97 protein-coding genes, 1 tRNA gene and 3 pseudogenes (2 of these 101 running past the window's edge) are annotated in these 113,591 nt (G+C 73.5%); 33 read left to right on the top strand and 68 right to left on the bottom strand.

The window, feature by feature from the left end; genetic code table 11:
* On the bottom strand, positions 1-1,501 hold the 5' portion of the coding sequence (locus KGD83_RS10900; protein ID WP_449411850.1) for a pectate lyase family protein. It extends 56 nt beyond the left edge of the window; the window shows 1,501 of its 1,557 coding nt (coding positions 1-1,501); it begins with the start codon at positions 1,499-1,501; its stop codon lies off the left edge, out of view.
* Between the two features lie 752 nt (positions 1,502-2,253).
* On the opposite strand from KGD83_RS10900, the gene KGD83_RS10895 reads away from it, so the two are divergent.
* Positions 2,254-3,678 (top strand): non-reducing end alpha-L-arabinofuranosidase family hydrolase, encoded by a 1,425-nt coding sequence (locus KGD83_RS10895; RefSeq protein ID WP_212644371.1) that lies wholly within the window; start codon positions 2,254-2,256, stop codon positions 3,676-3,678.
* Between the two features lie 316 nt (positions 3,679-3,994).
* Here the strand turns inward: KGD83_RS10895 and KGD83_RS10890 are convergent.
* The 4 genes from KGD83_RS10890 to KGD83_RS10875 form a co-directional block, all read right to left on the bottom strand.
* Positions 3,995-4,068, bottom strand: a tRNA-Val gene (locus KGD83_RS10890).
* A 50-nt stretch (positions 4,069-4,118) separates the two neighbouring features.
* Positions 4,119-4,571, bottom strand: coding sequence for a peroxiredoxin (locus KGD83_RS10885; protein ID WP_212643657.1), 453 nt, complete (start codon positions 4,569-4,571; stop codon positions 4,119-4,121).
* 93 nt (positions 4,572-4,664) lie between these two features.
* The gene (locus KGD83_RS10880; RefSeq protein WP_013153961.1) at positions 4,665-5,090 is read right to left on the bottom strand and encodes a DUF3052 domain-containing protein; all 426 of its coding nucleotides are present in this window, start codon (positions 5,088-5,090) and stop codon (positions 4,665-4,667) included.
* Positions 5,091-5,259: 169 nt separating this feature from the next.
* A complete protein-coding gene (locus tag KGD83_RS10875) occupies positions 5,260-5,667 on the bottom strand; it encodes a secondary thiamine-phosphate synthase enzyme YjbQ (RefSeq protein ID WP_212643656.1) in 408 nt (135 codons plus the stop codon).
* A 128-nt stretch (positions 5,668-5,795) separates the two neighbouring features.
* Between KGD83_RS10875 and KGD83_RS10870 the strand changes: the two genes are divergently transcribed.
* A complete protein-coding gene (locus tag KGD83_RS10870) occupies positions 5,796-7,448 on the top strand; it encodes an alkaline phosphatase D family protein (RefSeq protein WP_212643655.1) in 1,653 nt (550 codons plus the stop codon).
* Positions 7,449-7,562: 114 nt separating this feature from the next.
* Here KGD83_RS10870 and KGD83_RS10865 read toward each other — a convergent pair whose 3' ends face one another.
* Together KGD83_RS10865 and KGD83_RS10860 are read right to left on the bottom strand one after the other, a co-directional pair.
* Complete coding sequence (locus tag KGD83_RS10865) at positions 7,563-8,606, bottom strand: hypothetical protein (protein WP_212643654.1); 1,044 nt, start codon at positions 8,604-8,606, stop codon at positions 7,563-7,565.
* Positions 8,607-8,919: 313 nt separating this feature from the next.
* Positions 8,920-10,182, bottom strand: coding sequence for a PucR family transcriptional regulator (locus KGD83_RS10860; protein ID WP_212643653.1), 1,263 nt, complete (start codon positions 10,180-10,182; stop codon positions 8,920-8,922).
* Positions 10,183-10,424: 242 nt separating this feature from the next.
* Here KGD83_RS10860 and KGD83_RS10855 point away from each other — a divergent pair, with 242 nt between their 5' ends.
* The 5 genes from KGD83_RS10855 to KGD83_RS10835 all read left to right on the top strand — a co-directional run bounded on the left by KGD83_RS10855 (position 10,425) and on the right by KGD83_RS10835 (position 15,523).
* Positions 10,425-11,402 (top strand): ACP S-malonyltransferase, encoded by a 978-nt coding sequence (locus tag KGD83_RS10855; protein ID WP_212643652.1) that lies wholly within the window; start codon positions 10,425-10,427, stop codon positions 11,400-11,402.
* Positions 11,403-11,404: 2 nt separating this feature from the next.
* Complete coding sequence (locus tag KGD83_RS10850; RefSeq protein ID WP_212643651.1) at positions 11,405-12,361, top strand: beta-ketoacyl-ACP synthase III; 957 nt, start codon at positions 11,405-11,407, stop codon at positions 12,359-12,361.
* Positions 12,362-12,468: 107 nt separating this feature from the next.
* Entirely contained in the window at positions 12,469-12,726 is a 258-nt protein-coding gene (locus KGD83_RS10845; RefSeq protein WP_047871741.1) for an acyl carrier protein, read from the top strand.
* 126 nt (positions 12,727-12,852) lie between these two features.
* Positions 12,853-14,091: a beta-ketoacyl-ACP synthase II gene (fabF, locus tag KGD83_RS10840; protein WP_212643650.1), complete on the top strand. Its 1,239-nt coding sequence runs from the start codon at positions 12,853-12,855 to the stop codon at positions 14,089-14,091.
* Between the two features lie 250 nt (positions 14,092-14,341).
* The gene (locus KGD83_RS10835; protein WP_394358103.1) at positions 14,342-15,523 is read left to right on the top strand and encodes an EAL domain-containing protein; all 1,182 of its coding nucleotides are present in this window, start codon (positions 14,342-14,344) and stop codon (positions 15,521-15,523) included.
* A gap of 21 nt (positions 15,524-15,544) precedes the next feature.
* Here the strand turns inward: KGD83_RS10835 and KGD83_RS10830 are convergent, their stop codons facing one another.
* On the bottom strand, positions 15,545-16,435 hold the full coding sequence (locus KGD83_RS10830) for an SGNH/GDSL hydrolase family protein (RefSeq protein ID WP_212643649.1): 891 nt from the start codon (positions 16,433-16,435) through the stop codon (positions 15,545-15,547).
* A 757-nt stretch (positions 16,436-17,192) separates the two neighbouring features.
* Here KGD83_RS10830 and KGD83_RS10825 point away from each other — a divergent pair.
* Together KGD83_RS10825 and KGD83_RS10820 are read left to right on the top strand one after the other, a co-directional pair.
* Positions 17,193-19,516: pseudogene (locus tag KGD83_RS10825) on the top strand (hypothetical protein).
* Between the two features lie 254 nt (positions 19,517-19,770).
* Entirely contained in the window at positions 19,771-20,145 is a 375-nt protein-coding gene (locus tag KGD83_RS10820; RefSeq protein ID WP_212643648.1) for a hypothetical protein, read from the top strand.
* A gap of 204 nt (positions 20,146-20,349) precedes the next feature.
* Here the strand turns inward: KGD83_RS10820 and KGD83_RS10815 are convergent, their stop codons facing one another.
* From KGD83_RS10815 to KGD83_RS10780, 8 genes are read right to left on the bottom strand one after another with little or no spacing between them, the layout of a single operon-like run.
* The gene (locus KGD83_RS10815; RefSeq protein ID WP_212643647.1) at positions 20,350-20,718 is read right to left on the bottom strand and encodes a metal-sulfur cluster assembly factor; all 369 of its coding nucleotides are present in this window, start codon (positions 20,716-20,718) and stop codon (positions 20,350-20,352) included.
* Entirely contained in the window at positions 20,718-21,194 is a 477-nt protein-coding gene (sufU, locus tag KGD83_RS10810; protein ID WP_013153975.1) for a Fe-S cluster assembly sulfur transfer protein SufU, read from the bottom strand. Before sufU ends, KGD83_RS10815 begins: the two co-directional genes overlap by 1 nt.
* A gap of 19 nt (positions 21,195-21,213) precedes the next feature.
* A complete protein-coding gene (locus tag KGD83_RS10805; protein ID WP_212643646.1) occupies positions 21,214-22,515 on the bottom strand; it encodes a cysteine desulfurase in 1,302 nt (433 codons plus the stop codon).
* Positions 22,516-22,518: 3 nt separating this feature from the next.
* A complete protein-coding gene (sufC, locus tag KGD83_RS10800; RefSeq protein ID WP_013153977.1) occupies positions 22,519-23,280 on the bottom strand; it encodes a Fe-S cluster assembly ATPase SufC in 762 nt (253 codons plus the stop codon).
* Between the two features lie 8 nt (positions 23,281-23,288).
* Positions 23,289-23,624, bottom strand: coding sequence for a non-heme iron oxygenase ferredoxin subunit (locus KGD83_RS10795; protein WP_013153978.1), 336 nt, complete (start codon positions 23,622-23,624; stop codon positions 23,289-23,291).
* Positions 23,617-24,777 (bottom strand): Fe-S cluster assembly protein SufD, encoded by a 1,161-nt coding sequence (sufD, locus tag KGD83_RS10790; protein WP_047869920.1) that lies wholly within the window; start codon positions 24,775-24,777, stop codon positions 23,617-23,619. The genes KGD83_RS10795 and sufD overlap by 8 nt, the downstream gene beginning before the upstream one ends.
* Position 24,778: 1 nt before the next feature.
* Positions 24,779-26,191 carry a Fe-S cluster assembly protein SufB gene (gene sufB, locus KGD83_RS10785; protein ID WP_013153980.1) on the bottom strand — a complete coding sequence of 471 codons (1,413 nt, stop codon included), beginning with the start codon at positions 26,189-26,191 and terminating at the stop codon, positions 24,779-24,781.
* A 19-nt stretch (positions 26,192-26,210) separates the two neighbouring features.
* Positions 26,211-26,987, bottom strand: coding sequence for a helix-turn-helix transcriptional regulator (locus KGD83_RS10780; RefSeq protein ID WP_212643645.1), 777 nt, complete (start codon positions 26,985-26,987; stop codon positions 26,211-26,213).
* Between the two features lie 306 nt (positions 26,988-27,293).
* Between KGD83_RS10780 and KGD83_RS10775 the strand changes: the two genes are divergently transcribed.
* Together KGD83_RS10775 and KGD83_RS10770 are read left to right on the top strand one after the other, a co-directional pair.
* A complete protein-coding gene (locus KGD83_RS10775; RefSeq protein ID WP_212643644.1) occupies positions 27,294-28,235 on the top strand; it encodes an ABC transporter ATP-binding protein in 942 nt (313 codons plus the stop codon).
* Positions 28,235-29,074 carry an ABC transporter permease gene (locus KGD83_RS10770; RefSeq protein WP_212643643.1) on the top strand — a complete coding sequence of 280 codons (840 nt, stop codon included), beginning with the start codon at positions 28,235-28,237 and terminating at the stop codon, positions 29,072-29,074. Before KGD83_RS10775 ends, KGD83_RS10770 begins: the two co-directional genes overlap by 1 nt.
* A gap of 18 nt (positions 29,075-29,092) precedes the next feature.
* Here the strand turns inward: KGD83_RS10770 and KGD83_RS10765 are convergent, their stop codons facing one another.
* On the bottom strand, positions 29,093-29,785 hold the full coding sequence (locus KGD83_RS10765; RefSeq protein WP_212643642.1) for an RICIN domain-containing protein: 693 nt from the start codon (positions 29,783-29,785) through the stop codon (positions 29,093-29,095).
* Between the two features lie 124 nt (positions 29,786-29,909).
* Between KGD83_RS10765 and KGD83_RS10760 the strand changes: the two genes are divergently transcribed.
* From KGD83_RS10760 to KGD83_RS10745, 4 genes are all read left to right on the top strand, one after another.
* Entirely contained in the window at positions 29,910-30,311 is a 402-nt protein-coding gene (locus KGD83_RS10760; RefSeq protein WP_212643641.1) for a hypothetical protein, read from the top strand.
* A 6-nt stretch (positions 30,312-30,317) separates the two neighbouring features.
* The gene (locus KGD83_RS10755) at positions 30,318-31,268 is read left to right on the top strand and encodes an EamA family transporter (RefSeq protein WP_212643640.1); all 951 of its coding nucleotides are present in this window, start codon (positions 30,318-30,320) and stop codon (positions 31,266-31,268) included.
* A 169-nt stretch (positions 31,269-31,437) separates the two neighbouring features.
* Entirely contained in the window at positions 31,438-31,632 is a 195-nt protein-coding gene (locus KGD83_RS10750) for a hypothetical protein (RefSeq protein WP_212643639.1), read from the top strand.
* A 210-nt stretch (positions 31,633-31,842) separates the two neighbouring features.
* Positions 31,843-32,955 (top strand): COX15/CtaA family protein, encoded by a 1,113-nt coding sequence (locus KGD83_RS10745; protein ID WP_212643638.1) that lies wholly within the window; start codon positions 31,843-31,845, stop codon positions 32,953-32,955.
* On the opposite strand, the gene KGD83_RS10740 is transcribed toward KGD83_RS10745, so the two are convergent.
* Both KGD83_RS10740 and KGD83_RS10735 read right to left on the bottom strand, forming a co-directional pair.
* Positions 32,891-34,177, bottom strand: coding sequence for a PrsW family intramembrane metalloprotease (locus KGD83_RS10740; RefSeq protein WP_212643637.1), 1,287 nt, complete (start codon positions 34,175-34,177; stop codon positions 32,891-32,893). The genes KGD83_RS10745 and KGD83_RS10740 overlap by 65 nt on opposite strands.
* 148 nt (positions 34,178-34,325) lie before the next feature.
* Positions 34,326-35,291, bottom strand: a complete 966-nt coding sequence (locus KGD83_RS10735) for a heme o synthase (protein WP_212643636.1) — start codon at positions 35,289-35,291, stop codon at positions 34,326-34,328.
* A 679-nt stretch (positions 35,292-35,970) separates the two neighbouring features.
* Between KGD83_RS10735 and tkt the strand changes: the two genes are divergently transcribed.
* From tkt to pgl, 5 genes are all read left to right on the top strand, one after another.
* Entirely contained in the window at positions 35,971-38,064 is a 2,094-nt protein-coding gene (gene tkt / locus KGD83_RS10730; RefSeq protein ID WP_212643635.1) for a transketolase, read from the top strand.
* Between the two features lie 98 nt (positions 38,065-38,162).
* Positions 38,163-39,269: a transaldolase gene (gene tal / locus KGD83_RS10725; RefSeq protein ID WP_212643634.1), complete on the top strand. Its 1,107-nt coding sequence runs from the start codon at positions 38,163-38,165 to the stop codon at positions 39,267-39,269.
* A 135-nt stretch (positions 39,270-39,404) separates the two neighbouring features.
* Complete coding sequence (gene zwf / locus KGD83_RS10720; RefSeq protein WP_212643633.1) at positions 39,405-40,958, top strand: glucose-6-phosphate dehydrogenase; 1,554 nt, start codon at positions 39,405-39,407, stop codon at positions 40,956-40,958.
* Positions 40,959-40,986: 28 nt separating this feature from the next.
* The gene (locus KGD83_RS10715; RefSeq protein WP_212643632.1) at positions 40,987-41,913 is read left to right on the top strand and encodes a glucose-6-phosphate dehydrogenase assembly protein OpcA; all 927 of its coding nucleotides are present in this window, start codon (positions 40,987-40,989) and stop codon (positions 41,911-41,913) included.
* On the top strand, positions 41,910-42,656 hold the full coding sequence (gene pgl, locus KGD83_RS10710; RefSeq protein WP_212643631.1) for a 6-phosphogluconolactonase: 747 nt from the start codon (positions 41,910-41,912) through the stop codon (positions 42,654-42,656). The genes KGD83_RS10715 and pgl overlap by 4 nt, the downstream gene beginning before the upstream one ends.
* A 118-nt stretch (positions 42,657-42,774) precedes the next feature.
* Here the strand turns inward: pgl and KGD83_RS10705 are convergent, their stop codons facing one another.
* The 5 genes from KGD83_RS10705 to KGD83_RS10685 form a co-directional block, all read right to left on the bottom strand.
* Positions 42,775-44,250, bottom strand: coding sequence for a UDP-N-acetylmuramoyl-L-alanyl-D-glutamate--2,6-diaminopimelate ligase (locus KGD83_RS10705; RefSeq protein ID WP_212643630.1), 1,476 nt, complete (start codon positions 44,248-44,250; stop codon positions 42,775-42,777).
* A 247-nt stretch (positions 44,251-44,497) separates the two neighbouring features.
* A complete protein-coding gene (locus tag KGD83_RS10700; protein WP_212643629.1) occupies positions 44,498-44,650 on the bottom strand; it encodes a hypothetical protein in 153 nt (50 codons plus the stop codon).
* A 66-nt stretch (positions 44,651-44,716) separates the two neighbouring features.
* Positions 44,717-46,288, bottom strand: a complete 1,572-nt coding sequence (locus KGD83_RS10695) for an alpha/beta hydrolase (RefSeq protein WP_212644369.1) — start codon at positions 46,286-46,288, stop codon at positions 44,717-44,719.
* Between the two features lie 164 nt (positions 46,289-46,452).
* The gene (locus KGD83_RS10690) at positions 46,453-48,687 is read right to left on the bottom strand and encodes a PDDEXK family nuclease (protein ID WP_212643628.1); all 2,235 of its coding nucleotides are present in this window, start codon (positions 48,685-48,687) and stop codon (positions 46,453-46,455) included.
* Positions 48,688-48,999: 312 nt separating this feature from the next.
* Positions 49,000-49,392 carry a hypothetical protein gene (locus tag KGD83_RS10685; protein ID WP_212643627.1) on the bottom strand — a complete coding sequence of 131 codons (393 nt, stop codon included), beginning with the start codon at positions 49,390-49,392 and terminating at the stop codon, positions 49,000-49,002.
* Between the two features lie 358 nt (positions 49,393-49,750).
* Between KGD83_RS10685 and KGD83_RS10680 the strand changes: the two genes are divergently transcribed.
* A complete protein-coding gene (locus KGD83_RS10680; protein ID WP_212643626.1) occupies positions 49,751-50,899 on the top strand; it encodes a hypothetical protein in 1,149 nt (382 codons plus the stop codon).
* A gap of 74 nt (positions 50,900-50,973) precedes the next feature.
* Here the strand turns inward: KGD83_RS10680 and KGD83_RS10675 are convergent, their stop codons facing one another.
* From KGD83_RS10675 to KGD83_RS10650, 6 genes are all read right to left on the bottom strand, one after another.
* Positions 50,974-53,187 (bottom strand): TIGR03986 family type III CRISPR-associated RAMP protein, encoded by a 2,214-nt coding sequence (locus KGD83_RS10675; RefSeq protein ID WP_212643625.1) that lies wholly within the window; start codon positions 53,185-53,187, stop codon positions 50,974-50,976.
* Entirely contained in the window at positions 53,181-53,936 is a 756-nt protein-coding gene (locus tag KGD83_RS10670; RefSeq protein ID WP_212643624.1) for a hypothetical protein, read from the bottom strand. Before KGD83_RS10670 ends, KGD83_RS10675 begins: the two co-directional genes overlap by 7 nt.
* Positions 53,933-55,558, bottom strand: a complete 1,626-nt coding sequence (locus KGD83_RS10665) for an RAMP superfamily CRISPR-associated protein (RefSeq protein ID WP_212643623.1) — start codon at positions 55,556-55,558, stop codon at positions 53,933-53,935. Before KGD83_RS10665 ends, KGD83_RS10670 begins: the two co-directional genes overlap by 4 nt.
* Positions 55,555-57,339: a hypothetical protein gene (locus KGD83_RS10660; protein WP_212643622.1), complete on the bottom strand. Its 1,785-nt coding sequence runs from the start codon at positions 57,337-57,339 to the stop codon at positions 55,555-55,557. The genes KGD83_RS10665 and KGD83_RS10660 overlap by 4 nt, the downstream gene beginning before the upstream one ends.
* A gap of 136 nt (positions 57,340-57,475) precedes the next feature.
* Positions 57,476-58,159 (bottom strand): hypothetical protein, encoded by a 684-nt coding sequence (locus KGD83_RS10655; protein WP_212643621.1) that lies wholly within the window; start codon positions 58,157-58,159, stop codon positions 57,476-57,478.
* Positions 58,156-60,084 (bottom strand): hypothetical protein, encoded by a 1,929-nt coding sequence (locus KGD83_RS10650; protein ID WP_249352268.1) that lies wholly within the window; start codon positions 60,082-60,084, stop codon positions 58,156-58,158. Before KGD83_RS10650 ends, KGD83_RS10655 begins: the two co-directional genes overlap by 4 nt.
* Before the next feature lie 272 nt (positions 60,085-60,356).
* Between KGD83_RS10650 and KGD83_RS10645 the strand changes: the two genes are divergently transcribed.
* Positions 60,357-60,536, top strand: a complete 180-nt coding sequence (locus KGD83_RS10645) for a hypothetical protein (protein WP_212643620.1) — start codon at positions 60,357-60,359, stop codon at positions 60,534-60,536.
* A gap of 105 nt (positions 60,537-60,641) precedes the next feature.
* Here KGD83_RS10645 and KGD83_RS10640 read toward each other — a convergent pair whose 3' ends face one another.
* Together KGD83_RS10640 and KGD83_RS10635 are read right to left on the bottom strand one after the other, a co-directional pair.
* Positions 60,642-61,583 (bottom strand): CRISPR system precrRNA processing endoribonuclease RAMP protein Cas6, encoded by a 942-nt coding sequence (locus KGD83_RS10640; RefSeq protein WP_212644367.1) that lies wholly within the window; start codon positions 61,581-61,583, stop codon positions 60,642-60,644.
* 113 nt (positions 61,584-61,696) lie between these two features.
* A complete protein-coding gene (locus KGD83_RS10635) occupies positions 61,697-62,236 on the bottom strand; it encodes a DUF1697 domain-containing protein (RefSeq protein WP_212643619.1) in 540 nt (179 codons plus the stop codon).
* Between the two features lie 232 nt (positions 62,237-62,468).
* On the opposite strand from KGD83_RS10635, the gene KGD83_RS10630 reads away from it, so the two are divergent.
* Positions 62,469-63,485, top strand: coding sequence for a hypothetical protein (locus KGD83_RS10630; RefSeq protein ID WP_212643618.1), 1,017 nt, complete (start codon positions 62,469-62,471; stop codon positions 63,483-63,485).
* A gap of 43 nt (positions 63,486-63,528) precedes the next feature.
* Here KGD83_RS10630 and KGD83_RS10625 read toward each other — a convergent pair whose 3' ends face one another.
* A complete protein-coding gene (locus tag KGD83_RS10625) occupies positions 63,529-65,355 on the bottom strand; it encodes a solute symporter family protein (protein WP_249352266.1) in 1,827 nt (608 codons plus the stop codon).
* Positions 65,352-65,798: a DUF485 domain-containing protein gene (locus KGD83_RS10620; protein WP_212643617.1), complete on the bottom strand. Its 447-nt coding sequence runs from the start codon at positions 65,796-65,798 to the stop codon at positions 65,352-65,354. The genes KGD83_RS10625 and KGD83_RS10620 overlap by 4 nt, the downstream gene beginning before the upstream one ends.
* Before the next feature lie 530 nt (positions 65,799-66,328).
* Here KGD83_RS10620 and KGD83_RS10615 point away from each other — a divergent pair.
* A complete protein-coding gene (locus tag KGD83_RS10615) occupies positions 66,329-66,604 on the top strand; it encodes an Lsr2 family protein (protein ID WP_013154013.1) in 276 nt (91 codons plus the stop codon).
* A 360-nt stretch (positions 66,605-66,964) separates the two neighbouring features.
* Here the strand turns inward: KGD83_RS10615 and hutI are convergent, their stop codons facing one another.
* From hutI to KGD83_RS10580, 7 genes are all read right to left on the bottom strand, one after another.
* On the bottom strand, positions 66,965-68,170 hold the full coding sequence (gene hutI / locus KGD83_RS10610; protein ID WP_212643616.1) for an imidazolonepropionase: 1,206 nt from the start codon (positions 68,168-68,170) through the stop codon (positions 66,965-66,967).
* Entirely contained in the window at positions 68,167-69,633 is a 1,467-nt protein-coding gene (locus KGD83_RS10605; RefSeq protein WP_212643615.1) for a formimidoylglutamate deiminase, read from the bottom strand. The genes hutI and KGD83_RS10605 overlap by 4 nt, the downstream gene beginning before the upstream one ends.
* On the bottom strand, positions 69,630-70,913 hold the full coding sequence (locus tag KGD83_RS10600; protein ID WP_212643614.1) for an allantoate amidohydrolase: 1,284 nt from the start codon (positions 70,911-70,913) through the stop codon (positions 69,630-69,632). Before KGD83_RS10600 ends, KGD83_RS10605 begins: the two co-directional genes overlap by 4 nt.
* A 74-nt stretch (positions 70,914-70,987) precedes the next feature.
* On the bottom strand, positions 70,988-72,646 hold the full coding sequence (gene hutU, locus KGD83_RS10595) for a urocanate hydratase (RefSeq protein ID WP_212643613.1): 1,659 nt from the start codon (positions 72,644-72,646) through the stop codon (positions 70,988-70,990).
* A 221-nt stretch (positions 72,647-72,867) separates the two neighbouring features.
* A complete protein-coding gene (hutH, locus tag KGD83_RS10590; RefSeq protein WP_212643612.1) occupies positions 72,868-74,415 on the bottom strand; it encodes a histidine ammonia-lyase in 1,548 nt (515 codons plus the stop codon).
* Positions 74,416-74,519: 104 nt separating this feature from the next.
* Complete coding sequence (locus KGD83_RS10585; RefSeq protein WP_212643611.1) at positions 74,520-74,921, bottom strand: type II toxin-antitoxin system VapC family toxin; 402 nt, start codon at positions 74,919-74,921, stop codon at positions 74,520-74,522.
* Positions 74,918-75,178 carry a hypothetical protein gene (locus tag KGD83_RS10580; protein WP_212643610.1) on the bottom strand — a complete coding sequence of 87 codons (261 nt, stop codon included), beginning with the start codon at positions 75,176-75,178 and terminating at the stop codon, positions 74,918-74,920. Before KGD83_RS10580 ends, KGD83_RS10585 begins: the two co-directional genes overlap by 4 nt.
* 116 nt (positions 75,179-75,294) lie before the next feature.
* On the opposite strand from KGD83_RS10580, the gene KGD83_RS10575 reads away from it, so the two are divergent.
* On the top strand, positions 75,295-76,056 hold the full coding sequence (locus KGD83_RS10575) for an IclR family transcriptional regulator (protein ID WP_212643609.1): 762 nt from the start codon (positions 75,295-75,297) through the stop codon (positions 76,054-76,056).
* Here KGD83_RS10575 and KGD83_RS10570 read toward each other — a convergent pair.
* Complete coding sequence (locus tag KGD83_RS10570) at positions 76,048-76,728, bottom strand: hypothetical protein (RefSeq protein ID WP_212643608.1); 681 nt, start codon at positions 76,726-76,728, stop codon at positions 76,048-76,050. The genes KGD83_RS10575 and KGD83_RS10570 overlap by 9 nt on opposite strands.
* 114 nt (positions 76,729-76,842) lie before the next feature.
* On the opposite strand from KGD83_RS10570, the gene KGD83_RS10565 reads away from it, so the two are divergent.
* The gene (locus KGD83_RS10565; RefSeq protein ID WP_212643607.1) at positions 76,843-77,100 is read left to right on the top strand and encodes a hypothetical protein; all 258 of its coding nucleotides are present in this window, start codon (positions 76,843-76,845) and stop codon (positions 77,098-77,100) included.
* Positions 77,101-77,381: 281 nt separating this feature from the next.
* Here KGD83_RS10565 and KGD83_RS10560 read toward each other — a convergent pair whose 3' ends face one another.
* The 9 genes from KGD83_RS10560 to uvrC all read right to left on the bottom strand — a co-directional run bounded on the left by KGD83_RS10560 (position 77,382) and on the right by uvrC (position 87,196).
* Entirely contained in the window at positions 77,382-77,753 is a 372-nt protein-coding gene (locus tag KGD83_RS10560) for an RNA polymerase-binding protein RbpA (RefSeq protein WP_013154023.1), read from the bottom strand.
* A gap of 79 nt (positions 77,754-77,832) precedes the next feature.
* Positions 77,833-78,069 carry a preprotein translocase subunit SecG gene (secG, locus tag KGD83_RS10555; RefSeq protein WP_013154024.1) on the bottom strand — a complete coding sequence of 79 codons (237 nt, stop codon included), beginning with the start codon at positions 78,067-78,069 and terminating at the stop codon, positions 77,833-77,835.
* A gap of 273 nt (positions 78,070-78,342) precedes the next feature.
* Entirely contained in the window at positions 78,343-79,119 is a 777-nt protein-coding gene (tpiA, locus tag KGD83_RS10550; protein ID WP_212643606.1) for a triose-phosphate isomerase, read from the bottom strand.
* A 208-nt stretch (positions 79,120-79,327) separates the two neighbouring features.
* Entirely contained in the window at positions 79,328-80,512 is a 1,185-nt protein-coding gene (locus KGD83_RS10545) for a phosphoglycerate kinase (RefSeq protein ID WP_212643605.1), read from the bottom strand.
* 141 nt (positions 80,513-80,653) lie between these two features.
* Positions 80,654-81,658 (bottom strand): type I glyceraldehyde-3-phosphate dehydrogenase, encoded by a 1,005-nt coding sequence (gene gap / locus KGD83_RS10540; RefSeq protein ID WP_013154027.1) that lies wholly within the window; start codon positions 81,656-81,658, stop codon positions 80,654-80,656.
* 327 nt (positions 81,659-81,985) lie between these two features.
* Positions 81,986-82,966, bottom strand: coding sequence for a DNA-binding protein WhiA (gene whiA, locus KGD83_RS10535; protein ID WP_013154028.1), 981 nt, complete (start codon positions 82,964-82,966; stop codon positions 81,986-81,988).
* Between the two features lie 247 nt (positions 82,967-83,213).
* Positions 83,214-84,188: a gluconeogenesis factor YvcK family protein gene (locus KGD83_RS10530; protein ID WP_212643604.1), complete on the bottom strand. Its 975-nt coding sequence runs from the start codon at positions 84,186-84,188 to the stop codon at positions 83,214-83,216.
* A 99-nt stretch (positions 84,189-84,287) separates the two neighbouring features.
* Positions 84,288-85,172 (bottom strand): RNase adapter RapZ, encoded by an 885-nt coding sequence (rapZ, locus tag KGD83_RS10525; protein ID WP_047871627.1) that lies wholly within the window; start codon positions 85,170-85,172, stop codon positions 84,288-84,290.
* Positions 85,169-87,196, bottom strand: coding sequence for an excinuclease ABC subunit UvrC (gene uvrC, locus KGD83_RS10520; protein WP_212643603.1), 2,028 nt, complete (start codon positions 87,194-87,196; stop codon positions 85,169-85,171). Before uvrC ends, rapZ begins: the two co-directional genes overlap by 4 nt.
* 238 nt (positions 87,197-87,434) lie before the next feature.
* On the opposite strand from uvrC, the gene KGD83_RS10515 reads away from it, so the two are divergent.
* Positions 87,435-88,574, top strand: coding sequence for a mechanosensitive ion channel family protein (locus KGD83_RS10515; protein WP_212643602.1), 1,140 nt, complete (start codon positions 87,435-87,437; stop codon positions 88,572-88,574).
* 105 nt (positions 88,575-88,679) lie between these two features.
* Here KGD83_RS10515 and KGD83_RS10510 read toward each other — a convergent pair whose 3' ends face one another.
* From KGD83_RS10510 to KGD83_RS10445, 14 genes and pseudogenes are all read right to left on the bottom strand, one after another.
* Positions 88,680-89,078 carry a Rieske (2Fe-2S) protein gene (locus tag KGD83_RS10510; RefSeq protein ID WP_212643601.1) on the bottom strand — a complete coding sequence of 133 codons (399 nt, stop codon included), beginning with the start codon at positions 89,076-89,078 and terminating at the stop codon, positions 88,680-88,682.
* Positions 89,079-89,199: 121 nt separating this feature from the next.
* Positions 89,200-89,913: an RDD family protein gene (locus KGD83_RS10505; protein ID WP_212643600.1), complete on the bottom strand. Its 714-nt coding sequence runs from the start codon at positions 89,911-89,913 to the stop codon at positions 89,200-89,202.
* Positions 89,914-90,086: 173 nt separating this feature from the next.
* The gene (gene uvrA / locus KGD83_RS10500) at positions 90,087-92,921 is read right to left on the bottom strand and encodes an excinuclease ABC subunit UvrA (protein WP_212643599.1); all 2,835 of its coding nucleotides are present in this window, start codon (positions 92,919-92,921) and stop codon (positions 90,087-90,089) included.
* 329 nt (positions 92,922-93,250) lie between these two features.
* Entirely contained in the window at positions 93,251-94,282 is a 1,032-nt protein-coding gene (locus KGD83_RS10495) for a TerC family protein (RefSeq protein ID WP_212643598.1), read from the bottom strand.
* 340 nt (positions 94,283-94,622) lie between these two features.
* Positions 94,623-95,705: a glycosyltransferase family 4 protein gene (locus KGD83_RS10490; RefSeq protein ID WP_212643597.1), complete on the bottom strand. Its 1,083-nt coding sequence runs from the start codon at positions 95,703-95,705 to the stop codon at positions 94,623-94,625.
* Positions 95,702-97,324, bottom strand: a complete 1,623-nt coding sequence (gene murJ, locus KGD83_RS10485) for a murein biosynthesis integral membrane protein MurJ (RefSeq protein ID WP_212643596.1) — start codon at positions 97,322-97,324, stop codon at positions 95,702-95,704. Before murJ ends, KGD83_RS10490 begins: the two co-directional genes overlap by 4 nt.
* A gap of 10 nt (positions 97,325-97,334) precedes the next feature.
* Positions 97,335-98,347: pseudogene (locus KGD83_RS10480) on the bottom strand (hypothetical protein).
* Positions 98,348-98,352: 5 nt separating this feature from the next.
* Complete coding sequence (locus tag KGD83_RS10475) at positions 98,353-99,465, bottom strand: copper transporter (protein WP_212643595.1); 1,113 nt, start codon at positions 99,463-99,465, stop codon at positions 98,353-98,355.
* Positions 99,462-100,634, bottom strand: a complete 1,173-nt coding sequence (gene steA, locus KGD83_RS10470) for a putative cytokinetic ring protein SteA (RefSeq protein ID WP_212644365.1) — start codon at positions 100,632-100,634, stop codon at positions 99,462-99,464. The genes KGD83_RS10475 and steA overlap by 4 nt, the downstream gene beginning before the upstream one ends.
* A gap of 211 nt (positions 100,635-100,845) precedes the next feature.
* The gene (gene recN, locus KGD83_RS10465; RefSeq protein ID WP_212643594.1) at positions 100,846-102,555 is read right to left on the bottom strand and encodes a DNA repair protein RecN; all 1,710 of its coding nucleotides are present in this window, start codon (positions 102,553-102,555) and stop codon (positions 100,846-100,848) included.
* Positions 102,556-102,623: 68 nt separating this feature from the next.
* The gene (locus tag KGD83_RS10460; RefSeq protein WP_212643593.1) at positions 102,624-103,550 is read right to left on the bottom strand and encodes an NAD kinase; all 927 of its coding nucleotides are present in this window, start codon (positions 103,548-103,550) and stop codon (positions 102,624-102,626) included.
* A 112-nt stretch (positions 103,551-103,662) separates the two neighbouring features.
* Entirely contained in the window at positions 103,663-104,463 is an 801-nt protein-coding gene (locus tag KGD83_RS10455; protein ID WP_212643592.1) for a TlyA family RNA methyltransferase, read from the bottom strand.
* A gap of 2 nt (positions 104,464-104,465) precedes the next feature.
* On the bottom strand, positions 104,466-104,663 hold the full coding sequence (locus tag KGD83_RS10450) for a hypothetical protein (protein ID WP_212643591.1): 198 nt from the start codon (positions 104,661-104,663) through the stop codon (positions 104,466-104,468).
* 30 nt (positions 104,664-104,693) lie between these two features.
* Complete coding sequence (locus KGD83_RS10445; protein WP_212643590.1) at positions 104,694-105,434, bottom strand: coiled-coil domain-containing protein; 741 nt, start codon at positions 105,432-105,434, stop codon at positions 104,694-104,696.
* Positions 105,435-105,628: 194 nt separating this feature from the next.
* Here KGD83_RS10445 and KGD83_RS10440 point away from each other — a divergent pair, with 194 nt between their 5' ends.
* Together KGD83_RS10440 and KGD83_RS10435 are read left to right on the top strand one after the other, a co-directional pair.
* Positions 105,629-105,979 carry an SCP2 sterol-binding domain-containing protein gene (locus KGD83_RS10440; protein ID WP_212643589.1) on the top strand — a complete coding sequence of 117 codons (351 nt, stop codon included), beginning with the start codon at positions 105,629-105,631 and terminating at the stop codon, positions 105,977-105,979.
* Positions 105,980-106,029: 50 nt separating this feature from the next.
* On the top strand, positions 106,030-107,307 hold the full coding sequence (locus KGD83_RS10435; RefSeq protein ID WP_212643588.1) for a DUF1015 family protein: 1,278 nt from the start codon (positions 106,030-106,032) through the stop codon (positions 107,305-107,307).
* Here the strand turns inward: KGD83_RS10435 and KGD83_RS10430 are convergent.
* Positions 107,288-108,301: a serine hydrolase domain-containing protein gene (locus KGD83_RS10430; RefSeq protein WP_338036953.1), complete on the bottom strand. Its 1,014-nt coding sequence runs from the start codon at positions 108,299-108,301 to the stop codon at positions 107,288-107,290. The two genes, KGD83_RS10435 and KGD83_RS10430, sit on opposite strands and share 20 nt — an antisense overlap.
* 98 nt (positions 108,302-108,399) lie before the next feature.
* A pseudogene (locus KGD83_RS29100) lies at positions 108,400-108,801 on the bottom strand (serine hydrolase domain-containing protein); the annotation flags it as partial.
* A 192-nt stretch (positions 108,802-108,993) separates the two neighbouring features.
* Here KGD83_RS29100 and KGD83_RS10425 point away from each other — a divergent pair.
* Together KGD83_RS10425 and KGD83_RS10420 are read left to right on the top strand one after the other, a co-directional pair.
* Positions 108,994-109,800 carry an aminoglycoside N(3)-acetyltransferase gene (locus tag KGD83_RS10425; RefSeq protein ID WP_212643587.1) on the top strand — a complete coding sequence of 269 codons (807 nt, stop codon included), beginning with the start codon at positions 108,994-108,996 and terminating at the stop codon, positions 109,798-109,800.
* Between the two features lie 152 nt (positions 109,801-109,952).
* Positions 109,953-110,960, top strand: a complete 1,008-nt coding sequence (locus KGD83_RS10420; protein WP_212643586.1) for an HAD-IIA family hydrolase — start codon at positions 109,953-109,955, stop codon at positions 110,958-110,960.
* Positions 110,961-110,977: 17 nt separating this feature from the next.
* Here the strand turns inward: KGD83_RS10420 and KGD83_RS10415 are convergent, their stop codons facing one another.
* A complete protein-coding gene (locus KGD83_RS10415; RefSeq protein ID WP_212643585.1) occupies positions 110,978-111,406 on the bottom strand; it encodes a single-stranded DNA-binding protein in 429 nt (142 codons plus the stop codon).
* A 324-nt stretch (positions 111,407-111,730) separates the two neighbouring features.
* On the opposite strand from KGD83_RS10415, the gene KGD83_RS10410 reads away from it, so the two are divergent.
* Both KGD83_RS10410 and KGD83_RS10405 read left to right on the top strand, forming a co-directional pair.
* Complete coding sequence (locus KGD83_RS10410) at positions 111,731-112,735, top strand: MBL fold metallo-hydrolase (protein WP_212644364.1); 1,005 nt, start codon at positions 111,731-111,733, stop codon at positions 112,733-112,735.
* A 128-nt stretch (positions 112,736-112,863) separates the two neighbouring features.
* Positions 112,864-113,591, top strand: the 5' portion of a protein-coding gene (locus KGD83_RS10405) for a GNAT family N-acetyltransferase (RefSeq protein ID WP_212643584.1). It continues 208 nt past the right edge of the window; 728 of the gene's 936 nt are visible here — the first part of the coding sequence; it begins with the start codon at positions 112,864-112,866; its stop codon lies off the right edge, out of view.

The raw sequence follows: 113,591 nt of genomic DNA, 5'->3' as shown, positions 1-113,591 counted from the left end.
TCTCGAAGTTGATCTTGCGCAGCGTCGTCGGGTCGATGTCGATGACGCCGGCTCCGCTTCCGGTGGCCAGGACGTCACCGCTGTCGTGGTCGACGACCCGCCAGGAGCCGATGTTGCCCTCGGCCCCGGCCGCCTCGCGGATGTTGACCGTGGACACCGTGACGTCGGAGCCCCACTTGACCGAGATGCGGCCGGTCGAGCCGCTCGGCGACCAGTAGGTGCCCATGTCTCCGTCGACGACGTTGCCGTAGCTGGTGCCGCTGGCCTTGCCGGAGCCGTCGGCTCCGGCGCCGCTGCTGAGGTTGGTCCCCTCGGGCGGGTCGGTGGGGTCGGGGTCCGGCGGGTCGGTCGGGTCCGGGTCCGGCGGGTCGGTCGGATCGGGGTCCGGCGGGTTCTCCGCCTCGCAGTTGCCGTCCGAGACCTGGTTGCCCTTGTTCGCGCCCGCGATCTGGCCCAGCATCCCCGGCACGCACCCGGCGTCGTCGAGCTCGTAGGAGTAGGGGATGCCCACCGAAGTGGTGGACTCGGGGTCGGGCCCGGCGGGGTAGTTCTCGTCGCCCTGGCTGGACCAGGTCACGTTGTCGAAGATGTTGCCGCGGACCTCCCAGGTGCCCCTCTCGTCGGTGTAGAAGGTGCCCAGGACGTCCTTGGAGTCCTCGAAGTAGTTGTTCTCCACCTTCGCTCTGGCACCGGCCCGGGAGTTGATGCCGGACTCGTGCAGCTGCGTGTAGTGGTTGTTGTACATGTGGCCTATGCCGCCGCGCAGCAGGGGCGCGCGCGAGTCCAGGTTCTCGAACCGGTTGTGGTGGTACGTGACGTAGCCGTTCGAGCGGTCGCTCTCGCTGGACCCGACCAGGCCGCCGCGGCCGGAGTTGCGCAGGACGCTGTAGGAGAGGGTGACGTACTGGGTGTTGTTCTTCAAGTCGAAGAGGCCGTCGTAGCCCTCCGACTCACCGCCCGACGCCTCCAGGGTGACGTGGTCGACCCAGACGTTGCGGACACCGCTCTCCATGCCGATGGCGTCGCCGCCGTTGGACGTGGGCGAGCCGGACTTCTTGACGTTCCGGACGGTCACGTTCTGGATGATGATGTTGCTGGACTCACGGACGTGGATGCCCAACTGGTCGAACACGGCTCCGCTGCCGGTGCCGACGATAGTGACGTTGCTGATGTTCTTGAGCTCGATCACGTCGTCGGCGGTGTCACAGCTGTCGCCCGACACCTTTGAGGTGTTGCCGTGGTTGATGGTCCCCTGGACCTCGATGACGATCGGGGTGCTGGCGCTGGACCGGTTGCACAGGGCCTCGTGGATCTGGGTCCCGGTCGTGGCCTGTACCGTCTGCCCGCCCGCGCCGCCGGTGGTCCCGCCGTTCTGGGTCGCGTAACCCGTGGCGCTACCGGTCTGCGCTGCCGCCGAGGACATCGGCATGGCCAGACCGGCCGCCACCACCGCCGAGGCGGCCAACGTCGACAGGAGCCGACGCGTGGTTGTTCTTCTCACCGCTTGCCTTTCCAGTAGGGATGGGTACTGGGGTGTCCCAACTCACACTAGAGAAAGCGCTTTCCGTGTCAAGAGGGTTAATGCAAGCGTTTGCAAGGGGGACAAGTGTTGCGACAGCATTGCAAGCTTGTGAACTGCGGGTTTACTGGCAGCGACGAAAAAAATGGGATCGAGTCCCTCAAAGTATGCAACCGGTTGGGGTGACCCGTCGGCGACCCCACAAGACGGGGAGGAGGGCCCCGCGCTCGCTCGAACCGCTCCGGGGATTCCGGAAACGGCGAGGCAGAAAAACGGACACAAACTATCAATTCAACACAAGACGAGCAGACGTACATGCAAAGCGCACAGGCCCCGCGAGCTCCCATCCGGACGTTTCGCGCCAGTGCTCGCGCGGACCCACCGGAAGCTTTGACGTGCGCCGACTGGCGGACCCCGCGAATTCCGGAAGATTAATGAAATACACGGCTTGACTTCCGGAGTGTTGTCGCTCAGATTCAACGGCAGAAACAACGGCGTCCCGGCCTTCGGACAGTCCGCGCACCGCAGCTCGGTTCAAGCACGTGCCGGGACATCAGAAAAAATGTTAGCGCTAACATCCCTAGACGAAGGTCCGGGGCCCGTGGTGCGCCCCCGGGCGGATCGTGCGGCCCCGGGTCCCCGGAGGAAGCACGATGTCCATGTTGAGCAGGTCTTTGGCCCCACCGTCCTCACGGCGGCGAGGATGGTTACTGCGTGTCCTCATCGCCGGCGTGATGGTCATGGCGGTCGGCGGCGCCGACACCGTGGCGGCGCCAGCGCCCGCCGCGGCGGCCGAGGTCGACACCGACGCGTGGTACGTACTGGTGAACCGCGACAGCGGCAAGGCGTTGGACGTGTACAACCAGGCCACCGGTGACGGCGCGCGGATCACCCAGTGGACCCGTAACGACCAGTACCAGCAGCAGTGGCGGTTCGTCGACTCCGGCGGCGGTTACTACCGGTTGCGGTCACGGCATTCGGGCAAGGTGCTGGACGTCCACAACTGGTCGACCGCCAACGGCGGCGGCATCGTCCAGTGGACCGACCACGACCAGGCCAACCAGCAGTTCCGGTTGGAGGACTCACCCGGCGGACACATCCGACTGGTCAACCGGCACAGCGCCAAGGTCGTGGAGGTCCAGGGCGCCTCGGCCGCGGACGGTGCCGACATCGTGCAGTACGACGACTGGGGCGGCGGCAACCAGCAGTGGCGACTCGTCCGCGTCGACGGTTCCGGACCCGGCGAAACGTGCGCTCTTCCGTCGAGTTACACCTGGACGTCGACCGGGCCGCTGGCGCAGCCGAGGTCGGGCTGGGCCTCGCTCAAGGACTTCACCCACGCCCCCTACAACGGCCAGCACCTCGTCTACGCGACGACCCATGACACCGGGACGTCATGGGGCTCGATGAACTTCGGCCTCTTCTCGGACTGGTCCCGGATGGGCTCGGCCAGCCAGAACCCGATGCCCTTCTCGGCCGTCGCGCCGACACTCTTCTACTTCGCACCCAAGAACGTCTGGGTGCTCGCCTACCAGTGGGCCGGACCCGCGTTCTCCTATCGGACATCGACCAACCCCGCCGACGTGAACAGCTGGTCGGCTCCGCAGACGCTCTTCTCCGGAAGCATCGGTGACTCCTCCACGGGTCCCATCGACCAGGCGCTCATCGGCGACAGCACGGACATGTACCTGTTCTTCGCCGGGGACAACGGCCGCGTCTACCGGGCGGACATGCCCATCGGCGACTTCCCTGGCAGCTTCGGCTCGACCTCGACGGTCGTCATGTCCGACAGCACCAACAACCTGTTCGAAGCGGTTCAGGTCTACAGGGTCGAGGGCGAGAACCGGTACCTCATGATCGTCGAGGCCATCGGCGCGCAGGGGCACCGCTACTTCCGCTCGTTCACGGCCACCAGTCTGGACGGCACGTGGACACCGCAGGCCGCGACCGAGGCCGACCCCTTCGCGGGCCGGGCCAACAGCGGCGCCACCTGGACCAACGACATCAGCCACGGCGAGCTGATCCGCACCGGCCCCGACCAGACGATGACCGTCGACGCCTGCGACATGCGATTCCTCTACCAGGGGCGCTCCCCCGGTTCCGGAGGCGACTACGGCCTCCTGCCCTACCGGCCCGCAGTGCTGACGCTGCAGCGCTGAACCCCCGGGCGGGGCCGTCCTGAGCCCCTCGGGGGCCGGGGGTCCTCCCCCGGAAGGAACGACGGAACGACCCGGCGAGGAGGACGAAGTCCCCCGCGCAGGGTCGTTCCGGAGTGGAGTGGACCCTGGGCGAACCAACTACGACCCGTGGGGCGCCGCCTCGCGTTGCAAGGGATCACTCCGGCCGCGCCCCACCGATCGACGCGACCCCGACCGCAGGGGGTACCTCGGAGGCTCGGGGGTCTCCCCCCGGGAAACACGAAGGACGACCCGGCGAGGCGGCCGAAGGCCCCCTAGCAGGGTCGTCCTGGGTCCGTGGGCGCGAAGGGACTCGAACCCCTGACCTATTGCTTGTAAGGCAATTGCTCTAACCAACTGAGCTACGCGCCCGTGCGTCGGACGAGATCATACCGCTTCGCCGGAATCACCGCGTCCGGGTCTCAGACCAGCTCGCGCAGCCGCCGCAGGTACTCGTCCACGTCGCGCGGCTCGGAGAACCCCGTGAGGGTGGACCAGCGCACGACTCCCCCGGCGTCGATCAGGAACGTCCCCCGACGCGCGGTGCCACGCTCGGGGTCGAACACCCCGTAGGCCCGGGCCGCGCCGCCGTGCGGCCAGAAGTCCGACAGCAGGGGGAACGGGAAGCCCTCCCGATCGGACCAGGTGCGCAGGGCGAAGACGGAGTCCACCGACACCGCCATGACCTCGGCGCCGAGGTCGGCGAACTCGGGGTGGCGCGCGCTCAGCTCGGCGAGCTCTCCCGAGCACACGCCCGAGAAGGCAAGCGGGTAGAAGACCAGCAGGACGGGGCGGCCCGGCACCGGTGAGGTGTCCTGGCCGTACTGGTCCTGGAGGGTGAAGTCGGGCGCGGGGGCGCCCACGGGGGCGGTCATGGATCCCTTTCGTCGGCGGGCACTCCTCAGCGCCGCGCGCCCGCCTCTGGGACGCGCGGCACCGGATGCCTCACCCTTGGCGGGTGATGTCCGTCACCGCTTGGGAACGACCAGGCGCGTACCCGACCAGTCCGCGCCGATGCTGACCGCGCTGGTCTGGGAGAGGCCCGACGTCGTCGCGGCCTCGGCGACCTCGTTGGGCGACACGTGCAGGTCACGGCCCGCCTTGGGGGTGAGCACCAGGATGGTTCCGCCGTCGGCGATGGTGGTCACGGTGTCCATCAGCGCGTCGGTGAGGTCCTCCTCCTCGTCGGACCGCCACCACAGCAGTGCCGCGTCGACGTCGCCGTCGTAGTCCTCGTCGACCAGCTCCTCACCGGTGAGTTCGGTGATGGATGCGCGCAGGTTCTCGTCGACGTCGTCGTCGAAGCCGAATTCCTGCACCACCTGACCCGGCTTGAATCCGAGTCGGTCAGCCAAGCCGCGTTCGCTCTGTGCCTGGCCCGCGGTCGCGCTCACGAAAGTTCTCCTCCACAGATGGTTTTTCTCAATCTTGCCTGCACGAAGCAGTTGTCACAACGACGCCGGGCTGTTTGCGCGCCCGGCACGTGGGTCCGCTGACCATCGCTGATGGCCTAGTTCACACGCTAGCGGCATGTTCCGTCAACGCGCTGCCAAACCTTGCCCGTCAGGACGAGAGGTAGGACAGGCGCACCCGCCGGTCGGGGTTGTCCACGTTGAGGTCCACGACGGCGATGGACTGCCACGTGCCCAGTTCGAGTCTGCCGCCGACGACGGGGACGGTGGTCTGGGGTGCGACGAAGGCGGGCATCACGTGCGACCTGCCGTGACCCCGCGAGCCGTGCTTGTGCCGCCACCGGTCGTCGGCGGGCAGCAGGTCGGCCAGGGAGGCGAGGAGGTCGTCGTCGGACCCCGCCCCGAGCTCGATGATCGCCACACCCGCCGTGGCGTGCGGGACGAAGACGTTGAGCAGTCCGTCCCCTCCGGCCCCGGCGACGAAGTCGCCGCACTGGCGGGTGATGTCGGTGATGCTCTCCGATCCACCGGTGTGCAGCTCCAGGATCTGTGTCCTCATAGCGCCACCTTCGCGCAGGCGCGGCGCTCGTGCAACCACCCGGGCCCCGGCTGTGGATGGCGCTCGGCCCCGCGAGGGGCCATACTCGTCCCTCACATGTGCGAACCTGGTCGAAAGGAGGCGAAACGGTGACTGCTTCTTTACTTCTGGGGCCCCTGCTCAGGCACCCGGGGGAGACCACCGCCACGGTGTGGGTGGAGACGGACGCCCCCTGCGCGGTGCGCGTCGTGGTCGACGGCGCCGCCGAGGCGACCGCGCGGACCTTCACCGTGCACGGCCACCACTACGCCGTCTGCACGGTGGCGGGGCTGGACCCGGGCGCCCGCCTGCCCTACGAGGTCTTCCTGGACGAGGACCGGGTCTGGCCGGAGCCGGACAGCCCCTTCCCGCCCAGCACGGTGCGCACCGTGGATCCGGAGGCGCCCACGCGGCTGCTGTACGGGTCCTGCCACACGCCCACCCACGACTCACCCGAGGGCGTGGTCCGCTACGGCCCCGACATGCTGCGCGCCACGGCCCGGCGGCTGGCCCGAGAACCGGTCGAGGGCAACCTGGCGCTGCTGCTCATCGGCGACCAGGTCTACGCCGACGAGGCGCAGGAGTCGATGCTCGCGTTCCTGCGCGAGCGGCGCGCCCGCGGGGGCGCAAGCGACGACCCCGACGACGAGGTCGTGTACTACGACGAGTACGCCGAGCTGTACCGGCAGGCCTGGAGCGACCCGCAGGTGCGGTGGCTGCTGTCCACCGTGCCGACCCTGATGGTCTTCGACGACCACGACGTCCGCGACGACTGGAACACCTCCGCCGCCTGGCGGCGCGCCATGGACCGGCGGCCCTGGTGGCGCAGGCGCATCACCAGCGGCCTGGGTTCCTACTGGGTGTACCAGCACCTGGGCAACCTCTCCGAGCAGGAGAGGGACCGCGACCGGCTGTGGAAGCGGGTGCTCGACGCCGACGGCGACGCCGAGGAGCTGGTCGACGCCTTCGCCTGGCAGGCCCACAGCGAGCCGTCGAGCTACCAGTGGGGACACCACCACGACTTCGGCGGGGTCCGGCTCGTGATGGCCGACACCCGCTGCTCCCGCGCCCTGGGCGAGGGCGACCCCTCAGACGGGTCCAGGTCGATCCTGGGGCCCCAGGGCCACGACTGGCTGGACGGGCACCTGACCGGCGGGCCGGACCACGTCGTGGTCGCCTCGACCGTCCCCGTGCTGCTGCCCCCGGCCGTGCACCGGCTGGAGGCCTGGAACGAGGCGGTGTGCGCGGGCGCCTGGGGGCGGTGGCTGACGGGGCCCGCCGAGCGGCTGCGCCAGGACATCGACCTGGAGCACTGGGCGGCCTTCCAGTACTCCTTCCGCCGCCTGTCCGACGCCGTGGGCGAGCTGGCGCGGGGCGAACGCGGCCCGGCACCGGCCACCGTGCTGTTCCTGGGCGGGGACGTGCACTTCTCCTACCTGGCGCGTGCCCGCCACCGCCGGGGCGGCTCGAGCCGGGTGACCCAGCTGGTCTCCTCCCCGCTGTGCAACCAGGCCCCGACGAGCATGCGCCGCATGGTCCGGCTGTCGGTGAGCCGCCCGCTGCGGGCGATCGGGTGGCTGCTGACGCGGCTGGCGGGGGTACCCGAGCCCGATCTGAGCTGGGACCTGGGGTCGGCCCCCTACTTCGGCAACACCTTGGGCCAGGTGGACTTCGCCGGGCGCGGGGCCCGGGCCTCCTGGTACCACTGCTCCCGGGGCGGGGGCGACGCTCTGCCCGACGTGCGCATGACCGCGGACCTCTGACGGTCCCCGCACCGGCGCGCGGCCCCGCCCGCGGAGCGGGCGCGAAACGCCGCCGGGGGCACCGCGGGCCGGGACCGGCCGACGGCGCCCCCGGACGGGGCAGGGCTCGTCAGGTCAGGGCTTGTTGGGCGTGGGGCGCCGACTGGACTGGGCGCCGCGCCGCGGCTTGCGCACCGAGAGCCCGAGGGCGCCGCTGCCCTGCTCCAGGATGTGGCGGGCCCGGTTCACCGTGCCGCGGGGCGTGCGGGCGGGGGCGGCCTCCGCCCGGGCGCCGTCCTCCGCGTCGTCCCCGGCCTCGGCGTCCCCGTCCAGGTGGGGCATCGCCCGGGTCGGCCGGACCTCCCCGCCGGACCCCCCGTCCCCCGACGCGGCGCCCAGGTGCGGCAGCACCTCGGTCGGCTTCTCCTCGTCGGCGGCCGGGGACGCCTTAGGACGGCCGGACTCCAGGTGCGGGAGCACGTCGGTGGCCTCCTGGTCCACCGGCCGGATGGGCCGGGTGCGCTCCGTGGCGGCCGGTTCGGCGGCGGTGTCGCCCACCTGCTCGCTCTCCTCGCGCACGGCCTCCTTCCAGGCCTTCTCCTCCTCCGACTTGCGCCGGTCCTGCCGGGCGTTCTCGGCCTGCCAGGCGCGCCAGCCGCGCACCGCGGGGGTGATGACCGGCCAGGTCACCTTCGCCGGGCGCGACAGCGCGTGCCACAGGTAGGCGGTGGTGCCCCACGCCTCCATGGCCCGGCGCGCCCTGGTGATCGTGAAGAAGGTGGGCAGGGCCAGCAGCAGCTGCGGCCAGGCCAGCGCCAGCGCGGCGAACAGCGGGTACAGGCCTCCGCCGATCACCGACGCGGCCGCGCCGATCACCACCGGCACCAGGGCCAGCGTGATGCGCAGCCCGGTGATCTGGCGGAAACGGTGCATTGAGCGGCGCGCGGAGACCTGCGGCACCAGCCCCTCGGGGAGGGGCGTGGGCTGCACGACCAGCGCGAGCAGCATCGTTCCGACGCCCACGCTGGCGGCCAGCAGTATCGTCCACCCCGCGGCGGCCAACTGGCCGCCGACCAGCAGGTAGACCACGCCCAGCACGGGCAGCGGCGCGGGGAGCCAGAACAGCGCCCGTCTGCGCAGCTCGCCCTCCTGAGTGGGCGCGAGAACGTAATCGATCATCGGACGGAAGAGCCGGGACCCTATCCTCGGTCGCTCGACCACAGCGTTGACCCCCCAAGAACGTCGTGACGGGGCGGTGCGGGGACCTTCGCCCGAGGATGACGCAGCCTCAACGGTCCCGTCGGCAACCCGCCCACCACAAAGCTATCCCTTTTCATGTGGTCCCCGGGCGTACACAACCAGTTACCGACATACCCGGCTCTGGTGAAACTTCCATAAGGGGACGGACATGGAAGGCAACGATCAGGTCACGCGGCGGGTTCCCCTCCGCGGGGACGCGGCCGGAACCGGCCGGCCCCGGAGGCGCCGGAGGTCAGGCGTCGTCGGTCCGCGCGAGCCGCCCGAGGGCGACGGCCACCCGCAGGACGAAGGAGCCCCGCCCGTCCGAGGGCGTGCGCCCGGTGAGCTCGGCGATGCGGCTGAGCCGGTAGCGGACCGTGTTGGGGTGCACGAACAGCATCCGCGCGGTGGCCTCCAGCGACGAGGCGTGCTCCAGGTACACCGACAGCGTGTCCAGCAGGGGCGACCCCGCGCCCAGCAGGGGCACGTACACCTCCTCGACCAGTTGCCCGCGCGCCTCGGCCTCGCCCTGGAGCGCGCGCTCGGGCAGCAGATCGTCGGCGAGCACCGGGCGCGGCGCGTCCGGCCAGGCCACGGCGGCCCGCAGCCCGTTGACCGCCGCGCGCAGCGAGGCCCCCGCGGACCGCAGGTCGGGGACGGCGGGCCCCACCACCACCGGGCCCGAGCCGAAGAGCCCGGCCAGCGGCTCGGCGGCGGCCGCGGGCAGGTCCTCCGCCGGGTAGCGGTCCCCCACGCCGATGACCACGACCACGCGGCGGCCCTGCATCCCGGCCAGCACGTCGTGGCCGAGGCGGCGCGCGGCCGAGCGCAGGTCGTCCAGGACCTTGCCGCCGTCGTCTTCGCCGACCTCCCCGGCCACCGCGACGACAGGGGTGTGCGACCAGCTCAGCGCAGAACCCCAGGTCTGGAGACCGTCCTCGTGGTCGCCGTGCAGCAGGGCGTCCACGATCAGGGCCTCCAGGCGCGCGTCCCACGCGCCCCGCGCCTCGGCGGCGCGCGCGTAGACCTTCGCGGAGCTAAAGGCCACCTCGCGCGTGTAGCGCAGCACGGCCTCGCGCAGCTGCTGGGCTCCGCCGGGGGCGGCCAGCTCCTCGACCTGGCCCTCGACCACGTCGATGACCACGCGGATCATGTCGACGGTCTGCTGGAGGGAGACCGAGCGCGTGAGCTCGCGCGGCGCGGTGCCGAAGACCTCGACGGTGATGGCCGGGCGGCCGCGCACCGGGTTGCGGAACCAGTCGACGAAGGCGGCGACCCCGGACTGGGCGACCAGGCCGATCCACGAGCGGTCCTCGGCCGACATCCGTCGGAACCAGCCCAGGCGCTGTTCCATGCGGGCCACGGCGGCCGTGCCGAGCGCGCCCATGGAGCGCTCCAGGCGGCGCACGGTCTCGGCGCGCACGCGTTCCCGCTCCGTGGGAACGGAGGTGTGCGCGCCCTGCGGGGCCGCCGTGGCGCCCTGGTCGTCCGGGGTCTGGTGGGGTTCGGTGTTCACCCCTCCAGGTTCGCATCCCGCGGCGCCCGGCCGACGGGCCGCCCCGCGTCCCGGGTGGACCGAAACCGCTGGCGTGAGCGGGCGCGCGCGCAGCGTACCGTCGGAGGGTGACCTCTCCCACCGGTTCCGGGTCAGCGGGAGCACGTTCGGCACCGTTTTGTGGAGTCCCAACAAACGGTGTCGAGTAAGTTCGTGCTCCTCCCCCTCTGACCGGTGATCTCCTACAGGGCAAGGTTGATGTCGTGCTTGTAATCGTTGCTCCCGGCCAAGGCGCCCAGGTTCCCGGCTTCCTCTCCCCGTGGCTCGAACTGCCCGGTGTCTCCGCGCAGGTCGAGGCGTGGTCCGAGGTCGCCGGGCTGGACCTGGTGCGCTACGGCACCACCGCGGACGCGGACGAGATCCGCGACACGGCGGTCGCCCAGCCCCTGCTGGTCGGGGCCGGCCTCGTCGCGGCCTCCGCCGTGCTCGGCCCCCTGGCCGCCCCCTCGCCCGCGCTGCCCGCAGAGGGCGCCCTGCTGGACGCCGTCGCGGGCCACAGCGTCGGTGAGTTCACGGCCGCCGCCATCGCCGGCGTCCTGTCCCCCAAGGACGCGATGGCCCTGGTGGCCGAGCGCGGCCGGGGCATGGCCGACGCCGCGGCGCGGACCGAGACCGGCATGACCGCCGTGCTCGGCGGCGACCGCGAGCAGGTGCTGGCGGCGATCGCCGCCGCCGGGCTGACCGCGGCCAACGACAACGGTTCCGGCCAGATCGTGGCCGCCGGTACCACCGCTCAGCTCGCGGCCTTCGCCGAGAACCCGCCCGAGCGGGCGCGGCTGCGCTCCCTGTCGGTCGCGGGCGCCTTCCACACCGAGCACATGGCCCCGGCCGTGGAGCGGGTGCGGGCGGCCGCGGCCCCCCTGTCCCCCTCCGACCCCACGGTGCGCCTGCTCTCCAACGCCGACGGCGCCGTGGTCGAGAGCGGACCCGAGTACCTGGAGCGCCTCATCACCCAGGTCTCCTCTCCGGTCCGCTGGGACGCGTGCACTCAGACCCTGGCCGACCTGGGCGTGACCGCGATGATCGAGCTCACACCGGCGGGCACGCTCACCGGCCTGGCCAAGCGCGCCCTGCGCGGGGTCGAACTCCTCGCGGTCAAGACCCCCGACGACCTCGACCGCGCCGGCGCCCTCGTCAAGGAGCACGCCGGGAACCCCGCGGCCACCGACCAGGAAGGCTAACCATGTTCAGCTCCCCGAGAGCTCTCGGAGGCGCGGCGATCACCGCCTTCGGCGAGTACCAGCCCTCCCGGGTCGTGACCAACGCCGACCTCGAAGAGCGCGTCGACACCAGCGACGAGTGGATCCAGAGCCGGGTGGGCATCCGGGAGCGTCGCGTCGCGGGCCCCGAGGACACCGTGACCAGCATGGCCGTGGCGGCGGGCGGCAAGGCCCTGGCCGCCAGCGGCCTGTCCCCCGAGGACATCGACCTGGTGATCGTGGCCACCTGCACCGTGCAGGACCAGATCCCCAACACCGCCGCCACCGTCGCCGCCAAGCTGGGCATCACCGCCCCGGGCGCCTTCGACCTCAACGCCGCCTGCGCGGGCTTCTGCTACGCCCTGGGCGTGGCCGCGGACATGGTCCGCGGCGGCAGCTCCCGCAACGTGCTGGTGATCGGCTCGGAGAAGCTCAGCGACTGGGTGGACTGGAACGACCGCGGCACCTGTGTGATCTTCGCCGACGGCGCCGGGGCCGCGGTCGTCTCCGCCTCCGAGGAGCAGGGCATCGGCCCGGTGGTGTGGGGCTCCTCCGGAGAGCGGGCCGCCAAGATCCACCTGCGCGAGGGCAAGTACCTCTGGCAGGAGGGCCAGGCGGTCTTCCGCTGGACCACCACCGAGCTGTACAAGGTCGCCCTGGAGGCGATGGAGAGGGCGGGTGTGGAGCCCTCTGAGCTGACCGCCTTCGTCCCCCACCAGGCCAACCTGCGCATCGTGGAGGCCATCGCCAAGAAGCTGGGCGCGCCCCAGGCACTCGTGGCCCGCGATATCGTCACCGCTGGCAACACCTCCTCCGCGTCCATCCCTCTCGCTCTATCGCGAATGATCGGGCGCGGGGAGCTGCAGTCGGGGAGCACCGTACTCACCCTGGGCTTCGGGGCGGGGCTGGTCTACGCCGCCCAGGTGATCCGCATCCCCTGAGCACCCGCCCGAACCCGCGGTCACACCACGTCGGCCGGGCCCGAGAGCCCGCGGCTCACGTGGTGTCCCCGAGCCGACACGAATCACCGAGCAAGGAGAAAGACGACATGTCCCAGCAGAGCCAGTCCCAGCAGAGCGAGCAGGAGATCCTCAAGGGCCTCGGCGAGATCATCGAGGAGATCGTCGGGACCGAGCCCTCCGAGGTCACCCCGGACAAGAGCTTCGTCGACGACCTGGACATCGACTCGCTGTCCATGGTGGAGATCGCCGTCGCCGCCCAGGACAAGTTCGGCGTGGAGATCCCGGACGACCAGCTCAAGGACCTCAAGACGGTCCAGGACGTCATCAACTTCATCCAGAAGTAGGCCGATCGGGGCGGCGGGGCCCACCCCGTCCCGCCGCCCGACCCGCCGCCACGCCAGGCTTCCCCACATCCGCCAACGCCCCCGGCCCCGCAGCCGGGAACGACCCACGAGAAGGGCGATCGGATCATGTCCAAGACCGATGTCGTCGTCACCGGCCTCGGCGCCACCACCCCCCTCGGGGGTGACGTCGCGACCACATGGTCCGCGCTCCTCGACGGCCGCTCCGGCATCAGCATGCTGCCGGAGGAGTGGCACGAGAAGCTCCCGGTGCACTTCGCCGGACAGATCGCGCAGGAACCCTCCGAGAAGCTCCCCAGGCCGCGCATGCGCCGCTTGGACCGCACCCAGCAGTTCGCGCTGATCGCCGCGCAGGAGGCCTGGCAGGACGCCGGCTCCCCCGAGGTGGACCCGATCCGCCTGGGCGTGGTGGTCTCCAGCGGGATCGGCGGCATCCTCACCATCCTGGAGCAGTACGACACCTTCCGCGAGAAGGGCTGGAAGCGGGTCTCCCCCTTCACCGTGCCCATGCTCATGCCCAACAGCCCCGCCGCCGCGATCAGCCTGGAGTACACCGCCCGGGCCGGTTCGCACGTGCCGGTGAGCGCCTGCGCCTCCAGCGCCGAGGCCATCGCCAACGGTGTGGACATGATCCGCTCCGGGCGCGCCGACGTCGTGATCGCGGGCGGCACCGAGGCCGCGATCCACCCGCTCAACATCGCCTCGTTCGCGTCCATGCGCGCGCTGTCCACGCGCAACGACGACCCGCAGCACGCCTCCCGCCCCTGGGACAAGGACCGCGACGGCTTCGTCATGGGCGAGGGCGCGGGCATCCTCATCCTGGAGTCGGCCGAGCACGCCGCCCGCCGTGGGGCCCGCGTGTACGCGCACGCCTCGGGCGTGGGCTACACCAACGACGCCTACGACATCGTCCAGCCCGAGCCGGAGGGCACCGGCCAGGCCCGTGCCATCACCCAGGCCCTGGCCGACGCCGACCTCACCCCCGAAGACATCGTGCACGTCAACGCGCACGCCACCTCCACCCCGGCCGGGGACGTGGGCGAGACGCGCGCGATCCGCACCGCGCTGGGCGACTCCGTCGCCGACCGCGTGGCGGTGACCTCCACCAAGTCCATGACCGGCCACCTGCTGGGCGGCGCGGGCGCCGTGGAGTCGATCGCGACCATCCTGGCGCTGCACGACGGGCGCATCCCGCCGACCATCAACATCGAGGAGCTCGACCCGGGCGTGGCCGTGGACATCGTCCGCGACAAGCCCCGGGACGTGCCCGCGGGCGACGTGGCGGCGATCAACGAGTCCTTCGGGTTCGGCGGCCACAACATCGCGGTGGTCTTCCGCCGCGCCTGACCCCGCCGGACGCGGCCCCTCCGCGTCCGCGCGCACGACACCGCCCGCCGGGACGAACCCGGCGGGCGGTGTCGTGCGCGCCCGGGCCGCGCCTCGGGCGGGCCCGCACACGTCCGGGAGGGTGGCCCTCACCGTCGGTACGCGATTGCCTCCGGGCGTGAACGCCGTCGAACCGCCCTCCCTACACCCCGGTGAAGTGCAGGGGAACAGCCGAGGACAAGTCTTCAGGTGGGACCGTTTCGGGGTCACCATGAGAACTGTGACTGCGCTGCACCCCCAACACACTCCCACGGCGCATCCGGACGGGCCGGGTGCGGTGGCCCGCCGCGCTCCGGGCGCTCCCGGTTACCAGCCCGTCGTCGACCTGGACTCGGGGACCGTGGTGGCCGTCGAGGTCACCGCCTCACCGCCGCGCTCCGCGCGGGGCTCCTACGCGGAGGTGACCCCCCAGGAGGAGGCGGCCGTGGCCGAGTGGCTCCTGGCCCTGGTCCGCGAGACCTCCGTGTCCGAGAGCCTGCTGCCGATGGTCCTGCCGCTGCCCGCGCGGATCCTGTCCGGGGAGGGGTTCGCCCCCCTGGTGGAGAGCCTGTTGCGCCGCGCGGGCCGCCGACCGCGCGACATCACCTTCATGCTCAGCCCGGACATGGCCGAGCTGGCGCGCAGGACCGTGGTGTCGGGGGTCTCACGGCTGCGCGCGGCGGGTTTCCGGTGCGGGTTCGGGACGGCGATGGTGCGCCCGGACCTGGTGGTGGAGGCCGCCCCGTTCCTGATGCGGATCGATCCGGCGATCGTCTCCGGTGTGGCCGGGGACCAGCGGCACGCCACCGTGGTGGAGGGCCTGGCGCGGATCGGCCGGGGCAGCGGCGTGTACGCGCTGGCCTCGGGCGTGGGCAGCGCCGAGGACGTGGTGCGGCTGCGCCGCTGCGGGATACGAGTGGGCACGGGGCCGTTCTTCGCCGACAGCGCGTGGCGGCCCGGCGAGCGGGTGACCCCTGTTCCCGAGCCGAGCGCCGGGCAGGGCGGGGAGGAGGACTCCGGTCCCCGGGTCACCGAGTTCATGGTGCCGCCCGTGGGACTGGACTCCGACGCCACCGCGGAGCAGGTGCTGGAGTCCTTCACCGGGGACCCGGCGCTGAACAGCGTCATCCTGATCGACCACCGGGACCGCCCGGTAGGGGTCGTGGACCGGACGCGGTTCCTGCTGTCGGTGACGGGCCGCTACGGGCACGCCCTGCACGCCAAGCGTCCGGCGCTGCGGCTTGCCGAGTCCCCGCGCACGGTTCCGGCGTGGATGTCGGCGCTGGCGGCCCTGCGGGTGGCGGGCCAGGACAACGAGCGGGTCTACGACGACCTGATCGCCACCAACTCCTACGGCCAGTGCCTGGGCGTGGTGCACATCAGCGATCTCATCCAGTCCCTGTCGCGCAGCTGATCGCCGGAGCGGGCGGACCGCTCAGTCCACGGGGTCGGGGCCCTTGGTACCCGAGGGGCTGCTGGTGGGGGCGCTCTCGGCGGGGTCGAAGCCGTTGTAGGTGCCCTCCCAGGCCTTGCCCCCCTCGATGCTCCTGGCGATCCGGGACCGGGTGTCCTCGTCGTGCAGGTAGTCCAGCTCGGGGCGCTTGGGCAGGCGGCCGTCCCCGGAGGAGCGGCCCATGGCGCGGCGGCGCAGCCACGGCACCAGGTACTGGCGGGCCCAGCGGCGGTTCTCCCGGCGGCGCAGGATGCGGGGCAGCTGGCGGGGCGGGGTGGTCCACGGGTCGGTCCAGGACTCGGGCGGGCCCATGGGGAAGCCGAGCAGGTCGGCGACGCGCGCGGCGACGATCTGGTGGCCAGCGCCGTTGAGGTGCAGGCGGTCCTCGCTCCAGGCGCGGGAGTCGGTCAGGGCGTTGAGCGCCCACAGGTCGACGATCTCGGTGCCGGTGCGCTCGGCGACGGCGCGCATGTGCATGCTGAACACGGCGATGCGGCCGCGGTAGTAGCGCAGAACCGGGATCCACCCGGTGTCGTGGCCGGACAGGATCACCACGCGGATTCCGGCGTCGCGCAGCTGGAGGATGCCCCACTCGAAGTGCTCGGCCAGCCGGTCGAGGTCCCCTCCCGGGCGCAGGACGTCGTTGCCCCCGGCCAGGACGGTGACCAGGTCGGGCTTCCAGGCCAGCGTCTGGTCGAGCTGCTCACCGAAGATGTGGCGCATCCGACGCCCGCGCACGCCCAGGTTGGCGTAGCGGAAGTCGGGGGTCACCGTGGCCAGGTGCTCCGCCAGTCGGTCGGCGAAGCCCCGGTACTCGCCGTCGGGGCCGCTGTCGTCTTCCATCCCCTCGGTGATGCTGTCGCCGATCGCCACGTAGGACCGGATGGGAACCGGTCTGTGGGAGCGAGCGGCCGCTGGGGGATTCGTCTCAAGGTCTGTCACGTCAACCAATCATCCGGCTCGACCGTCCCACGCCTGCGCGCGCCGAGGGTGCGCGGGTACGGCAATCGTGGTGTCGGGCCGCGGTCCGGCCACCACCCGTGTCCGGACACCGTCGACCCCTGTCGACCCCTGGCGGCCACCGGGCGCGGACGTCCGGCCGGAAAGGTCGCCCGGGCGAAGGACAGTGCCCTTTCAGCATACCCGCGGCCGACGACGGAGTGCCTGGGACGGAGTGTGTCGGCACACCCCGCCGGGCTCCATGCTTCCCGGACCGGTCGTGCGCGCCCGTTGCGCGCGGGGAGCGCCCGCGTGAAGACGCCGTTAACACCAACGACCGGCCGCCCCGGGGGGAACCCGGGACCGTCTATGAGGTAGCTCACACGCCCGTGCGGGCCCGGGGGCCGGAACGCCCTCGTCACGGTCACCACACAACGCAGTCACGGTCCGGTCGCGGCGGACCTGGCACGCCCGGGGGTACCCATGTGGCGTCAGGGGACGTACGATCTCGGGGGAGTGCTCACGGCACCCCTGTCCCCCGGCTCGCCGTGCCCGCCCGTGGCGCGCGGACCGGCCTCCCGTCCGGCCTCCCCGCGGGCGAGGGGCGCGTACTGTGGTGCATCGAACCGAAGGCCCGTGCGGTTCCTCCCCAATTCACGTGCAGACACCAGGAGGTCGAGGTCCCCAGCGGATGAACGCCGTCTCTCCGATCTGCCTCGTCGACCTCGCGCCCGCACTGCGGTGGTCGCGGTCGCCGGACGTGGCTCCACTGCTCCACCACGACCGTCTGATCGACGGCTGGTGGCACTCGCTGCCCGTCGCACGCGTCCTGGACATCGCTGGGCCGCCCTGGCTCGCGCACGGCATCGCCCGCCTGGCGCTGGAGCAGTGGGCGCACCTGCCGCTGGCCGAGTTCCTGCCGAGCCTGCGCACCCAGCTGGTGGACTGCTCCGACCTCTCCGAGCCCGTGCGCGGCGCGGTCGCGGCCACCGCCGGGGACTGGGAACGCCTCATCTCCGCGAGCCCGCAGGAGATCGGCGCGTGGGCGCTCGCCGACTGCGACCCCATGGACATCCTGAGCACGGTGGCCTGGCGGGCGCTACAGCCCTGCTGCGAGCTCCCCGGGGCCCCACCCCCTCCCCCGCCCTGATGATGGAGGCCGTGCGCACCATCGCCCACTGGCTGCCCGACTCCGCGCCCGAGCACGTGCACAGCGCGCTGGAGTACCTCACCGCCGCCACGGGTTCCGGCACGGGGACCGAGGGCCCCGGACACGCGGCCCCGCCGCAGACCCCGGCGACGCGCGCGATCCGCACCCTGCGGGCCCTGCGCGCCCAGCGCGGCGAGGAGGCCGAGTCCTCCGGCGCCGCGGTCCCGGAGCAGGCGGCCACGGCCATGGTCAGCTCGGCCGCGATGATCCCCGGTTCCGCCCTGCGCACCGAGGCCGTTGACGTCGACGGCGCCCGCGGCGAGGGCGCGGGCGACCTGCGCTCGCAGTTCCGCAGCTCCCTGCTGGGCCCCGGGCGCACCCTGCGCCGCCCCAGCTTCGGTCCGCCCAAGGCCATGCGGCCCGACCACGCCCAGGAGCGCCCCCCGGCCCCCGCGCTGGGCCAGCACCCCCTGGTGGACCTGGTCGAGGAGATGTTCCGTTCCTGGCCGGAACTGGAGCGCACGGTGGCCGCCGAGCGCCTGTTCGCCACCGACCCCATCAGCATCCGCGTGCTCTCGGAGCAGATCGCGGTGGACGTCACCGAGATCCGCTCCGCCCAGCGCAAGGTGGAGGAGCGCCTGCTGCGCTGGCTCAACGCACCCGAGGGCGCCGCGATCACCAAGCACCTGCGCGAGCTGTCCGAGCAGCTGGGCGCGGCGACCACCATCGACCGCCTGATCAACGCCCACCCCGACCACCCGGTGGACGTGCCCACCCTCAACACGCCGCTGTGGCGGGTGATCATCACCCTGTTCACCGACCGGCGCATGCACAACGGCTGGCTGATCGCCGACGACCCCAACCGGCTGCGCTGGCAGACCCGCGAACTGCTGGACGACGCCCCCAGCATGACCGAGGCCGGGATCCGGCTCAGCCGGATCGGCATCCGCCAGCAGGAGCTGCGCGCCTGGCTGCTGAGCACCCCCGGTGTGAGCCTGCGGGACGGGCACGTGTTCACGGACCCGTCGGTGCCCATGGAGATGCCCGCCAACCACCCGGGCCACACCGCCCCGGAGGACTCGGGGGCCACCACCGAGAACGGGTTGCCCATACGGCGGCGCGTGGACGCGCAGCCGTCCGCGGCACCGGCCGAGCCCGCCCCCTCCCAGCAGCACGGAACCGGCCCAGAGCGGGTTCCCGCGGCCTTCGGCGCCGCCGCGCTGGACCCGCACCGCGTCGTGCCGCTGGGCCCGGCCCCCGGACAGGCCCACGGTCTGCCGCCCGCGTCCCCGGTCGCGCCGCCCGCACCGCCCTCGCGGCCGGGTGCGAGCGACCCCGCCATGGCGGCCCGCTGCTTCCGCGCCCCGGACGGGCGCTGGTGGCACCGCATCGACATCACCGCCGACCACCTCAACGGCGCCCCCGTGGCCGTGCCCACCGGGTACGCCACCCACCTGGGCCTCCAGCCGGGGAGGCTGCTGTGCCTGACCGCCCCGGGCGCGGACCTGCTGGTTCTGGTCTGGCGCGACCAGCCGGCGTTCGACTCCCTGCGCCCCCTGCTGCGCCGCCAGGCCGCCCAGCCCGGCGACCGCGTGTTCATCACCGTGGCCGGGGACCGGCTGGACGCGCGCAAGCTGCCCGCCACCGACCTGAGCGGTTACTCCCCCACGGCCCGGGCGCTGCACCTGAGCGGCTACACCGCGCCCGCCTCCACCGAGGACGCCCTGAAGATCCTCTCCCGCCGGATCACCGACAGCGACGACGAGGCCTTCGCCGACCCCCAGTCGCTGGTGGACCTGCTGTCCCTGCGCGGTGACAACGACATCGCCGCGGAGCTGCGCGCGGGCATGTTCGCCGCGCACTAGCACGTCGCCACGAGCGCCCGTCGCCCCCGGCGGCGGGCGCTCTTCGTGTGCCCGGGCCGCCGGGAGGACCGGCCGCCCAGGCGAACAGGGCATTGCGACCCCTTGAAGGCACACAAAGTCCGCATGAACACACGCAAAGACAAGAATAAAAACACGCAAACCCTAGAAGTGGCCTTGCGCGTGTGGTTGACTACTCAGCGCGCCCGTCCGGGCGCGGTCCCACACCCTGATCCACGACCAAACCGAGGAGTTCCATGTCCGCCGTGCTCTCACGAGGCAAGTCGCTCGCCCTCACCCTGGCCCTGGGCCTCCTGCTCTCCCTGGGCCTGGCGGTGGGCACCGCCGCCCCCGCCGCGGCCGCGGGCACCTTCCGCCTGTGCAACGTGTCCTCCGACTACACGGCCTACGCCGACTTCGGCGGCTTCAGCACCTTCCTGGTCAGCCCCGGCCAGTGCACCAGCACCGGCATCAGCTCCTCCGGCGTCTCCTACTCCGTGACGATCCGGGGCACCTGGGCCAACTCCCCGTCCAAGACCACCACCCAGTACCGGGTCCCCGCCGGGCGCAGCGTCGACTTCCACGCCGGCGGCACCTTCGCCGCCCCCCAGTTCAACCCCCTCGTCTACTGACGGACCCGGGCGCCCGCGCCCGAAGGCCCTGACGCGGCACGGCACCCGCGCCGACCGCGCGGGGGCCGCTCCGACCCCGCGACACGGACCGCCACCGCCCGCCACGGCACCGGAGGGGACCCCGGGCCCCGCGGTGGCGGTCCCGGGCACGCGAAACGGGCCGGCCCCCGAGGGGATCGGCCCGTTTCGCGCGTGCGGCGCGTGTCAGACGTTGAAGCCCAGCATGCGCAGCTGGTCGCGCCCGTCGTCGGTGATCTTGTCCGGACCCCACGGCGGCATCCAGACCCAGTTGATCTTGACCTCGCGCTCGAACTCGTCCAGGGCGCTGGTGGCCTGGTCCTCGATCACGTCGGTCAGGGGGCACGCCGCGCTGGTCAGTGTCATGTCCAGCGTGATGGTGCTGTCGTCGGCGTTCACCCCGTACAGCAGGCCCAGGTCGACGACGTTCACGCCCAGCTCGGGGTCGATCACGTCCTTGAGCGCCTCGCTGATCTCCTCGACCAGCGCCTCCGCCTCCGGGGAGAGGGGGGCGCCCTCGGCGGCCTCGGTCGTTGTCGTCTCGTTCTCGCTCATCAGACGGCTTCCTTCTCCAGGGACTGCGACACGGCGTCCTTCCAGGCCATCCAACCCAGCAGGGCGCACTTGATCCGCGCGGGGTACTTGGACACGCCGACGAACGCCACGGCGTCCTCCAGCACGTCCTCGTCGGGCTCGCCCTTGCCCTTGGACTGCATCAGCTCGGTGAAGGCGTCCAGGGTGGTCATGCCCTCGGCGACGGTGCGGCCGATGAGCAGGTCGGTCAGCACCGAGGTGCTGGCCTGGCTGATCGAGCAGCCCATCCCCTCGTAGGAGACGTCGCTGACCACGGCCTCGCGGTCGAGGCCGCCGGAGCCCTCGGCGGGGGTCAGCGCGACCCGGAGCGTCACCTCGTCCCCACAGGTGGGGTTGATGTGGTGCGCCTCCGCGTTGTGCGGATCGCGCAGACCCTTGTGGTGCGGGTTGCGGTAGTGGTCCAGGATGATCTCCTGGTACATCGCGTCCAACTGCATGGTCAGGCTGTTCCTCGTTCTAGGGCCGGGTTCCGAAGAACTTCTGCGCGGCCCTGATGGCCTCCACGAGCGCGTCCACGTCCTCCGGCGTGTTGTAGAGGTAGAAGGACGCGCGCGTGGTCGCGACGACGCCGAGCCTGCGGTGCAGCGGCCAGGCGCAGTGGTGGCCCACCCGGACCTCCACACCCAGGTCGTCCAGGACCTGGCCCACGTCGTGCGGGTGGATGTCGTCCACGGCGAAGGACACGGCGCCGCCGCGGTCCACCGCATCGGTGGGGCCGACGATCCGCACGCCCTCCAGGGCGCCGATCCGCTCCAGCGCGTACTCGGTGAGCGCGTGCTCGTGCTCGGCGACCCTGTCCATGCCCACGCGGGACAGGTAGTCGCAGGCCGCGGCCAGGCCGACTGCCTGCGGGGCCATCGGCACACCGGCCTCGAAGCGCTGGGGCGGGTCGGCCCAGGTGGAGTACTCCATGTGGACCACGCCGATCATGGAGCCGCCGGTGATGAACGGCGGGATGGCCTCCAGCAGCTCCCGGCGCCCCCACAGCACCCCGATTCCGTTGGGGCCGAGCATCTTGTGCCCGGAGAAGACCAGGAAGTCCACGCCCAGCGCGGCCACGTCGACCGGCATGTGCGGGACCGACTGGCAGGCGTCCAGCACGGTCAGCGCGCCGACCTCGCGGGCCCGGGCGACGATCTCCCCGACCGGGTTGACGGTGCCCAGCACGTTGGACTGGTGGCTGAACGCCACCACCTTGGTGCGCTCGTTGACCAGGTCGGCGATCCCCGACAGGTCCAGGCGGCCCTCGTCGGTCACCGGGAACCAGCGCAGCGTCGCCCCGGTGCGCTGGCAGAGCTGCTGCCAGGGCACCAGGTTGGCGTGGTGCTCCATCTCGGTCACCACGACCTCGTCGCCGGGCCCCACCTGGAAGCGGCGCAGCTCCTCGTCGGCGGTCGCGGAGTTGCTCAGCGCGTAGGACACCAGGTTGACGCCCTCGGTGGCGTTCTTGGTGAACACCACCTCCCCGGCGTCGGCCCCGATGAACCGGGCGATGGTCTCCCGGGCCGCCTCGTAGGCGTCGGTCGCCTCCTCCGCGAGCTGGTGCGCGCCACGGTGCACCGCCGCGTTGTGGCGTTCGTAGAACTCACGTTCGGCGTCGAGCACCTGACGGGGCTTCTGCGAGGTTGCCCCGGAGTCCAGGTACACCAGCGGCCGCCCGTCGCGGACGGTCCGGGAGAGGATCGGGAAGTCCTCCCGGATCGCCGCGACGTCGAGCGGGGCCGCCCCGGCCCGACCGAACTCGCGGACTGTGGTCATGGGTTACGCGCCCGCCTTCACGAAACGCTCGTAGCCCTCGGCCTCCAGCACGTCGGCCAGCTCCGGGCCGCCGGACTCGGCGACGCGGCCGCCCGCGAAGACGTGCACGAAGTCGGGCTTCACGTAGTTGAGGATCCGGGTGTAGTGCGTGATGAGCATGACGCCCATCTCACCGCTCGCCTTGGCGCGGTTGACGCCCTCGGAGACGACCTTGAGCGCGTCGACGTCCAGGCCGGAGTCGGTCTCGTCCAGGATGGCGACCTTGGGCTTGAGCAGCTCCAGCTGAAGGATCTCGTGGCGCTTCTTCTCACCGCCGGAGAAACCCTCGTTGACGCCGCGGGCGGCGAAGGCCGGGTCGATGGACAGGTCCTTCATCGCTCCCTGGAGCTCCTTGGAGAACTGGCGGAGCTTGGGGGCCTCGCCGCGCACCGCGGTGACGGAGCTGCGCAGGAAGTTGGACATGGACACGCCGGGGACCTCGACCGGGTACTGCATGGCCAGGAACACACCGGCGCGGGCGCGCTCGTCGACGCTCATCTCCAGGATGTTCTCGCCGTCGACGAGGACCTCGCCCTCGGTGATCTCGTAGCGCGGGTGGCCCGCGATCGCGTAGGCGAGGGTGGACTTGCCCGAGCCGTTGGGGCCCATGATGGCGTGGGTCTCACCGGAGTTGACGGTCAGGTCAACGCCCTTGAGGATCTCCTGCCGCTCGTCCTCGCCGATGAGGACGTCGGCGCGCAGGCCGCGGATTTCGAACTTGGTCATTTCAGGCCTCAGGAATTCTTCTCATCCAGCGAGACGAGCACGTCTTCGCCGTCGATCTTCACGTCGTAGGTGGGGACCGCCTGGGTCGCGGGCGGGTTGATCGGCGCCCCCGAGCGCAGGTCGAAGCAGGAGCCGTGCAGCCAGCACTCGATGGTGCCGTCCTCGACCTCGCCCTCTGACAGGCGGACCTCGGCGTGCGAGCACACGTCCCGCACGGCGTACACCTCGCCCTCGCTGCGGACCAGGGCGATGGGTGTCTCGTCGTCGGTCTCGACCCCGAGGGCCCCCTCCTCGGGGATCTCGGAGAGCTCGGCGACCTTCACCCAGCGTCCGGCCTCACTCATGGGCGGCCAGCTTGCGCTCGACCTTGGCCATGATCTCCTCGCGCAGCTCCTCGACCGGGATCCGGTTGATGAGCTCCAGGAAGTAGCCACGGATGACCAGGCGCCGGGCCTCGTCCTCCGGGATGCCCCGGGAGCGCAGGTAGAACAGGTGGATGTCGTCGAGGCGGCCGCTGGCGGCGGCGTGCCCGGCGCCCTCCACCTCACCGGTGAAGATCTCCAGGTTGGGCACCGAGTCCACGCGGGTGTCGTCGGTGAGCTGGAGGTTGCGGTTGTGCTCGTAGGAGTCGGTGCCGGTGGTGCCCTCACCGATGATCACGTCGCCGATCCACACACCGTGGGCGTCCTTGCCGCTCAGCGCGCCCTTGTACTCCACCCGCGAGCGGGTGTTGGACATGTTGTGGTCGATGAGCGAGCGGTGCTCGTGGTGCTGGCCGTCGCCGGTGAAGTACAGCCCGTGGAGCTCGGCGTTGGCGCCGCGCCCCTTGTAGGCCACCTTCGGGGAGAGCCGGACCAGGTCGCCGCCCAGGGTGATCACGATCGACTTGAACGTGGCGTCCTTGGCCACCTGGGCGTTGTGCTGCGAGACGTCGACGGCGTCGCCGTCCCAGTCCTGGAGGCTGATCAGCGTCAGACGCGCGCCCTCGCCGACGTGGATGTCCACGCTGCCCGCGCGCACGCCCGTGCCGGTCTGGTTGAGGACCACGACCGCCTCGGCCAGCGGCTTGACGTCCAGGACGAACTGGTCGTAGCGCGTGCCGCCCTGGGCCTGGCGGTTGACGGTGATCGGCCGCTCCAGGGCCGCGCCCTGCGCGACCGTGATGACCGTGGCCTCCTCGAAGGAGGTGTAGGCCTGGGCGGTGACGCGGTCGGCGGGGAACCCGGCGGTGCCGAGCCGCGCGTCGCCGCGGCCGACCGTCTCGACGGTGGCGCCCTCGGGGGCGTCCACGTCGAGCTTGTCGGTGCCGTCGGCGACCGCGCTGCCGTCGTGCAGGCCCTTGAGGCGGCGGATCGGAGTGAAGCGCCACTCCTCCTCGCGGCCGCCGGGGACGGGGAAGTCGTTCACGTCGAAGGACCCGTGGGTGGCCAACTTGGAGAACGGGATCTCCCCCAGGCCGTGGCTGTGGGCCTTGGGTTCGGTGCTCGGGCTGGTCAACTTAACCAACCGCTCCTTCCATCTGAAGCTCGATCAGCCGGTTCAGTTCCAGCGCGTACTCCATGGGCAGCTCGCGTGCGATGGGCTCGACGAACCCGCGCACGATCATGGCCATGGCCTCGTCCTCGTCCATGCCCCGGCTCATCAGGTAGAAGAGCTGGTCCTCGCTGACCTTGGAGACGGTCGCCTCGTGCGCGAGCTCGGCGTCGTCCTCGCGCAGGTCGTTGTAGGGGTAGGTGTCGGAACGGCTGATGGTGTCGATCAGCAGCGCGTCGCACTTGACCGAGGACTTGGCGTGGTCGGCGCCCTCCTGCACCTGCACCAGTCCCCGGTAGGAGGCGCGGCCCCCGCCGCGTGCCACCGACTTGGAGATGATGGTGGAGGAGGTGTTGGGCGCGCAGTGCACCATCTTGGACCCGGTGTCCTGGTGCTGGCCCTCGCCCGCGAAGGCGATGGACAGGGTCTCGCCCTTGGCGTGCTCGCCCATCAGGTAGACGGCCGGGTACTTCATGGTGACCTGGGAGCCGATGTTGCCGTCGATCCACTCCATGGTCGCGCCCTCTTCGGCCACGGCGCGCTTGGTGACCAGGTTGAAGACGTTGTTGGACCAGTTCTGGATGGTCGTGTAACGGCAGCGGGCGTTCTTCTTGACGATGATCTCCACGACCGCGGAGTGCAGCGAGTCCGACTTGTAGATCGGCGCGGTGCAGCCCTCGACGTAGTGGACGTAGGCGCCCTCGTCGACGATGATCAGGGTCCGCTCGAACTGGCCCATGTTCTCGGTGTTGATCCGGAAGTAGGCCTGGAGCGGGATCTCCACGTGCACGTTCTTGGGCACGTAGATGAACGACCCGCCGCTCCACACGGCGGTGTTGAGCGCGGCGAACTTGTTGTCGCCGGCCGGGATCACGGAGCCGAAGTACTCCTCGAAGATCTCCGGGTGCTCCTTGAGGGCGGTGTCGGTGTCCAGGAAGATGACACCCTGCTCCTCCAGGTCCTCGCGGATCTGGTGGTAGACGACCTCGGACTCGTACTGCGCGGCGACACCGGCGACCAGGCGCTGCTTCTCCGCCTCCGGGATGCCCAGCCTGTCGTAGGTGTTCTTGATGTCCTCGGGCAGGTCCTCCCAGGAGGTGGCCTGCTTCTCCGTGGACCGCACGAAGTACTTGATGTTGTCGAAGTCGATCTTGGACAGGTCCGCGCCCCAGTTGGGCATGGGCTTCTTGTCGAAGAGCCGCAGGGACTTGAGGCGGAGCTTGGTCATCCACTCCGGCTCGTCCTTCTTGGCGGAGATGTCGCGGACGACCTCTTCGTTCAGACCGCGGCGGGCCGAGGCCCCGGCCGCGTCGGAGTCGGCCCAGCCGTACTCGTATGTTCCGATCCCCTCGAGCTCGGGATGCGCGATAGACGTCATGCGCGGACTCCTCCTGGACTCAGACGTCCTTGTGGTGAACTGAGCCTTCCGCCGCCTGGCGGATGGCCTTGGACGCGGGGGTGCCGTCCTCCCCGCTCTCCGCGTCGCCCCGGGGGGTGACGTGGGTGGTGCACACACCGTCGCCGTGGGCGATGGTGGCCAGCCTGCGCACCGGGGTGCCCAGCAGCCGCGCGAAGGCCTCGATCTCGGCCTCGCAGAGTTGCGGGAACTCGGCGGCCACGTGCGCGACGGGGCAGTGGTGCTGGCACAACTGGTCGCCGCCGCCGGGTGCGGGCGCCTGACCCGCGGTGGCGGCGTAGCCGTCGTTGGAGAGGGCCTCGGCCAGCAGCCGGACGCGTTGCTTGGCGGGAACCGCGTCCAGCAGGGGCTTGTAGCGCCGCTCCAGGTCGGCGACCTGGCTGCGGGCGAACTCGCCGACGGCTCCGGGACCGGCCGTGTCGGCCAGGAAGCGGAGCGCGCTGGTGGCGAGGTCGTCGTAGGCGTGGACAAAGGCGTCGCGTCCGGCCTCGGTGATGGCGAAGACGCGCGCCGGGCGGCCCCGGCGGCGTCGCCCGCCGTGGGGCCGGGCGTCGCGGGCCTCGACCATGCCCTCGCTGGTCAGGTTGTCGAGGTGGCGGCGGATGGCCGCCGGTGTGAGCCCGAGCCGCTCCCCCAGTGCGGAGGCGGTGATCGGGCCCTTCTCCAGGATGAGCCGCGCGACCCGTGCGCGGGTGCCGGTCTCGGCCCCGCGCTCCGTTCCGGCGAGGGGACGGGACACACTGGACGTCTCGGACACGGTCTTCCCCTCCCCCTCTGGCACGGCTCCTGGTTTTGACAACATCAGTGTGGCTTAAATAAGTCCGTCGAGGCAAACCCGACCCCATGGACTTGATCACCAAGGACAGGCTTGCCTAACAGGGGGTTCACGCACCGGCAACCCCGTGGACACGAACGGGAACGGGCCCGGGATCCTTCCCGATGACCATATGCCGAGACCGCCGTATCGGGATGCGGACAGAAGTGTTCGGCGCGCCGCCGGACCCCGAACGGCCCGGCCGGGGCGGTGAAGCCCTCCGCCGGGCCGCACGTAGACTCAGGGCCCATGGACACAGCCGCGGTCGAGGTCGTCGACCTGGTCAAGCGCTACGGCGCCACCACCGCAGTCACCGGCCTCACCTTCAGCGCGCGCCGGGGCGCGGTGACGGCGCTGCTCGGTCCCAACGGAGCGGGCAAGACGAGCACCATCGAGATCTGCGAGGGCTTCCGCCGCGCCGACGGCGGGCGGGTGCGGGTGCTGGGCCTGGACCCCGTGGCCGACTCCGGCGCCCTCAAACCCCGCGTCGGGGTGATGCCCCAGTCCGGGGGCGTGCCCACCGGCGCCCGCGCCGCCGAGTGGCTGCGGCTGATGGCCTCCTTCCACGCCCGGCCGATCGAGCCCCGCCTGCTGCTGGAGCGGCTGGGCCTGACCTCGGTTGCCGCCACGCCCTTCCGCCGCCTGTCCGGCGGCCAGCAGCAGCGCCTGTCCCTGGCCTGCGCCGTGGTGGGCCGCCCCGAGCTGGTCTTCCTGGACGAGCCGACCGCGGGCCTGGACCCGCAGGCGCGCATGGCCACCTGGGACCTGGTGGCGGCCCTGCGCGAGGCGGGTGTGGCGGTGATCCTGACCACGCACTACATGGAGGAGGCCGAGCGGCTGGCCGACCACGTGGTCATCATCGACCGCGGCGCCGTGGTCGCCGAGGGCACCCCCGCCGAGCTGACCGGAGAGCGCCGCGAGGTCTGCTTCTCCGCCGAGGCCCCCGTGGACACGGCCCTGCTGGAGGCCGCCCTGCCCGAGGGCAGCCGGGTGGAGGCCCACGGCCCCGCCGACGGCCGCCGCGAGTACGCGGTCGTCCCCGGCGGAGCGGGAGCGCCCGGCCCGGAGTTCCTGGCCACGGTCACCGCCTGGTGCGCCTCGGCCGGAGTCCTGGCCGAGGACCTGCGCGTGCGGCGGCGTACCCTCGAAGACGTCTTCCTCGAACTCACCGGCAGGGAACTGCGCGACTGATGCACGAGCACACCTCCACCGCCTCCGCGCGGGCGGCCGCCGACGCGCCCGCTCACGGAGGCGACGACGCCTCGCTGTTCACCCCCGCGCCCGGGGCCGCGCCGATGTGGCGGATGGTCGCCGCGCAGGCCCAGATGGAGCTGCGGGTCATGCTGCGCCACGGCGAGCAGTTCCTGCTCACCATGGTGATCCCCGTGCTGCTGCTGGTGGGCTTCAGCCTCACCTCGGTGCTGGACGTGGGCGAGGGGGCGCGGGTGGACGCGCTCACGCCCGGCGTGCTGGCGCTGGCGGTGATGTCCACGTCGTTCACGGGCCTGGCCATCGGCACCGGCTTCGAACGCCGCTACGGGGTGCTCAAGCGGCTGGGGGCGACCCCGCTGTCGCGCTTCGGCCTGCTGGCCGCCAAGACCCTGGCCGTGCTGGGCGTGCAGGCGATCCAGACGGTGGTGCTGTGCGCGGTGGCGCTGATGCTGGGCTGGTCGCCCGCGGTGAGCCCGGCGGGCGTGCTGGCGTCCGTGGCGCTGGTGCTGCTGGCCACCGCCGCGTTCAGCTCGCTGGCCCTGCTGATGGCGGGAACGCTGCGGGCCGAGGCGACCCTGGCCGGGGCCAACCTGGTGTACGTGCTGCTGCTGGGCCTGGGCGGGGTGCTCTTCCCCGTCAGCAGCTTCCCCGGCCCCCTGGAGCAGGCGGCGTCGGCGCTGCCGATCACCGCGCTCAGCTCGGGGCTGCGGACGGTCCTGGCCGACGGCTCCCTGCCCGGCCCGGGCGCGTTCGCCGTGCTGGCCGTGTGGGCGCTGGTCTGCGGCGCGCTGGCCAGCCGCCTCTTCCGCTGGGAGTAGCCCGGGCCCCGGCCGGAGTCAGCTCAGCGGCAGCAGGCGCCACTGCTGGTGGGCGTGGCCGCCGTCGGGCGCCTGGGCGACCCTGGTGCCGTTGTCGGGGGCGCCGCCCTGCGCCTCCAGCGCCTGGCCGGTGGCCCGGTTGACCAGGCGGACCACACCCGGCCCCACCTCGACGAGCGACCAGTGCTGGTTGGGTGAGCCGGTACGGGTGAGCAGGGCAGCGCCGGGCTGCGCGGCCGGGTCGGCGGGGATCTCCAGGAGCTTGCCGCTGCCCACGCCCTCGATCTCGTAGAAGCCCCCGTCCACGGGGATGAAGCGCCACTGCTGGTTGGTCTGGTCGTGGCGGTCCCACAGGTGGACGGGCGCGCCGTTGGCGGTGGACGTACCCGCGACGTCCATGACGCGGCCGCCGTGGACGCTCTGGACCGCGTAGACGAGCGCGGGGTCCAGCCCCGCCGGGTGGACCACCTCCTCCTCAGACGGCTCCTCGGTGGGCTCCTCGGCCTCGGGGGCGCCGGGCGGCTGGACAAGGATGCCCGAGGCCGTGGTCATCTCCGGCTCCTCGGGCCGGTCCCCGCCGGAGACGAGCAGGCCCCCCGTGTAACCGCCGACGAGGGCCACCAGCAGCAGCGCCAGGGCTCCGGCCAGGAGCGGCCAGCGGGGGACGTACCGGTCGTGGTCGCGGGGGGAACGGGCACGGCGTCGGGACATTGAGGACACTCCAGCGGGGTGCGGGCGGGGGCCGCGTCGATCCACGGCCCGGACCATTTCACACCACTTCGCCGGTTTGGTGCACGTTCGCCCGCCAGTGGCGGGGGCTCGATAGGGTCCGGGCATGGAAGCGCTCGGAGTCCCCTGGTTCATCGCGGTCCGCTACCTCGGCCCGCCGTTGCTCCTGCTCGCCGCGGGCGGCGCGCTGACGCTGTGGCGGCGGCCCGCCCGGCCCGGACTGGTGTGGGCCGCGCTGCTGGTGAACCTGCTCGCGGCGGCGCTGCCGTTCCTGTGGATCGGGGTGCAGCTCCTGACCGGACGGGCGGACCAGACGGTGCACGGTCTGGTCATGACGCTGGCGCAGCCCGCGGTGGCCACGGCGGCCTGGGGACTGCTGCTGGCCGCGGTCGTGGCACGGCCCCGCGGGCCGGACCGGCCCGCGAGGGGCCGGAACCGGGCGGACCGGGGACGGGCGCGGACCGGGGACGGCGGGGAGACGGAGAGGACCCCCGAAAACGTAGGATGACTTCCCATGAGCACTCCGTCCCGGCCCCAGGCAGCGTTCTCCCCGCTCCGAGCGGTGGAGGCGGTGCCCCCGGTCTGGCTGGTGATGGTCGGCATCGTCTCGGTGCAGACCGGCGCCGGGGTGGCCAAGAACCTCTTCGACGCGCTGCCCCCGGCCGCGGTCGTGTGGCTGCGGCTGCTGACCTCGGCGGTGCTCCTGGTCCTGGTGGCGCGGCCGGTGCTCAGGGCGCGCTCGCGCGGGGACTGGTGGGTGGTGGTCGGCTACGGCGTCGCGCTGGCGATGATGAACTTCCTCATCTACCAGGCCTTCGCGCGCATCCCGCTGGGGATCGCGGTCACCATCGAGTACTTGGGGCCGCTGGCCATCGCGATCCTGGGATCGCGCCGCCGGGTCGACCTGGTGTGGGCGGGCCTGGCCGGGCTGGGCGTGGTCGCGCTGGGGCTGGAGTCGGGCTCGATGGACCCGCTGGGCATCCTGTTCGCCGTGCTGGCCGCGGTGGCCTGGGCGGGCTACATCCTGCTCAGCGCGTCGACGGGCCAGCGGTTCAGCGGCGCGTCCGGCCTGGCGATCGCCAGCGTCGTAGGCGTAGTCGTCATGGCGCCGATCGGGGTGTACGAGGGGGGCGCGGCCCTGCTCGACTGGCGCCTGCTGCTGTTCGGCCTGGTGGTCGGCGTGCTGTCCTCGGTGGTGCCCTACACGCTGGAGCTGACCGCGCTGCGCCGGATGCCGCCGCGCGTGTTCGGGGTGCTGATGAGCCTCCAGCCCGCCGCCGCGGCGCTGGTGGGCCTGGTGGTGCTGGGTGAGCTGCTGAGCGTGTGGCAGTGGTTCGCGGTGGCCTGCGTGATCGTGGCCAGCGCGGGTTCCACGCGCACCTCGGCCCGCGACGGCGAGGACCGCGGCCCCGAGGCCGACGGCGCGTCCGCCCGGCCGTCCCGGAAGGACCCCGGAGAGCGCTAGGCGGGCCCGGTCCGCGGTCGTCGTGTGCGCGGCGCGCCCGCCGGGGCGGCCCGTCCGGGAAGACGGTGGCAGGAGTTTTGCCACTCAGTGTTTCCGAATAGACACAAATGGTTATCTGTCCTGGTGGGTCGGCCAACCGGCTGGACCGCTCGCATTCGAAGGGGGAGCCATGCGCACCACCGCCAAGATGATGATGACCGCTCTGTTCACCGCCGGCCTGCTCGGCATGGGGCTCGGGACCGCCTCCGCGGGCGAGACCGACACCGACGTCTACCAGGCGTGCGTGAAGGAGCAGGGCGTTCTCGGCCTGATCAACCTGAACCTGGAGCTGCTCAACCAGTGCATCTCCAACCACGCCGGCTAGGGTCCCGCCGACAGGTCGGGGGCGGCGGGCCCTCCCGAACCGACGAGCCCCGGGATCGGGCCGATCGGGAGATTCGGACCCCGCCGTCGCGGAGGGGGCGTCCACACGCGGGCGCCCCCTCCCCCGTGTCCGACGACGGCGTCGACGCAGGTGGGAGACGTCGCGGGGGGCGGACACCGACCCCCGCGACGATGTACTACAGTCTGTCGTATGTCTGTTTCCCCGGCCTCCGCGGTGCTGGCCGCGAACTCGGTCCCCCCGCTCGCGGCGGAGGACATCTCCCTTCTCGGATTCCCCCTGTGGGGCTGGCAGATCGCCGTAGCGACCGCCGGAGTGCTCGCTCTGGTGCTGCTCGCGCGCACGATCTGGACGCCCACGCAGCGGTCGCTGCGGGCCTGGGCGCTCGGCAACATCGTGGTCAACGCGGGGATCGCCGTCACCGGCGCCACCGTCCGCGTCACCTCCTCGGGCCTGGGCTGCTCGGAGTGGCCCAGGTGCACGCCGGAGAGCTTCGTGCCCATCGACACCGGGCACGCCGCGCTCAACGCCGCCATCGAGTTCGGCAACCGGACGCTCACCTTCGTCGTGCTGGCGGTCGCCGTCATCACCTTCATCGCGGTCATGCGGATGAGCCCGCGCCGCCCCGATCTGGTCCGGCTGGCCGTCATCGTGCCGTTCGGCGTCCTGGGCCAGGGCGTGGTCGGCGGCATCACCGTGTGGACCGACCTGCACCCCGCCTCGGTGGCCGCGCACTTCCTGCTGTCCATGGTGATGGTCTTCGTCACGGTCGCCCTGTACGTGCGCTGCCAGGAGCCCGAGGGAAAGCCGCAGGTGTCCGCGGGACCCATGCTGCACGCCCTGAGCATCGGCCTGGTCGTGGTCGGCTTCGTCCTGCTGGTCGCCGGGACCATCGTCACCGGCACCGGCCCGCACGGCGGCGACGCCGCGGCCCCCCGCTGGGGGTTCGACCTGGCGGCGGTCACCCGCCTGCACTCCGCGCTGGCCTGGCTCACCACGGCCGGGGCCGTGCTGGTCACCGTCATCGCCTTCCGCGGCGGCGCCCGGCGTCCGGTCCGCGTGAGCAGCGTGTTCCTGCTTGTGACCGTCGTCCTCCAGGGCGTCGTGGGCTACACCCAGTACGCCCTGGAACTCCCCGAGGCCCTGGTGGTCCTGCACGTTCTGGGCTCAGCCCTGACCTGGGTCGCGATCTGCCGCCTGTACTTCTCCACCACGCGCCTGGTGCCGCCGGGCCAGGAGCTCAGCGAGGACCCTGCGGACCGTGACGGGGAACGTAGTCCTGTTGTGCCCGCGCCTGGGCGATGACGTGCGCGAAGTCGGCCCGGCGCAGGAAGCCGGAGTCGGTGGGGCTCTCCGCCCAGCCCGGGGCGACCGGCTGGGGCATCCGCCCCAGGAAGGTGTCCCGGGCCACGTGCATCAGCGCCAGGAACGAGTCCCGGTGGACCTTCCAGGCGGGCGCGGGCAGCCCGGCGTCCAGCCTGCGGTGCAGGAGCGCGAGCTCGGTGGCGGCGAGCTGGTACTCGCGCATCGCCTCGCGGCCCCTGCGGCCGGCGTTGCGCGCCGCCCACTCCCGGGCCCGGCGGCGCCCCTGAAGTGAGCTGAGCATGGCGATGTCAGCCGGGCTGACCAGGCCTGTGGAGACGTAGGGCGGCAGGTACCGGGCGATCGCGCCGATCTGCCGGTGGCGGTCGCGGGTCGCCAGCGCCAGGATCGCCATGAGTACGCCGAAGAGCACCATGTAGGCGACGGCCAGACCGGACCAGCCGAAGTAGGTGGACCCGTTCCACATGCCGTGCAGCAGCACCGCCGCGGCCCACCCGGCGGCGGGGGCCAGCAGGCGCAGGGCTCCGGAGCGCATGGCGGCGTAGGCCACGCCGATGCCGATCATCGCGGTGTAGACCGGGTGCCCGAACGGGGCGATCAGCCCCCGGATGGCGAAGGTGGCCACCAGGGTGCCGTCGAAGAACGCGCTGAGGAAGTACAGGATGTTCTCGGTGAAGGCGAAGCCGGTGGCGACCATCCCCGCGTAGATCACCCCGTCGGTGAAGGTGTCCAGCTCGTGGCGGCGCCGCCAGAGCAGGATCAGCAGCACCACGCCCTTGGCGCTCTCCTCCACCAGCGGCGCCACCGCCGACGTGCCCAGGAAGTCGCCCAGGTCGCGGCCGAACAACGGCACCGTGACGTGGGCCAGGCCCCAGCTGTTGAGCAGCAGGGAGACCACCACGGCCACGCCCGCGCCCCAGGCGAAGGCGAAGAACAGCACCCATCCGGGCTCGGGCTCGATCCGGTCGAGCATGAGGATGAGCGGCACGAGGATGCACACGGGGATGACCGCGGCGACGAGGCTGACGGCGAAGCCGAGTCCTCCGTCGATCCCGGCGGCCGCTCCCCCGGCCAGGGCGAGCAGCCACAGGTAGACCAGCATCCCGATCATGCAGACCACGCTGACGGTGGTGCCCAGGATGAGGGTCATCGAGTAGCGCGAGCGTCGGCCCTGGAGGATGGCCTTGCTGTCGAGACGGGGCATGGGCACCGATCGTAGCGGGAACCGGGCCGACCACGGCTTTCGCCCCCGGCCGACCGCGGGGAGGAGCGCACGGGCCCCGACCGGCGGCGGCCCGGCCTTCCGCGGGCGGCACCCGCGCCGGAGCGCCGCCCGCGGAAGGCCGGCGGCCTCAGCCCAGGACGCCCGCGATCAGGGGGTCGACGGTGACCGCCACGAACAGCAGCGCCAGGTAGGCGTTGGACAGGTGGAAGAAGCCCATCGTCTTGAGCTGCGCGCCGGTCACGCCCGCGCGGGAGCGGTTGAGCAGGCGGTGCGCCTGGACGATCAGCAGCGCGCCCAGTGCGACGGCGACCGCGCCGTAGAACCAGGTGGTGCCCGCCACCGGCCAGAACAGCACCGACACGACCGCGGTGGCCCAGCTGTAGAGCACGCACTCCAGCAGCACCCGGCGGTCGGTGGCGACCACGGGCAGCATCGGCACCTTGGCCTGGGCGTAGTCCTCCTTGTAGCGCATGGCCAGCGTCCAGGTGTGCGGCGGCGTCCAGAAGAACACCACCAGGAACAGCACGAACGGGGCCCAGTCCAGGCTGTTGGTCACCGCGGCCCAGCCGATGAGCACCGGCATGCACCCGGCGATGCCGCCCCACACCACGTTCTGCGCGGTGCGCCGCTTGAGCAGCAGCGTGTACACGAAGATGTAGAACAGGATCGCGAAGACCGACAGCACGGCCGAGAGCACGTTCACCAGGAGGGCGAACCCGACGGTGGAGCCGACGGCCAGCACCAGGCCGTAGACGAGGGCTCCGCGCGGGGTGACCAGGTCCATCGCGCCGGGGCGCTGGCGGGTGCGACGCATCTCACGGTCGATGTCGCGGTCGATGTAGCAGTTCATCGCGTTCGCGCTGGCCGCCGACATGGTGCCGAACACCAGGGTGGCGACCGCGGTCCACAGCGGCGGCACTCCCCCGGCCGCGACGAACATCACCGGGATGGTGGTGATGAGCAGCAGCTCGATGACGCGGGGCTTGGAAAGGGCGACGTAGGCGCGGACGTGGGCGCCCAGCGAGGCCCCGCGGGGGGTCTGGGGCTGGTCGCCGTGCGGGTTCGTCCGCGGGGCGCGGTTGGTGAGGGCCATCAGTACCCGGTCCTCACGGCCGGACGGTTCTCTCGCGTCCCCCCGGGGGCCACCGGCTCGGTTTCAGACACGCGGATACCTCGACAACTCTAGGGGTTTCGACACTGCTCGCCACGCGGGGGCCGGCGGACCGACAAAGCGTCTGGATCGGCGGAAACCCCGTCAACGACATACTGTAGTACTTCCTCACGCGCGCCTGAGACCAGCCCCCTCACAAGGAAAACCGCTGGTCCTCGGGCCCGGATGCGCGCGGTGGTCCGCCGGGTGTACTGAAGGGTCGCACAGGCCCCGATGCGCTTCCAGCCCGCCACGCACCGCCCGCGGCCCCCGCCCCGCGGCTCGGCCGCCGGTGTCCGCGCCGCCCGGATTCGCCCGAGAGGCGGTTCCCACACCCCTACCGGCCGGTAATCAGAGGTGTCGGGCAACGACATCCCGGGTAGCGGACGATAGGCTCGATCGTGGCCGAATCCGTCGTGGTACCCAGCCCGCGGCGACCGTCGCCCGGGGACGCCGCGTCCGTGCCCTGAACAGCAGCGGGTGCGCGTTCCCGCCGTACTCGGCCCCGCCCGCACGGCGGGCCGCCCCGGTTCCGGCGGCGGTTCGAGAACGAACGCAACCGACACACCCCGCGCTCCGGCCGCCGGGCGCGGGGGGTGCCCGAGAAGGAGAACGCAAGTCCGTGAACGCCCACACCCCGCAAACCCTGGAGTGGTCGGACCTCGACCTCCGCGCCGTCAACACGGTCCGGGCCCTGGCGATGGACGCGGTCGAGAAGTCGGGTAACGGACACCCCGGCACCGCGATGAGCCTGGCGCCAGCCGCCTACCTGCTCTTCCAGAAGATCATGCGCCACGACCCCTCGGACCCGGAGTGGACGGGCCGGGACCGCTTCGTGCTGTCGATCGGCCACTCCAGCCTCACCCTGTACATCCAGCTTTACCTCGCCGGATACGGGCTCGAACTGGACGACCTCAAGAGCCTGCGCCAGTGGGGCAGCCGCACGCCCGGCCACCCCGAGTTCAGCCACACGCCGGGGGTGGAGACCACCACCGGCCCGCTGGGCCAGGGCGTGGGCAACGCGGTCGGCATGGCCATGGCCGCCCGCCGTGAGCGCGGCCTGTTCAACCCCGAGGCCGGTCCGGGCGCCAGCCCCTTCGACCACCACATCTACGCCTTCTGCTCCGACGGAGACGTCCAGGAGGGCGTGAGCCACGAGGCCAGCGCCCTGGCCGGGACCCAGCAGCTGGGCAACCTCATCATGATCTGGGACGACAACCGGATCTCCATCGAGGACGACACCCGCATCGCGCACTCCGAGGACGTCGCCGAGCGCTACCGCGCCTACGGCTGGCACGTGGAGGAGGTCGACTGGAGCGCCACCGGCGAGTACGTCGAAGACGTCGAGGCCCTGTACCAGGCGATCTTGCGCGGCAAGGCCGAGACCGAGCGCCCGACCTTCATCCGCCTGCGCACCGTCATCGGATGGCCCGCGCCCAACAAGCAGAACACCGGCGCCATCCACGGCGCGGCCATCGGCGCCGACGAGATCTCCGCCACCAAGGCGATCCTCGGCCTGCCCGACGAGCCCTTCGGCGTCGAGGACGCGGTGATCGAGCACACCCGCCGCGCCGTGGACCGGGGCCGCGAGGCCCGCGCCGCCTGGGAGGTGGAGTTCAGGGCCTGGCACGACAGCGCCGGGGAGCACGCCGAACTGTTCGACCGCCTGGTCGAGAAGAGGCTGCCCGAGGGCTGGGAGAAGGCCCTGCCGACCTTCGAGGCCAGCGAGAAGGGCATGGCCACCCGCAAGGCCAGCGGCGAGGTGCTCTCGGCCCTGGCGCCGCTGCTGCCCGAGCTGTGGGGCGGCTCGGCCGACCTGGCCGGGTCCAACAACACCACGCCCAAGGGCGAGCCGTCCTTCCTGCCCTTCGACCGCGCCAGCGAGATGTTCCCGGGCAGCCCCTACGGGCGCGTGCTGCACTTCGGCGTGCGCGAGCACGGCATGGGCTCCATCCTCAACGGCATGGCCCTGCACGGCCCGACCCGGCCCTACGGCGGCACCTTCCTCGTCTTCAGCGACTACATGCGCCCCGCGGTCCGGCTGGCCGCCATCATGCAGCTGCCGGTCACCTACGTGTGGACGCACGACTCCATCGGCCTGGGCGAGGACGGCCCCACCCACCAGCCGGTCGAGCACCTGTGGGCGCTGCGCGCCATCTACGGGCTGGACGTGATCCGCCCGGCCGACGCGAACGAGACCGCCGTGGTGTGGCGCGAGGTCGTCGAGCGGGGCGACCGCCCGTCCGCGCTGGCGCTGACCCGCCAGAACCTGCCCGTCCTGGACCGCGAGGAGTACGCCTCGGCCGAGGGCGCGGTCAAGGGCGGCTACGTGCTGGCCGAGGCCGACGGGGAGGCCCCCGAGGTGATCATCATGGCCACCGGCAGCGAGGTGCAGATCGCCCTGGACGCCCGCAAGGCGCTCCAGGAGGCGGGCACGCCCACCCGCGTGGTGTCCATGACGTGCGTGGAGTGGTTCGAGCGCCAGAGCGAGGAGTACCGCGAGCAGGTGCTGCCCTCCTCCGTGCGCGCCCGCGTGTCGGTGGAGGCCGGGATCGCCCTGGGCTGGCGCGAGTACGTCGGCGACGCCGGCGAGTCGGTGAGCCTGGAGCACTACGGCGCCTCCGCCCCGTACCAGGTCCTGTACGAGAAGTTCGGCTTCACGACCGAGGCGGTCGTCGAGGCGGCCCGCAAGAGCATCGCCAAGGCCGGCAGCTGACCCCGGCGGGCCCCGCCGGAGGATCCCGGCGGGGCCCGTCCTCCTCTGACGTGTGTGACCGGGGGCGGCGCTCCGCCCCCAGGAAGGCGGAAGAACCCATGAGCAACGCACTCCGCGACCTGTCCCAGGCGGGCGTGGCCGTCTGGATCGACGACATCAGCCGCGAGCGGCTGCGCTCGGGCAACCTGTCCGAGCTGATGTCGACCCGCCACGTGGTCGGCGTCACCTCCAACCCCACCATCTTCGACAAGGCGCTCGCCGAGGGCGACGCCTACGACCAGCAGGTCCACGAGCTGGCCGTGCGGGGCGTGTCGGTGGAGGAGGCGGTGCGCATGATCACCACCTACGACATCCGCTGGGCCGCGGACACCCTGCGCCCGGTCTACGACTCCACCGACCGCGTGGACGGGCGCGTCTCCCTGGAGGTGGACCCGCGCCTGGCCGGCGACACCGAGCGCACGGCCGCCGAGGCCAAGGCGCTGTGGTGGATGGTGGACCGGCCCAACCTGATGGTCAAGATCCCGGCCACGGCCGCGGGCCTGCCCGCGATCACGCGGGTGCTGGGCGAGGGCATCAGCGTCAACGTCACGCTGATCTTCTCCCTGGAGCGCTACCGCCAGGTGATGGACGCCTTCCTGGAGGGCATGGAGCTGGCCCGCGCCAACGGCCACGACCTGTCCCGCATCCAGTCGGTGGCCTCGTTCTTCGTCAGCCGCGTGGACACCGAGGTGGACAAGCGCCTGAAGGAGATCGGCACCGACGAGGCGCTGTCCCTGCTGGGCCGCGCCGCCCTGGCCAACGCCCGCCTGGCCTACGAGGCCCACCAGGAGGTCTTCGCCTCCCCCGAGTGGAAGGCCCTGGAGGAGCACGGCGCCACGCCGCAGCGGCCGCTGTGGGCCTCCACCGGTGTGAAGGACCCCTCCTACGAGGACACCCTCTACGTCACGCAGCTGGTGGCGCGCGACACCGTCAACACGATGCCGGAGGCCACGCTGGAGGCCACCGCCGACCACGGCGAGATCACCGGCAACACCGTGCTGGGCACCTACGAGCAGGCCCGCGCCGACTTCGCGGCGCTGGAGAACGCCGGGGTCAACCTGACCGACGTGTTCGCCGTGCTGGAGGACGAGGGCGTGGACAAGTTCGTCAAGTCCTGGGAGAGCCTGCTGAGCGCGCTCTCGGCCAAGCTCGACAAGCTGTCCTGAGCCGCGCGGCCGTCCCGGCGACGGGACGGCCGCGCCTTTCCCGCCCGTCCCCACCCGCCTGCCCCGGCGGGGGCGGCGCCCAGCCTCCCACCGGCCACTCTCGACAGGAAAGACGGGAACTTGAAAGAACCGGTGATGCCGGGAGCGGTACCCAACCCGCTCCGCAACGCCCTGGACCGCAGACTGCCCCGTATCGCCGGACCCAGCGTGCTGGTGCTCTTCGGCGTCACGGGCGACCTGGCCCGCAAGAAGCTCCTGCCGGCCATCTACGACCTGGCCAACCGGGGACTGCTGCCGCCGGGCTTCGGCCTGGTGGGGTTCGCCCGCCGGGACTGGGAGGACCAGGACTTCGCCGACGAGGCCTACCAGGCGGTGCGCGAGCACGCGCGCACCCCGTTCCGCGAGGACGTGTGGCGCCAGCTCAGCGAGGGCGTCCGGTTCGTCCAGGGCGAACTGCACGACGACGACGCGTTCGACCGCCTGGCCGACTGCGTGCGCACCCTGGACGCCGAGCGCGGCACCGGCGGCAACTACGCGTTCTACCTGTCGCTGCCGCCCAAGCTGTTCCCCACCGTGGTCAAGCAGCTCAAGCGGAGCGGCCTGGCCGAACCCGAGGAGGACCAGGTCTCCGAGGGCGGGATCCGCCCGTGGCGGCGGGTGGTGATCGAGAAGCCCTTCGGCCACGACCTGGAGAGCGCCCGGGACCTCAACGCGGTGGTGGACGACGTGTTCCCGCCCTCGTCGGTGTTCCGCATCGACCACTACCTGGGCAAGGAGACGGTCCAGAACATCCTGGCCCTGCGCTTCGCCAACACCCTCTTCGAGCCGCTGTGGAACCGCAGCTACGTGGACCACGTGCAGATCACCATGGCCGAGGACATCGGCGTGGGCGGCCGGGCGGGCTACTACGACGGGATCGGCGCGGCCCGCGACGTCATCCAGAACCACCTCCTCCAGCTGCTGGCCCTGGTCGCGATGGAGGAGCCAATCTCCTACAGCGCGGACGCGCTGCGTGCGGAGAAGGAGAAGGTGCTGGCGTCGGTGTCGCTGCCCGAGGACCTGTCCACGGGCACCGCGCGCGGCCAGTACGCGGCGGGCTGGCAGGGCGGCGCGGCGGTGCGCGGCTACCTGGAGGAGGAGGGCATCCCCTCCGACTCGGTGACCGAGACCTACGCGGCGCTGAAGCTGTCGGTGGACACCCGGCGCTGGTCGGGCGTGCCCTTCTACCTGCGCACCGGCAAGCGGCTGGGCCGCAGGGTGACGGAGGTGGCGCTGGTGTTCCAGGCCGCTCCGCAGCAGCTGTTCCCGCGCACCGACGTCAGCGAGGTGGGGCAGAACGCCCTGGTGCTGCGCATCCAGCCGGACGAGGGCGTGACGCTGCGCTTCGGCTCCAAGGTGCCCGGGGCCAGCATGGAGGTCCGCGACGTGAGCATGGACTTCGCCTACGGGCAGTCCTTCACCGAGGCCAGCCCCGAGGCCTACGAGCGGCTCATCCTGGACGTGCTCATCGGCGACCCGCCGCTGTTCCCGCGCCAGGAGGAGGTCGAGCTGTCCTGGCGGATCCTGGACCCGGTCGAGGAGTACTGGGCCAAGGCGGGCCAGCCCGAGCAGTACGGCTCGGGCACCTGGGGCCCGGAGTCGGCCGAGCAGCTGCTCTCCAGGGACGGACGCCAGTGGCGGCGCCCGTGACCAGCCACGACCCCGCCGGGAGGAACCGATGACGCTCTACCTGCCGCGCACCACGACCTCGAAGATCGCCGAGGCGCTCATGGCCGAGCGGCTCAGCGTGGGCGGCGGTGCCATGAACATGGTCCTGACCCTGGTCATCGTCACCGACGAGGCCGACCACTACGACGCGGTGCGCGCCGCTACCGAGGCGGGCCGCGAGCACCCCTCGCGCGTGGTGGCGCTGGTGCGGCGCGACCCCGACGCCGAACCGGCCATCGACGCCGAGATCCGCCGCCCTGGCACCTCGGGCCCCGGCGAGGCGGTGCTGCTGCGGCTGTACGGGCCGCTGGGCGAGCACGCGGACTCGGTGGTCACCCCGCTGCTGGTGCCCGAGGCGCCGGTGGTGGTGTGGTGGCCGGGCGTGGGACCGGCCAACCCGGCGGCCGACCCCATCGGCCGCCTGGCCCAGCGCCGGATCACCGACGCGCTGCGCGCACCGGACCCGGTGAGCGACCTGCTGGAGCGGGTGTCCCACTACAGCCCGGGCGACACCGACCTGACCTGGACCCGGCTGACGCCGTGGCGCTCGCTGCTGGCCAGCGCCATGGACCAGCCCTGCGGGTGGGTGACCTCGGCCAGTGTGACGGCCGAGTCGCACTACCCGAGCGCCGAACTGCTGGCCGCGTGGCTGTCGGACCGGCTGGACGTGCCGGTGACCCGCGAGACCTCGCACGGCCCCGGCCTGACCGAGGTCCGCCTGACCACCGACCAGGGGGACATCACGCTCTCCCGGGTGGACGGCCGGGTGGCCACGCTGTCGCGGTTCGGCCAGCCCGACCAGACGGTGGCCCTGTCGCGGCGCGCCGCCTCCGGGGCCCTGGCCGAGGAGCTGCGCCGTCTGGACCCCGACGAGATCTACGAGAGCGCGGCCCGGCACCTGGAGCCGCTGCTCTCCGGAAGCGGAGCACGAGGATGAGCGAACCGGAGATCGTCCGCCACTCCGACGCTGGGGCGCTGGCCGACAGCGTCGCGTTGAAGCTGGTGAACATGATCGTCCAGGCCGAGGCGGACAAGCGCGACTTCCACCTGGTGCTGACCGGTGGAGGGATCGGCATCCGCGCCCTGGAGGCGGTGCGCGACCACGCCCTGGAGGCCGGGATCAGCTGGTCGCACGTGCACCTGTGGTGGGGTGACGAGCGCTTCCTGCCGGACAAGGACCCCGAGCGCAACGAGACCCAGGCGTGCGCGGCGCTGATCGACGCGGTTCCGGTGCCCGCGCACAACGTGCACCCGATGCCCGCCTCCGACGGGATGGACGGCGACCACGTCGAGCACGCCGCCACCCGCTACGGCCGGGAGCTGGCGGTGGCCGCGCGGGCCCAGGGGCCGGTTCCCGTGTTCGACGTGTGCCTGCTGGGCGTGGGCCCGGACGCGCACGTGGCCTCGCTCTTCCCCGGTCTGCCGGAAGTGCGCGAGGACGAGGCGTCGGTGGCCGCGGTGCACGACTCGCCCAAGCCCCCGCCGCGGCGGATCACCCTGACGCTGCCGTCGATCCGCACGGCCCGCGAGGTGTGGGTGCTGGCCTCGGGCGAGGGCAAGGCCGAGGCCGTGCGGCTGGGCTTGGCCGGGGGCGGCGTGGACGAGGCCCCCGTGGCCGGTGCGCGCGGCGCGGAGCGGACCGTGTTCTGGGTGGACGAGGCGGCGGCCTCGAAGCTGTAGTCCGCCTCGACACCGACGACCGCCCCGGCCGGATCCGGCCGGGGCGGTCGTGCGTGCGGCGGCCGTTCGCCCGCCGGGCGGTGTCTCCTCCGGGACGCCCGCGCGGGGGGAAGCGGTCTCAGGCGCGGGCGAGCTCGTGCACGACCGTCATGTCGTCGAAGGGAACGAGGTCGCCGCCGACGCTCTGGTGGGTCTCGCTGCCCTTGCCCGCGACCAGGACGACGTCGCCCGGCTCGGCCGAGGACAGCGCGAGGGCGATGGCCCCGCGCCGGTCGCCCACCCGTGTGAATGGTGCGCCGACCGACTCGATGCCCGGGGCGACCTGGTCCATGATCGCCTCCGGGTCCTCGTAACGGGGATTGTCCGAGGTGAGGACGCACAGGTCGGAGTAGGTGGCCGCGATCTCGCCCATCCGGGCGCGTTTGGTGGTGTCCCGGTCGCCGCCGCAGCCGAAGACGGTGAGCACCCGGCGCGGCGCGAATCCGCGGATCGTGCACAGGACCTTGTCCAGCGAGTCGGGCGAGTGGGCGTAGTCCACGATGACGGAGACCCCCTCGGGTGTGCCGAAGTGCTCGAACCGGCCCGGGATCTGCGGCATCCGGTCGAGGGCGTCCACCAGTGCGCCCAGGTCGTGGCCCAGGACGTGGCAGGCCGCCACAGCGGCCAGCGCGTTGGACACCGAGAACCGGCCCGGGACGGGGATCGCCGCCGGGTACTTGTGGCCGTCGTGGTGCAGGACGAACCGCGTTCCCGAGGCGTCGACGACCAGATCGGTCGCACGGTAGTCCGCGTCCGCGTCGACGGCGTAGGTGGTCACGGCGCCGGGCATCAGGGCCGGGATCGCGGCGCCCACGGGGTCGTCGGCGTTGACCACGGCGCGTCGGCACATGCCCTGGAACAGGAGCATCTTCGCCCTGGTGTAGTTCTCCATGGTGCCGTGGTCGTCCAGGTGGTCCTGGGTCAGGTTGGTGAAGATCCCGACGTCGACGAAGGCGCCGTCCACCCTGTGGTTCAGCAGTCCCATCGACGTCGCCTCCAGCACGACGCTGTCGCCGCCCCGGTCGCGCATACACGCCAGCAGGTACTGGAGGTCCGGTGACTCGGGCGTGCTCAGCACGGACCTCGGCATGGGGATCGGTTCGCCGCCGACCCGGGCCCCGGAGGTCCCGACGACCCCCACCCGGGCACCCGCGGAGAGCGTCAGCAGCGACTCGTACATGGACGACACCGACGTCTTGCCGTTGGTGCCGGTGACGGCGACCACGTCCATGGCGCGCCCCGGTTCGCCGTGGTAGCGCACGGAGACCAGTGCCGCCGCGATCCGCGCGTCCGGTACCCGAACCACGCACGCGCCGGTGTCCGACGGCCGCTCCGCGGCCGGATCCGGGCCCTCGACGAGCACCGCGGCGGCCCCGCGGGCGAGCGCCTCCCCCAGCGCCTCGGGACCGCCCTCGCGGTGTCCGGGCAGGGCGATGTAGAGCGAACCGGGAGTCACGCGGACGGCGTCCAGGCACGGCCCCGAGGTGATCGGTGTGTCCTGGTCCCCGTGCATTACCTGGTGGTCGTGGTCGTACAGCAGTTCGCTCAGCTTCACTGGAGGTCCCTTCGAAAGGGGCGCGGCCGACGCCGTGGGTACGGCCGCACCCGCGGGCGCAGCCGACGGGGCCGGCTGGCGTGGAGAGTGCTGCGGGACTCGGGAGAGAACGCCCCGGTCCGGCACGACGGGGCTCGGACGGAGGCGGAGAGGGGCGCGGTGCGCGCGGAGGGTGACGAACCGCGGGACACGGGAAGTCGGGGGCGCGACCGCCTCCGGGGGCGGCCGGAACTACGTGGAGAGGTCGCTAACCGTGGCCGTGCAGGGCCGTGAGGCCGGTGCGGGGCGTCGCCGGGAGGGCGGAGGTCGACAGGCTGACGGTCGAGGAGGCCGCGGTCGCCGAGCCCAGGAGGAGAGCGGTCCGGAACGGACCCTGCTCCACCGCGCGCGTATCGGCCATGACTGGAGTGTACGCGCCGGGCCGCGTACACGGGCTCGGGTGGACGTGGGCGCGGTTCCGTGCGCCTCAGTCCGGGGAGCCGGGGCAGGTGAGCCCGGGTCCGGGGACCCGGCCGGTGAGCAGGTAGGCGTCCACCGCCCCGTCCACGCACGGGCTGCGGCCGGTGCCGTAGACGGTGTGTCCGGCCCCCTCGTAGGTGACCAGGGTGGCGGTCTCCATCCGTTCGGACAGGTCCTCGGCCCAGGCGTAGGGGGTGGCGGGGTCGCCGACGGTGCCCACGACCACGATCGGGGGCGCGTCCGGCGCGGTCGCCGCGGGGGCCTCACCCGTCTCGGGCCAGTACGCGCAGGGCAGGTGGTCCCACACCGGGTCGGGGCCGAAGAGCGGGGCGAGGTCGGCCGCCTCGTCGGCTGCGTCGCGGTAGGCCTCCACGGTCACCGGGTCGGCGCGGTCGGCGCAGTTCACCGCGGTGAACACCGCGCCGGGGTCCCGGTGCTCCGTTCCCGGTACGGCCTCGCCGGAGCCCGCCCGCGCGTACGCGCCGAAGGTGCGGTCGTAGAGCCGGCCGAGGTGGAGTCCGGTCGCCTCGGCGTCGTCTCCGGCGAGGGCGGTGAACACGTCGGCGAGCAGGTCCCAGCCGTCCTCGCGGTACAGCTCCATGACGACCATGGCCGTCAGTGTGCGCCCGTCCACCGGGATCCCCTCGGCCTCGGCTGGGACGCGGTCGAGGCCGCGCAGGAGCGCGGCCGCCCGGACGTCGGCCTCGCTGAGGGCTCCGGAGCCGCCGGAGCCGGGCGCGCGGTCCGCTCCGGCGAACGGGCAGGCCGCGTCGCGGGCGCAGTGCGCCACGAACGCGTTCCAGGTGTTCTGGAGGGCGGCGACCTGCTCGACGGCGGCCCGCGCGTTGGAGGTGCCCGGCGCCGCGGCGCCGTCCAGGACCGCCGCCCGGACGCGGTCGGGGTACAGGTGGGCGTAGAGGGCGCCGAGGTGGGCGCCGTAGGAGCGGCCGACGAAGTTCAGCCGTTCCTCGCCCAGGGCGTCGCGGACGATGTCGAGGTCGCGGGCTACGTGGACGGTGCCGAGGCGGGCCAGGAACTCCTCCCCCACGGTCCGCGCGCAGTCCTGGGCGTACCTGCGGGCGGCGTCCTCCAGGGGTTGGAGTTCGGCGGCGCCCAGGTCGCCGGGGTCGGTCCCGGCCACGTCCTGGCGTGCCTCGACCAGGGCGTACCGGTCCCCGCAGGCGAAGCCGCCGCTGTCCCCGACTCCGCGCGGGTCGAAGGAGACGAGGTCGAAGGCGGCGCGGACGTCGTCGCCGAACAGGGGCGAGTCCAGGGCCCGAACCCCGGAGGCCCCGGGGCCGCCCGGGTTGACGACCAGGGAGCCCAGGCGCTCCTGCGGCGGGCCGCTGGCGGGCGCGCGGACCAGGGCGATGTCCAGGGTCGCGCCGCCGGGCTCGTCGTGGTCCAGGGGGACCGTGACCGTGCCGCACTCCAGGCTCTCCAGCCACTCCGGTTGGGTGTCGCGGCCGACCGGTTCGGTGGTCCGCCCGCTCTCGTGGCAGGGCCGCCAGGCGACGTCCTGGCCGAGGAAGGGGTCGTCGGCGACAGGAGAGCAGGCTGCGGCCAGCACCACCGCCATGAGCCCACCGAGCCCGTGGGCACCCACGCCGCACCGCACCGCCGACTCCGTTCCCGCGTCCCGGTCCGCCTGCCCTCCCATCCTGCCCGGCGAGGGTGCGCGCAACCTACGGAACGGGTCCGCCGACGTGCAAAAAGACGGTCAGGCCGAATGACCGGGGCGGGTCAGAGCAGGCTGACGTCGGTGTCGAGCAGCGCGGGCAGGGCGTCGGGGGAGGCGACGGCCACGAGGGGGCGCAGGGGGTCGCCGAAGGCGATCCGCCCGGGCCCGCCGCGCGGTGACGGGTCGGCGTGGGAGATCCAGTCCACGAGTTCGACCGCGCGGCTGACGTCGCCTCCCGGCCGGGTCAGGGCGACCACCGTTCCCGCCACGTCGCAGCGGGTGCCGAGGTGGGCGGTGGCGGCGAACACGCTCTGCGCCCACGCGCCCCGGCCCACCTCGCGCGCCTCCCCGCCGGGACCGCGTCGCCGCAGCCAGCCGGGCGCGGTCAGGCCCACCGCGCGGTCGTCGAAGGTGAGCACCAGGCTGGGCCGCTCCTGGGCGGTCAGGCACTCCTCGGGGTCGGTGAGGGAGGCGTCCATCCACACCAGGACCGGACCGCTGGCCGCGCGCACGAGGGCGGCGCGGGCGGCGTCGAGCAGGACGGTGTCCACCTGGGTGCGGGCCGCCCGGCAGGCGTTCCCGGTCAGGGAGCCGTCCCCGTCCCCCGCGCCGGGCAGCGGCGTGTACCCGGGCAGGACCAGGTGCCAGTCGACGCTGGCGCGGCCCCGCAGGGGCAGCTCGCCGTGGGTCAGGCAGACCACGGTCCGCCTGCGCGCCAGCTGGTAGGCGGCGCAGGCGCCCGTGCGGCGGGCGGCCAGGGCCAGTCCCAGACTCATCGCCTTGGTGCCGGTCGTGATGTCGGCGACGACCGGGGGCGGCGGGTCGGCCCGCTGTTCGCGGACGATCCAGTCCTGGGCGGCGGCGGCGACCGCGTCGGCGTCGGAGCCGTCCACGGGATCGGGGGTGAAGCGGACCCGGTCGCGGTACCCGGCCTCCCTGAGCAGGGCGGCGTCGGCGGGCGGGGCTCCGGGGTGCTCGACGGCGTACAGGGTCCGGGAGGCGGAGTCGCGCATCCGGTCGCGCACGCTCTGTCTGGAGGGCAGGACCAGGGTGCGGGCGGGCCGGTGGGCGTGCACCGCGGTGAGGGTGCCCAGGCGGCTGCCGCCCAGGGAGGTGACCAGGACGGGCCCGTCCTTCGGCCCGGGGTGGCGGCCGGGCGGCGGGGGGCCGGGGGCCTCCGGCGGCGGAGGGCGGCGTCCGGGGCCCGGGGCTCCGTTCGGACCGGCTCCCGGTGCCGGTCCGGTCCCCCGGGCCGGCCTCGGGGTCGCGTCCGTGTCGGACGAGGCCAGGCCCGGGAAGAACGCCCCGCGGATGTCCTCGAACGACGTCAGCCGGGACAGCAGGTCCTCCAGGCTCCACACGTGCACACTGCGGGCGGACAGGGCCGGGTTGTAGGCGGTGACGCGTTCGCGCAGCCCGGGGACCGCGGGCCCGGAGTGGACGAACAGCACCTGGACCGCGGTGCCGAAGACGCGGCGGGCCTTGGCCACCGTCCACCCGGCCCGTGCGACGACGTCCTCGGGGCGGGTCTTGGCCTCCACGCACAGCACGCGGTGGCGGTGGCGCAGGACGGCGTCGAAGTCGGCGACCGAACCCCCGGGGTGGCGGGGGTCGGCGACCTGGCGTGCCCCGACGACCTCGGTGTCGGACCGGCGGCGCGTGTGGCGCAGCAGGTGGGACAGGACCCGGCCCTCGGCGACGACGCCGCGCCGCACGGCCGGGGACAGGTCGGGAAAGCGCGCCTGGAGGGCCTGGCGTCCGCCTTGGACGAAGAGGCGCACGGGTTCGGGGTCGCGGTCCTCCAGCCAGCGGGCGCCGTGGATCGCGGCGAGGGTGCGCAGGTCGACGCCGTCGCTGACCAGCGGGCGCCCCGGATGGGAGCCGTCGGCGGTGCGCAGCCGGTCGTTGACCGCGTCCAGGTAGTGGCGCCAGCGGCGGGAGCCGGGGTGCCGGTCCGTCGGCAGGAGCCGCTCGTGCAGCAGGGCCGCGGCCACGCTCATCACCTTGGTGCCGCCGGTGTAGTCCAGGTACCAGGGCTGGCCGCCGTTGGCGCGGTGCAGGGCGGCCAGGGTGTCGGTGACCGGGCCGAAGTCGTGCGGGTCGGGCCCCACGCTCACCACGCTCACCGACTCGGGGCGGGCCAGGCGCTCCACGGCGGCGGCGACGCGCCGGGCCAGCGGCCGGGTTCCGTCACTGGCGACCAGGGCCAGGTGGTCGGCGCGCAGGGTGAGCGAGGACAGCAGCGCGGGGGTGGGGTTCTGTCCGACGAGCACGACGGCGGCACGGGGGCTGTCCACGGCGTCCTGTTTTCCGGGAGGGGGCGTCGGACGACCACGCTATGCGGTGGGACCCCGTTTCTCCAGTGTCCGGAGTCGGCGGCGCCGCTTCGCTCCGGTCACGGGTCAGGAGCGCTCGCGTCACACCGGTGACGCTCCTAGGCGGTGTTTTTGGACCTTCCGCTCCCCTTCGTCCCACCCGTCGCCCGCCACCACCCTCAACCGACGCCTACGGCGCGGTTCCCCCCACGGGAACCCGCCTCCGGCACCTCCGGAACCCCGTGGGCGCCCGAACCGACCCCCGCAAGCCGAGACCGGTCCAAAGAACAGACCTTAGGCGCCCACCGCCTCCTCGGGCACCGCCCCCGCGTCCCGTGGACGGGGGCCGAGCCGCACCGGGGCGCCGCTGACGACGAAGGACCGGCAGGCGGTGACCACGCCGCTGCGGTCGCGCACGAGGTCGGAGGGGACGAGCAGGTCGCGCCGTTCGGGGTGCGCGGAGACGACCACGGAGGAGACGATGAACCACACGCCCTCCTGCGGTTCGGGGAGGTCGGCCCGGGTGCGCTCCTCGGCCATCAGCGGGACCCCGGCGACCTCCAGGCCCACGGGTACGCGGACTGCCTCCACCCGGGCCGGTCGGGCGCACCCGGGCCAGCGCCGGATGACGCGCGACCTCTCGTCCACGACTGTCACCACATGCGGCGTCAGGTTGACCACCCGCATCCGGCGACCTCCGTTCCTCTCGCTTCCCCGCCGACCGGACTGACCGCCGGGTCCGGCGGCGCCGCGCCCTCACCGCAGTCTCTCGGACACAGCGCGAGCCCTCCGGAGAAGGCTCCGGACCGAAAAACCCGTGAATAATGAGCCCAATGTTGCTGATATCCATTTTGTACTTGTTTATAGGAATCCGCACTGCTTGGTACAGGGGTCCGGCAATTGACATTTCCCTCTCGACGGGCCTAATTTGATAGGTGACCTCCCGTTGACGCGGGGGTGTCACCTGAGGTCTCGCGTTCTCTCACGCGCTTTCCCGGAGGGCTGGGGAAGCGTCCCGGCCCCGGACCACCGGGGAGAAGAGTTCGTGAGCACGCACCACTGCTCCGCCTGGGAGTTGTTCGGCTCCGCCGCCTTCCTGCGCGCCTTCACGCGCGTCCTGGGGTGCGGGCCGTGCTCCGCGGACGGAACCGCGCAGGGCTGCTCGGGTCACTCCGAACAGTTCGGCGACTATGTCGACCTGTGCGCCGAGCACTGCCCGTGCCCGGTGCACGGAGGCGACCCCGAGGGCGTCGTCGCCGTGCGCATGCGCCGCGCCGCGCCCGACGGCAACGCCGTCGACCGCACCGCCGCCCACCGGCTGCGCGACGCCCTGGACGACGTGCGCCGGGACCGCTCCTACAAGAACCTGCGCCGCGTCTACCCGCAGGCCTCCTCCGACGGCCGGGTGCGCTGCGCGTTCTCCGAGCGCCCGCGCCGCTGGGCGCAGCGCCGCGACGTGGCCCGGGTCGCCGCGGACGTGGTCGACCAGGAGGCGTTGGCCATGCTGGTGCTCACCGCGGGCTGGGGCAACCCCGCCGCCGACCTGCCCGAGGACGTGCACCCGGGCGAGACGGTCTCCTTCACCGAGGACGGCAGCGCCGTGCCCGTCGCCGATCTGCGCGGACGCGCGCTGACCGCGTCCGGGGAACCGCCCATGGTCTCCACCGCCACCGGCGACTACCTGCTGCGCAAGCTGGCCGAACTGGCCTCCGGGCGCGACGCGGACGCCGGCCGCACCCCCGACCAGCGGCGCCGCCTGCTGCTGCGCGGCCTGCTGCCCGGCATGAGCGGCGAGGACGTCGCCCGCAGGCTCACCGGCGTGCTGGGCAGGATGGCGGTGGACATGCCTCTCCACTTCCGGCTGGTGCAGCAGGCGCGGGGGCGGGCGCGCAGCGCGCCCTACTCCCCCGTCCCCGACGCCCCCGAACCCGAGGGGGACGCCTCGCGGCGGCGCGAGGTGCTGGACGCGTCGGAGCGCGCCTGGCTGGAGCGCACCGCCCGGGAGCTGACGGAGCGCGCCCAGGAGGCGCGGGAGGAGTTCGAGGCCGACCCCCCGGGCGCGCTCGACGCCCTGCTGTGCGCGCTGCTGGAGCAGGAGCCCGCCCCGGCGCTGTGGACGGGGGCACAGGAGGACCCCGACCTGCGGGCGGACCTTCTGGAGGCGCTGGCCGAAGCCGTCGACGGACGCCCGTGAGGGGACGCGCTCACCCGGCGGACCCCGGGAAGAGGGCGGACGGGGCGGCCACCGGCACGCCGCCGCGCGGTGCCTCACCCGCCTCCGGGCCTCCCGGCGTCGCGGAACCGCCGGGTGAGCGGGGGCAGCACCGGGTACTCGGCGAACTCGCGCAGCGACATCACCGCGGTCGCCTCCCAGGGCAGGCGGCCGCGCCACCGGCTGGCCAGGCACACGTCCACCGCCTGGTCCACCTCCCGCCAGCGCTCCGGCGCTGGTTCGCCCGGCAGGCGCCTGGCCGCCAGGGCGGCGCCGAACGCGTCCAGGAACCCCCGGACCCGCTCCCGCCCGGCGCGCACGACCCCGGCGCCCGGGTCCAGGGACAGCGCGCGGGCGCGCCGGTCCACCAGGTACAGCTCCGGGCGCAGGTGGACGCTGCCCATGCCCAGCGACTTGCCCATGCCGATCTTGTGCGCGTGCTCGGGGTCGGCGGGATCGCCCCCGTCCACGGGGTTGTCCAGCAGCAGGGCGCGCAGCAGCGCACCGAGTTCGCCGTCGGTGAGGTTGGTGAAGGTGATGCGAGAGCGAAAGGTGAGACCGTCCCGGAGGGGGACGACGTCGCGTTGGGTGTCGCGGGGAGGTTCGGGCCGGGACCCCGGCGCCAGCACCGTCAGCCCCAGCTCCTCCTGGGTTCGGGCGTCGTAGCGCACCGGTCCGCCCGGGGCGGCGCGGTGCCGGTGCAGGTACACCTTGTACCCGCCCAGCCGCACCAGGCCCTCGTGCGACCACGTGATGATGTCGGGCCGGTCCCCCGAGGCGGCGTCGGGCCCCTGGAGCAGGTAGTTGGCGAAGCAGCCGCGCTGGGGCGAGAGCAGTTGCACGCGCAGGGCCGCGCCGTCGGGGTAGTCCGGGTCGGGGTCGGTGCTCAGCGCGCTGCCGAAGGACACCCGGCCCTTGGACGCCCCCGCCTCGCCCGCGAAGGTGTCGGTGTCGCCGAACAGGGCCCGGCACACGTCCACCGTGCGTCCCGCCCGGGCGGCCCTTTCCGGGTCTTCGTGCTGGGGGCCCAGGACGGGCGCGGGCAGGGCCCGGCGGACCGGGTTGTCGTCGCTGACGGCGATGCGGTAGCCGCCGGAGCGGCCGAAGGAGACCACCGCCCCGGACGCGTCGAGGTCGAACCAGACCGGTTCGAGCCCGCGCCGGGGCAGGCCCCCTCCGCCGGCCCCGGCGACCGGTTCGCGCACGGGGTCGTCTGCGCCCGTGCCCAGGGTGTCGGGGAAGGCGGCGCGCTGGTAGCCGGTGACCTGCTCGGCCGACTCGAACAGCTCCACCATGGCCTCCGGGACGCGCAGTCGTGCGCACAGGTCGGCGGGCCGGGGGAAGAGGTAGGCGTTGCGGCGCTCGCCCGCGGCGACCCCGGTCAGGACCACCAGGGCCCGCACCACCCCTCCCCCGCCCAGACCGCGGGCGCCCTCGGCTCGGGCGTCCAGGTAGGCGCGGGCCTCCTCCCCGGTGGGTGCGACGGCGGCCACGCGCCGTTCCCCGGGCAGGTGGACGGCGTGCACCCAGCGGTACTGGAGGCGCCCGTGCTGTTCGTGGGTGGTGGGGACGTAGGCGTTGCTCTTAGGCGGGTCGGGGAAGTCGTCGACGCCGAAGTCCCAGGTGCGCAGGCTCTCGCGCAGGACCGTGAAGGGCACCTTGAGCGCCTGGCCGGGCTCGCCCGACAGGGCGGTGGCGGGGACCTCGACCACGTACCAGCGGCCGTCGGGCGGCGAGTGGAACAGGAACCCCTGCTTGGTGCGCAGTCCGGACCGGCGCCTGCGGTACTGGGAGTGCTGGTGGGCCATGACCCTGCGGGCGCGCGCGGACAGAGCGCTGTCTGCGCTGTCGGGGTCGATGCGCACGGGCGCGCGGAAGAACAGCATCGGGGTGTTGACCGGGCCGGTCTCCCCGCTGGTGAGCATGCGCACGGTGTTGCGGACCAGACCGCGCAGGGTCGAGCCGGGGACGGCGGGCAGGTGGCGGTCGCCGTGCGGGAAGCGGGTGGAGGCGTTCACGCGCCCGCGTTCGAGGGTCTGGCCCACGAAGGTGGGGGTGAGCGTGGTCAGGGTCAGGTCGATCCACCCCGAGTGGGTGCCCGCCACGGTGCGGTCGTGGCTGCGCAGCAGGTCGTCAGCGGGGAGGCCGCCGTGCAGGTCGGCGGCGGGCATGGGGGTGTCGGCGATCCTGACCAGGCCGTAGGGCGCGGTGGCGTGGAACCGCCCCGCCCGCGGGCGCGGTGCGCCGCCGCACACGCCGGGGCTCACCACGGCCGTTCCTCCCGCCGGATCTCGTCTCCGGTGCCCACGTCGAACTCGGGCCCGGTCGGCTTGACCCCCGACCGCATCCCGGTGAGCCGGTGGAAGGCCACGCCCACCGCGCCGGTCGCGGGGTCCTGCGCCCAGTACTCGCGCACCGTCAGCCAGGTGCCCGTGCTCTCCAGGGCGGTTCCGGCGCCGGGCACGGGGCGGAGACGGCCGGAGAAGTCGGTCCACGCCACCGGGAGCACCGCCTGTGTGCCGGAGGGCTCCCGCGTCACCGACAGGGGACCCGCGTCGGCCAGGACGCGGCTGGAGGAGGGGCCGTTCCAGCCCTGGAGGAGGAGGGAGCGCTCGCGCGGGCGCAGCTCCTCGGGGATGTCGCCGGGGGCGTCCGCGCTGATCCACCCGGCCTCGGCGCCCTCCCCGAGCCGGATCTGCGCGTGCGGACCGAACACCAGGACCTCCAGGACGCGCCAGCTGTCGGCGGGGCCCGGGGGCGCGGCCGACAGGTGGGCGGTGGGCGGCTGGTCCGAGCGGTGCCACCGCGCTCCCGGGCAGGCGCCGGTGACGCGGCCGTCGCCGAGCTCGGCGAGCAGCCACTGCGGCCGGTCCGGTGCGCCGGGCACGCCCGGAACGCCGGTGTCGAGCAGGCGGCAGCGGAGACCGCGGACGAAGACGTCGTCGAGGACTCCGTCGACCTGCGCGGCGGTCAGGCGGCGCACGGCCAGGCCGTGCGGGCGCGGGGGCTCGTGGTTCACCGGGGCTCCTCCGTCGTGGGCGCGGGGGCGAGCGCGGCGCGCAGGGCGGCCAGCCAGCCGCCGGCGGCGGCCGCGTCTTCGCTGTCGGGTGTGAACAGGGCGGTGACCAGGTCCACCGTGTCCGGCGGCCCCCCGCCCGGGGGGTGGGTGGTCAGAAGGGCGCGGGTGGCGGTCAGGCGCCCGTTCCCGGTCCCGGCGCCCGCGCCGAGGGTGTCGAAGGGTACCGTGGCCAGCTCCCGCACGAGGAGGGCGAGCAGGCCGCGCACGGCGTCGTCGGGCTCGCGCACGTCCAGGACCGCTTCGGCGCTGCCGCCGCAGTGCAGGTCGGTGGTGAACAGGCGGCCGTCCACGGCGTCGCCGAAGAGGGAGTCCACGGTCAGCCGGGTGGCGGTCAGGGGCGCTCCTCCGGTGAGCACGGGGACGGTGCGCAGCCGGATCCGCGCGGGGCGCGGGAGGCCGCGCCGGTCGGTGTCGGCGCCCCACCAGTGGTCGTGCCAGTCGCGCCACCGGTCCGGCCCGGCGCCCAGGTGTTCGGCCGCGTCCCGGACCAGTCGGCCGCCGACCCTCTTGAACAGGGCGAACAGTGCGGTGTCGCCCAGGACCGGGGCGGGCTGGACGGCGGCCTTGTCCGGGTCGGTGACGGCGGGGCGGTGGCGGTGCGCCCGGTCCGCCTCGCCCAGGCGTTCGGGGGCGGGGACGTCGCCGACCATGAGCAGGCCGGGCCTGGGCTCGCGCGGCGGCGGGGCGGTGGGGTCGGGCTGCTCGGCGACGGCCAGGGTCAGGTGGAGTTCGGCGCGGTGGCGGCGGTCGGGCCGGTGCGCGCGGGCGAGCGCGTGCGCGGCGGTGGCCCCGCGCCCGCAGGCGCGCAGGGCCTCGGCCAGGGCGGTGGCCAGGTCGGCGGGGGCGTCGGCGAGCGCGTCGGCGCCCTCCTGCCAGCGCCGGGCCCAGGAGCGCGCGTGGTAGGCGAACCAGCCGCGCTCGTCGGTGAGGTCGTGGCGGTGCGCCGACCAGTGGGTGGCGCGGACCGCGCCGTAGCCGCGGCCGGTGCGCGCGCCCACGCGGACGCCGGGCCCGGACCCGTCGGGTCCGGAGAGTCCGTCGCAGGCCAGGAGCAGCAGGGTGAGCAGGCGGGCCTCGTCGGCCGGGGCGGGGACGTGCAGGCGCAGGTGGGCGGTGAACACGGTGCCCGCGGGCAGGATCTCCCACCGCCACGCGCGGCCCGGCCGGACGGTGCCCGCGGCCGGGTCCACCCGGGTGCCGGTGCGGACCGCGACCGCGGTGTCCTCGGGGAGTTCGGCGCGGGCGTCGTCCACGTCCAGCGCGCTCGCGGCGGCCCCCCGCGTGCCCGGCTCGGCCCCGGACTCCGCCGATCCCGTGAGGGCGCGGACGTCGTCGGGGTCGCCCGTGCGGGCCGCGAGTTCGTGGCGCAGCAGCCCGGCCAGGGTGGTGGCGCGCAGGCGGGGCGCGCCGGTGACCGGATCGCGGTCCACGTGCAGGTCCACGTCGTTTCCGGTGGCGTGGCGGGGCCTGGCCCGGGCCGCTCCGACGTGGGTGTCGGAGAGCAGGCACAGCCGCAGGGTGACCTCCCAGAGCAGCCCGGGCGGGACTGGCTCGCCGCTCACCCGGGGCCTCCCCCGCCGGGGCGTCCCCCGTCCTGCTCGGCGCGCGGCGGGCGGGCGGCCTCGGCCAGCCAGGAGGAGACCAGGACGAGGGACAGGCGTGCGGCGGCGCGGCGCTCCCAGTCGCGGGCGCGGGCGGACAGGCCTTGGCCGCCGGGGGGCAGGCCGTCGGGCAGGGAGAGGTCCACGGCGGCGACGGCCCGGGCGTAGGCGGGGCTGTGCACGGGGTGGGGCCGGTTGTCCCGCCACCAGGCCTCGGCTCCGCCGGACAGGTCCGCCAGCCAGGACCGGACGCTGACGGGGCGGTCGTGGCCCGGGCGGACCAGACGGGCCCGGTCCAGGGCGCGTGCGGCCCGGTCGTGCAGGACCTTGTGGGCGCCCGCCGTGCCCGTGTGGCCGGGGGCGCGGCCGCGGACGGTGCGTTCGAGGGCGGCCAGGGCGTCCTCGGGGGTGGAGTGGGGGTGGGCGGCGACCTCGCGCAGGCGACCCGACAGGCCGGGGGTGAGCGGGGCGAGCAGGCGGGCGGAGTCGCGGACCAGGGCGCGTGCGTGGTCGCGGACGGGCTGGGCGGCGGCGTTCCACAGGAGCGCGTCGTACAGGGCGCGCAGCTGGTCGTCCTCCTCCGGGAGGGGCGCCGCGGCGGGGACGGCGCGGCCGTCGGGGAGGGCGACGGTGCCCGGCGGGCGGTACGCGAGGGGTTCGGCCAGCGGGGCGAGGGGTTCGGGGCCGGGAGGGGGCGGGTGGAGCAGGGTGAACTGGCCGTGGCCGTCCACGACCCGTTCGCCCAGGGGGTGCGCCTCCAGGTCGCGGACCCGCTCGGTGTCCAGGTCGCGGTCCAGGACCAGGCGGACCACAGCGCCGGGTCGGGCGGCCCAGCGCTGGGCCATGGGGCCGTGGTAGCCGCGGTGGTAGGCGCCGACGAGCCCGGCCTCGGCGTGGTCGGCGAGGACGCGCGCCCGGGCGCCGGGCAGGCGCCGGGCCAGGAGGTCGAGCACGGCGGGCACCAGGTGCGCCGGACGGTACTGGCCGTCGTCCCCCACCAGCAGCGCCGGGGAGAGCAGGATCAGGTCGAAGGGGGACCCGGCGGCCCAGGAGCGGGGGCCGGAGGGTTCGACGCGGTCGGGTGACAGGAGGCGGTCGGGGTCGGCGGGCGCCACGCGGACGCCGCCGTGGGCCCGGGTGCCCCCGGAGCCGAGGGTGAGGGTGCCGTCGGCCCGGACCAGGAAGGCGGCGAGGCGTTCGGCCAGCTCGCGCAGGGCGGCGGGGTCGGGGGCGCGCAGCTGCCAGCGGGCCTCGAAGACCTGGCCGGGGTCGATGCTGGTGGTGAGGAAGGGCACGCCCCGTGGCGCGTCGCCGGTGCGGGGGCGGCCGAGGTACTGCTCGGCGGTGGTGCGCACGGCGGCGCGCAGGGAGCGGTCCGGGGTGAGGGGGTCACGGACCGCGCGGTAGGGCGTGGCCGGGTCGGTCGGGCCGAAGGCGTCGACGGTGGTGTCACCGTCCTTGCCCGGCGTGTACAGATGGGCGGGGGCGGGGTGGGCGGCCCCGGTTTCCAGAAGGGGGTGGGCGGGGGCGAAGCGCACCTGTTCGCCGCGGACCACCCAGTCGTGGAGTTCGCGGTCGAGACCGGCGCGCCGCAGCGCGGCGGCGAGCATGCCGCGCTGGGCGCGGCCGCTGACGGAGTGCTCGGAGTCCACGCGCAGCGGGTCGAAGGAGGTGCGCACGGCGAGGGTGTCGGTCAGGACGTAGCGCAGCGGAAGGTAGCCGCTCACCGCGAGCCCGCTCACGTGCCCGCCTCCGTGTCCCGGTGCGGTCCGGTGCCGCGCCGTGGCGTCCGCGCCGACACCGGATCCGCGCCCGCAACGGTTCTCCCAGCCGGAGAAGCGGTGGGGCCGGGCGTCGCCGTGTCGGGGGAACGGAGTCTCATGGGGGTGTACCTTCCCGTTCCCGGCCGCCGCTCACGGGCGCGGCCAGGCTCAGGGTCGCCTCGTGCGGGTCGCTGCCACCGGCCCCGGCCAGGCGCACGTCCACCCGGCCCCGGCCGCGCGTGCCCCTGGACCCGATACGGGTGGTGGCCAGGCAGGCGCGGGCCAGCAGCCGCCAGTGCTCCTCCCCCGGCGGGGAGGCCCAGGTCAGCGCGGCGGTGAGGGTCAGGCCCGGCAGGAGCACCCGGTGCGTGCGCAGGCGGCCCGGCTCGGGGGCGCCGTCCGGACCCACCGCGATGCCCGACTCCAGGGTCGTGTAGGCGTCCGTGACCGCGCGGCGCAGGGTGGAGCGCAGCGGTTCGGCCCGACCGGCCAGCGCGCGGGCGACCGCGGCGCGCACCCCGTCGCCCAGGACGGCGTGTCCCACCCGCAGCATCCGGTCCGCGCCGTGCGAACCCCCGCGGCCGAAGACCTCGTCGCAGGCCCCGGCCAGGCCGGGCGCCACCGCCAGGGCGCTGACCGCTCCGGCGCGCAGCCGCGCGGCGAGGCGGTGGCGGGGCAGGTAGGGCAGGCCGTGTTCGTCGGTGACCACGTCGGTGTCGGCGCCCGTGCCGTCCGCGCTGGCGCCGACGAACAGCGCGGGGGAGGCCAGGTGCACGGTGACGCGGTCCGGGCGGCTCACCGGAACGCGCCCCGCGGACGGGCCGCCCCGGTAGGCGGGCCCTGGCTCCCGGCCCGCCGCTGTGGGCGGTGGGGATCGAGGGCCGCCGCCAGGCCGGGGTCCAGGTGCAGGTCCATCACCTCGACCGCGTCGAGCAGGCCGCCGGGCGTCCAGCCGCGGGGCAGGTCGACGGGCCCGCCCGTCGCGTGGGCGCGGCGGACGAGTTCGGGTCCCGGGTCGGCGCCCGACTCCAGCAAAGGGACCAGCGAGGAGACCAGCCAGCCCCGCTGGCGGGTGTCCCCGTCGGCGAGCAGGCTGCCCGGGGCGGTCGCGGACAGGTACCGGTCCAGGAAGCGGGCGAACCCGGTTCCGGTCAGGGGCTGGGCGGTACGCGGCACGGGCGCCCGGCGGGCCCGGTCCATGCGGCGCAGCACCCGTCCGACGCCGTCGGGGCGCGTCGTCCAGGCCACGGCGTGCTCGTCGCCCGCTCCGGGGTCGGCCTCGGCGGCCTGGAGGCGGTGCTGTTTGGCGCGGCGGCACATCGCCTCGCACAGGTCGTAGCCCAGCGAAAGCGGGGCGCCCACCGGCTGCACCGCCACGCCCACCCCGACCGTGGGCACGAACGTGGTGTGCGCCGCGCCGCCCGGCGCGACCACGGTGCGTCCGCCGCCGGGACGGTCGCCGTGGGCCTCGGCGAGCGCGCGGTGCAGCCCCACCCGGGGGTCGCGGTCGTCGCCGACGCGCTCGGGGTCGGCGTCCAGCCAGTCGAGGGCGTAGCGGACCAGGCTGAGGGCGAGCCGGGCGTCGCACAGCACGGTCAGGTCGTCTCCGGCGACCACGACGGGGCGCACCGGCAGGGACACGGGCCCGCGCGGCTCGTGGTGCAGGGTGATCGGCGCGGCGGCGCCGACCCCCGGGACGAGGGGGCGCCGGCCGGGTCCTGCGTGGACGGTGGCCGCCACCGCGCGCACCAGGACGCGGGCCAGCCCCTCGGTGAGTCCGGCGATGCGGTTGGACAGGCGGCGCTGGGCGAAGGCGCCCGAACCCGGCACTGCCGGGTCGCCCGCGCGTTCGCGGTACTCGCCCAGGAGCGCGCCCAGGCCGTTGACGTCGATGTGGACGACCGCGACGCGGCTGAGGCCGCCGTGGTCGCGGCCCAGGCGGTCCACCTCCATCGGCAGCGTCAGGGCGGGGGCTCCGACGGCGGTGACGGCGTCGGCCAGCCAGTCGCGGCTGTGGGCGCGGTGCCAGCGGCGGCCGATCCCCCGGGCCCGGGCGACGTCGGCGGCCACCCTCTCGTGCACGTCGGGGTGGTCGTCCTGGGCACGGCTGCTGTCCACCGACTCGGCGGGGCCGCCGCTGACCGAGCACACGGCGGTGATCCCGTACCCGTGGGCGGGGGTGTGCAGGGCCGACATGTACCGCCGCGCCTCCCGCAGCCGCGCCGGGAGCAGGGCCAGCGCCTCGTCCACCCCGGCGGCCGCCGCCGGGTCGGCCCCCGGGGCCCCGGTCGCGCCCGTGCGCTCCGGCGCGGCGCCGCCCGGCCCCCCGGCCCCGGGACCGTAGGCCACGTGCGCCACCACGGGGGTCAGGTCCCCGGCGCGGTCGCGCAGCCTGCGGGTGTAGCGGGCGGTGAACCCGCGCGCCGAGGCCGCGTCGGGGAAGACCGCGGTGAGCGCCCCTCCGGCGTCGCGCAGCACCACGCAGTCCGGCGGCACGAGGTCGGCGATCCCGTGTTCGGCGTCGGAGGTGTCGGTCAGCTCCGCGACGAGGGCGGCGCGCCCCACCGCGTCCAGGATGCGCCGACCGCTGTAGACGTAGGCCTGGATGCCGCGCAGGTCGACACCGACCACCACACCGCTGGACGGAGTTCCACCCGGGCGCGTCGGGGCACCGGGGGGCCGGTGCTGCTCGGGGGCGAAGGTCACCGTGTCGGGCTCCTCCATCGGCGGGACGTGCGAGAACGCGGCGCCGCCGCGCGGCGCCTGCTGACCTCTCTCGGACGGTGCCGCACGACGCACCGGATACCAAGCGATACCAGTCCGGGTCCGCGGGGCCGCGCCCCGCCCCGCCCCGGCACGACGCGCCCGCTCCCGGGACGCCGCGCCGTCCGGCCCGGGCCCGGAGGCCTCCTCCCGCGGGTCCTTCCGCACCGGCGGGCGGCGCTGTCCGAGAGACCTGGGTGCACGCACACAGCCCCGGTACGGAAGGTTCCCCGATGGCCCCGCACACGTCCGAGACGATCGCGCCACCAGGGCGCGACGCGTCAGTCCCCGCCGCCGCGAGCGGCGCGCCGCTCACCCCCCAGGACCTCGTGCCGCACCTGCGCGGCCTGGCCCGCGCCCTGCGCGACCGGGGCGCGGACCGGGCCGGGCGGGGGCGCGCCCCCTCGCCGTGAGCGCACGCCGTCGGCTCCCGCCCCGTCCACGGGGCGGGAGCCGACGGCCGGGCAGGGCGCCGGTGCGACCACCGGCCCCGACCAGCGGCGATGCTCCTGTGGACGTCAGTCGAACAGGGCGCCCCCGAACTCCTCCTCGGCGACGGCGTGCGCCCGGGTCTCACCCACGCGCTGCGGGGCGCGTCCGGGCACCCGGTGCGGGGGCCGCCGGGGGCGCTGGGCGGGCACCCGGGCGGACGGCTGGTCGCTGGTCACCGTGTCCACCCGCACGGAGCCGAAGCCCTGGGCGGTGTACTTGCCCGCTCCGGTCAGCTCCAGCAGTTCCAGGAGGGTGGCGAAGGCGTCGGTGTGGCGGCGCTCTCCCCCGGCCAGGTCCAGCCGCAGCCCTCCGTGCCAGCCCAGCACGGTGCGGTTGTCGGCGTGCTGGTGCTCGGCCAGCCGCACCTCCTCGCCGGGCAGGGGCTCGCGGCGCACCCGGGTCAGCCCGCCGAACACCAGCTCCAGCCAGGGCTCGGCCAGGGCGGGCGGCGCGAAGCGGGCCACCGCGCCCACGGCCCCGCTGCCGCCGACGATCCCGCCGCCCGAACGGTGCACCGCGCCGAAGAGGCGCCGCGGGGTGGGCCAGATGTGCGGAATGCGCTCACCGGCGGCGTCGCGCGTGGTCATGACGACGGGGGTACGGCTGCGCACCTCGGCCGAACGCACCGCGGACGGGCCGCGCGGCTCGGTGAGCATCTGACCGTAGGTGCGGTCGAAGGTGCGGGTCACCGAGAGGGGCACCAGCAGGTGGTCGCCGATCCGCTGGGGGTCGCCGACCAGCTCCTCCGGTGCGAGCGGGGGCGGGATGTCGTCGTCCAGCCAGGTGAGCGTCCAGTGGTGCAGACGGTCGCCCAGTGGCGAGGGCCAACCGTTCATGGCCCACCGCTTGGCGGCCGCGTGCTCCTCCGTGGACTGGGGCCACCAGCGGTTGAGCAGTCCGTGGCAGTCCTCGGGCCGGATCGGCCGCGCCGTGTCCGCCAGATCTCGCAGGATCACGGTCCACCGCATCGGCACGGGCACCACCCCTTCACTCGGTCGCGGCGGCGGGCACACGCCGCCGAGGACTCCTCTCGGACAGTGCCGGGGACCCGGGCGGTGCCGCGGTCCCCGGACCTGCGGCTTCAGCCCTCGGCCATCTCCAGCAGGCGCAGCACCGTGCGCCAGTTGCGGCCCGTCACCGTCCCGTCGACGTGCCGGGCCACGAGGTCGGGGAGTCTGGCGTGTCTGAGCCCCAGCTCGTGGTGGGTGTAGACCTGCTCGCCCACCACGGCAAGGCGCTCGCGCGGGTGGGCGGACGGGTCGAGCGCGGCCAGCCCGGCGGCGTCCACGGCGCCGGAGCAGAACAGGACGAGGAACTTGGCGGGGTCGGGGACCGGGAGGGGGTTGGCCTCCACCGCGGCGCGCACCTGTCCGGCGGTGCGCACCACGGTCGGCACGTCGAGCCCGAGTTCGGCGGCGACGGCCTCCCGCACCCGCCGGGCCACGGCGTCGGGTCGCGTCCCCTCGGCGCTGAACACCGCGTTGCCGCTCCGGAGGTGGGTGGCCACGTCGCCGTAGCCGATCCCGGCGAGCAGGGAGCGCAGGTCGGCCATGGCGACGCGGCGGTGCGCGCCGAGATTGATTCCGCGCAGCAGCGCGACGTACCTGGTCATGCCCGCCATTGTGCCGAGCAGGAGAACGGGCGCACAAGCGTTCGATCACCGTTGTGGACGACCCGCGGCGACGCGTCCGACGACCGGCCGCCGCGCCGGGGAGCCGACGCGCGGGGCCCCGCGGTCTTCCGGACCGGTCCGCGGGCCCCGGCGGGCGCCGCGGATGCGTACGCTGGCACGCGTAGGCGCGGCTCCCTGGCCGCCGCGCAGACGTGAACCGCACCACGACCCCGGAGACGCCGTGCCGCGCCTGAGCCACACCTTCGACATCACCGCAGTGGACAGGGAGGTGGTCGAGCGCATCGTCGCCGCCCTGCACGAGGTCGCGCGCAGCTGCCGTTTCGACGGCCGGGGCTGGCTGCTGACCCCGGACGCGCCGACCCGGGCCCGCCTGGACCGGCGGGCCGACGAACTCGGGCTGCTCGACGGCGAGGAGGCCGAGCGGTTGCGCGAGGAGCAGCGCCGCGCCGCCGAAAAACTGCGCGGAGGCGGCGCCGGCACACCGGCCGAGGCCGACGAGCTGGCCGTGGCCGCCAGCGAACCCTCCCTCCAGTTGCAGCGGGGGCGCCACCTCGCCCCCCGCAGCCACTACCTCATCGCCGAACTGTCCCCCGAGGGCGTCCCCGTGGACCCCGCCGACGACGGGGAGAAGGGCTGGAGCGGCACGGGCGTGACCCTCACCTCCTGGGACGAGGCGGGCACCACCTCGGCCGAGTTCGCGATGCCCGACACCGTCGGCACGCAGGAGGCCCCCGTGACGTGGGGGACCGTCACCCACGACGCCCCCGCCGGACTGCTCACCTGGAACGCACGGGTGCGGCTGCCCGGGCGCGGCGCCTGGCTGCGGTCGGCCGAGGGCGCCCTGGAGGTGGACACGGGCGCCTGGTACGAGGCCCTCGCGCGGGGCCGGGACACCCCTCCCGCCCGGATTCGGGCCACGCACTCCCTGGCCCGGGTCAGCGCCTGGCTGTCCCCTTCGGTCTCCGCCGACGGCCGCTGGTCGGTGGAGGCCGTGCTCGACGTGCGCGGCCGGGGCGTGTTCCGCCCGGTGGTGGCGGCGGCCTTCTGGGCGGTCACCGCCTCCTTCCGCAGGGAGGACCGGCGCACGGCCCGTCGGGGAGGCGGCGAGCCGACCACGCGGGAGCGCCTGGACCAGACCGCCCGCGCCTGGGACCGCGTCGCCCGCAACGCGCCCCGGATCCCGGAGCTGCTGTACGAGGTGGCCCGTGCCATGGCGGATGCGCCCGCCAGGGACTGACTCCCCCGCCCGTCCCCGGCGACCCCCGCCCCGGACCCGCGGGTCAGTCCCGCTCGGCGCCCCACCCGGTCAGGGAGCGCACCCGCAGCTCGGTGAAGCGCGCGGTGTCGCGCTCCGGCGAGAGCAGACTGCCCGCGACCGCGCACGCGAAGCCGAAGGGCACCGCCAGCAGCGCCGGGTTCTCCATCGGGAAGAGCTGGATGTCGATCCAGGCGGGCAGCACCGACAGGTTCTCCCCAGTGACGGGGTCGGTCCTGCCCGACATCACCGGCGAGAGCAGCATGAGCAGCAGGGTGGCGGACAGCCCGCCGTAGACGCCCCACTCCACGCCCCTGGTGTTGAAGCGGCGCCAGAACATGGTGAGCAGGATGACCGGCAGGTTGGCCGCGGCCGCGACGGCGAAGGCCAGCCCCACCAGGAAGGCCACGTTCATTTCCTGGGCGCGCACGGCCAGCACGATGGCCACGGCGCCGACCAGGCAGGCGGAGAGACGCGCCACACCCACCTCCTGCGACTCCCGGGGCCTGCCCCACATGAGGATGTGGCCGAACAGGTCGTGCGCGATCGAGGAGGACGAGGCCAGGGTGAGACTGGCGATGACGGCGAGGATGGTGGCCAGCGCGACCGCCGAGATCAGCGCGAGCAGCACGGCCGCGCCCGCCGGACCGGCGGTCAGCCGCCCCACCTCCTCGGCGAGCATCGGCACCGCGGTGTTGCCCGAGGGGTCCGCGGCCGCGATGCGCTCGGAGCCGACCAGCGCCGCGGCGCCGAAGCCCAGGGCCAGCGTCATGAGGTAGAAGGCCCCGACCATGACGATCGTGCGGTTGACCGACGAGCGCGCCGCCCGTCCGTCGGGCACGGTGTAGAAGCGGATGAGGACGTGCGGCAGCGCCACCGTGCCCAGCACCAGGGCCAACCCGAGACTGACGAGGTCGAGCTTGTTGAACAGGGTCCGGGCGGGGTCGCCGGAGACCTCCACCCCGAAGCGCAGCCCCGGTTCCAGGAAGGCCCGCCCGTGCCCGCTGGCCTCGGCGGCCCCGTCGAGGAGGGCGCGCGGGTCGAAGGCGAACAGGGCCAGCACCAGGGCGGTGAGCAGTCCGGTGGCGGCCAGCAGCGCGACCGCCTTGATGATCTGGAGCCAGGTGGCCGCCTTCATGCCGCCGTACACGACGTAGACGATCATGAGCACGCCCACGAGCACGATCACGCCCGTGCGGGCCTGCTCGGCGCCCATGCCCAGGAAGGTCCCGCCGTCGTGCAGGCCCAGCAGGACCGCGACCAGGGCTCCGGCGCCCACCATCTGCGCGACCAGGTAGAACACGCACACGGTGACGGTGGAGACGGTGCAGGCCAGGCGCACCCGCATCCGGCGCATGCGGAAGGCCGGCAGGTCGGCCATGGTGAAGCGGCCGGTGTTGCGCACCAGTTGGGCCATCGGCAGCACCAGCAGCCAGGCCACAAGGAAGCCGATGGAGTACAGGAAGCCGTCGTAGCCCTGGAGGGAGATCATCCCGGCGATGCCGAGGAAGGAGGCCGCGGACAGGTAGTCGCCGGTCAGGGCGAGCCCGTTCTGGGTGCTGGAGAAGCCGCGTCCGCCCGCGTAGAAGTCGACCGCGCCCCGGGTAGTGCGCCCGGCGCGGACGGTGACGGCGAGGGTGACCAGGACGAACAGGGCGCACAGGCCCACCGTCCAGGCGTGCGCGACGCCGAACTCGCCCCCCAGGGCGCCGCCCAGGGCGTCCAGGGGGCCGGCGGCCGCGGACGGCCCGGCGGCGGCGGGCGTTTCGGTGACCGCTGCCACTCCGGCGGCCACCGCGGCGGCGCCGTCCCCCGTGACGGCACCGCCCGCGGCCGCTGCGGCGGCGCTCATCGGCCCGCCGCCGTCCCGTCGGCGGCCTCCCCGCCCCGGGCCTCCTCGCGGATCTCCCGCGCGAGGGGGTCCAGGGAGCGCTCGGAGAAACGGCCGAACGCCCAGGCGAGGGCGAACACCCACAGGAACTGTCCGATTCCCATGGCCAGTGCCACGTTCACCGAATCCGTGAGCGGCCTGCTCATGAAATCGCGTGCGTAGGCGGAGAGCAGAAGATAGGACAGGTAACCGAGCAGGAATGCCGATACCAGGAGTCCCGACTGGAGCGCGAACCGCCTTCGGAGTTTCACGAAACGCGGATCGACCGACACGCGCTCGCAGGCACGCGTGCGTTCGGCCCGCGCGCGCCGGCGCTCCGCCGCGGACGCGGTTCCCCCCGGTCGCGGCGCCTGCCCCCGGACGCCGACACGCCCTCTGTGGACACCCTCCATGTACTCGACCACGGCCCTCCCCCTGCTCCCTCTCTCCGGACGCCGCTCCCCCACGGCGTCCGCCGTTCCCCTTGTGCGCGGCGCGGGCGCCACCACGGGTCCGTCCGGAGGGAACGGCCGAACACGGCGCTTTCCCCCGGATGGGGCAATACCCTAGCGATGCGCCCGGCTCCGTGTTCGCCAAACGCCCAAATCGGTTTTCAGCAATGGTGCGAAAGCGTTTCAAGAAACGGACAAAAAGCTGCAAGGCAAACACGCGGCGCCATAACGGCCGCCCCGCCGCGGCCTCCGCCCCGCCGCGCGCACGGCGGGGGCACGCGCGCGGACGCCGCACCCGCGCGCGCCGCGCCCGCGCGGACCCCCTGGTCACCCCGGGCACGCCAGCCGGACACGGGCGCACGCGCCCCCGAATCTTCGCTAGGCTTCGGGGCGACCCCGAACCCGTGACGGCACATCCGGCGTGCAGCCGGTTTGCGCTTTCGTACAGGTGTATGATTAATGGGTCCGCTCTGTTCACGCGATACCGAAGGGAAATCCCCGCCGTGGTCACCGAGGTCTTCACGCTCAAGTACTGCGATCCCCACGCCGTCAGCGAGGAGAAGGTCGAGGCGACTGAGGTCATCCAGTTCGCCTGGGAGGGTGTCGTCCGCGAGGTCGACGCGTGCGCCGACTGCTTCAAGGAGCACGAGGCCCGTCTGGAGCCGCTCGTCGACTACTCGCGTCCGGTGAAGAAGCGCCGCGTCACCAAGAAGGCCGCGTCCTCCTCCTCCGCGCCCGCCGAGGGCTCCGACGACTCCGCGGACGACGAGTCGAACTAGCCAGCGTCCCCGGGCGCGGATCCGCGCCCTCGGGAACGGCCTCATCGCGTCAACCGCGAGCGGGGGCCGACGACACCCCCCAGTGATCGTCGGCCCCCGCGTTCTGTGCGCGGCCCCGGGCGGGAGACGCGTGCCCGGTCCCGGCCCGCGGGCCGCCCCGGCACGCCCCGGGTTCGCCGCGGACTTCCTCGAAGGGAGCGTGGGCCGGTGCCCCACCACCGCGGAACGACGCTGTACCGCGGCGGCGGACACGCACCGACGTGCATCCAGGTTCGGTGCCGCGGGTTTCGGGGAGGTTAGCCGTTCGTTGAGTTCGCGAAGACGTTGGATGGCCCGCTCGTCACACCGTGCCCTTCACGCTCAGGGTCGGCCCGAGACCAGCTCCCCGTCCTTCCAGACCGCCGCGACCTGGGGGACCCCCGGCCGGTAGGCGAGGTAGAGGTGGTTGGGCGCGTCCAGCAGGACCAGGTCGGCGCGCGCGCCGGGGGCCAGGTGGCCGACGTCGGTGCGGCGCAGCGCCCGCGCCCCTCCCGCGGTGGCCGCCCACACCGCCTCGTCGGGGGTCATGCCCATGTCGCGGACGGCGACCGCGACGCAGAAGGCCAGGCTGGAGGTGAAGCACGAACCCGGGTTGCAGTCGCTGGCCAGGGCGACCAGGGCCCCGGCGTCGATGAGCGCGCGGGCGTCCGGGTAGGGCTGGCGGGTGGAGAAGTCCACCCCGGGCAGCAGGGTGGCGACCGTGGGCTCGGGGCGCGCGGCCGCCTGGACCAGGGCGTCCACGTCCCCGGGCTCCAAGTGGGTGCAGTGGTCGACCGAGGCGGCGCCCAGTTCGACCGCCAGGCGCACGCCCGGCCCCGGTCCGAGCTGGTTGCCGTGCACGCGGGGCAGCAGCCCGCGCTCCATCCCGGCGGTCAGGACCCGGCGGGAGGCGTCCTCGTCGAAGGCGCCGCGCTCGCAGAAGACGTCGATCCACCGGGCGTGCGGCGCGCAGGCCTCCAGCATCGGCCCCGTGACCAGGTCGACGTAGCCCCGGGGATCGTCGGCGTACTCGGGGGCGACCACGTGCGCGCCCAGGAAGGTGACCTCGTCGGTGACGCGGGCGGCCGCGGCCAGGCAGCGCTCCTCGTCGGCGACGGTGAGCCCGTACCCGGACTTGACCTCCAGGGTGGTGGTGCCCTGGTCACGGGCCTCGCGGAGCAGGCGCCGGGCGCCCGCGAGCAGGTCGGCGTCGGAGGCCCGGCGGGTGGCGGCCACGGTGGTGCGGATGCCGCCCGCCGAGTAGGGGCGGCCGCTCATCCGGGCGGCGAACTCGCGGCTGCGGTCGCCCGCGAAGACGATGTGGGAGTGGCTGTCGACGAACCCGGGGATGACGCAGCGCCCGGCGGCGTCGATCCGCGCGTCGGCGGCGGGCGCCTGGGCGCGCGGGCCCGACCAGGCCACCCGGCCGTCCTCGACCACCAGGGCGGCGTCGGGGACCTCCCCCACGGCGCCTCTTCCACGGGAGGGGTCGTTGGTGACCAGGGTGGCGATGTCGTCGATGACGACGCTGCGGGGCACGTCGCTCACGTGAGGACCTCCTTGATGGCGGTGTCGAGTTCGCGCGCGGTGTCGGGGACCAGGGTGTGGACGCCGTCGCGCACGGTCCAGCGCCCGTCGGCCATCACGTGCCGCACGTCGGCGGCGGTGGCGGCGAAGACGACGGCGTCGGCGGCCCGGGCGGGGTCGGCCCCGGCCAGGCGGGTTCCGTCCAGGGGGACGTTGACCAGGTCGGCCCGCGCTCCCGGGGCCAGGACACCGGCGTCGGGCGCCCCGCGCGGGGGTTCCTGCGCTCCTGCTCCGCGAAGTACGGGACCCTCGGACGCTCCGGGGAAACCGGTGCCCGGGACGCCGGTCCCCGGGTCGCGGGTCCAGCCCAGGCTGGCGTGCCCGTGCGCGGTGGCGGCGCGCAGCAGCTCCCCGGCGCCCAGGGTGCCGCGCCGGTGGGTGCGCAGGCGCTCGTGGAGTTCGACCGCCCTGGCCTCCTCGAACATGTCGGTCAGGGCGTGCTGGTCGGTACCCAGGCTGAGCGGGGCGGGCAGCAGGTCTCCGGTGCGCGGCAGGCCGTCCGCCAGGTCGCGCTCGGTCGTGGGGCACAGGCACACGGTGGCGCCGGACGAGCGCAAGGCCGCCACGTCGGCGTCGTCCAGGTGGGTGGCGTGCACCAGGCTCGTGCGCGCGGTGAGCGCGCCCGCGTCGGCGAGCACGGCCGTGGGGGTGCGGCCGTACGCGGCCAGGCAGGCGGCGTTCTCGGCGGGCTGCTCGGAGACGTGGGCGTGCAGCACGGCGTCGCGCCCGGCGGCGAACGCGGCGACCTCGGACAGCTGCGCGACGGGGACCGCGCGCACCGAGTGGGCGGCCGCTCCCGTGCGCACGTGCGCGCCCCCGGGGCGGAACGCGGCGGCGCGTTCGGCCCACCCGTCCGCGTCCCCGTCGCCGAAGCGCAGCTGGGTACCGGCCAGCGGCCGGTGGACGCCGCTCCCGTCCAGCCCGCCGGACAGGTAGCACACGTCCAACAGGGTGATCCGGATCCCCGCGTCGGCCGCGGCGGCAGCCAGGGCGTGGCCCATGGCGTTGGGGTCGGCGTAGCGGACCCCGCCGGGCGCGTGGTGCAGGTAGTGGAACTCGCCCACGCAGGTGATCCCGGCCAGGGCCATCTCGGCGTAGACCGCCCTGGCGAGGCGGTGGTAGGTGTCGGGGTCCAGTCGCTCCGCCACGCGGTACATCGTCTCGCGCCAGGTCCAGAAGGAACCGCCACCGGTGTGGGTGCGCCCCCGCAGCGCCCGGTGGAAGGCGTGCGAGTGGGCGTTGGCGAGCCCGGGCAGGGTGAGGCCGGTGAGGGTCTCGGCGCCTCCGGGGCGTGGCGTCGCGGCCGTCACCGAGGTGATCCGGCCGTCGGCCACCTCCACGAGCACGCCGTGCTCGGGGGCGCCGTCCCCGGCGCCGGTCCACGCCCACTCGCACCACAGGCGGTGGTCGCGCGGCGGCCTCACCGGTCCCCCTCCCGGACGGGGCGGGCGAGCAGGTCCTGGAGCACGTCGGCCAGGGCGAGCACCCCCGCGTGGCAGTCCTCGGGGCGGGCCCGCTCCTCGGGTGAGTGCGACACCCCGGTCGGGTTGCGCACGTACAGCATCGCTGTGGGCACGTGCGCGGCGAGCACCCCGGCGTCGTGCCCGGCCCCGGTCGGCAGCACCGGCACCCGGGGGTCGGGGGCGCGGTCGGCGACCACCGCGGCCAGGCGGTCGCGCAGGCCGTGCGCGAACGACACCAGCGGGGTCAGCGACTCGTTGGCGGTCGCGCAGTCCACCCCGTGCTCGCGTGAGGCCCGCTCTGCGGCCTCGCGCACCCCGGCCACGACCGCGCCGAGCGCGGCCTCGTCGGCGGCGCGGGCGTCCAGCCAGGCGCTGACCCGGGACGGGATCGCGTTCGTGCCGTTGGGGTTGACCAGGGCCCTGGCCACGGTGGCGCGGGCGTCGTGCTCCTCGGCCAGCGCGCGGGCCGCCAGGATCGTGTGCGCGAAGGGAAGCATGGGGTCGCTGCGGTCGTCCAGGCGGGTGGTGCCCGCGTGGTCGGCGCGGCCGGTGAAGTCCATCCGCCAGCGCCCGTGCGGCCAGATCGCGCTGGCCACGCCCACCGGGTGGACGGTCTCCTCCAGGGCGCGGCCCTGCTCCACGTGCAGTTCCACGAACACGTCCAGGTCCGCCAGGGCCCCGGGGTCGGCGCCGATCGCGTCGGGGTCGTGCCCGGCGGCCTCCATCGCCCGGGCCCAGGTCGTCCCGGAGGCGTCGGTGAGGCCGCGCGCCCGCTCGGGGGAGATCTCCCCGGCCGTCAGGCGGCTGCCCAGGCAGGGGACGCCGAACCGGCCGCCCTCCTCCTCGGCGAACACCGTGACGGCCAGCGGGCGGGCCGGGGTCAGTCCGCGCCCGCGCAGCACGTCCACGGCGGCCAGGGCGCTGACCACGCCGAGGGGCCCGTCGAAGGCCCCGCCGTCGGGGACCGAGTCCAGGTGGGACCCGGTGGCCACCGCGCCCGGGCCGGGCACGCCCCACCAGGCCCACAGGTTGCCGTTGCGGTCGGTGCGCACGTCCAGGTCCCGGGCGGCGGCGGCCTCGATGAACCAGGCGCGGGCGTCGGCGTCGGCACCGTTCCAGGCGTGGCGGCGGTAGCCGCCGCTGCCCGGGTCGCGGCCCACGGGCACCAGGTCGGCCCACAGGCGGTCGAAGGCCCCGGGGTCGTGGGCGGTGGAGTCGGGGGCGGTGGAATGGTGGCTCACAGGGTGTTTCCCCACGTCGGAACGGATGGTCGTACGCGCGGCCGGGGCGCCCTCGGCGGGCGCCCCGGCGCGGTTCAGTCCCCTTCGCGCATCGGGACGCGGATGCCGTGCTCACGGGCGACGCGCCCGGCCTCGTCGTACCCGGCGTCCACGTGGCGGATGACGCCCGTGGCGGGGTCGTTGGTGAGCACCCGCTCCAGCTTGGCGGCGGCCAGGTCGGTGCCGTCTGCGACGCTGACCTGCCCGGCGTGCAGCGAGCGGCCCATGCCCACTCCCCCTCCGTGGTGGATGGACACCCACGAGGCGCCGGAGGAGGTGTTGACCAGGGCGTTGAGCAGCGGCCAGTCGGCGATGGCGTCGGAGCCGTCCAGCATCCCCTCGGTCTCGCGGTAGGGGGAGGCCACCGAGCCGGTGTCCAGGTGGTCGCGGCCGATGGCCAGCGGCGCGCGGACCTCGCCCGAGGCCACCAGTTCGTTGAAGCGCGCCCCGGCGGCGGCCCGCTCGCCCTGGCCGAGCCAGCAGATGCGGGCGGGCAGCCCCTGGAAGGCGACCCGCTCCCCCGCCATGCGGATCCACCGGGCCAGGTGCTCGTTGTCGGGGAACAGGTCCAGGACGGCCCGGTCGGTGCGGGCGATGTCGGCGGGGTCGCCCGACAGCGCCGCCCACCGGAACGGCCCCCTGCCCTCGCAGAACAGGGGCCGGATGTAGGCGGGGACGAACCCGGGGAAGTCGAAGGCGCGGGCGAAGCCGCCGCTGCGGGCCTCGTCGCGGATGGAGTTGCCGTAGTCGAAGACCTCGGCGCCCGCGTCCTGGAAGCCCACCATGGCCTCCACGTGCGCGGCCATGGACTCGCGTGCCCGGTCGGTGAACTCCTCGGGCCCGGCGGCGGCCAGGTCCCTCCAGTCCTCGAAGGCCACCCCGGCGGGCAGGTAGGCGAGGGGGTCGTGGGCGGAGGTCTGGTCGGTGACCACGTCGATCGGGGCGCCGCGCGAGAGCAGTTCGGGCAGGACCTCGGCGGCGTTGCCGAGCACCCCGACCGACAGCGGGCGCCGCTCGTCGCGCGCCCGCACGGCCAGTTCCAGGGCGTGGTCGAGGCTGTCGGCGCGCACGTCCAGGTAGCGGTGATCGATGCGGCGTTCGATGCGTCCGGGGTCGCACTCGACCACGATCGCGACGCCGTCGTTCATGGTGACGGCCAGCGGCTGGGCGCCGCCCATCCCGCCGAGTCCGGCGGTGAGGGTGATGGTTCCGGCCAGGGTCCCGCCGAACCGCTTGGCGGCCACGGCGGCGAAGGTCTCGTAGGTGCCCTGGAGGATGCCCTGGGTGCCGATGTAGATCCACGAACCGGCGGTCATCTGCCCGTACATGGTCAGGCCCCGCGCCTCCAGGCGGCGGAACTCGGGCCAGTTCGCCCAGTCCCCCACCAGGTTGCCGTTGGCGATGAGCACGCGGGGCGCCCACTCGTGGGTGCGCATGACGCCGACCGGGCGGCCGGACTGCACGAGCAGGGTCTCGTCGCCCTCCAGGTCGCGCAGGGCGGCGGTGATGCGGTCGAAGCTGCGCCAGTCGCGCGCCGCCCTGCCCGTGCCGCCGTAGACCACCAGCTCCTCGGGGCGTTCGGCGACCTCGGGGTCGAGGTTGTTGTGGAACATGCGCAGGGCGGCCTCCTGCTGCCACCCCTTCGCGGACAGGGTGGTGCCGCGCGCGGCGCGGACGGTACGTGGACTGCTCACACGGTTCTCCTCGAAGTCGTGGGGCCTGTTCGGGCGTCGGCGGGGTTCTGGAGGATTCGTAGGTGGGACGGCAGGTACTGCGGCCGAAGGCCGTCGTTTTAGGGGTGGTGGCGGGCGACGGCGCGGGCACGAGCCGTCACACCGGAGGATCAGGAGGTTCCCGCCCTTTGGGGCGCCCGAACGCGGGCCGAAGCGGAGCGGAGGCCCAAAGCAGACACCGCTCAGGCCAGGGGGACGACGGTCTCGGCTGCCCCGACCACGGAGCCGTCGGTGATCAGGTCGGCGACGGCGGCGATCTCGGGGGCCAGGTGGCGGTCGGGGCCGGGGCCGGAGACCCTCTCCCGTACGGTGCGCAGCACGGCGCCGGTGGCGGGGCCGGGCTCCAGCGGCGAGCGCAGGTCCAGGGCTCGGGCGGCGGTGAGCAGCTCCACCGCGAGCACGCTGGTCAGCCCGTCCACGGCGCGGCGCAGCTTGCGGGCGGCCGACCAGCCCATGGACACGTGGTCCTCCTGCATGGCCGAGCTGGGGATGGAGTCGACGCTGGCGGGCACGGCCAGGCGCTTGAGCTCGGAGACGACGGCCGCCTGCGTGTACTGGGCGATCATGTGCCCGGAGTCCACGCCGGGGTCGTCGGCCAGGAAGGCGGGCAGGCCGTGGGAGCGGGACACGTCGAGCATGCGGTCGGTGCGCCGCTCGGCGATGGAGGCGGTGTCGGCGACGGCGATGGCCAGGAAGTCGAGCACGTAGGCAACGGGCGCGCCGTGGAAGTTGCCGTTGGACTCCACCCGCCCGTCGTCCAGGACCACGGGGTTGTCGATGACGCTGTCGAGTTCGCGCCCGGCCACCAGCAGCGCGTGGGCCAGGGTGTCGCGGGCGGCGCCGGCCACCTGCGGCGCGCAGCGCAGCGAGTAGGCGTCCTGGACCCGGTTGCAGTCGGGGCCGCGGTGGGAGGCGACGATGGGCGAGGAGTCGAGCAGGGCGCGCAGATTGGCCGCGGAGGCGGCCTGGCCGGGGTGGGGGCGCAGGCGCTGGAGCTCCTCGGCGAAGACGCGGTCGGTGCCCAGCAGCGCCTCGACGCTCATGGCGGCGGTGATGTCGGCGACCTTGAGCAGGCGCTCCAGGTCCATGCAGGCCAGCACGAGCATGCCGAGCATGCCGTCGGTGCCGTTGATCAGCGCCAGGCCCTCCTTGGCGCCCAGTTCGACCGGTCGGATCCCGGCCCCGTGCAGGGCGGTGTGGGCGGGCACGTCCCGCCCGGCGGCGTCGCGGACCCGGCCCTCGCCCATCAGGGCCAGCGCCACGTGCGACAGGGGCGCCAGGTCCCCCGAGCAGCCCAGGCTGCCGTACTCGTGCACGACCGGGGTGATACGGGCGTTGAGCAGCGCGGCGAGGGTCTCGGCGGTGGCGACCTCCACGCCGGTGTTGCCCGAGGCCAGGGTGCGCAGGCGCAGCAGCATGAGGGCGCGCACGACCTCGTCCTCCACCTCGGGCCCGGTCCCGGCGGCGTGCGAGCGGATGAGGGAGCGCTGGAGGCCGGCCCGCAGGTCGGGGGCGATGTGGCGGGTGGCGAGAGCGCCGAAGCCGGTGCTGACCCCGTAGGCGGGCACCTCGCCGCGGGCGAGCGACTCGACCCGTTCGCGGCCGTGGCGGAGGGCCTTGCGGGCCTGCTCGGACAGGGTGACACGGGCGCCGTGGCGGGCCACGTCGAGGATCTGGGCCGGGGTGAGCGGCGCATCGCCGACGACGACGGAAGGAACTGCTGTGGACATGTTCCCCATTTGACCCCCCGCGTGGCCCCTGGCGAAGGGCTGACACGAGGGTTCCGTCTGGGATCTCAGACAGCATGCCCCTGTCCTCCGAACCCTCCGTCTGGTTAACGGATCACCCGCACTTCACACCGCAGTCCCGGAGCGGAAACCAGCCGGACATCCCCTGTCACAAGGGCGCAGTCCAAAGCCTCCGCCACAGCGACGTAAGCCGCGTCGTACGCGGTGAGGTTGGAACGGAGTTCCCAGATCCTGTCCGCCACGCCTCCGACGGGCTCCACGTGCGCGATGGCCTGCAAGCCGTAGAGCTTGCGTGCTGCTTCGGCGTCACCGACCGACACCTTCTTCCCGAGCACGAGTCCTCGCAGGGCGTTGAGGAACTCCACCCGTTGGTGGTTGGGGGCGTACCACTCGCTGTCAGCACCCAGGACACGTCGCGCCATGGCCGTGGAACGCCCCGGCGCTCCAAGGTAGAGGTCGATCAGGACGGACGTGTCGACAACGATCACACGGCACCGCTCTCACCATGAGCGTCCAACGCCTCGTCTCCACGAGCGGCTCGTACCGCCATGACGATCTCGTCCATGCTCAGGTTGGCCCCTGGCAAAGGGGACTGCTCGACGATCTCCCGGTTACGGACGAAACGCGCCTCGCGCTCCAGCAGGGTCAGCAGATAGGCCTGGAGCGACTTGCCCGACCGCTTGGCCTCACCGGCCAGAACCTCTCTGACCTCATCCGGAACATCCTTGACCTGAATAGCTCCCATGGAGCCATAGTAGCGCCAAAACCAACCCTGCGAGCGAAGAAACATCGCCTCTTTGGCGCCATTCAGGCGTCCCGTTGGAGTTTTCCGGCCAGCACGTCATGCGAGACAATCAGGACATGAGCCTCGTTCCGGCGGCCACCCGCGCGCTGCGGCTGCTGCGCTTCCTGGCGACCCGCCCCGGGCCGGTGTCGGCCTCGGCGATCGCCGCCGAACTGGGCATGCCCCGTTCCAGCGTGTACCAGCTGCTGGAGGCCATGGCGCGGGAGGGCTTCGTGACGCACCTGCCCGAGGAGCACCGCTGGGGCCTGGGCGTGGCGGCCTTCGAGATCGGCTCGGCCTACCTGCGCCACGACGGCGTCGAACGCCTGGCCCGTCCGCTGCTGCACCAGCTCACCGAGGCCACCGGCGCCACCGCGCACCTGGGCGTGCTGCACGGGGCCGACACCCTCTACCTGCTCAAGGAGCAGCCGCCGCACGCCCCGTCGCTGATCACCGGGGTGGGGGTGCGCCTGCCCGCGCACCTGACAGCGTCGGGTCGGGCCATGCTGGCCCGGCTGCCGCGCGCCCAGGTGCGCGCCCTGTACCCGGACGCGGCGGCCTTCACCACCCGCACCGGCCGGGGCCCGGCCTCGCCCGGCGAGCTGCGCCGGGTCCTGGCCGAGGAGCGGCGCCGGGGCTGGTCCATCGAGGAGGGGCAGGTCACCGAAGGCTTCGTCTCGGTGGCCGCGGCCGCCTGCGACCACAACGGCCGCCCCGCCGCGGCGATCAGCCTGACGGTGCCCAGCGCGCGGCCGGTCACCCCGCAGGCGCTGGCCGGGCGGGTCCGCGACGCGGCGGCCGACCTGACCCGGCGCCTGGACGGCCGCGCCTCACCGTAGCGGCGGGGTCCGCTCCACGAGCGAGGGCAGCGGGGCCGTGCGCTCCACCATCCGCAGGATCTTCTCCTTGAGGTCGACGGGCACCTGCACGTAGAACTGCGTGGGCGCGTCCACCGCCTCCAGGTCCAGGCTCTCGGCGGTCTCGGCCCAGCTGGGCAGCTCGGCGTCGGTGCGGTGGGTGTCCAGCACGAACTCGATGAAGTAGATGAGCCGGCGCCCGCCGGTGTGCACCTCGCGGATGCGCCGGATCTCCGTCCAGGCGATGAACGTGCCCTCGCCGGGGAACCACCACTTGCGCTCCTGCAGAACCGTCACGCCGTCGCTGTCGGCGCTGATGCCCTGCCGGGTGATGCGCTGGGGCAGGCCCCGCAGCACGAACACGTTGCTCCCCGGGCCGACGAAGAGCATGGCCAGGCCCGCGAAGGCCCACAGCGTCACCGAGCCGACAGTGGTCTCCTGCCGCAGCACGTGCCAGAGCATCGACCCCAGCACCACCACGAACCCCGCGGTGAGGGTGGCGGAGAAGTAGGCCACGGCCATCCACATGCGCGTGTTGGGACCGCGCAGGCTGACGTACCTGCGCAGGTGGGAGACGCTCTCGGGCGTCCGGGTCAGGTCCGAGGGGACACCTCGGGGGGCGGCGGGGGCGTCCGCGGGTTCGGGGGAGGCCATACCCACCATTGTCCCCACTCCGGCGGGTGCTCCGTGCGCCGGACACCGTGCGGCCGCGGGGATGATGGGCCAAAGCACGGGTGGACGCGGCCGGGGAGCGCTAGAGTCCGGTCCATGAGGCCGAACACGAGCGAGTACGACACCGAGCTGAGGCTGAACGGCGAGGTGATCGTCCTGGAGGGGGTGTCCTACCAGGGGCGCACCGTGCTTCCGGAGGGGCCGGACAGGTTCGCCTGCCTGGAGCGCTGGGCCAAGGGGGTGGCCGAGACCCTGGGGGAACCGGTCACCTGGCGCGCCGAGGAGAACGGGCGGCTGGCCGGACGCGGGACGGTCCAGCCCGGTCCCGGGGCTCAGAACCGCCGGGCGCTCTGAGCTCCGCACTTGGCGCACTGGAACTTGCGGTCGTCGCCGAGTATCCAGTCGTGGTCCCCGCCGGTGGGGCACGTAGACATCGACACCATCTCCTCACAGGGGCTGTCGGGGTGCGTGCCGATCACTCTATTTCCCAAGAACCACATCAGTCCCGTGAATGAGAAGTTCGCCCTCGTATTCACGTATGGCGGGACATCGTCCCCGGTCACCGGGCACGGAGACGCGCGTGGGGCCCGTCGCGGTCGCGACGGGCCCCACCGAAAGCCTGTGGGGAGGAGCGGCTAGTTCTGCCTGGCCCTCATGTGGGCCTCGACGGCGGCGCGGTCGGCGCGCAGCTTGGCCAGGGCCTCGTCGAGGATGAGCTTGCCCTCCTCCTCGCTGCGGCGCTCCTTCACGTACGCCAGGTGGGTCTTGTACGGCTCGGTGCGCGGCGGCGACGGGGGGTTCGCCTTGTCCTTGCCCGCGGGGAAGCCGCAGCGCGGGCAGTCCCACTCGTCGGGGACCAGCGCCTCGCTCGCGAAGCTGGGCACGACCTCGTGCAGGTTCGCGCAGTAGAACGGAACCCGGACGCGCGGGGCGGCCTCGCCCCGCTCGGCCTCGCCCATGGGACCGGCTCCGACACGGCTGCCACGAATGGCACTGCCACTACCCACGAAAAACTCCTTCGGCGAACTCGCTCACCGGTTCTCGGGCGAGCTTGACGGTGGACGGGGTGTGCCCGCGGGTCGCGGGCTACATGCCCCGGTTGATCAGCAGGCCGAGGATGACGATGGCGATGATCCACACGACCCCGATCGCGATGGTCATCCGGTCGAGGTTGCGCTCGACCACCGACGATCCGCCGAGCGAGGACGTGACGCCACCGCCGAACATGTCGGAGAGACCGCCGCCCTTGCCCTTGTGCATGAGCACCAGGAGGACCAGCAGCACGCTGAGAAGCATCACGAGGATGGACAGACCGAGGATCACACGCTCACCCGTAGCTCGACCCCGAAGCGGGGGGTTATGGACCGACCCCGTTTCCCGTGCGCACCAGCGGTGACACCGGACCGGCGCGGACACCCGGGAAGCAGGGGACCGGGGACAATTTCGGATTTTACCGTGCCCTTGGCAGCACGGGCGGGGAAACCGCGAGGCACGGAGAACCCCATAGCGAAGTCTAGCCCGACCCGGCGACCTGTCGGGCACCCCGCCCGTCACCATCGGGCATCGAAGCGTGACGGGCGGGGGTTCGCGCAGCGGCTAGTTCTCGCCGAAGCGGATGATCTTCACGAACTCGTCGGCCTTGAGGCAGGCGCCGCCGACCAGGGCCCCGTCCACGTCGTCCTTGGCCATGATGCCGGGGGCGTTGTCGCCCTTGACCGAACCGCCGTAGAGGACGCGCACCGCGCCCGCGACCTCGGGCGAGTACAGCTCTGCCAGGCGCGCGCGGACGGCCGAGCACACCTCCTGGGCGTCCTCGGGGGTGGCGACCTCGCCGGTGCCGATGGCCCACACGGGCTCGTAGGCGACGACGATCCTCTCGGCCTGCTCGGCCGGGACCTCCTTGAGGGCGCCGTCCAGCTGGGCCAGGACGTGCTCGACCTGTCGGCCCGCCTTGCGGACCTCCAGGCCCTCGCCCACGCACAGGATCGGGACGATGCCGTTGGCGAACGCCGCCTTGACCTTGGTGTTGACCAGGGCGTCGTCCTCGCGGTGGTACTCGCGGCGCTCGGAGTGGCCCACCAGCACGTAGGAGCAGTCCAGCTTGGCCAGCATGGACCCGGAGACCTCGCCGGTGTAGGCGCCCTTCTCGTGCGCGGAGATGTCCTGGGCGCCGTAGACGATCTTGAGCTTGTCGCCGTCGACCAGGGTCTGGACGCTGCGCAGGTCGGTGAACGGCGGCAGGACGACGACCTCGGCGTTGTCGTAGTCCTTGTCGTTGAGCGCGAACGCCAGCTTCTGGACGAGCGCGATCGCCTCCAGGTGGTTGTTGTTCATCTTCCAGTTGCCCGCGATGAGCGGCAGGCGCTGGGACATGTCGGCACTTCCTTACGCAGTGGACTGATGATGTGTTCGGGCGCCGCCGGGGTTGTGGAGGTGGCGTAGGCGGGACTGCGAGGAACGAGCCGTCACACCGAAGGCACCGAAGGTTCCCGGTTCCCGGACGCCCGAACAAGGAAAGAACTACGCGTAGCGTCGGTTGAGGGCGACGGGCGGGCGAAGCGGAGCCCCGAGGGGCGCGGGCCTACTTCAGGGCGTCGATACCGGGCAGGTCCTTGCCCTCCAGGTACTCCAGGCTGGCGCCGCCGCCGGTGGAGATGTGGCCGAAGGCCGCCTCGTCGAAGCCCAGCGCGCGCACGGCCGCGGCGGAGTCGCCGCCGCCGACCACGGTGAAGGCGTCGGAGTCGACCAGGGCCTGGGCCAGCGCCCGGGTGCCCCCGGCGTAGGGCTCCATCTCGAACACGCCCATCGGGCCGTTCCAGAACACGGTCCGGGCGTCGGCCAGCTTCCGCGCGAAGAGCTCCTGGCTGCGGGGGCCGATGTCCAGGCCCATCCGGTCGGCCGGGATCGACTCGACGGCGACCGGGTCGTGCGCGGCGTCGGCGGAGAACTTCTCGGCGGCCACCACGTCCACCGGCAGGACGATCTCCACGCCCTCGCGCTCGGCGCGCTCCAGGTAGCCCTTGACGGTGTCGATCTGGTCGGCCTCCAGAAGGCTGGAGCCGACCTCGTGGCCCTGGGCCTTGAGGAAGGTGAAGACCATGCCGCCGCCGATGAGCAGGCGGTCGGCGGTGCCCAGCAGGTTGTCGATGACGCCGAGCTTGTCGGAGACCTTGGAGCCGCCCAGGACCACGGCGTAGGGCCGCTGGGGGTCGCCGGTGAGCCTGCGCAGCACCTCGACCTCGTTCAGCACCAGGCCGCCGACGGCGTGCGGCAGCCTGCCGGGCAGGTCGTAGACGCTGGCGTGCCTGCGGTGCACGGCGCCGAAGGCGTCGCCCACGTACAGGTCGGCGAGCTGGGCGAAGCGGTCCGCGAGCTCCGCGCGCTCGGCGTCGTCCTTGCTGGTCTCCCCCGGCTCGAAGCGCACGTTCTCCAGCAGGGCGACCTGGCCGTCCGTGAGGGCCTCGGAGGTGGCGCGGGCCGACTCCCCGGCGGTGTCGGAGGCGAAGGCCACCTCGGTGCCGAGCAGTTCGCCCAGGCGCGCGGCGACCGGGCGCAGCGAGTAGCGGGGGTCCGGGGCGCCCTTGGGACGGCCCAGGTGGGCGGCGACGATGACGCGGGCGCCGCGCTCGCGCAGAGCGGAGATGGTGGGCACGGCCGCGCGGATGCGCCCGTCGTCGGTGATGCGGTCGCCGTCCAGGGGCACGTTCAGGTCGGCCCGGACGAACACGCGCCTGCCGGAGACGTCGAGGTCGTCGATCGTCCGCATGCTGGGTCTCCTCTTGGAATGTGGGATGTGGCGGTCCCGGGCGGTGGGGCCGGGAGGGGCGCGTACGACGGCACCCCTCCGCGCGCACTGCGGGCGAAGGGGTGCCGTCTCACGCGCCGGTGGCCATGGGGGCCGTGGACGCTACAGGCCGGAGCCGACCAGCTTGGCCAGGTCGACCAGGCGGTTGGAGTAGCCCCACTCGTTGTCGTACCAGCCGACGATCTTGACCTGGTTGCCGAAGGCCATGGTCAGCTTGGAGTCGAAGGTGCACGAGGGAGAGGTGCCGACGATGTCGGAGGAGACGATCTCGTCCTCGGTGTAGACGAGCACGTCCTTGAGCGGACCCTCGGCGGCGGCCTTGAACGCGGCGTTGACCTCGTCCTTGGTGACCTCGCGCTCCAGGGTGACGACCAGGTCGGTCACGGAGCCGTCGGGCACGGGGACGCGCATGGCCATGCCGTCCAGCTTGCCCTGGAGCTCGGGGATGACCAGCGCGGTGGCCTTGGCGGCACCGGTGGTGGTCGGGATGATGTTCTGCGCGGCCGCGCGGGCGCGACGCAGGTCCTTGTGCGGGAAGTCCAGGATGACCTGGTCGTTGGTGTAGGCGTGGACCGTGGTCATCAGGCCCTGCTTGACGCCGAAGTTGTCCAGGAGGACCTTGGCCATCGGCGCGACGCAGTTGGTGGTGCAGGAGGCGTTGGAGATGACGTGGTGGTTGGCCGCGTCGTACTTGTCGTCGTTGACGCCCATGACGACGGTGATGTCCTCGCCCTTGGCCGGGGCGGAGATGATGACCTTCTTGGCGCCGGCCTCGATGTGCTTCTTGGCGTCCTCGGCCTTGGTGAAGATGCCGGTGGACTCGACCACCACGTCCACGTTCAGGTCCGACCAGGGCAGCTGGGCCGGGTCGCGCTGGGCCAGGACCTTGATGGTCTTGTCGCCCACGCGGATGAAGTCGTCGCCGACCTCGACGTCGCCCTCCAGGGTGCCGAGCACGGTGTCGTACTTGAGCAGGTGCGCGAGCGTCTTGGTGTCGGTGAGGTCGTTGACCGCGACGATTTCGATGTCGCTGCCACCAGCGGCGACCGCGCGCCAGAAATTGCGGCCGATCCTGCCGAAGCCGTTGACGCCTACACGGATGGTCACGGAACCAATCTCCTCATATATCGCACATCATTTCCACCCGGGCACTGGTCCCCGCCCCGAGCGCCGTATTCCGGGGTCAACCGGTCGACCGCCATGAGCAGGTTCAACGCACACAGGGTGTTCACCACGAGCCTAGCGGAGCACCGGCGAAGAGCCGCTGCTGGGCCACGGCCGAGCCTGCGGGCCCGGTGGATTCGCGACCATCCTGGCACTGCGAGCCGGAGAGGTCTATACCATTTTCCGAAGTTATCCGGGAGTTTTCGCAGTTAACAAAGCCGAACATCGGTGTTACGGCGCGAGCGCCCTGGGGTCGCGGCGGGCTCCGGGTCAGGGCACCAGCATGTCCGGGGTCAGGTTGGCCTCGGTGCCCTCGATGCCAAGGTCGCTCGCGCGCTTGTCGGCCATCGCCAGCAGCCTGCGGATACGCCCCGCGATGGCGTCCTTGGTCAGCGGCGGGACGGACAGCTGCCCCAGCTCCTCCAGGGAGGCCTGCTTGTGCGCCAGGCGCAGCTGGCCCGCGGCCACCAGGTGCTTGGGCGCGTCCTCGCCCAGGATCTCCAGCGCCCGCTCCACGCGCGCGCCCGCCGCCACCGCCGCCCGCGCGCTGCGCCGCAGGTTCGCGTCGTCGAAGTTGGCCAGCCGGTTGGCGGTGGCGCGCACCTCCCGGCGCATCCGCCGCTCCTCCCACGCCAGCACGCTCTGGTGGGCGCCCAGCAGGGTCAGCAGCGCGCCGATGGAGTCGCCGTCGCGGACCACCACCCGGTCCACGCCGCGCACCTCGCGCGCCTTGGCGTGCACCTTGAGCCGACGCGCGGCGCCCACCAGCGCCAGCGCGGCCTCCGGCCCGGGGCAGGTCACCTCCAGAGACATCGACCGGCCCGGCTCGGTGAGGGAGCCGTGCGCGATGAACGCGCCCCGCCAGGCCGACTCGGCGTCGCAGGCTCCGCCGGCCACCACGTGCCGGGGCAGGCCGCGCACCGGGCGGCCGTTGTTGTCCACCAGCCCCGTCTGCCGGGCCAGCGACTCGCCGTCCTTGATCACCCGGACCACGTACCGGTTGCCCTTGCGCAGGCCGCTCGGGGACAGCACGACCACCTCGGACTCGTGCCCGAATACCTCGGAGATGTCCTTGCGCAGGCGGCGCGCGGCCGCGCCCGTGTCGAGCTCGGCCTCGATCACGATGCGCCCGCCCACCAGGTGCAGGCCCCCGGTGAACCGCAGGATGGTGGACACCTCGGCCTTGCGGCAGCATGGCTTGAGAATGGTCAGCCGGCTCAACTCATCCTTCACCACGCCGGTCATCGCCATCGCTGAGGTCCTCCCCGTCACACAACCCGACCCGGCGCCACGCGCTCGGCACCGGGGATGCGCCGCCGCGGCCCTGCCACGAGCGGCTTACTCCGTGGCAGACTACGTGACCGGGCGCTGGCTGCCGACCCCCGCACGGCGTGTTGCCCATCCGCCGACCAGCGGCGCCGCGCACCCTGGGGGCCTTCGTGCCGGTGTGCGGCCAATTGCCCCCGACCTGCGGGAACCGCGGACCGCCACCGGCCCCTCAGCCCTCCAGGACCCTCTCGAAGGCCGCCGCGAGCCGGTCGGGGTCGTGCCGCGGCGTGCCGTCGTCGCGGGACAGCTCCGCCAGCTCCAGGCGTCCGCCCAGCTCGCCCACCACCCGAACCAGGGGTTCGGGCTCCTCCACGGTCCCCCGGTCGGCGAGCACCACGTCCACCCCCAGCTTGGGCGCGTGCTCGCGCAGCACCTCCAGGTAGGTCTCGGGGCGGAAGCCGTCGGTCTCGCCCCGCTGCGGGGACAGGTTCAGCGCCACCATGCGCTTGGCGCGGGTGGTGACCAGGGCGTGCGCCAGGTCAGGGACCAGCAGGTGGGGCAGCACGCTGGTGAACCACGACCCGGGGCCGAACACCACCCAGTCGGCCTCGCGCACCGCCTTGACCGCCTGCGGGCTGGCGGGCGGGTCCTCGGGGATCAGTGAGATGGAGCGCACCTTGCCGCTGGTGCTGGCGCACGCCACCTGGCCGCGCACCGTGGTCAGCTCATCGGGCCGCGCCGGGTCGATCCCCGACACCTCGGCGGCGATGTCCAGCGGCACCGACGACATCGGCAGCACCCTGCCGTGCGCGCCCAGCAGCTGGCCCACCCAGTCCAGGCCCGCCACGGAGTCGCCGAGCAGCTCCCACAGGGCCACGATCAGCAGATTGCCGACCGCGTGGCCGTGCAGTTCGCCCTCGGAGCGGAAGCGGTGCTGGATCACCTCGCTCCAGGTGTGGCCCCACTCGTCGTCGCCGCACAGCGCGGCCAGCGCCATGCGCAGGTCGCCGGGGGGCAGGACGCCCAGCTCCCGGCGCAGGCGGCCGCTGGAGCCGCCGTCGTCGGCGACGGTGACGACCGCCGTCACGTCGGTGGTCACCCTGCGCAGGGCCGACAGGGAGGCGTGCAGGCCGTGCCCGCCCCCCAGCGCGACCACCCGGGGCGGACGCCGCCCGTCACCGTCGGGTGCTGTGCTCTTCGCCATGGCTGTGGTCTGCCCCTCGTCCCATGTCCACCGGACGAATCGGACCGTACCACCGAGAACGGTGCACCGCGGGCAGGGCGCGTGTCGGGCGCCCGCGGGTCACTCCCGTCCGACGTCCCGGTGGACCACGTGCACGTCCACACCCTGCCCGCGCAGCCGGTCGGCGAACTGCTCGGCCATGGCCACGCTGCGGTGCTTGCCCCCGGTGCAGCCCACCGCCAGCGTCATGTAGTGCTTGCCCTCGCGCTGGTAACCGGCGATGGTCAGCTTGAGGACGTCGGAGTAGGCCTCCAGCATCTCCTTGGCCCCGTCCTGGGCCAGGACGTAGTCGCGCACCGCCTCGTCACGGCCGTTCATCGGCCGCAGCTCGGGCACCCAGTGGGGATTGGGCAGGAAACGGCAGTCCAGCACCAGGTCCGCGTCCACCGGCAGGCCGTGCTTGAACCCGAAGGAGACCACGTTGGCGCGGGGGCGCGCCTCGTCGCTCTCCCCGAAGAAACCGATCACCCGGGCCTTGAGCTGGTGCACGTTGAGCTGGGAGGTGTCGATGACCAGGTCGGCCTCGCCGCGCACCGCCCGCAGCGTCTCGCGCTCGCGGTCGATGCCGTCGGTCAGGCGCCCGTCGCCCTGGAGGGGGTGGGGCCTGCGCACGCCCTCGAACCGGCGGACCAGGGCGTCGTCGCCGGCCTCCAGGTAGAGCACGCGCGCGGTGATGTCGCGCTTGCGCAGCTCCTCCACCGTGGACAGCAGGTCCTCGGTGAAGGCCAGCGAGCGCACGTCCACGACCACGGCGACCCGCGGCACCGCCCCGTGCGTGCGTCCGGCCAGCTCGATCATCGTCGGCAGCAGGCCGGGCGGCAGGTTGTCCACCACGAACCAGTCCAGGTCCTCCAGGGCCCTGGCCGCCGTGCTGCGGCCCGCACCGGACATGCCGGTGACGATGACCACCTCGGGTGGCAGTTCCCCACCCAGTTCGACCGTCATGCGTCTCCTCCCCCGTCAGTGATGTGCTGTGCTGGTGCCCCGTCGCCCCGCCCCTCCGTCGCGGCGGGTCCGCCGGAAAGGTGCGCGTGCACGGCCTCGGCCAGCTTGGGGCCGATCCCGGGCACCGCCGCGATCTCCTCGGCCGTGGCCGAGGCGAGCCTGCGCACCGAGCCGAACGCCTTGATCAGGGCCGTCCTGCGGGACGGCCCCAGACCCGGCAGCTCGTCCAGGCTGCTGCCGGTCAGCGCCTTGGCGCGCTTGTGCCTGTGGTACTGGATGGCGAAGCGGTGGGCCTCGTCGCGCACCCGTTGGAGCAGGTAGAGCCCCTCGCCCGCGCGGGGCAGGATCACCGGGTCCTCGTCTCCGGGCAACCACACCTCCTCCAGGCGCTTGGCCAGACCGCACACCGCGACGTCCTCGATCCCGAGTTCGTCCAGGGCGCGGCGCGCCGCCTCGGCCTGGGGCCGGGCGCCGTCCACCACCACCAGGTTAGGCGGATAGGCGAACTTCCCGGGTGACGGTTCGTCGTCGCCTTGGTGACCACCGTGGTCGCCGGTCTCCCCCATGCGGGCGACCTCGCCGCTGCGGGCGCTCTCCTCCAGGTAGCGGCGGAAGCGGCGGTGGACGACCTCGTACATGGCCGCGACGTCGTGCTGCTCCCGGCCGCCCTCGCCGCTGCCGCGGACGGAGAAGCGGCGGTACTCGGACTTGCGGGCCAGGCCGTCCTCGAAGACGACCATGGACGCCACCACGTGCTCTCCCTGGAGGTTGGAGATGTCGAAGCACTCGATGCGCAGCGGCGCCTCGGGCAGCTCCAGGGCCTCCTGGATCTCCTGAAGGGCGCGGCCTCGGGTGCTCAGGTCCCCGGCGCGGTGGGTCTTGTGCCGGGCCAGCGACTCGGCCGCGTTCTTGGCGACGGTCTCCATGAGGGACTTCTTGTCGCCGCGCCGCGGCACCCGCAGGTCCACCGAGGAGCCGCGGTGCTCCGACAGCCAGGCGGCCATGGCGTCGGGATCGGCGGGCTCGTGGGAGACGAGGACCTCACGGGGGACGGCGGTGCCGGTGCCCCCGCTCTCGTCCTCGCCCCGGGCGGGGCCGTAGATCTGGCCGAGGAAGGTCGCGATCAGCTCGCCGGGGCCGTCGTCGGCCATCTTGTCCACCACGTAGCCGCGCTGGCCCCGGATGCGCCCGCCGCGCACGTGGAAGATCTGCACGGCGGCCTCCAACTGGTCGTCGGCCACGGCGATGACGTCGCAGTCGGTGGAGTCGGGCAGGACGACGGCCTGCTTCTCCAGGGCGGCGCGCAGGGCCTCGATGTCGTCGCGGATGCGGGCGGCCCGCTCGTACTCCATCTCCCCGGCGGCCTCGCGCATCCGCCCCTCCAGCTCGCGCAGGAACCGGCCGGTGTCGCCCGCCAGGAAGGAGCAGAAGTCCTCGGCCAGGGCCCGGTGGTCCTCGGGGGAGGCCTTGCCCACGCAGGGGGCCACGCACTTGCCGATGTAGCCGAGCAGGCAGGGGCGGCCGCTGTTGCGGGCTCCGCGGAACACCCCCGGGGAGCAGGTGCGCACGGGGAAGACCCGCAGCAGCAGGTCCACGGTCTCGCGGATGGCCCAGGCGTGGGAGTAGGGGCCGAAGTAGCGCACCCCCCTGCGTTTGGCGCCGCGCATGACCTGCACCCGGGGGAACTCCTCGTTGAGGGTGACCGCCAGGTAGGGGTAGCTCTTGTCGTCGCGGTACTTGACGTTGAACCGGGGGTCGTACTGCTTGATCCAGGAGTACTCCAGCTGGAGGGCCTCCACCTCGGTGCCCACGATCGTCCAGTCGACGTCGGCGGCGGTGGAGACCATCTGCTGCGTGCGCGGGTGCAGTCCGGCGAAGTCGCGGAAGTAGGAGGAGAGCCGGGACCGCAGGTTCTTGGCCTTGCCCACGTAGATCACGCGTCCGGAGGAGTCCCGGAACCGGTACACGCCCGGGTCGGTGGGGATCGATCCGGGCGCGGGGCGCAGGTGAGGAGTCGCAGCCATGGTCCCATTGTGGTAGGTCGGGGGGACATACGGCCAACCGAGCCCCGCCCCCTCCGCGCGTGGCGCGTCTCACCCCGCGGGCCCCTCCCCCGCGCCGCGCCCGTCCTGCGGGCCCCACACGCGCCCGCGTCCCTCGGGCGCGGGTAAGCGAAACGTCACGATTGGGTATCCGCATGCTCTAGGTTGGGCGGGTACAGAGGAACTTCCCGACATCGACGACAAGAGGGGGCCCTTCGTCGTGAGCCTGCCCCAATGGATCACGATCGGCGTCACCGTCATGGTCGCGGTGCTGCTGGTCCTCGCCCTGCGCTGGGTACTCAAGCACAAGCTGGGCAAGGCCTGGCGGGTGTCCCAGCACGTGGTCCACCGCACGACCTACACCAGTTACGGCGCGGCCGCGGTGGTCGGCGCGAACCTGTCGCTGCCCAGCCCCGCCAATGTGGACTGGGGCACGTACCAGGCCATCGACCACGCGATGAGCATCCTCATGATCGCGACGCTGACGGGCCTGGGCGTCAGCCTGGCCTACGCCGTCACGGACATGGTGCTCGCCCGGCTGTCGGTCGCCAACGGCGACGCCGACCGCAAGGCGCGGCGCATCCAGACCCAGGTGCGGCTGCTGCGCCGGGTGATCACCTCGATCATCGTGGTGCTGGCGGTCGCCGCCATCCTGTTCACCTTCGACGAGGTCCGCGCGCTCGGCGCCGGGCTGCTGGCCTCCGCGGGCATCATCGGCATCGTGGCCGGTGTGGCTGCCCAGTCCACACTGGCCAACCTATTCGCCGGGCTCCAGCTGGCCTTCAGCGACGCCCTGCGCATCGGCGACGTGGTCGTGGTCGAGGGCGAGTGGGGCCGGGTCGAGGAGCTGAGCCTGGTCAACGTCACCATCAAGATCTGGGACGAGCGCCGCCTGGTGGTCCCGGTCGCCAACTTCACCACGACCAGCTTCGAGAACTGGACCAAGCAGGGCACGGCGATCACCGCCAAGGTGGTGTTCCCGCTGGACTGGGAGGTGCCGATCGAGGAGATGCGCGAGGAGACCGGGCGCCTGATCACCCGCAGCGACCACTGGGACGGGCGCAGCTGGTCCTGCCAGGTCGTGGACATCGCCCCGAGCGGCGAGGTGCTGGTGCGGGTGGTGGCCACCGCCGCCGACACCGGGCACCAGTGGGACATCGCCTGCGAGATCCGCGAGCACCTCATCGGCTGGCTGGTCGAGAACTACCCCGAGTCCCTGCCGCGCCACCGCGCCCAGTTCATGGCCTCCGAGGACGCGGACGAGGCCGCCTACGCCGCCCAGTTCCCCACCTCTGCGTTCCGGCGCCACGAGCCCAACGGCGTCAGCGGCCCGCCCGGGGGCGACCCCGGCGAGGCCTGAGCCCGACCGGCCCACACACGCGACGGCGCCCGGAGCGGATCTCCGCTCCGGGCGCCGTGGTGTCCCGGCGGGCGGGCCCGCTCCGGCCCGCCCCGTCGGTGCCTTTCAGGAGGAGGGGCCCTGGAGGATGATGTCGGTGCCCTCGACGGTGACCTCGAACGGCTCCAGCGGATCCTGGGCCGGGCCCGTCAGCGCCTCCCCGGTGGAGATGTCGAACTCGCTGCCGTGGCACAGGCACCGGATGACCTCGTCCACCTCCTGGACGGTGCAGCCCGCGTGCGTGCACGAGGCGCCGAAGGCCCGGTACCGGCCCGCCTCGGGCTGGGTCACGACCAGTTTGCTGTTGCTGAAGACCGCTCCCGCGCCTTCGGGGACGTCGGTGGTCTGGCCGACCACCTGGCCGTAACGGACCTCCTGCGGCTTGGGCTCCTGTCCGCCGCAGGCGCTCACGGCCGTGACGGCCGCGGCCGTCCCCGCCGTCCCGAGCAGTCGGCGCCTGCTCATACCGCACCCGCACGTCCTCTTACCGGCCACGACGAAACGCTCCTCACCTGCGCCGAAATATCACTACACAATGTAGTAGGTACGGCGTGGTGCCCGGGTTCCGGGGTGTGCGCGAGAGCCCTCAGGCCCGCGGCGGATACGGGGGCGTCGCCGGGGGCGGCGGGTCCGCCGCCGCCACGTCGAGCACCACGGTGCCGGCGATCCGGTCGTGCAGCCCCTGCCGGTTGGGCCGGTTCCAGGCGGCCATCCCGCCGGTGAGCAGCGCCGTCACGGCCACCACGAACCACCAGAACCAGACGGCGCTGAAGAACAGGAAGAACAGAAGGAAGGGCAGGGCCAGCAGCGCGGCGCGCACCGCCAGGGCGGCCAGCGGAGGCGTGCCCAGACCGCCGTTCCCGGCCTGGGGGGCGACCCTGAGCCCGACGCGGCGCTTGCCCAGCGTCTGCTGCCACCGGGAGAGGGCGAGGGTCTCGTAACCCGCGTGGAGCAGGAAGAAGGTCACCGACAGGAAGAGCGGGTAGCGGCCGCCGATACCGGTGGTGTCGCCGGAGCCGACCGCCTGGACGCCCACCCAGGCCAGGGAGAGCACGAGCGCCAGCAGCAGCGCGGGCAGGGCGACCAGGAGCAGGTCGATGCCGCGCGCGTACACCCGCGTCCGCCAGGCGGCCAGCGGGTAGAGCCGCTCCACCCGTTCGGGGCCCGGGGCGGCGTCCGCTGGTCCGGAGCGGTCGCCGTCGTGGAAGCCGGGGGTCTCCCCGTGCCCGGGGTCGGATGGGGGCTGCTGGACGCCCTGAGGCGTCGGCCCGCCGCGGTCCGGTCGGGGAGGGACGTTCATGGGCGGGCCAACCTCCAGGACGGTTCGTCGGAGTCGCGCGGGGCCGGGCGCGGACACGTTCGACTCTACTGAGGTGCGACATGCGTCGCGAACCGCCGACCCGCTGTGGCAACGGGCGGCGCCCCGCCCCGCAAGGACCGGGACGGGGCGCGGCGGAGGCGCGGAGCGCGGGCTCAGAGCATCTTCGCCAGGAAGCGCCCGGTGTAGGACTCGGCCACCGCGGCGACCTCCTCCGGGGTCCCCTGCGCGACCACGGTGCCGCCACCGGAGCCGCCCTCGGGGCCCATGTCGATGACGTGGTCGGCCGTCTTGATGACGTCGAGGTTGTGCTCGATGACGATCACCGTGTTGCCGGTGTCGGCCAGCCGGTTGAGCACGCCCAGCAGCTTGCGGATGTCCTCGAAGTGCAGGCCGGTCGTGGGCTCGTCGAGCACGTACACCGTCCGCCCGGTGGAGCGGCGCTGGAGTTCGGCGGCGAGCTTGACCCGCTGCGCCTCACCGCCCGACAGCGTCGTGGCGGGCTGGCCCAGCCGCACGTAGCCCAGGCCGACGTCGGCGAGGGTCTGCAGGTGGCGGCGGATGGCGTTGATCGGCTCGAAGAACTCCAGGGCCTCCGAGATCGGCATGTTGAGGACCTCGGAGATGTTCTTGCCCTTGTAGCGGACCTGGAGGGTCTCCCGGTTGTACCGGGCGCCGTGGCACACCTCGCAGGGCACGTAGACGTCGGGCAGGAACTGCATCTCGATCTTGAGCGTGCCGTCGCCGGAGCAGGCCTCGCAGCGGCCGCCCTTGACGTTGAAGGAGAACCGGCCCGGCTGGTAGCCGCGCGTCTTGGCGTCGGTGGTCTGCGCGAACAGCTTGCGGATGTGGTCGAAGACCCCCGAGTAGGTGGCCGGGTTGGAGCGCGGGGTCCGCCCGATGGGGCTCTGGTCCACGTGCACGACCTTGTCGACCTTGTTCGTGCCGTTGACCCGAAGGTGGCGGCCGGGCACGTCGCGCGCCCCGTTGAGCTCCTTGGCCAGGGCCTTGTAGAGGATCTCGTTGACGAGGGTGGACTTGCCCGAACCGGACACGCCGGTGACGGCGGTGAACACGCCCAGAGGGAAGGCGACGTCGATGCCGTGCAGGTTGTTCTCGCGCGCTCCCCGGACCACCAGCTCGTGCCCCCGGGTGAGGGGGCGGCGCTCCACGGGCACCTCGATGCCGCGCTTGCCGGACAGGTACTCGCCGGTGAGGGAGTCCTGTGAGGTGAGCAGCTCGTCCACGATCCCCGAGACCACGACGTGGCCGCCGTGCTCGCCCGCGCCGGGGCCGATGTCCACGACCCAGTCGGCGGCGCGGATGGTGTCCTCGTCGTGCTCGACGACGATGAGCGTGTTGCCGATGTCGCGCAGGCGCTGGAGGGTCTCCAGCAGGCGCGCGTTGTCGCGCTGGTGCAGGCCGATGGAGGGCTCGTCAAGCACGTACAGCACGCCCACCAGGCCGGAGCCGATCTGGGTGGCCAGGCGGATGCGCTGGGCCTCCCCGCCCGAGAGCGAGCCCGAGGAGCGCGCCAGGCTCAGGTAGTCCAGGCCGACGTCGAGCAGGAAGCCGAGCCGGGCGTTGATCTCCTTGAGCACCTGGGCGGCGATGACCGCGTCGCGCTCGGAGAGCGTGAGCCCGGCCAGGAAGGCCGCGCTGTCGCTGAGCGGCATCTGCGCGACCTCGGCGATGGACCTGCCGCCCACGGTCACCGCGAGCACGACCGGCTTGAGGCGCGTGCCCTCGCAGGTCGGGCAGGGCACGGTGCGCATGTACCCCTCCAGCCGTTCGCGGCCGTAGTCGCTCTCGGTCTCGGAGTGGCGGCGCTTGACCCAGGGGATGACGCCCTCGAACTCGGTGTAGTAGGAGCGGTTGCGCCCGTACCTGTTGCGGTAGCTGACGTGGACCTGGGTGTCGTGCCCCTCCAGCAGGGCCTTGCGCGCGCGGCGCGGCAGCCGCTCCCAGGGGGTGTCCAGGTCGAAGCCGATCGCCTCGCCCACCGCCTTGAGGATGCGCTCCCAGTAGCCGCTGTTGGGCCCGCCCGACCAGGGGCCGATGGCGCCCTCGGCCAGCGTCTTCTCGGGGTCGGGGACCAGGAGTTCGGGGTCGACCTCCATGCGGGTGCCCAGGCCGGAGCACTCGGCGCAGGCGCCGTAGGGGGCGTTGAAGGAGAAGGAGCGCGGTTCGAGCTGTTCGAAGGACAGGTCGTCGTAGGGGCAGTACAGGTGCTCGGAGAAGACCTTCTCGCGGTCGGGGTCCCCGGCCTCCACGTCCACGAAGTCCAGGACGATGGTCCCCCCGGCCAGCTTGAGCGCCGTCTCCACCGAGTCGGTCAGGCGCCCGCGGGAGGAGGGCTTGACGCTGAGGCGGTCCACGACCACGGCGATGTCGTGCTTGTCGTAGCGTCCCAGCTTGGGCGCCTCGTCCAGGCGCACGGCCCGCCCGTCCACCACCGCGCGGGTGTAACCCTTGGACTGCAGGTCCTTGAACAGCTCGACGTACTCGCCCTTGCGTCCGCGCACGACGGGGGCGAGCACCTGGAAGCGGGTGCCCTCCTCCATCTCCAGGACGCGGTCCACGATCTGCTGCGGGGTCTGGCGGGCGATCTCGCGGTGGCACTCGGGACAGTGCGGGACGCCGATGCGCGCCCACAGCAGCCGCAGGTAGTCGTAGACCTCGGTGATGGTGCCGACGGTGGAGCGGGGGTTGCGGCTGGTGGACTTCTGGTCGATGGACACCGCCGGGGACAGGCCCTCGATGAAGTCCACGTCCGGCTTGTCCATCTGCCCCAGGAACTGGCGGGCGTAGGCCGACAGCGACTCCACGTAGCGCCGCTGGCCCTCGGCGAAGATCGTGTCGAAGGCCAGCGACGACTTGCCCGAACCGGACAGGCCGGTGAACACGATCATGGAGTCGCGCGGCAGGTCCAGCGAGACGTCCTTGAGGTTGTGCTCCCGGGCTCCCCGGACTACCAGTTGTTCGACCATCGAGTGAGACATCCTTCGGCTCTGGCGCACAGGACGCGGACCCCGTCGCGTGACGTCGGCTGACCCGTGTGGAACTTCGCGTGCGGCGGTCGGGATCTCCCGGAGACCGCCCGGGCCCCGGAGACGGGCCGCTGAGGAGAGGGGGGAGGACGCTCGCCTCTCCCGCCCGTCCAGCCTAACGACCGCCGACGACGGTTTCTTCCACCTCGCAAAACAAGGCGGCACCCCGGCGCCGGAGCGCTCAGGGTGCCACCACTATAGACGAACGGCTGTTCGAATCCGGCCGTTTCCCGGAATGTCCTCGGCGGGCCCGCGGGTCCGCCGTCCGCTCAGGAGCGGTCCGCCGGGGAGTCGACCGAGGGGTCGCGCTCGGTCTTGAGCTCGGGGTTCTTGCGCTCGTCGGCGCGGGACTTGATCAGGCTGCCGACGATGGTGACGGTCATGATGCCCAGGATGACGGTCAGGGACAGGCCGATGCCGACCTCGGGCACGTGCACGCCGTTCTCGTGCAGGGCGTGCAGGATCATCTTGACGCCGATGAAGACCATGATCGCCGACAGGCCCCAGCTGATGTAGGCCAGGCGGTCCATCAGACCGGCCAGCAGGAAGTACAGCTGGCGCAGGCCCAGCAGGGCGAAGGCGTTGGCGGTGAAGACGATGTAGGCGTCCTGGGTCAGACCGAAGATCGCCGGGATGGAGTCGACCGCGAAGACCAGGTCGATCATGCCGATCGCGACGATGACCAGCAGCATCGGCGTGATGTGGCGGCGGCCGTCGAGCTTCACGGTGAGGTGGGCACCGTGGTAGTCGTCGGTCACCGGCCAGAAGCGCTTGAGGAGGCGGACCACCGGGGTCTGGGTGAAGTCCTTCTCCTCCTCGTCGCCCTTCACGTGGTCGCGGACGATCTTGTAACCGGTGTAGATCAGGAAGGCGCCGAAGAGGTAGAAGACCTCGCTCCAGGCGTTGATGACCTGGGCGCCCAGGACGATGAAGATACCGCGCATGACCAGCGCGATGACGATGCCGACGAGCAGGACCTCGTGCTGGTACTTCTTGGGCACCGCGAAGGAGCCCATCAGAAGGTAGAACACGAAGAGGTTGTCGATGCTCAGGCTCTTCTCGGTGACGAACCCGGCGAAGTACTCGGCGCCCGCGGCGCCTCCGCCGAAGTACCAGACGCCGAAACCGAAGATGATGGCGATACCGATGTAGAAGGCCGCCCACCAGGCGGCCTGCTTCATGCCGAACTCCTGGGGGCCCTTCGTCTTGCTCCAGGGGTGGTCGACGATGATGAGGTCGATCACCAGGATGGCGACCATGGCGCCGATCGTGGCAGCCCACAACCACAAGGGAACGTTCACGGAAAGTCTCTCCTCCGGTCAGTGCGCGCGAGCGGTGTGCACGCACGTCGAACCACCGGAGGTCTCTCCCGCTCACAGCTAGGCGCTGCGAACCGGCGGCACCGGGAGGACGACATTGTCCGCCGTGATGACGACACCGCCGCGACAGGGATACTCCCCTCACGTGTCAGGCCAGGATACCGGTGCCGCACCGTGGGCGGCACACACCGGACCGTAGTCCAGGATGACATCTACACCCCCGCGGGGTGAAGTCCCGGCGAAGGTGGCATCGACCGCACCCCGGGGACAGGTCCACCCGACCCCGGGGCCATCCCGCCCCAGGGCGCCCGCACGTCCCGCCTCACCCGCGCAGCACCGCCTTGTACACGCCCGCGGCGGCCTCCACCGCGTCCTCCTCGCTCGGCAGCGCCTTGGCCGCCTCGCGCGATCGGGCCCGCAGGTCCTCGGCCAGCGCCGGGTCGTCCAGCACCCGGCCCACGGCGGCGGAGAAGGCCGCGGGATCCCCCGGCGGCACCATCAGCACCGTCCCCGAGTACAGGTCCGGGATGCCGCCGACCCGGGTGGAGACCACCGGCAGCCCCGCGCGCAGCGCCTCCATGATCACCAGCGAGGGCCCCTCCCACTGACTGGTCAGGCAGAACACGTCCGCCGCCGCCAACAGGTCGGCCACGTCCGCGCGGTGCCCCAGCATGCGCACGTCCGCGCGCATCTCCGCGGCCGTGTCGTGCAACTCCCCCCACAGGGGCCCGTCCCCGGCGATCGCCACCACCGGTTCGGGGCGGCGGTCGGCGATGGCCGGCGCCGCCGCCAGGAGCATGTCCAACCCCTTCTGCTCGGCCAGGCGGGCGACGGTCAGCAGCAGCGGCCGCTCCGGCAGCACAGCCAGGTCGGCCCGGGTGGCCTCGCGCCCGTTCACCGGAGCGCCGGTCTCGGGAGCGGCCACCACCGCCAGCCGCGCGTCGCGCGCCCCGACCGAGCGCAGCCTGCGCACCAGGTCGCCCGACACCCCCAGCACCACGTCCGCGCGGTGCGCCACGATCCGCTCCAGCACCGGGTAGGCAGCCGACAGCGCCCCCCGCACCAGCGGCGGTGCGTTGTGCGCGGTCACCACCAGCGGAGAGGCGCCGGCCAGCGCGCACAGGGCCCCGGCCCGCAGACCGTGCGCGTGGACCACGTCCGCGCCCCGGGTCAGGGCGCGCAGGCGCAGCACGGCGCCGGGATCGCCCGCGGAGGGCGCCGCTCCGATGCCGACCGGGGAGAAGCGCATGCCCTCCGAGGTGAAGCCGAACTCGCGCTCGGCGGAGGCCGGGCCCAGTACCGCCACCCGGTGGCCGCGCGCGGCCAGGCCCGCGCCCAGCGAGCGCACGTGGCGGCCCACCCCTCCACTGCTGGTACCGATGACCAGCGCGATCCTGGCGTTCAACGCCTCTCCCTCCTGCGTTCGAGTACGGTCCCGACCCGGTCGGCGACGGCGCGCACCGCCGGACGGTCCACCACCGCCGCGACGGCCGCGTAGGCGGCCAGCGCCGCCGTCGCCGACACCGCGGCCGCCGCCACCGTCTGCCACACGCCGTCCGCGGGCAGGGCCGCGGCCACCGCGCGCCCCGCGCTCCACCCGACCACACCGCCCAGCACCGCGGCCAGCGCCGAGCGCGCCAGGCCCGTCAGGGTCTCCCGACCGTGCGTGCGCGCCACCGCCGCGCACAGCAGGGCCGCGGCCAGGCTCAGACCGACCGTGCTGGCCGCGCCCAGCCCGGCGATGGACCAGCCCTGCGGCAACGTCCACACCAACACCACAGCACACAACATCACCACCAGCCACCCCACCACCTGAGCCGTGGCCGCCAGGCGCCCGTGGTGCGAGGCGTACAGGGCCCGGCTGAGCAGGGCCACCAGCCCGAAGCCCACCACACCGGGAGCGTAGGCGAGCAGGGCGCGCTCCAGGGTCACGGGGTCGTGCTGGGCGAAGACCAGGGCCACCGGGGCCGCGGCGGCGGCCAGGGAGGCGCCCACCCCAGCGGTGACCACCACGCAGGCGCGGGCGCCGCCGGCCACCAGGGAGGCGTACCCCCGCCGGTCGTGTTCGGCGTGCGCGACCGCCAGGGCGGTGAACGCGCTGGTGGCGATGGGCACCGCGATCACCCCGTAGGGCAGGGTGAACAGGGCCCAGGCGTAGGTGTGGAGCACGGCCGCCCCCGCGCCGCCGCCCCGGTTGGCCAGGGCCACGAACAGCAGCAGGCACAGCTGCATGGCCGCCAGCGGCAGCAGGGAGGCCAGCGCCAGGGAGCGCACGCGCCCGCCCACCCCCGGCGGGAAGGTCAGCCGCGGCCGGGGCCGCACCCGCAGCCGCCGGGCGGGCCCCACGACCGTGAGGAAGAGCGCCGCCGCCCCGGCGGTGGTGCCCAGGGACAGGGTCAGCTCGGCCGCCAGCGGCAGGCCAGCCACGTCCTGGCGGTGGTCGGCTCCCAGCGGCACGAAGGCCACGTAGGCGGCGATGACCACCAGGCTGGACACCAGCGGGGCCAGGGCGGGGGCCAGGAAGCGGCGGTGGGACTGCAGGACGCCGTAGAGCACCGAGGCCAGGCCGTAGAGGACGATCTGCGGGGCGAAGACCGCGAGCATGCGGGCGGCCAGTCCGAGCAGCGCGCCCCGGTCGCAGCCCCCGCCCGCGCCCAGCATGAGCGACATCGCCGGGACCGAGACCAGGGCGAGCAGCGCCGACAGCGGCACGGCCAGCAGCAGGACCCAGGTGATGAGCGCAGAGGCGGTGTGGCGCACCCGCTCGCGGTCGCCGCGCTCGGCGGCGGCGGCCAGCACCGGAACGACCACCGCGGTGAGCGCCCCGCCGATGACGATCTCGAACAGGACGGCGGGCAGCTGGTTGGCGGTGACGTAGGCGGTGCCCAGACAGGTGTCGCCGACGGTCTGGGAGAAGACCGCGGTGCGCCCGAACCCCGCCAGTCTGGCCCCCACCGTGACCACCGCGATCAGCGCCGCCGCCGTGCCTACTCCGCGCGTCACCCCCTGGATGGTACGGGACACCGTGGCCGTCTCACTCGTGCCTGCCCCAGCGGTCGAGGCGGCGCAGGGCCGGGACGCGGTCGATGACGCGGGAGAAGCTGACGCGCTCGCTGGCCAGGGTCAGGGCGGCGACCCCCGCGAGCAGCGCCGCGCGCACGGGGCGGGGCGCCCGGGCCGCGGCGGCCGCGCCAGGGCGGCGCCCAGGGCGTTGGCCCCGGCGTCGCCGAGCATGGAGCGCTCGGAGAGCTCGTCGGGCAGCAGCGCGGCCGAGGCGCCCACTACGGGGCCCAGCAGCGGCGCGGCCGGGGAGGCCAGGGCGGGGGCGGCGGCGAACAGAGCGACCTTGGCCGCGCGTCCGGGGCGCAGGTCGAACAGGTTGAGCAGGTTGGCGCTGGCGGCGATGAGCGCGCCGTCCAGCACGGTGTCCAGCGGCGAGCGGCGCAGCAGGCTTGCGGCGGCGACCCCGGTGGCCCCGATGCCAGCCATCTTGACCATGCCGGTGGTGACCCGGCCGCCCGCAAGGGCGCCCAGGTGCCCGCGCAGGCCTCGGGCCCGGGACGAGCCCGCCAGGTCGTCGTAGACCCCGAAGGCGGCGGCCCCCGCCGCGGCCAGCGCGGAGGCGGCGCGCACGCGCGGGCCGGGGCCGGGCACGAGCAGGACGGCCGCGCACACGCCGCAGGCCAGCGCGGGCCCCTGGCGCAGGGTGACGCGGCGGCCGCGGAAGTTGGTGCGCAGCCAGACGTCCGGCGCTTCGGGTGTGCCGGAAGAGCCCGCAGCGGCGGACGCGCTGGGTGTGTCCGGTGCGGCGAACGCGTTCGACACGTCGGGCGCGGGCGGGGCGACGGGCGTGCGTGGCGTGGCGTCTGCGTCCGGTGCGACGGGGACGACCACACGGGCGGCTCCGGGCCGGGCGCGGCCGCCCCGGGTGAGCAGGGAGTAGGCCGTGGAGGCCGCGGCGGCTCCGAGCAGGGCGCCGGTCAGGCCCTGGGCCAGGAACCGCGCGGGCGCGGACCCGGGGTCCGCGAGGGGGACGGGGGCGGTCAACGGTGTCACTCCCCGTCCCGGACGGTGCGGCGGGCCTCTTCGGTGCCGCCGCCCGCGTCGCTGGCGCGCTCGCTCCCGGTGGGCTCCGCGGAGGCCTCGGAGGAGACCTCGCGCGGCTCGGGCAGCGGGTCGGGGAGGAAGGCCGCCACCCCCTCGCCGATGCCGTACGCTCCCCCGGCCTCCTCCAGGTTCTCGGCCAGGGCCAGGACCGTGATGACCTCGCCCATCGGACGGCTGGCCACGTCCACGGTGGCGAAGGCCGCCTCCGCGGCGCGCGCCTGCGCGAGCATCCCCTCGCCCCGGGCGGAGGGCCCGTCACCGGCCACGACGGTGGCGCCGACCTCCTGGTGCAGGGCCGTGGTGATGGTGTTCAGCACGGCGTTGGCGGTCTGCGGGTCCTGACCCTCGGGCGAGGACCCGCCCGAGGGCGCGAGGACGACCACGGCGTCGGAGGACTCGGCGGGGTCCCCCTCGACCGTGATCAGCCCGCCCTCGGTGAAGGCCTCCAGGACGGCCGACGGGTCGTAGCCGCCATCACCGCCCTCCCCCTCGCGGGCGGACGGGTCGTCGGACGGGGACGCCTCCTCGTCACCGGGCTCCCCCTCCTCGGAGGGCTCCTCCTCCGCGGCGGCCAGGGCTCGGCCGATCTCGGCGCCCGCCTTCTCGTGGGGGCTGCCGGACAGGTCCTGGGGGTCCCGGGTGATCTGCAGGGCCAACTCGTCGACGAACGTGGCGTTGCCGCCGTCCAGGAACGCGTCGCTGATCTGGACCCGGCCGACGACCTCGCCGCCCGCCTGCTCCACGCGCCCGGCCAGGGCGTCGGCCGTCTCGGTGTCGGCTCCGGGAGCGCTCACGACCACCACGCCCAGGTCGGTGAGCAGATCGGCGAGCGTGTCGTCGGACACGGCTTCGGCCATCCGGTCGGCCCCGGCGTTGACCTGGTCGGCGGCGTCGCGCTCGGCGCGCAGTTCCTCGCTCTGGCCGCGCAGGTCGGCGGTCTCGGACTGGAGCGTGTTGAGCAGCGGGTCCTGGAGCATGGTGGTTCCCAGGACGAGCCCCACGGTGAGCGCGAGGAACACCGCGACGATGGACACCAGGTGGTAGCGGAAATCGATCACGTCAACAGCCCTGTCAACCAGTAGGAGAACGCGTCCCAGCGCGCCGCGAGAAAGGTGAGGTAGACCTGGCCCGCCGGTGAGCTGTAGGCGGCGACCACGATGGTGAGCAGGCAGGCCGCGACCAGCCCGAGCAGGGCCCAGGGGGATATGCGCGAGCGGTACAGGCGGCTGACGCCCTTGGCGTCGACGAGCTTGCCGCCCACCCGCAACCGGGTCAGGAAGGTGCTGGCCATTCCCGCCCTGCCCTTGTCGAGGAACTCCTCCAGGGTGGCGTGGGTGCCCACGGCCACGATGAGCGCGGCGCCCGCGCCGTCGGCGAGCATCATCGCCACGTCCTCGCTGGTGCCCGTGGCGGGGAAGACCACCGCGCCGTGCCCCAGGTCGGTGAGCCTGGGCAGGCCCGGGGCCCTGCCGTCGCGGTAGGCGTGCACCACCAGCTCGGCCCCGCTGGCCAGCGCCCGGTCCGAGACCGAGTCGAAGTCGCCGACGATGATGTCGGGCTTGTACCCCGCCTCCATGACCGCGTCCGCCCCGCCGTCCACGGCGATGATGACCGGCCGGAACTCGCGGATGTAGGGCCGCAGCGCCGCGATGTCCTCCCGGTAGTGGTAGCCGCGGACCACGATGAGGACGTGGCGGCCCTCGATGTCGGTCTCGATGGTGGGGATGCCGATGCCGTCCAAGAGCAGGTCGCGCTCGTGCTGGAGGTAGGCCATGGTGTTGGCGGCGAAGGCCTCCAACTGTGTGGCCAGCCCCGCGCGGGCCTCCTCCATCGCCGCGCTGACGGTCCCCTGGTCCTGGAGGGTGCCGCGCGCGACGACCTCGTCGCCGCGGTACAGGGTGGCGCCCTCCAGGCGGAGCCGCTCACCGTCGCGGACGCGGGTGAACACCTCGGGGTCGACGTCGTCGACCAGGGGGATCCCCGCTTCCACGATCATCTCCGGCCCCTGGTTGGGGTAGCGGCCGCTGATGCTCGTGGCGACGTTGAGGACCGCCGACACACCGCAGCCCACCAGGGCCTCGGCACTGACGCGGTCCAGGTCGACGTGGTCGATGACCGCGATGTCGCCCGGTCGCAGACGTTTGGTCAGGTTCTTGGTGCGCCGGTCCGAGCGGACGGGCGCGATCAGCCCTGTGGGAGCGTCCGCCCGGGTGCGGCGGAACCGCATGACTGTGGCGCTGAGCGCATCCGATACCTTCATCGCTGGCATACTGTCAGAACTCACCTACGGAGAGTCATCACAGCTGTGAGATCGGCGTGTTCCGGTCGAGACCGCCGACCTCACCCCGTTCCGGGACGAACACGGCGACCTGCCCGCCCACTACCCCGAAACGCCGGAAGGTCACACATCCGTTCCGAACGTGTACACAACGCCCAGATCAGGCCGCAGGATAGGCACGCTCCGGATCGGCGTTGGTGAGCAGCTCCTCGGCGTGAGCACGGCCCAGCTCGGAGTCCTCCAGCCCCGCCAGCATCCGCGACAGCTCCCGGACCCGGCCCCCGCGGTCCAGCCGCACCACACCACTCTCGGTGACCAGGCCCTCGGTGGACTTCTCCACCACCAGGTGGGCGTCCGCGAACGCCGCGACCTGCGGCAGGTGCGTGACCACGATGACCTGGGCGCGCCGGGCCAGCCGGGCCAGCCGGCGGCCGATCTCCACCGCGGCCTTGCCGCCCACACCCGCGTCCACCTCGTCGAAGACGAACGTGGGCACCGGGTCGGCGCCGGCGAAGACCACCTCGATGGCCAGCATCACGCGCGAGAGCTCACCGCCCGAGGCGCCCTTGTGCAGGGCCAGGGGCGGGGAACTGGGGTGCGGGGCCAGCAGGACCTCGACCTCGTCGCGCCCGTGCTGCCCGAACTCCTCACCCGTGGTGATGCGCACGCTCACGCGCGCGTGCGGCATGGCCAGCGCGGTCAGCTCCTCGGTCACGGCCTCCCCGAACCGGTCGGCGGCCTCGGTGCGCACACGGGTCAGCTCGGCTGCGAACCGGTCCATGCGCTCGTGCAGCTCGTCGGCCTCGGCGCGCAGCGCGTCGATGCGCTCGTCGTCGCCCTCCAGGTCGGCCAGGCGCTTGGCCGCGTTCTCGGCCCAGGCCAGCACCTCGTCCGTGGTCGCGCCGTACTTGCGCGAGAGCGAGGTGAGCAGCGCGCGGCGCTCCTGTACCAGGGCCAGACGGGCGGGGTCGGCGTCCACCGACTCGGCGTAGGAGGCCAGCTCGGTGGCGGCGTCGGTGAGGATGTAGGAGGCCTCGTCCAACCGCTCGCCGATCGCGGCCAGCTCGGCGTCGTGCTCACGCACCGCCGTCACGGCCTGCCGGGCCGCCGAGAGCAGCGCGGCCACGTCCACCTCCACGTCGGAGGCCGGGTCCCCGGCCAGCGCCTCGTGGGCGGTGGTGGCCGCCACGCGCAGGCTATCGGCGTGCGCCAGCCGCGTCTCCTCCGCGAGCAGCTCGGCGTCCTCACCGGGCTGGGGCTCGGCGGCGGCGATCTCCTCCGCGCCGAAGCGGAGCATGTCGGCCTCCTGGGCGCGCTCGCGCGCCTGCTCCACCAGTTCCTCCAGCTCCGCCGTCACCTCCCGGTGGCGCCGGTAGGCCACGGTGTACTGCTTGAGCGCCTTGGTAAGCGGCTCGCCCGCGAAGCGGTCCAGGGAGGAGCGCTGCCGGTCCGAGCGCAGCAGGCGCTGCTGGTCGGACTGGCCGTGCACGGCGACCAGGTCGTCGGCGAGGTAGGCGAGCAGGCTCACCGGGGCGGACCGGCCGCCCATGGTGGCGCGGGAGCGGCCCTCGGCCGACACCGCGCGGGTGAGGATGAGGACGTCGTCGTCGATGTCGCCCCCCGCCTCCAGCACCCGGGCGGCCACCCGGCCGCCCGAGGGGACGGTCAGGCGCCCCTCCACCACGGCCCGGTCCGCACCCGGACGTACGCGCTGGGGGTCGGCCCGCCCGCCGAAGAGCAGCCCGAGCCCGGTGACGACCATGGTCTTTCCCGCGCCGGTCTCGCCGGTGACGACGGTCAGCCCCGGTGACAACTCCAAAACGGCGTCGTCAATGACCCCGAGTCCCTGGATACGGACTTCTTCGAGCACCGATCCCTCTCCTGTAGTTGACGCCACTGCCCACACACGCGCGCCGAGCACCGGGCCGCCCGGCCCGGTCAGCGACCGTGCTCGCTACGGCCCCGCCATCCGGCGACCGACAGTCCGAACTTGGCCACCAACCGGTCGGTGAACGGCGCCCGGTGCAGCCGGGCCAGCCGAACCGGCGTGTCGGCGCGGGTGATCTCGATTCGTGCCCCCGCGGGCAATTCGACCATACGCCGTCCATCGCACCAGAGCACGCCCGGCGCCGTGGCCGGAACCACCTCCAGGGCCACGGTCGCGTTGGGCCCCACCACCAGCGGCCGCGCGAACAGGGCGTGCGCGCTGAGCGGCACGACCATCAGGGCGTCCACGTCCGGCCACACCACCGGGCCGCCCGCGGAGAAGGCGTGCGCGGTGGAACCCGTGGGGGTGGCGCACACCACACCGTCGCAGGCCCAGCGCGAGAGCGGACGGCCGTCGATCTCCAGGACGGTCTCCAGAATGCGGCGCGCCTCGCCCTTCTCCAGGGTCGCGTCGTTGAGCGCCCAGTTGCGCACGGGCGGGCTCCCGTCGCCCCGGCCCCCGTTGAAGACCGCCACGTCCAGGGTCATGCGCTCCTCGACGTAGTAGTCGCGGTTGACGACACTGCGCACGGTCGCGCCCAGGTCCTCGCGCTCGGCCTCGGCCAGGAACCCCACGTGGCCCAGGTTCACCCCCAGCAGGGGCGCCCCGGCCGGGCGGGCGATCTCCGCGGCGCGCAGCAGGGTGCCGTCGCCGCCGAGCACCATGACCAGCTCGACGCCCCGGGCCGCATCCCCCGGCTCCACGACCTCGACCGGGGAGAGCACGCAGTCCTCCGCGGCCAGTTCCTCGATCTCGTTCTTGAGCATGCGCACGGTCAACCCGGCCCTGCTCAGGCTCTCGTGGACCAGTTGGGCGCTGCGTACCGCGGCGGGCCGACCGGTGTGGGCCAGCAGGAGAACACTGCGTCCGCTGGTCATCGCCGTCCCCTTACGTTCACTCCCCCGCGGGGAGTCTGAAGTGCTGGCCGGGGCGTTCGCCGACCCGGCCGGGTCACGTTACCGGACTCCTGAGACACGCTCACCACGGTCGCTAACGCGGCCCCTCCTCCACGGCCCGGGCCAACGCGTCCGGGTCCAGGGGCGCGGCCCCCGCGCGCATCCACAGGAAGTACTCGACGTTGCCGGAGGGGCCCGGCAGGGGACTGGCGGTGACGCCGACGGTGCCCAGCCCCAGGGTGAGGGCGTGCGCGGCCACGTCGGAGACGGCCTCGGCGCGCAGCTCCGGCTCGCGGACCACTCCCCCGGCGCCGACCTTGTCCTTGCCCACCTCGAACTGGGGCTTGACCATGAGCACGAAGTCGGCGTCGGCGGCCACGCAGTCCCGCAGCGCCCCCAGCACCAGGCGCAGCGAGATGAACGACAAATCGCCCACGACCAGGTCGGGGCGGGGCTCACCGATCTGCTCGGGGGTGAGCTCGCGAACGTTGACCCGCTCCATCACGCGCACGCGGTCGTTGCTGCGCAGCGACCAGGCCAGTTGGCCGTAACCCACGTCCACGGCGGTGACGTGGGCCGCCCTGCGGCGAAGCAGCACGTCGGTGAACCCGCCGGTGGAGGCGCCCGCGTCCAGGGCCCGGCGGTCGGTGACGTCGAACTCGAAGGCGTCGAGGGCCCCGATGAGCTTGTGGGCGCCGCGGGAGACGTAGGGGGGTTCGTCGGAGGGCGGACGGACCACGATGGGCTGGTCCTGGCCGACCTGGGTCGCGGCCTTGGAGGCCACGATCCCCGCGACCTTGACGAATCCGCCCTCGATGATCTCGGCGGCGTGTCCACGGGATCGTGCGTGCCCGCGGCGGACCAGTTCCGCGTCGAGCCGGGTGCGTTTTGCCATGGTTACCGAGGATACCGGGGCGGCTCGGGGGCGCCGGCGCCCTGGTCGAGAGCGCCGAGCACCCCGGACAGCTCCTGGTGCAGGGTGTCGAAGACCGCGACGTGCTCGGCGGTGGGCAGGGACTCCAGCGACTCCAGCCGCTCCCTGGTACTGCGCAGGGTCTGCTCGGCCAGTGCCTGGGCCTGCTCGTTGGGGTCCATGCCTCTCCCGGTGTTCGCGCTGGTCCGACTCTACTTCTTCGTGGCGCCCCTGCTCTTGGTGCTGCGCTTGGCGGCGGTGCGCGCGCGGGCCGTCTTGGCCGCGGTACGCGGCTTCCCGGCCGCGGGTTTGTCTGCGTGCTGGGCGTCGGCCCCGTCGTCGGCCGCGGTACCGGCCCCGTCCGCGGAGGCGTCCGCGCCGTCGTCGTCGGCCTCCTGCGCGCCCCGGGCCCCGGCGGCCTTAGCGGCGCCTTCGGTCGCGACCGAGCCGGACTCGGCACCCGACCCGGCACCTCCCTCGCCGGACCCGTCCGCGGCACCGGCACCGGCGGACACCCCGGCCCCGGAACCGTCGGCCTCCGCGGCGGCCGCGGGGCGCACCGACGAGGACGCGCCCGCCTCGACGGGGGCCAGAACGCGCTCGACCGCGTGGCGGGCGGCCAGGCGGCGTTCGAGTTCGGCGACCCGGCGCACCAGCCGCTCGTGGTCGGCGCGCGGCACCACGTCCATCCGCTCCAGCTGGCGCCCGACCTCGGAGCGGACCAGCTCGGCGATGGCCGCGCGGTTGGCCTGGCTGGTCTCGATGAGCTCCCCGGCCAGGTTCTGGATGCTCTGCCCCACCCGCGGCGGCAGGCTCTCCCCCTCCGCCGCGGCCGGCGCGGCGGGACCGTTCGCCCTGAGCAGGGCCTTGGCCGCGGCGACGGCCTGCTTGCGCGAGAGTTCGGTGAGGCCACTGGCGGCATCGAGGTAGGTGCGTACCGCGTCGACGACCATGATGACAAGTGCTCCTTGGTGGGACCGCGAAAGGGGAAGGGGCGCGGGCAGGGCGAGCCGCTGCGCGACGGGGGGCCGTGGCCAACGCTACCGGGACCGAACCGCCGTTGACACGCGAACTCCCAAGACCGCCCCATTCGTCCCGATGGCACCACAAGGACGCGAACGCCCGGCGCCTGGGGCATGATGTGGCCATGAGCAGCATCGACACGTGTCTCGCCGGCATCGAGAAGGTGAACCAGCGCATCCTCGCCCAACCCGACGAGAAGCGCCGCAAGTACATCCGCGAACGCTCCCTGAGCGTGGAGGTCCCCGACCTGGAGGCCGTCTTCGACATGCGCCTCACCCTCTACGGCCTGGTCGACGTCACCCACCGCACCGCGGACCGGCCCGCGCCCCGGGCACAGGTGCGGATCACCGTGAGCAGCGAGGACCTCGTGGCCCTGGCCGAGGACCGCCTGGACGTGGCCAAGGCCGTGCTCGGCCGCCGGGTCAGGATCGACGCCAGCGTCGGCGACATGCTGCGCGTGCGAAAACTCCTCTGAGCAGACCGCGCGGCGCCCGAACGGCGAACGGTGACGGGTACCGTGCTGGGATGCCACGCCAACCTCTCGAACTGGCGCCCTTCCGCGGTCTGCGCTACACCGACCCCGACGCGGACCGCTTCGTCGACGGGGAGTTCGACCTAGCACGACTCCTGGCCCCTCCCTACGACATCCCCGACGCCGACGAGGCGCGGGCGCTCCAGCGCTCCGACCCGCACAACGCGGCGCGGGTCACGCTGCCCTTCGAGCTGAGCCGCCAGAGCCCCGCCGGAACGGGGACGGCCGTGCCGCGCCGCTACCGCACGGCCGCCGACCTGCTGCGCAGCTGGATCGACGACGGGGTGCTAGCGCTGGATCCGCGACCGGCGCTGTACGTGTACGAGCAGGTCACGGCCGACGGGCGGCGCCAGCGCGGACTGGTGGGCAACCTGCGCCTGCCAGAGGAGGGCGCAGAACCCGCCGTCCGCCCGCACGAGGACGTGGCCGACCCGCCGGTGCGCGACCGGTTCCACCTCATGGGCATGGCCCGGGCCAACCTCGAACCGATCTTCCTGGTCTACCGGGGCGGCGACGGGTACGCGTCGGCCGCCACCGAGGCGGTCGCGGGCACGCCGCTGACGCACGCGCGCACCCGCGACGGAGCCGAGCACCGGCTGTGGGCGGTCACCGACCCCGCCGTGCTGCGACGCGTCAGCGCCGACCTGGCGGGCCGGTCCGCGCTGATCGCCGACGGACACCACCGCTACGCCGCCTACCGGCGCCTGCGCGCCGCCCACGACGACCCGGGCTGGCGCTACGGGCTGGCCCTGCTCGTGGACAGCGACACCCACCCGCCCCGGCTGGGCGCCATCCACCGGGTGCTGCCCGGCCTGGACACCGACGCCGCGGCCGAGGCCGCCCGCGCGGTGGCCTCCGTGGAAAGGGTCGCGGACCCCCGCGCACACGCTCTGGACGGGGTGGAGGCGCCCGCCCTGCTGCTGGTCTCCGCCGAGGGCGACGCCCGCATGGTGCACGGCTTCGACGAGCGGGCGCTGGAGCGGGTCATGCCCGACCGCTCCCCGCAGTGGCGGCACCTGTCCACGGCCGCCCTGCACCAGGTGCTGCTTCCGCTGTGGGAGGTACCGGAGGAGCGGGTGCGGATGGTGCACGACGACCCGGCCGAGGCGGTCGCCGCCGCCCGCGACGAGAAGGGCACGGCCGTCATCGTGCCCCCGCTGCGCGTGGAACAGGTGTACGCGGTGGCCGACCGCGGGGAGCTGACCCCCCGCAAGTCCACCTCGTTCGGCCCCAAACCGCGCACGGGTCTGGTCATGCGCCTCCTGGACTGAGGGAGCGGCTCCGGGCCGACCGCCGCGCTCCGACCAGGCGGGCCGCCCGGGCCGCGTACACCACGGCGAAGGCGAGCGCGGCGGCCACCAGCAGGACGAGGGGGGCGGGGGCCAGGTAGAAGGTCTGCCCCCAGGTCATGTCGCGGCCCTGGGCCAGCAGCGCCGCCAACCGGTTCGGGAACACGGCCGCGACCATGACGGCCAGCCCCGGCAGCAGGCGCACCGCGCCGCGCCACCGGGGGCGCACACGGACGGCCTCCGCCCAGACACCGGCGCGCCGCACACCCCGCTGGGAGAGATAGCCGGTCAGCCCGACCAGGGCGGCCGACACCAGGTCGAGCGCGAACAGCACCGGAGCGCCCGACGCGGCGGGCTCCCCGCCCTCGGCCAGGGCCACCAGCCCGTACAGCAGCGCGGAGGCGTCGGCGCTGCCCAGCCCGGTGTTGGCCATCACCGCGATGCCGTACCCGCTCCCGGGCAGCAGCGCCTGGTGTGCGGTGTAGGTGAACTGGATGCCCCCGTGCGAGACCATCGGGTCGCCCGCCGGGCTCTCCCCGGCGTTCCAGCCCAGCGCGGTGTCGCCGCCCGCGCCGCCGACGGGAGTGTGAGTGGCGGTGATCCCCTCCTCCGACAGGACGCGGGCGCCGTCGGCTCCCCGTCCCCCGTTGTTCTGCGCGACCAGCCAGCGGGCCATGTCGTGCGCGGTGGTGACCATGCCGCCCGCGCCGTTGAAGTAGCTCTGCGGCTCGGGCGCCGCGACGGCCCCGCCCAGGACGGCGACGTGCCCGGGCGCCACCCCCGCCGCGAAGACCTCCTCCGCGGTGTCGACGGTGACCGTGTCGTCCATGCCCAGCGGTGTGAACACGCGCTCGTCCATGTACTCGCCGAAGGCGCGGCCGCCGAGGACCTCCACCAGCCGGGCCGCGACGTGGTAGTTGGGGTTGTGGTAGTGGAACTCGGTGCCCGGATCTGCGGCCAGCCCGGCGTCGGCCATCCTGGCGAGCGCCCCTCCAGGTCCTCGGCGGCGGGGGCGCTCTTCTCCCGGAAGGCGGTGTCGGACATCCCCGAGGTGTGGGTGAGCAGCTGGCGGACGGTGACGAGGTCGGCACGCGGGTCGTCGAGGACGAACCCCGGCAGGTGCCGCGCCACCGGGTCGTCGAGCGCGAGCGCGCCCTCCTCCACGAGCTGCATGACGGCCAGGGCGGTGAAGGCCTTGCTGACCGAGGCCACACCCATGGCGGTGTCGGCGGTGATCGCCCGGCCCTCCGAGTCGGTGCCGTAGCCCGCCGCGCGCACCACCTCGGTGCCCCGGGTCACGGCGACGGCGGCCCCCGGAAGGGGTGAGGCGTCCAGGTAGTCGGACACGTAGGCGTCCACGGCCTCGGGGGTCAGCGCGCCCGGGGCCGTGTCGGGGACCTCGGCCCGGGCGGGTGCGGCGGCGAGCAGCAGGAGGGCGGCGGCCAGGCCCGCCGCCGCGATTCTGGTCAGGGACATGGGGACCATCCTGCTCGGCGCGACCCGTCCGCGACCACGGTGCCGACCGTACGGGCACCCTGGGGTTTTCCCCACCCCCCGCCCCCGGCGCGCCCCCGGCCCCGACCATCCGATATCCACTGGCCCGGCACCGGCCGCCTGCTGTACCCATGGTGATCTGCTCCGTTCCCTTCCAGCCGAGGAGTCCACAGCGTGCCCACCCGAGCGAAGAACCCCGGCCGACCGCAGACCCGGGCCTACCTGGCCCGCGACCTGACCGCGCTGGGGGTCGCGCCCGCCGACACCCTCCTCGTGCACACCTCCCTCAGCGCGCTGGGCTGGGTGTGCGGCGGTGAACAGGCCCTCGTGCAGGCCCTCATGGACGCCGTCGGCTCCCGGGGAACACTCGTCGTGCCCACCCAGACCATGGACAACACCGACCCCGCCGGGTGGCGCGACCCCCCGGTCCCCGAGGACTGGTGGCCGGTCATCCGCGCGCAGGCGCCCGGGTTCGACCCGCGCCTTACACCGAGCAGGTACATGGGCCGGGTCCCGGAGATGGTGCGCACCTGGCCGGGCGCGGTCCGCAGCGCGAACCCGCAGACCTCCTTCGCCGCCCTGGGACCCCGCGCCCGCGACCTCATGGCGCACCACCCGGTCGGCTGCCGCCTGGGCGAGGACTCCCCGCTCGCCGCGTTGGAACGCGTCCGGGCCAGGGTCCTGCTGCTGGGCACGGGGTTCGACTCCTGCACCGCCTTCCACCTGGCCGAGTACCGCGTCCCGCGGCCCCGCTCGGAGCGGTCCGGGTGCGCGGTCCTGGCCCCGGACGGCGGCCGGGAGTGGGTGGCCTTCACCGACGTGCTCCTGGACGAGGAGGACTTCGCACGGCTGGGCGCCGACTTCGAGAGCACCGGGGCCGTGGCCTCGGGCCCCGTGGGCGAGGCCACCGCACGGCTGTTCTCCCTCCCCGGGGCGGTGGCCTTCGCGTCCAGCTGGATGACCGTGAACCGGGACGGGTGACCCCCGCCCCGGATCGTCCGGCGCCCGCAGCCGTACCGGCGGGTCAGCGACGCGGCGCACACCCCGGCCCGGGGCGGACGGTCCCGGCCGAGGGGACCCTCGCCATAGCCTGGGAGACGACCACCGCCGTCACACGGAACGGGTTCTCCGCCATGTCCCTGCTCGCCGCAGACCGCCCCCTGAACGAGATCCACGACGCGATGCTCCTGGACCTGGACGGGGTGGTCTACATCGGCCCGCGGGCCGTGCCGGCGGCACCGGAGGCGGTGGGCAAGGCGCGGGCCGCCGGAGCACGGGTGGCGTTCGTGACCAACAACGCCGGACGCACCCCGGCCCGCATCGCCGAGCACCTGACCGAACTGGGCGTGGGCGCCGCCCCCGAGGACGTGGTGACCTCCGCGGAGGCCGCCGCCCGCCTGGTGGGCGAACACCACCCCGCGGGCTCGGACGTACTGGTGGTGGGCGACACCGCGCTGCGCCAGGCGGTGCGCAGGATGGGACTGCGCCCGGTGTCGGTGGACAGCCCCTCGGTGGTGGCCGTGGTGCAGGGCTACTCCCGGCACATGACCCGCGACCTGCTCGACCAGGGCACGGTCGCGGTCCGGCGCGGCGCGTTCTACGTGGCCAGCAACAACGACGCCACCGCGCCCAGCGAGTGGGGCCTGACCCCCGGCAACGGGTCCTTCGTCCGGGTCATCGCCAACGCCACCGGGGTCGAACCCGTCGTCGCCGGAAAGCCCATGCGTCCGCTGCACGAGGAGGGCATCCTGCGCACCGGAGCGCGCAACCCCCTCATCGTGGGCGACCGGCTGGACACCGACATCGAGGGCGCGACCGCGCACGGCGCGGCCGGGATGCTGGTGCTGACGGGGGTGGCCACCCCGATGGACGCCCTCGCCGCACCCGAGCACCAGCGCCCCAGCTACCTGGCGTGGGACCTGTCGGGCATGAACCACACGCACCCGGCCGTCGTCCGCGAGGGCGACCGCACCCGCTGCGCGGGGTGGACGGTGACCGTTACCGGCGGCGCACCGCTCGTCGAGGGGGCCGGAGACCGGCTGGACGGACTGCGCGCGCTGTGCGTCGCGGTCTGGGCGGACCGTGCGGCGGACCCGTCCGGCCCGGCCGCACGCGAGGCGCTGTCCCGCCTGGGCTGGTGAGCCCGCGCGGCGGGCCCTCACCGCCGCACCACCCCGGGCTCGGGGCCCTGGGCCGGCCTGACCAGGGTGGCGGCCCTGACCTCCACCTCGCACACGCTGCGTACGCCCTCCCGACCCCGCCAGGTGCGGCGGCGCAGCTCCCCGGTCATCCGGACCACGTCACCGAGCCGCCAGGCGCGGATCCCCTCGTGCAGGTCGCGGTCGAAACTGGTGCAGGTGATCGAGTCGGACCGGCGCCCGCGGTAGCGGCTGTCGCGGGTGCGGGCCACACAGACCCGCCACGTGGCCAACCGGTCGCCGCTGGGCAGATCGCGGATGAGGGGCCGGGCGGTGATCCGCCCGGCCACCAGGATCTCGTTGCGGTGCTCGGACTCACACGGGTCCTGCCGCGGGGACGGGGTGTCGGGGGCGGTCCGGCTCGGGGCGGCCGCGGACTCCTGCTGCATGTGGACGTCCTCCCATGGGTGGAGAGCGAGGAGAGGGGCGCGACGCGAAACGGGGTCGCGGGGCCGGGAACCGACGGTCCGGCCATCCGCGTGCGGTGGGGGCGTGCGCTCTCCCACCAGGATCCCCCGGCGAAGGCCAGGGCGAAAGGCCCGTCACGAGGCTGTGGACAACCCGTCCCGGCACCGGCCGCGCTCCGCGCCCCCTCAGGCGAGGACCGGGCTGGCCCCGCCCCCGCCAGCCGTGACACCCTTGTCCTAGAGTCGGGTCCTGTCCGGTTCGGCCCCGCCGAACCCCACGACGACCGAGGAACAGGGGTGCTTGCAGTGCACGACGACGTGGACGTGAGCGGTCTGCCCGAGGGGACCACCCCGCTGGGCGACGACATCTTCGCCATCGACACGATGCTCGCCGGATACCCGGGGATCGTGTCGAGCTACCTCATCCGCTCCCAACGGCCCTGCGTCGTCGAGGTCGGCACCGCCGGTTCCGCGCGTGTCCTGCACGAGGCCGTCACCCGACTCGGCCTGGTCCCCGCGGACCTGGCCACCATCGTGGTCACCCACATCCACCTGGACCACGCGGGCGGCACCGGCGACATGGCCGCCCTGTTCCCCAACGCCGAGATCGTCGTGCACGAGCGCGGCGCCCGCCACCTGGCCGACCCGAGCAGGCTGATGCGCAGCGCCGAGACGGTGTGGGGCGACCGTCTGGACAGCCTGTTCGGACGGATGAACCCCACCGAGGCGTCCCGTATCCGTTCGGTGGCCGAGACGGGGGAGATCGACCTGGGCGGCGGACGCCGACTGGTGACCCACTACGCCCCCGGCCACGCCAAGCACCACATGGGCCTGGTCGACACCCTCACCGGTGACCTGTACGTCGGCGACGCGCTGGGCGTGTACAAGCCGCTCACCGGAGAGGTCAGCCCCGCCACGCCGCCGCCGGACTTCGACATGGAGGCGTGCCTGCGCACCCTGCGGCTGTTCGGGGACATCGACGCCCAGCGGCTGATGTTCTCCCACTTCGGCGCGGTCACCTCGGTCCCCGAGACCCTCGACCGGGCCGAGTCCGAGCTGCGGCTGTGGGTGGAGACGGTGCGCGAGTCCCACGGCAGCACCGGCGACCTGGACCACGCGATCGCCATGGTGCGCGACAAGGTGGTCTCCCGCTACGCGCCGATGCCGCCGGAGCTGCCCGCGGAATCCGCCGCGATCCTGGACACCCTCAGCGGCGCGGAGGCCAACGTGTCCGGCATCGTGCACTGGCTGGACAGGCTCGCCCGGGAGCAGGCCGAGGCCCGGGCAGCGGAGGAGAAGGAACGTTCCTGAGCGTCCCGGACGGCCCTCGCGGTCCCCGGCGGCGGAGCGGTGGTGGCGGCGCACGGCCGCCGGACGCGGCGCGCGGACCGCGAGAAAACCGGGTGCGCCCGCCGGGCCCCGGACCTAGTCTCACTCCCATGACGACTCGAATCCGCCCCATGGAGCGGGCCGACATCCCCCGGGTCCTCCCCCTCATGCGCGCCGTCCACCCCTGCCGCGTGCTGACCGAGGACGCGATGCGCTGGCGGACGGAGAACCCCCTGCCCGGCATGCGTGAGACCACTCTGCTCGCGGTGGAGGACGGGGCCCCGGTGGGTTTCCTGCGCTCCGCGCTACGGCTCGACGGTGAGGGCCCCCGCAGCGGCCGGTCCCTCCTAGCCGCGGTCGCCGCCTCGCACCGGGACACGGACGTGGGCGCGCGCCTGCTGGACGCCTCGGAGCGCCACCTCGTAGAGGGCGGGGCCGAGGTGCTGCGGACCGAGGCCGCCGAGGAGGACGTCCAAGCCGGAGGTGAGGCCTACCGGCGGACGGTGCTGGAGCGGGGCTACGCCCCGGAGGACACCAACCTCGTGCTGGGCCTGGACCTGGCCGCCCTCACCGACCCGCCGAGAGCACCCGAGGGCGTCGAGCTGCGGCCCTTCAGCGACTACGCCGACGACCCGCGCGAGATCTACGAGGTCGACAGGCTGGCCAGCCTGGACGAGCCGGGCGCGGACTCCTGGTTCCCCTCCTACGAGGGGTGGCGCAAGGACGTGTGGCAGCACCCGCTCCGCGCACCGGACCTGTCCCTGTTGGCGCTGGTCGAGGGCGTACCGGCCGCCATCACCTGTTACGTCAGCGACGGGGGGAACCGGATGGAGTCGTC

Source organism: Nocardiopsis akebiae (assembly GCF_018316795.1).
In the GTDB taxonomy this organism is placed as follows: domain Bacteria; phylum Actinomycetota; class Actinomycetes; order Streptosporangiales; family Streptosporangiaceae; genus Nocardiopsis; species Nocardiopsis dassonvillei.
Note: the sequence above shows the minus strand (reverse complement) of the source record. Positions and strands in the feature narration are given on the sequence as shown.

What these genes read in the sequence shown, in the direction of transcription:
- KGD83_RS10895 (WP_212644371.1), top strand. Translation starts at nt 2,254, where the DNA reads ATGGTCATGGCGGTCGGCGGCGCCGACACCGTGGCGGCGCCAGCGCCC.
- KGD83_RS10885 (WP_212643657.1), bottom strand. Translation starts at nt 4,571, where the DNA reads ATGACCGCCCCCGTGGGCGCCCCCGCGCCCGACTTCACCCTCCAGGAC.
- KGD83_RS10875 (WP_212643656.1), bottom strand. Translation starts at nt 5,667, where the DNA reads ATGAGGACACAGATCCTGGAGCTGCACACCGGTGGATCGGAGAGCATC.
- KGD83_RS10865 (WP_212643654.1), bottom strand. Translation starts at nt 8,606, where the DNA reads ATGATCGATTACGTTCTCGCGCCCACTCAGGAGGGCGAGCTGCGCAGA.
- KGD83_RS10850 (WP_212643651.1), top strand. Translation starts at nt 11,405, where the DNA reads ATGTTCAGCTCCCCGAGAGCTCTCGGAGGCGCGGCGATCACCGCCTTC.
- KGD83_RS10845 (WP_047871741.1), top strand. Translation starts at nt 12,469, where the DNA reads ATGTCCCAGCAGAGCCAGTCCCAGCAGAGCGAGCAGGAGATCCTCAAG.
- fabF (WP_212643650.1), top strand. Translation starts at nt 12,853, where the DNA reads ATGTCCAAGACCGATGTCGTCGTCACCGGCCTCGGCGCCACCACCCCC.
- KGD83_RS10835 (WP_394358103.1), top strand. Translation starts at nt 14,342, where the DNA reads ATGAGAACTGTGACTGCGCTGCACCCCCAACACACTCCCACGGCGCAT.
- KGD83_RS10820 (WP_212643648.1), top strand. Translation starts at nt 19,771, where the DNA reads ATGTCCGCCGTGCTCTCACGAGGCAAGTCGCTCGCCCTCACCCTGGCC.
- KGD83_RS10815 (WP_212643647.1), bottom strand. Translation starts at nt 20,718, where the DNA reads ATGAGCGAGAACGAGACGACAACGACCGAGGCCGCCGAGGGCGCCCCC.
- sufU (WP_013153975.1), bottom strand. Translation starts at nt 21,194, where the DNA reads ATGCAGTTGGACGCGATGTACCAGGAGATCATCCTGGACCACTACCGC.
- KGD83_RS10805 (WP_212643646.1), bottom strand. Translation starts at nt 22,515, where the DNA reads ATGACCACAGTCCGCGAGTTCGGTCGGGCCGGGGCGGCCCCGCTCGAC.
- sufC (WP_013153977.1), bottom strand. Translation starts at nt 23,280, where the DNA reads ATGACCAAGTTCGAAATCCGCGGCCTGCGCGCCGACGTCCTCATCGGC.
- KGD83_RS10795 (WP_013153978.1), bottom strand. Translation starts at nt 23,624, where the DNA reads ATGAGTGAGGCCGGACGCTGGGTGAAGGTCGCCGAGCTCTCCGAGATC.
- sufB (WP_013153980.1), bottom strand. Translation starts at nt 26,191, where the DNA reads ATGACGTCTATCGCGCATCCCGAGCTCGAGGGGATCGGAACATACGAG.
- KGD83_RS10775 (WP_212643644.1), top strand. Translation starts at nt 27,294, where the DNA reads ATGGACACAGCCGCGGTCGAGGTCGTCGACCTGGTCAAGCGCTACGGC.
- KGD83_RS10770 (WP_212643643.1), top strand. Translation starts at nt 28,235, where the DNA reads ATGCACGAGCACACCTCCACCGCCTCCGCGCGGGCGGCCGCCGACGCG.
- KGD83_RS10765 (WP_212643642.1), bottom strand. Translation starts at nt 29,785, where the DNA reads ATGTCCCGACGCCGTGCCCGTTCCCCCCGCGACCACGACCGGTACGTC.
- KGD83_RS10760 (WP_212643641.1), top strand. Translation starts at nt 29,910, where the DNA reads ATGGAAGCGCTCGGAGTCCCCTGGTTCATCGCGGTCCGCTACCTCGGC.
- KGD83_RS10755 (WP_212643640.1), top strand. Translation starts at nt 30,318, where the DNA reads ATGAGCACTCCGTCCCGGCCCCAGGCAGCGTTCTCCCCGCTCCGAGCG.
- KGD83_RS10750 (WP_212643639.1), top strand. Translation starts at nt 31,438, where the DNA reads ATGCGCACCACCGCCAAGATGATGATGACCGCTCTGTTCACCGCCGGC.
- KGD83_RS10745 (WP_212643638.1), top strand. Translation starts at nt 31,843, where the DNA reads ATGTCTGTTTCCCCGGCCTCCGCGGTGCTGGCCGCGAACTCGGTCCCC.
- KGD83_RS10740 (WP_212643637.1), bottom strand. Translation starts at nt 34,177, where the DNA reads ATGCCCCGTCTCGACAGCAAGGCCATCCTCCAGGGCCGACGCTCGCGC.
- KGD83_RS10735 (WP_212643636.1), bottom strand. Translation starts at nt 35,291, where the DNA reads ATGGCCCTCACCAACCGCGCCCCGCGGACGAACCCGCACGGCGACCAG.
- tal (WP_212643634.1), top strand. Translation starts at nt 38,163, where the DNA reads ATGAGCAACGCACTCCGCGACCTGTCCCAGGCGGGCGTGGCCGTCTGG.
- zwf (WP_212643633.1), top strand. Translation starts at nt 39,405, where the DNA reads ATGCCGGGAGCGGTACCCAACCCGCTCCGCAACGCCCTGGACCGCAGA.
- KGD83_RS10715 (WP_212643632.1), top strand. Translation starts at nt 40,987, where the DNA reads ATGACGCTCTACCTGCCGCGCACCACGACCTCGAAGATCGCCGAGGCG.
- pgl (WP_212643631.1), top strand. Translation starts at nt 41,910, where the DNA reads ATGAGCGAACCGGAGATCGTCCGCCACTCCGACGCTGGGGCGCTGGCC.
- KGD83_RS10700 (WP_212643629.1), bottom strand. Translation starts at nt 44,650, where the DNA reads ATGGCCGATACGCGCGCGGTGGAGCAGGGTCCGTTCCGGACCGCTCTC.
- KGD83_RS10695 (WP_212644369.1), bottom strand. Translation starts at nt 46,288, where the DNA reads ATGGCGGTGGTGCTGGCCGCAGCCTGCTCTCCTGTCGCCGACGACCCC.
- KGD83_RS10685 (WP_212643627.1), bottom strand. Translation starts at nt 49,392, where the DNA reads ATGCGGGTGGTCAACCTGACGCCGCATGTGGTGACAGTCGTGGACGAG.
- KGD83_RS10650 (WP_249352268.1), bottom strand. Translation starts at nt 60,084, where the DNA reads ATGGAGGAGCCCGACACGGTGACCTTCGCCCCCGAGCAGCACCGGCCC.
- KGD83_RS10645 (WP_212643620.1), top strand. Translation starts at nt 60,357, where the DNA reads ATGGCCCCGCACACGTCCGAGACGATCGCGCCACCAGGGCGCGACGCG.
- KGD83_RS10640 (WP_212644367.1), bottom strand. Translation starts at nt 61,583, where the DNA reads ATGCGGTGGACCGTGATCCTGCGAGATCTGGCGGACACGGCGCGGCCG.
- KGD83_RS10635 (WP_212643619.1), bottom strand. Translation starts at nt 62,236, where the DNA reads ATGGCGGGCATGACCAGGTACGTCGCGCTGCTGCGCGGAATCAATCTC.
- KGD83_RS10625 (WP_249352266.1), bottom strand. Translation starts at nt 65,355, where the DNA reads ATGAGCGCCGCCGCAGCGGCCGCGGGCGGTGCCGTCACGGGGGACGGC.
- hutH (WP_212643612.1), bottom strand. Translation starts at nt 74,415, where the DNA reads ATGTCCACAGCAGTTCCTTCCGTCGTCGTCGGCGATGCGCCGCTCACC.
- KGD83_RS10580 (WP_212643610.1), bottom strand. Translation starts at nt 75,178, where the DNA reads ATGGGAGCTATTCAGGTCAAGGATGTTCCGGATGAGGTCAGAGAGGTT.
- KGD83_RS10575 (WP_212643609.1), top strand. Translation starts at nt 75,295, where the DNA reads ATGAGCCTCGTTCCGGCGGCCACCCGCGCGCTGCGGCTGCTGCGCTTC.
- KGD83_RS10570 (WP_212643608.1), bottom strand. Translation starts at nt 76,728, where the DNA reads ATGGCCTCCCCCGAACCCGCGGACGCCCCCGCCGCCCCCCGAGGTGTC.
- KGD83_RS10565 (WP_212643607.1), top strand. Translation starts at nt 76,843, where the DNA reads ATGAGGCCGAACACGAGCGAGTACGACACCGAGCTGAGGCTGAACGGC.
- tpiA (WP_212643606.1), bottom strand. Translation starts at nt 79,119, where the DNA reads ATGTCCCAGCGCCTGCCGCTCATCGCGGGCAACTGGAAGATGAACAAC.
- KGD83_RS10545 (WP_212643605.1), bottom strand. Translation starts at nt 80,512, where the DNA reads ATGCGGACGATCGACGACCTCGACGTCTCCGGCAGGCGCGTGTTCGTC.
- whiA (WP_013154028.1), bottom strand. Translation starts at nt 82,966, where the DNA reads ATGGCGATGACCGGCGTGGTGAAGGATGAGTTGAGCCGGCTGACCATT.
- KGD83_RS10530 (WP_212643604.1), bottom strand. Translation starts at nt 84,188, where the DNA reads ATGGCGAAGAGCACAGCACCCGACGGTGACGGGCGGCGTCCGCCCCGG.
- rapZ (WP_047871627.1), bottom strand. Translation starts at nt 85,172, where the DNA reads ATGACGGTCGAACTGGGTGGGGAACTGCCACCCGAGGTGGTCATCGTC.
- uvrC (WP_212643603.1), bottom strand. Translation starts at nt 87,196, where the DNA reads ATGGCTGCGACTCCTCACCTGCGCCCCGCGCCCGGATCGATCCCCACC.
- KGD83_RS10510 (WP_212643601.1), bottom strand. Translation starts at nt 89,078, where the DNA reads ATGAGCAGGCGCCGACTGCTCGGGACGGCGGGGACGGCCGCGGCCGTC.
- KGD83_RS10505 (WP_212643600.1), bottom strand. Translation starts at nt 89,913, where the DNA reads ATGAACGTCCCTCCCCGACCGGACCGCGGCGGGCCGACGCCTCAGGGC.
- uvrA (WP_212643599.1), bottom strand. Translation starts at nt 92,921, where the DNA reads ATGGTCGAACAACTGGTAGTCCGGGGAGCCCGGGAGCACAACCTCAAG.
- steA (WP_212644365.1), bottom strand. Translation starts at nt 100,634, where the DNA reads ATGCGGTTCCGCCGCACCCGGGCGGACGCTCCCACAGGGCTGATCGCG.
- KGD83_RS10460 (WP_212643593.1), bottom strand. Translation starts at nt 103,550, where the DNA reads ATGACCAGCGGACGCAGTGTTCTCCTGCTGGCCCACACCGGTCGGCCC.
- KGD83_RS10455 (WP_212643592.1), bottom strand. Translation starts at nt 104,463, where the DNA reads ATGGCAAAACGCACCCGGCTCGACGCGGAACTGGTCCGCCGCGGGCAC.
- KGD83_RS10450 (WP_212643591.1), bottom strand. Translation starts at nt 104,663, where the DNA reads ATGGACCCCAACGAGCAGGCCCAGGCACTGGCCGAGCAGACCCTGCGC.
- KGD83_RS10445 (WP_212643590.1), bottom strand. Translation starts at nt 105,434, where the DNA reads ATGGTCGTCGACGCGGTACGCACCTACCTCGATGCCGCCAGTGGCCTC.
- KGD83_RS10440 (WP_212643589.1), top strand. Translation starts at nt 105,629, where the DNA reads ATGAGCAGCATCGACACGTGTCTCGCCGGCATCGAGAAGGTGAACCAG.
- KGD83_RS10435 (WP_212643588.1), top strand. Translation starts at nt 106,030, where the DNA reads ATGCCACGCCAACCTCTCGAACTGGCGCCCTTCCGCGGTCTGCGCTAC.
- KGD83_RS10430 (WP_338036953.1), bottom strand. Translation starts at nt 108,301, where the DNA reads ATGGCCGACGCCGGGCTGGCCGCAGATCCGGGCACCGAGTTCCACTAC.
- KGD83_RS10420 (WP_212643586.1), top strand. Translation starts at nt 109,953, where the DNA reads ATGTCCCTGCTCGCCGCAGACCGCCCCCTGAACGAGATCCACGACGCG.
- KGD83_RS10415 (WP_212643585.1), bottom strand. Translation starts at nt 111,406, where the DNA reads ATGCAGCAGGAGTCCGCGGCCGCCCCGAGCCGGACCGCCCCCGACACC.